This window comes from Kurthia sibirica (assembly GCF_003143975.1).
Taxonomy (GTDB): domain Bacteria; phylum Bacillota; class Bacilli; order Bacillales_A; family Planococcaceae; genus Kurthia; species Kurthia sibirica.
In genome coordinates this window covers 1-115343 of the sequence record NZ_QFVR01000009.1, presented here as the reverse complement: position 1 = coordinate 115343, position 115343 = coordinate 1, and the positions used below count along the sequence as shown (strand labels likewise).

Annotated in this window: 101 protein-coding genes, 1 pseudogene, 1 riboswitch and 2 other annotated features (1 of these 105 running past the window's edge); of the genes and pseudogenes, 15 read left to right on the top strand and 87 right to left on the bottom strand. The window is 35.7% G+C overall.

The genetic code is table 11. The annotated features are described in order from the left end of the window. The 9 genes from leuC to DEX24_RS08700 form a co-directional block, all read right to left on the bottom strand. Positions 1–1055 carry the 5' portion of a 3-isopropylmalate dehydratase large subunit gene (leuC, locus tag DEX24_RS08740; protein ID WP_109306044.1) on the bottom strand. 355 nt of this gene lie to the left of the window's left edge, so only the first 1055 of its 1410 coding nucleotides appear in the window; its start codon is at positions 1053–1055; its stop codon lies beyond the left edge, outside the window. Between the two features lie 19 nt (positions 1056–1074). Next, positions 1075–2166, bottom strand: a complete 1092-nt coding sequence (leuB, locus tag DEX24_RS08735) for a 3-isopropylmalate dehydrogenase (protein ID WP_109306043.1) — start codon at positions 2164–2166, stop codon at positions 1075–1077. Positions 2167–2278: 112 nt separating this feature from the next. After that, positions 2279–3298, bottom strand: a complete 1020-nt coding sequence (gene ilvC, locus DEX24_RS08730) for a ketol-acid reductoisomerase (RefSeq protein ID WP_109306042.1) — start codon at positions 3296–3298, stop codon at positions 2279–2281. 29 nt (positions 3299–3327) lie between these two features. Continuing rightward, entirely contained in the window at positions 3328–3843 is a 516-nt protein-coding gene (ilvN, locus tag DEX24_RS08725) for an acetolactate synthase small subunit (protein ID WP_109306041.1), read from the bottom strand. Then, positions 3840–5612 (bottom strand): biosynthetic-type acetolactate synthase large subunit, encoded by a 1773-nt coding sequence (gene ilvB, locus DEX24_RS08720; RefSeq protein ID WP_109306040.1) that lies wholly within the window; start codon positions 5610–5612, stop codon positions 3840–3842. Before ilvB ends, ilvN begins: the two co-directional genes overlap by 4 nt. A gap of 77 nt (positions 5613–5689) precedes the next feature. Further along, positions 5690–5936 (bottom strand) — a binding site (T-box leader). A 20-nt stretch (positions 5937–5956) separates the two neighbouring features. Then, entirely contained in the window at positions 5957–7624 is a 1668-nt protein-coding gene (ilvD, locus tag DEX24_RS08715; RefSeq protein WP_109306039.1) for a dihydroxy-acid dehydratase, read from the bottom strand. 27 nt (positions 7625–7651) lie between these two features. Next, on the bottom strand, positions 7652–8533 hold the full coding sequence (gene ilvE / locus DEX24_RS08710; RefSeq protein WP_109306038.1) for a branched-chain-amino-acid transaminase: 882 nt from the start codon (positions 8531–8533) through the stop codon (positions 7652–7654). 288 nt (positions 8534–8821) lie between these two features. Further along, a complete protein-coding gene (locus DEX24_RS08705) occupies positions 8822–10153 on the bottom strand; it encodes a D-arabinono-1,4-lactone oxidase (RefSeq protein ID WP_109306037.1) in 1332 nt (443 codons plus the stop codon). Beyond that, positions 10141–11310, bottom strand: a complete 1170-nt coding sequence (locus DEX24_RS08700) for an alanine racemase (protein ID WP_109306036.1) — start codon at positions 11308–11310, stop codon at positions 10141–10143. Before DEX24_RS08700 ends, DEX24_RS08705 begins: the two co-directional genes overlap by 13 nt. Positions 11311–11690: 380 nt before the next feature. Between DEX24_RS08700 and DEX24_RS08695 the strand changes: the two genes are divergently transcribed. Beyond that, positions 11691–12245, top strand: a complete 555-nt coding sequence (locus DEX24_RS08695) for a cysteine hydrolase family protein (RefSeq protein WP_109306035.1) — start codon at positions 11691–11693, stop codon at positions 12243–12245. Positions 12246–12882: 637 nt separating this feature from the next. Here the strand turns inward: DEX24_RS08695 and DEX24_RS08685 are convergent. From DEX24_RS08685 to DEX24_RS08650, 7 genes are all read right to left on the bottom strand, one after another. Then, complete coding sequence (locus tag DEX24_RS08685) at positions 12883–13104, bottom strand: GNAT family N-acetyltransferase (RefSeq protein WP_281288191.1); 222 nt, start codon at positions 13102–13104, stop codon at positions 12883–12885. A gap of 371 nt (positions 13105–13475) precedes the next feature. Continuing rightward, positions 13476–15602: an InlB B-repeat-containing protein gene (locus DEX24_RS08680; RefSeq protein ID WP_109306032.1), complete on the bottom strand. Its 2127-nt coding sequence runs from the start codon at positions 15600–15602 to the stop codon at positions 13476–13478. A 310-nt stretch (positions 15603–15912) separates the two neighbouring features. Further along, the gene (locus DEX24_RS08675) at positions 15913–18057 is read right to left on the bottom strand and encodes an InlB B-repeat-containing protein (RefSeq protein ID WP_109306031.1); all 2145 of its coding nucleotides are present in this window, start codon (positions 18055–18057) and stop codon (positions 15913–15915) included. Between the two features lie 121 nt (positions 18058–18178). Continuing rightward, positions 18179–18409: an InlB B-repeat-containing protein gene (locus DEX24_RS08670; RefSeq protein WP_109306030.1), complete on the bottom strand. Its 231-nt coding sequence runs from the start codon at positions 18407–18409 to the stop codon at positions 18179–18181. A 482-nt stretch (positions 18410–18891) separates the two neighbouring features. Further along, the gene (locus DEX24_RS17690; RefSeq protein WP_282956634.1) at positions 18892–19221 is read right to left on the bottom strand and encodes a transposase; all 330 of its coding nucleotides are present in this window, start codon (positions 19219–19221) and stop codon (positions 18892–18894) included. A 503-nt stretch (positions 19222–19724) separates the two neighbouring features. After that, positions 19725–20132: a hypothetical protein gene (locus tag DEX24_RS08655; protein WP_109306027.1), complete on the bottom strand. Its 408-nt coding sequence runs from the start codon at positions 20130–20132 to the stop codon at positions 19725–19727. A gap of 82 nt (positions 20133–20214) precedes the next feature. Then, positions 20215–21657: an MDR family MFS transporter gene (locus DEX24_RS08650; protein WP_109306026.1), complete on the bottom strand. Its 1443-nt coding sequence runs from the start codon at positions 21655–21657 to the stop codon at positions 20215–20217. Between the two features lie 231 nt (positions 21658–21888). Between DEX24_RS08650 and mscL the strand changes: the two genes are divergently transcribed. Beyond that, positions 21889–22263 carry a large conductance mechanosensitive channel protein MscL gene (gene mscL, locus DEX24_RS08645; RefSeq protein WP_109306025.1) on the top strand — a complete coding sequence of 125 codons (375 nt, stop codon included), beginning with the start codon at positions 21889–21891 and terminating at the stop codon, positions 22261–22263. Between the two features lie 104 nt (positions 22264–22367). Here the strand turns inward: mscL and adhP are convergent, their stop codons facing one another. The 5 genes from adhP to DEX24_RS08620 form a co-directional block, all read right to left on the bottom strand. Next, positions 22368–23384 carry an alcohol dehydrogenase AdhP gene (gene adhP, locus DEX24_RS08640; protein WP_109306024.1) on the bottom strand — a complete coding sequence of 339 codons (1017 nt, stop codon included), beginning with the start codon at positions 23382–23384 and terminating at the stop codon, positions 22368–22370. Between the two features lie 525 nt (positions 23385–23909). Beyond that, entirely contained in the window at positions 23910–26045 is a 2136-nt protein-coding gene (locus DEX24_RS08635) for a type IA DNA topoisomerase (protein WP_109306023.1), read from the bottom strand. Between the two features lie 295 nt (positions 26046–26340). Further along, positions 26341–27159, bottom strand: a complete 819-nt coding sequence (locus tag DEX24_RS08630; RefSeq protein WP_109306022.1) for a metallophosphoesterase — start codon at positions 27157–27159, stop codon at positions 26341–26343. A gap of 293 nt (positions 27160–27452) precedes the next feature. Then, complete coding sequence (locus DEX24_RS08625; protein ID WP_109306021.1) at positions 27453–29318, bottom strand: hypothetical protein; 1866 nt, start codon at positions 29316–29318, stop codon at positions 27453–27455. A 582-nt stretch (positions 29319–29900) separates the two neighbouring features. After that, the gene (locus DEX24_RS08620; protein ID WP_170112894.1) at positions 29901–30581 is read right to left on the bottom strand and encodes a VOC family protein; all 681 of its coding nucleotides are present in this window, start codon (positions 30579–30581) and stop codon (positions 29901–29903) included. A gap of 170 nt (positions 30582–30751) precedes the next feature. On the opposite strand from DEX24_RS08620, the gene DEX24_RS08615 reads away from it, so the two are divergent. From DEX24_RS08615 to bsh, 3 genes are all read left to right on the top strand, one after another. Further along, on the top strand, positions 30752–31798 hold the full coding sequence (locus tag DEX24_RS08615; protein WP_109306019.1) for a YdcF family protein: 1047 nt from the start codon (positions 30752–30754) through the stop codon (positions 31796–31798). Positions 31799–31811: 13 nt separating this feature from the next. After that, entirely contained in the window at positions 31812–32348 is a 537-nt protein-coding gene (locus DEX24_RS08610) for a DUF308 domain-containing protein (protein ID WP_109306018.1), read from the top strand. A 71-nt stretch (positions 32349–32419) separates the two neighbouring features. Beyond that, complete coding sequence (bsh, locus tag DEX24_RS08605; RefSeq protein ID WP_109306017.1) at positions 32420–33394, top strand: choloylglycine hydrolase; 975 nt, start codon at positions 32420–32422, stop codon at positions 33392–33394. Positions 33395–33458: 64 nt separating this feature from the next. On the opposite strand, the gene DEX24_RS08600 is transcribed toward bsh, so the two are convergent. The 17 genes from DEX24_RS08600 to DEX24_RS08520 form a co-directional block, all read right to left on the bottom strand. Then, positions 33459–34937, bottom strand: coding sequence for an aldehyde dehydrogenase family protein (locus DEX24_RS08600; RefSeq protein ID WP_211310119.1), 1479 nt, complete (start codon positions 34935–34937; stop codon positions 33459–33461). Between the two features lie 18 nt (positions 34938–34955). Further along, entirely contained in the window at positions 34956–36074 is a 1119-nt protein-coding gene (locus DEX24_RS08595) for an acyl-CoA dehydrogenase family protein (protein WP_109306016.1), read from the bottom strand. 21 nt (positions 36075–36095) lie between these two features. Beyond that, positions 36096–37292, bottom strand: a complete 1197-nt coding sequence (locus DEX24_RS08590; RefSeq protein WP_109306015.1) for an acyl-CoA dehydrogenase family protein — start codon at positions 37290–37292, stop codon at positions 36096–36098. 14 nt (positions 37293–37306) lie between these two features. Then, complete coding sequence (locus DEX24_RS08585) at positions 37307–37744, bottom strand: Zn-ribbon domain-containing OB-fold protein (RefSeq protein ID WP_109306014.1); 438 nt, start codon at positions 37742–37744, stop codon at positions 37307–37309. Between the two features lie 13 nt (positions 37745–37757). Further along, on the bottom strand, positions 37758–38924 hold the full coding sequence (locus DEX24_RS08580; RefSeq protein ID WP_109306013.1) for a thiolase C-terminal domain-containing protein: 1167 nt from the start codon (positions 38922–38924) through the stop codon (positions 37758–37760). Between the two features lie 15 nt (positions 38925–38939). After that, the gene (locus tag DEX24_RS08575; protein ID WP_109306012.1) at positions 38940–39356 is read right to left on the bottom strand and encodes a MaoC/PaaZ C-terminal domain-containing protein; all 417 of its coding nucleotides are present in this window, start codon (positions 39354–39356) and stop codon (positions 38940–38942) included. A 14-nt stretch (positions 39357–39370) separates the two neighbouring features. Then, positions 39371–39820: a MaoC family dehydratase N-terminal domain-containing protein gene (locus DEX24_RS08570; RefSeq protein ID WP_109306011.1), complete on the bottom strand. Its 450-nt coding sequence runs from the start codon at positions 39818–39820 to the stop codon at positions 39371–39373. Positions 39821–39826: 6 nt separating this feature from the next. After that, positions 39827–41992 carry an acetate--CoA ligase family protein gene (locus DEX24_RS08565; protein ID WP_109306010.1) on the bottom strand — a complete coding sequence of 722 codons (2166 nt, stop codon included), beginning with the start codon at positions 41990–41992 and terminating at the stop codon, positions 39827–39829. Between the two features lie 339 nt (positions 41993–42331). Then, complete coding sequence (locus DEX24_RS08560) at positions 42332–44056, bottom strand: hypothetical protein (RefSeq protein WP_109306009.1); 1725 nt, start codon at positions 44054–44056, stop codon at positions 42332–42334. Positions 44057–44268: 212 nt separating this feature from the next. After that, on the bottom strand, positions 44269–44796 hold the full coding sequence (locus tag DEX24_RS08555; RefSeq protein ID WP_109306008.1) for an aggregation-promoting factor C-terminal-like domain-containing protein: 528 nt from the start codon (positions 44794–44796) through the stop codon (positions 44269–44271). Between the two features lie 179 nt (positions 44797–44975). Continuing rightward, complete coding sequence (locus tag DEX24_RS08550; protein ID WP_109306007.1) at positions 44976–46154, bottom strand: CynX/NimT family MFS transporter; 1179 nt, start codon at positions 46152–46154, stop codon at positions 44976–44978. Between the two features lie 124 nt (positions 46155–46278). Then, a complete protein-coding gene (locus DEX24_RS08545; RefSeq protein ID WP_246131471.1) occupies positions 46279–46842 on the bottom strand; it encodes a helix-turn-helix domain-containing protein in 564 nt (187 codons plus the stop codon). Between the two features lie 15 nt (positions 46843–46857). After that, positions 46858–47232: a GntR family transcriptional regulator gene (locus tag DEX24_RS08540; RefSeq protein WP_109306005.1), complete on the bottom strand. Its 375-nt coding sequence runs from the start codon at positions 47230–47232 to the stop codon at positions 46858–46860. Positions 47233–47373: 141 nt separating this feature from the next. Further along, complete coding sequence (locus DEX24_RS08535; protein ID WP_109306004.1) at positions 47374–47973, bottom strand: SCO family protein; 600 nt, start codon at positions 47971–47973, stop codon at positions 47374–47376. Between the two features lie 73 nt (positions 47974–48046). Then, positions 48047–48193 carry a YvrJ family protein gene (locus DEX24_RS08530; RefSeq protein ID WP_109306003.1) on the bottom strand — a complete coding sequence of 49 codons (147 nt, stop codon included), beginning with the start codon at positions 48191–48193 and terminating at the stop codon, positions 48047–48049. Between the two features lie 62 nt (positions 48194–48255). Continuing rightward, positions 48256–48468, bottom strand: a complete 213-nt coding sequence (locus tag DEX24_RS08525; RefSeq protein WP_109306002.1) for a DUF2922 domain-containing protein — start codon at positions 48466–48468, stop codon at positions 48256–48258. 18 nt (positions 48469–48486) lie between these two features. Continuing rightward, positions 48487–48696, bottom strand: coding sequence for a DUF1659 domain-containing protein (locus tag DEX24_RS08520; RefSeq protein ID WP_109306001.1), 210 nt, complete (start codon positions 48694–48696; stop codon positions 48487–48489). Between the two features lie 129 nt (positions 48697–48825). On the opposite strand from DEX24_RS08520, the gene DEX24_RS08515 reads away from it, so the two are divergent. Next, a complete protein-coding gene (locus DEX24_RS08515; protein ID WP_186819621.1) occupies positions 48826–49260 on the top strand; it encodes a DUF2621 family protein in 435 nt (144 codons plus the stop codon). 334 nt (positions 49261–49594) lie between these two features. Here the strand turns inward: DEX24_RS08515 and DEX24_RS08510 are convergent, their stop codons facing one another. The 12 genes from DEX24_RS08510 to DEX24_RS08455 all read right to left on the bottom strand — a co-directional run bounded on the left by DEX24_RS08510 (position 49595) and on the right by DEX24_RS08455 (position 61115). Next, positions 49595–50086 carry a CcdC family protein gene (locus DEX24_RS08510; protein ID WP_109306000.1) on the bottom strand — a complete coding sequence of 164 codons (492 nt, stop codon included), beginning with the start codon at positions 50084–50086 and terminating at the stop codon, positions 49595–49597. An 18-nt stretch (positions 50087–50104) separates the two neighbouring features. Next, positions 50105–50467: a response regulator gene (locus DEX24_RS08505; RefSeq protein ID WP_109305999.1), complete on the bottom strand. Its 363-nt coding sequence runs from the start codon at positions 50465–50467 to the stop codon at positions 50105–50107. Positions 50468–50523: 56 nt separating this feature from the next. Further along, positions 50524–51240, bottom strand: coding sequence for a cytochrome c biogenesis CcdA family protein (locus DEX24_RS08500; RefSeq protein ID WP_109305998.1), 717 nt, complete (start codon positions 51238–51240; stop codon positions 50524–50526). A gap of 116 nt (positions 51241–51356) precedes the next feature. Continuing rightward, on the bottom strand, positions 51357–52052 hold the full coding sequence (locus tag DEX24_RS08495) for a nuclease-related domain-containing protein (protein ID WP_109305997.1): 696 nt from the start codon (positions 52050–52052) through the stop codon (positions 51357–51359). A 527-nt stretch (positions 52053–52579) separates the two neighbouring features. Continuing rightward, positions 52580–53050 (bottom strand): hypothetical protein, encoded by a 471-nt coding sequence (locus DEX24_RS08490; protein ID WP_109305996.1) that lies wholly within the window; start codon positions 53048–53050, stop codon positions 52580–52582. 261 nt (positions 53051–53311) lie between these two features. Next, positions 53312–54688 carry an argininosuccinate lyase gene (gene argH / locus DEX24_RS08485; RefSeq protein WP_109305995.1) on the bottom strand — a complete coding sequence of 459 codons (1377 nt, stop codon included), beginning with the start codon at positions 54686–54688 and terminating at the stop codon, positions 53312–53314. Positions 54689–54690: 2 nt separating this feature from the next. Next, positions 54691–55896 (bottom strand): argininosuccinate synthase, encoded by a 1206-nt coding sequence (locus DEX24_RS08480; RefSeq protein ID WP_109305994.1) that lies wholly within the window; start codon positions 55894–55896, stop codon positions 54691–54693. 233 nt (positions 55897–56129) lie between these two features. Beyond that, positions 56130–57011 (bottom strand): LysR family transcriptional regulator, encoded by an 882-nt coding sequence (locus DEX24_RS08475; protein ID WP_170112893.1) that lies wholly within the window; start codon positions 57009–57011, stop codon positions 56130–56132. A 439-nt stretch (positions 57012–57450) separates the two neighbouring features. Next, positions 57451–58407 carry an MBL fold metallo-hydrolase gene (locus tag DEX24_RS08470; protein ID WP_109305992.1) on the bottom strand — a complete coding sequence of 319 codons (957 nt, stop codon included), beginning with the start codon at positions 58405–58407 and terminating at the stop codon, positions 57451–57453. 24 nt (positions 58408–58431) lie between these two features. Continuing rightward, positions 58432–59379: an MBL fold metallo-hydrolase gene (locus DEX24_RS08465; RefSeq protein ID WP_109305991.1), complete on the bottom strand. Its 948-nt coding sequence runs from the start codon at positions 59377–59379 to the stop codon at positions 58432–58434. A gap of 67 nt (positions 59380–59446) precedes the next feature. Next, a complete protein-coding gene (locus DEX24_RS08460) occupies positions 59447–60181 on the bottom strand; it encodes an SDR family NAD(P)-dependent oxidoreductase (RefSeq protein WP_109306071.1) in 735 nt (244 codons plus the stop codon). Then, entirely contained in the window at positions 60168–61115 is a 948-nt protein-coding gene (locus DEX24_RS08455) for an MBL fold metallo-hydrolase (RefSeq protein ID WP_109305990.1), read from the bottom strand. Before DEX24_RS08455 ends, DEX24_RS08460 begins: the two co-directional genes overlap by 14 nt. Before the next feature lie 140 nt (positions 61116–61255). Further along, positions 61256–61472: a binding site (T-box leader), on the top strand. A gap of 51 nt (positions 61473–61523) precedes the next feature. Between DEX24_RS08455 and proC the strand changes: the two genes are divergently transcribed. Further along, positions 61524–62336 (top strand): pyrroline-5-carboxylate reductase, encoded by an 813-nt coding sequence (gene proC, locus DEX24_RS08450; protein ID WP_109305989.1) that lies wholly within the window; start codon positions 61524–61526, stop codon positions 62334–62336. Between the two features lie 379 nt (positions 62337–62715). Continuing rightward, on the top strand, positions 62716–63252 hold the full coding sequence (locus tag DEX24_RS08445) for a helix-turn-helix domain-containing protein (RefSeq protein WP_109305988.1): 537 nt from the start codon (positions 62716–62718) through the stop codon (positions 63250–63252). 385 nt (positions 63253–63637) lie between these two features. Here DEX24_RS08445 and DEX24_RS08440 read toward each other — a convergent pair whose 3' ends face one another. The 4 genes from DEX24_RS08440 to DEX24_RS08425 all read right to left on the bottom strand — a co-directional run bounded on the left by DEX24_RS08440 (position 63638) and on the right by DEX24_RS08425 (position 66636). Further along, on the bottom strand, positions 63638–63853 hold the full coding sequence (locus tag DEX24_RS08440; protein ID WP_246131571.1) for a tyrosine-type recombinase/integrase: 216 nt from the start codon (positions 63851–63853) through the stop codon (positions 63638–63640). A 192-nt stretch (positions 63854–64045) separates the two neighbouring features. Next, complete coding sequence (locus DEX24_RS08435; protein WP_170112892.1) at positions 64046–64840, bottom strand: ABC transporter permease; 795 nt, start codon at positions 64838–64840, stop codon at positions 64046–64048. Between the two features lie 4 nt (positions 64841–64844). Beyond that, on the bottom strand, positions 64845–65642 hold the full coding sequence (locus tag DEX24_RS08430; protein ID WP_109305985.1) for an ABC transporter permease: 798 nt from the start codon (positions 65640–65642) through the stop codon (positions 64845–64847). 1 nt (position 65643) lies between these two features. Continuing rightward, positions 65644–66636 (bottom strand): ABC transporter ATP-binding protein, encoded by a 993-nt coding sequence (locus DEX24_RS08425; RefSeq protein WP_109305984.1) that lies wholly within the window; start codon positions 66634–66636, stop codon positions 65644–65646. 785 nt (positions 66637–67421) lie between these two features. On the opposite strand from DEX24_RS08425, the gene DEX24_RS17685 reads away from it, so the two are divergent. Together DEX24_RS17685 and DEX24_RS08415 are read left to right on the top strand one after the other, a co-directional pair. Then, complete coding sequence (locus DEX24_RS17685; RefSeq protein WP_281288213.1) at positions 67422–67556, top strand: hypothetical protein; 135 nt, start codon at positions 67422–67424, stop codon at positions 67554–67556. A 234-nt stretch (positions 67557–67790) separates the two neighbouring features. Beyond that, positions 67791–67922 (top strand): 3-hydroxyacyl-CoA dehydrogenase NAD-binding domain-containing protein, encoded by a 132-nt coding sequence (locus tag DEX24_RS08415; protein ID WP_109305982.1) that lies wholly within the window; start codon positions 67791–67793, stop codon positions 67920–67922. A gap of 488 nt (positions 67923–68410) precedes the next feature. Here the strand turns inward: DEX24_RS08415 and DEX24_RS08410 are convergent, their stop codons facing one another. The 3 genes from DEX24_RS08410 to DEX24_RS08400 all read right to left on the bottom strand — a co-directional run bounded on the left by DEX24_RS08410 (position 68411) and on the right by DEX24_RS08400 (position 71746). Beyond that, positions 68411–69130, bottom strand: a complete 720-nt coding sequence (locus DEX24_RS08410) for an alpha/beta hydrolase (protein WP_170112891.1) — start codon at positions 69128–69130, stop codon at positions 68411–68413. Positions 69131–69269: 139 nt separating this feature from the next. Then, positions 69270–70742 (bottom strand): helix-turn-helix domain-containing protein, encoded by a 1473-nt coding sequence (locus tag DEX24_RS08405; RefSeq protein ID WP_109305980.1) that lies wholly within the window; start codon positions 70740–70742, stop codon positions 69270–69272. A gap of 176 nt (positions 70743–70918) precedes the next feature. After that, on the bottom strand, positions 70919–71746 hold the full coding sequence (locus DEX24_RS08400; protein ID WP_109305979.1) for a MerR family transcriptional regulator: 828 nt from the start codon (positions 71744–71746) through the stop codon (positions 70919–70921). Positions 71747–71888: 142 nt separating this feature from the next. Between DEX24_RS08400 and DEX24_RS08395 the strand changes: the two genes are divergently transcribed. Beyond that, positions 71889–73253, top strand: a complete 1365-nt coding sequence (locus tag DEX24_RS08395; protein WP_186819633.1) for an MATE family efflux transporter — start codon at positions 71889–71891, stop codon at positions 73251–73253. 337 nt (positions 73254–73590) lie between these two features. On the opposite strand, the gene DEX24_RS08390 is transcribed toward DEX24_RS08395, so the two are convergent. The 19 genes from DEX24_RS08390 to DEX24_RS08305 form a co-directional block, all read right to left on the bottom strand. After that, complete coding sequence (locus tag DEX24_RS08390; RefSeq protein ID WP_109305978.1) at positions 73591–74178, bottom strand: helix-turn-helix domain-containing protein; 588 nt, start codon at positions 74176–74178, stop codon at positions 73591–73593. A gap of 539 nt (positions 74179–74717) precedes the next feature. Continuing rightward, a complete protein-coding gene (locus DEX24_RS08385) occupies positions 74718–75734 on the bottom strand; it encodes an NAD(P)/FAD-dependent oxidoreductase (RefSeq protein WP_170112890.1) in 1017 nt (338 codons plus the stop codon). A gap of 68 nt (positions 75735–75802) precedes the next feature. Beyond that, a complete protein-coding gene (locus DEX24_RS08380) occupies positions 75803–76630 on the bottom strand; it encodes a helix-turn-helix transcriptional regulator (RefSeq protein WP_109305977.1) in 828 nt (275 codons plus the stop codon). Positions 76631–76902: 272 nt separating this feature from the next. After that, positions 76903–77040 (bottom strand): hypothetical protein, encoded by a 138-nt coding sequence (locus DEX24_RS17175; protein WP_170112889.1) that lies wholly within the window; start codon positions 77038–77040, stop codon positions 76903–76905. A 125-nt stretch (positions 77041–77165) separates the two neighbouring features. Next, a complete protein-coding gene (locus DEX24_RS08375; RefSeq protein WP_109305976.1) occupies positions 77166–79367 on the bottom strand; it encodes a transglutaminase-like domain-containing protein in 2202 nt (733 codons plus the stop codon). Then, the gene (locus DEX24_RS08370) at positions 79367–80416 is read right to left on the bottom strand and encodes a DUF58 domain-containing protein (protein WP_109305975.1); all 1050 of its coding nucleotides are present in this window, start codon (positions 80414–80416) and stop codon (positions 79367–79369) included. The genes DEX24_RS08375 and DEX24_RS08370 overlap by 1 nt, the downstream gene beginning before the upstream one ends. A gap of 11 nt (positions 80417–80427) precedes the next feature. Next, complete coding sequence (locus DEX24_RS08365; RefSeq protein WP_109305974.1) at positions 80428–81357, bottom strand: AAA family ATPase; 930 nt, start codon at positions 81355–81357, stop codon at positions 80428–80430. Then, positions 81354–83006: an ABC transporter ATP-binding protein gene (locus DEX24_RS08360; RefSeq protein ID WP_109305973.1), complete on the bottom strand. Its 1653-nt coding sequence runs from the start codon at positions 83004–83006 to the stop codon at positions 81354–81356. Before DEX24_RS08360 ends, DEX24_RS08365 begins: the two co-directional genes overlap by 4 nt. After that, positions 82979–83842 (bottom strand): energy-coupling factor transporter transmembrane component T family protein, encoded by an 864-nt coding sequence (locus DEX24_RS08355; RefSeq protein WP_109305972.1) that lies wholly within the window; start codon positions 83840–83842, stop codon positions 82979–82981. Before DEX24_RS08355 ends, DEX24_RS08360 begins: the two co-directional genes overlap by 28 nt. Then, complete coding sequence (locus DEX24_RS08350; RefSeq protein WP_109305971.1) at positions 83843–84373, bottom strand: DUF4430 domain-containing protein; 531 nt, start codon at positions 84371–84373, stop codon at positions 83843–83845. Beyond that, positions 84370–86166 (bottom strand): prenyltransferase/squalene oxidase repeat-containing protein, encoded by a 1797-nt coding sequence (locus DEX24_RS08345; protein ID WP_146192976.1) that lies wholly within the window; start codon positions 86164–86166, stop codon positions 84370–84372. The genes DEX24_RS08350 and DEX24_RS08345 overlap by 4 nt, the downstream gene beginning before the upstream one ends. A gap of 1 nt (position 86167) precedes the next feature. Next, entirely contained in the window at positions 86168–88285 is a 2118-nt protein-coding gene (locus DEX24_RS08340) for a DUF4430 domain-containing protein (protein WP_109305969.1), read from the bottom strand. 175 nt (positions 88286–88460) lie between these two features. After that, a complete protein-coding gene (locus tag DEX24_RS08335; protein WP_109305968.1) occupies positions 88461–92663 on the bottom strand; it encodes an Ig-like domain-containing protein in 4203 nt (1400 codons plus the stop codon). Between the two features lie 43 nt (positions 92664–92706). Next, a complete protein-coding gene (locus tag DEX24_RS08330) occupies positions 92707–95982 on the bottom strand; it encodes an Ig-like domain-containing protein (protein WP_109305967.1) in 3276 nt (1091 codons plus the stop codon). Positions 95983–96107: 125 nt separating this feature from the next. Then, positions 96108–96284, bottom strand: a riboswitch (cobalamin riboswitch). Positions 96285–97011: 727 nt separating this feature from the next. After that, positions 97012–97533, bottom strand: a complete 522-nt coding sequence (locus DEX24_RS08325; protein WP_109305966.1) for a YusW family protein — start codon at positions 97531–97533, stop codon at positions 97012–97014. Between the two features lie 187 nt (positions 97534–97720). Beyond that, positions 97721–97891 (bottom strand): GyrI-like domain-containing protein, encoded by a 171-nt coding sequence (locus DEX24_RS08320; protein ID WP_307725580.1) that lies wholly within the window; start codon positions 97889–97891, stop codon positions 97721–97723. Positions 97892–98518: 627 nt separating this feature from the next. Beyond that, positions 98519–98830 carry a hypothetical protein gene (locus tag DEX24_RS08315; protein WP_109305964.1) on the bottom strand — a complete coding sequence of 104 codons (312 nt, stop codon included), beginning with the start codon at positions 98828–98830 and terminating at the stop codon, positions 98519–98521. Positions 98831–98996: 166 nt separating this feature from the next. Then, complete coding sequence (locus tag DEX24_RS08310) at positions 98997–100463, bottom strand: class I adenylate-forming enzyme family protein (RefSeq protein WP_109305963.1); 1467 nt, start codon at positions 100461–100463, stop codon at positions 98997–98999. Positions 100464–100747: 284 nt separating this feature from the next. After that, complete coding sequence (locus tag DEX24_RS08305; protein ID WP_109305962.1) at positions 100748–101914, bottom strand: pyridoxal-phosphate-dependent aminotransferase family protein; 1167 nt, start codon at positions 101912–101914, stop codon at positions 100748–100750. Between the two features lie 188 nt (positions 101915–102102). Between DEX24_RS08305 and DEX24_RS08300 the strand changes: the two genes are divergently transcribed. Next, positions 102103–102612, top strand: coding sequence for a GNAT family N-acetyltransferase (locus tag DEX24_RS08300; RefSeq protein WP_170112888.1), 510 nt, complete (start codon positions 102103–102105; stop codon positions 102610–102612). Positions 102613–102630: 18 nt separating this feature from the next. Continuing rightward, positions 102631–102909: a transporter suffix domain-containing protein gene (locus DEX24_RS08295; protein WP_109305960.1), complete on the top strand. Its 279-nt coding sequence runs from the start codon at positions 102631–102633 to the stop codon at positions 102907–102909. Positions 102910–103134: 225 nt separating this feature from the next. On the opposite strand, the gene DEX24_RS08290 is transcribed toward DEX24_RS08295, so the two are convergent. Further along, on the bottom strand, positions 103135–103380 hold the full coding sequence (locus tag DEX24_RS08290; protein WP_109305959.1) for a hypothetical protein: 246 nt from the start codon (positions 103378–103380) through the stop codon (positions 103135–103137). Between the two features lie 304 nt (positions 103381–103684). On the opposite strand from DEX24_RS08290, the gene DEX24_RS08285 reads away from it, so the two are divergent. Continuing rightward, positions 103685–104470: a serine hydrolase gene (locus tag DEX24_RS08285; protein WP_109305958.1), complete on the top strand. Its 786-nt coding sequence runs from the start codon at positions 103685–103687 to the stop codon at positions 104468–104470. A 260-nt stretch (positions 104471–104730) separates the two neighbouring features. On the opposite strand, the gene DEX24_RS08280 is transcribed toward DEX24_RS08285, so the two are convergent. Beyond that, positions 104731–105414 (bottom strand): copper homeostasis protein CutC, encoded by a 684-nt coding sequence (locus DEX24_RS08280; protein ID WP_109305957.1) that lies wholly within the window; start codon positions 105412–105414, stop codon positions 104731–104733. Between the two features lie 34 nt (positions 105415–105448). Further along, the gene (locus tag DEX24_RS08275) at positions 105449–106420 is read right to left on the bottom strand and encodes a tetratricopeptide repeat protein (protein ID WP_170112887.1); all 972 of its coding nucleotides are present in this window, start codon (positions 106418–106420) and stop codon (positions 105449–105451) included. Between the two features lie 344 nt (positions 106421–106764). On the opposite strand from DEX24_RS08275, the pseudogene DEX24_RS17765 reads away from it, so the two are divergent. Continuing rightward, positions 106765–106890 (top strand): annotated as a pseudogene (locus DEX24_RS17765) (IS3 family transposase); the annotation flags it as partial. Between the two features lie 111 nt (positions 106891–107001). Here DEX24_RS17765 and DEX24_RS08270 read toward each other — a convergent pair. The 8 genes from DEX24_RS08270 to DEX24_RS08235 form a co-directional block, all read right to left on the bottom strand. Then, the gene (locus DEX24_RS08270; RefSeq protein ID WP_109305955.1) at positions 107002–107550 is read right to left on the bottom strand and encodes a DJ-1/PfpI family protein; all 549 of its coding nucleotides are present in this window, start codon (positions 107548–107550) and stop codon (positions 107002–107004) included. A 95-nt stretch (positions 107551–107645) separates the two neighbouring features. Then, a complete protein-coding gene (locus DEX24_RS08265) occupies positions 107646–108821 on the bottom strand; it encodes an MFS transporter (RefSeq protein ID WP_281288192.1) in 1176 nt (391 codons plus the stop codon). 140 nt (positions 108822–108961) lie between these two features. Continuing rightward, on the bottom strand, positions 108962–109822 hold the full coding sequence (speB, locus tag DEX24_RS08260; protein WP_109305953.1) for an agmatinase: 861 nt from the start codon (positions 109820–109822) through the stop codon (positions 108962–108964). After that, positions 109812–110666, bottom strand: a complete 855-nt coding sequence (gene speE, locus DEX24_RS08255; protein ID WP_109305952.1) for a polyamine aminopropyltransferase — start codon at positions 110664–110666, stop codon at positions 109812–109814. Before speE ends, speB begins: the two co-directional genes overlap by 11 nt. Then, on the bottom strand, positions 110666–111097 hold the full coding sequence (gene speD, locus DEX24_RS08250) for an adenosylmethionine decarboxylase (RefSeq protein WP_109305951.1): 432 nt from the start codon (positions 111095–111097) through the stop codon (positions 110666–110668). Before speD ends, speE begins: the two co-directional genes overlap by 1 nt. Position 111098: 1 nt before the next feature. Further along, positions 111099–112604 carry an aminotransferase class I/II-fold pyridoxal phosphate-dependent enzyme gene (locus DEX24_RS08245; protein WP_109305950.1) on the bottom strand — a complete coding sequence of 502 codons (1506 nt, stop codon included), beginning with the start codon at positions 112602–112604 and terminating at the stop codon, positions 111099–111101. Next, positions 112601–113791, bottom strand: coding sequence for a methionine adenosyltransferase (gene metK, locus DEX24_RS08240; protein WP_146192975.1), 1191 nt, complete (start codon positions 113789–113791; stop codon positions 112601–112603). Before metK ends, DEX24_RS08245 begins: the two co-directional genes overlap by 4 nt. Before the next feature lie 612 nt (positions 113792–114403). Beyond that, entirely contained in the window at positions 114404–115006 is a 603-nt protein-coding gene (locus DEX24_RS08235) for an RraA family protein (RefSeq protein WP_109305948.1), read from the bottom strand. Between the last annotated feature and the right edge of the window lie 337 nt (positions 115007–115343).

The window sequence follows — 115343 nt, the reverse complement described above, 5'->3', positions numbered from 1 at the left end:
TGCATACGTGAATTTGTACAGGAGCCGATGAATACATGTTGGATTGCTATTTCTGAAATAGGCGTTCCTTCTTGTAAGTCCATATAAGCTAATGCTTTTTGTAATGCTTGTTTGTCCGATTCATCTTCAAAATCAGCTGCAAAGGGTACTGTGTTTGAAATACCCGTACCCATAGAAGGATTTGTTCCCCATGTGACAAATGGCTCAATTTCAGATGTATCAATTGTTACAGTACGATCATATAGCGCATCGTCATCAGAAGCTAATGCTAACCACTCCACAGCAGCTTGATCAAACGCCTCCCCTTTAGGTGCATACTTTCGACCTCTAATATAGTCGATCGTAATAGCGTCCGGGCTAATCAACCCTGCCTTTGCACCCGCTTCAATAGACATATTACAAATAGTCATTCGTTCTTCCATAGATAATTGATGAATGGCATCTCCAGTAAATTCAGCAATATGCCCAGTACCCACATCAATGCCGAATTTAGCGATAATTGCTAAAATAATATCTTTTGCCGTTACACCAAAACCTAATTGACCTGTCACGCGAATTTCTAATGTTTTGGGTTTTGCTTGCCAAAGTGTTTGCGTTGACATAACATGCTCTACCTCTGATGTCCCAATCCCAAAAGCAATAGCACCAAACGCGCCATGTGTAGACGTGTGGGAATCTCCACAAACAATTGTTTTACCAGGTTGGGTCAAACCAAGTTGTGGCCCAATTACATGAACAATTCCTTGGTCTGGATGACCCATATCTGCCAACTCCACGCCAAACTCTTTGCAATTATCTGCCAATGTAATAATCTGCTTTTTAGCAATGGGATCGGTAATAATCGGTAAATTTTTTGTTGGTACATTATGATCCATTGTTGCATAAGTCAAATCTGGTCTGCGCAGCTGACGATTAGCCAAACGTAAACCTTCAAATGCCTGTGGCGAAGTTACTTCGTGTACGAGATGAAGATCAATATACAGTAAATCTGGCTTACCTTGTTCTTCATAAACAATATGTTGTTGCCATACTTTTTCAATAATATTTTTACCCACTTTTTTCACCTCATTGTAATTAGTAAGAATTTGATTCTTCACGGACAAAACTCGCATCGATCTCAGCGATGACTTTTTCAGTCCAATCATTTGTTGACAAAGCCGTTGTACCTTTTGGTGCCATATCTCCAGTGAAATATCCTTTTTCAAACACTGCCGCCACCGCTTTTTCAATCGCCTTTGCTTCCTCAGCTAATTCAAAAGAGTAGTTTAATAACATGGCAGCCGATAAAATAGTTGCCGCTGGATTCGCAATTCCTTTGCCAGCAATTTCTGGCGCAGAGCCATGTACAGGTTCATATAAACCAAAATGATCCCCACGCATCGAGGCTGATGGCAATACACCAAGCGAACCAGTGATGACCGATGCTTCATCACTTAAAATGTCTCCGAACATATTTTCAGTCACAATAACATCATAAGATGAAGGATCGGTAATAAGTTTCATGGCAGTAGAATCAACTAAACTATGCTCCACTTCCACATCTGGATAGCTTGCTTTTTTCTCCTCGACAATTTCTCTCCATAAACGCGATGTATCCAAGACATTAGCCTTATCAACCGATGTTAATTTTTTCCGACGTAAACGTGCTAATTTAAATGCATTATCGACAATGCGTTCAATTTCAGGGCGCGTATATGTTAGCGAATCTAATGCTTCATCATGCGTGCGATGACGCTCGCCAAAGTATAAACCACCCGTTAATTCTCGAACGATTAGAAGATCGACGTTTTTAACGATATCTTCCTTTAGTGGAGATGATTTGAGCATCGATGGAATGGCTTGAACAGGGCGCAAATTTGAAAAGAGATCAAAATGTTTACGAATGCGTAATAATCCTAGTTCTGGACGTAATTCAGATGGGTTATTATCCCATTTGGGTCCACCTACAGCACCTAATAAAATGGCGTCGCTTTCTTCACCTAAATCAATCGTCTGCTGTGGCAGTGGGTCGCTAAATTGGTCAATAGCTGTTCCACCAATTGCGCCATACGCAAAATGAAATATATGATTGTATTTTTTTGCGATTGCTTGTAATACTTCCACCGCTGCAGTGACAACTTCCGGCCCGATTCCATCACCAGGTAATACTGTAATTTTCTTTTCCATTTGTTTTTCCTCCTAAAAATCTAATCGTGCGAAAATAGCACCTTATGTATTGAACAGCTAGGTTGGGAAATCACCATACGATGATTTCCCTCCTGCTGCCAAGAGTTTGTTACTATTTTGCGTTTACTGTTTCTTTATTAGCTTTTGAGCCAACGAATGGCATCATTGCACGTAATTTTTCACCGACTTCTTCAATTTGATGATCTGCAACAGCTTTTTTAGCTACTGAATACTGTGGACGATCATTATCATTTTCAGCAATCCATTCCTTCGCAAATTTACCTGATTGAATATCATTTAAAACTTCTTTCATTGCCGCTTTTGAAGCTGAAGTAACAACGCGTGGTCCTGAAACATATTCGCCCCACTCTGCTGTATCGGAAATGGAGTAATTCATATTAGCAATTCCGCCTTCATACATTAGGTCAACAATTAATTTTAATTCATGGAAACATTCGAAGTAAGCGATTTCTGGTTGGTATCCTGCTTCAACTAATGTTTCAAAACCTGCTTTTACTAATTCGACAGCGCCACCACAAAGTACCGCTTGTTCACCGAATAAATCAGTTTCTGTTTCTTCTTTGAATGTTGTTTCTAAAACGCCGGCACGTGCTGCACCCACGCCCTTAGCCCATGCAAGAGCTAGATCTTTTGCATTACCAGTAGCATTTTGATAAATACCGATTAGAGCTGGTACACCAGCGCCTGCTTGGTATGTACGACGTACTAGATGTCCTGGACCTTTTGGAGCAATTAAGAATACATCCACATCCGCTGGAGGAACAATTTGACCATAATGGATATTGAAACCATGTGCGAATACTAATGCATTACCTGCTTGTAAGCCTTCAACAATTTCATTGTCATATACTTCTTTTTGTTTTTCATCCGGTAGTAAGATCATGATTACATCTGCTTCTTTTGCTGCTTCTTTTACAGATTTCACTTCAAGACCATCATTTTTTGCACGTTCAGCAGAACCGCCGGCACGAATACCTACGCAAACATCAAAACCAGATTCTTTCAAGTTTAATGCGTGAGCATGTCCTTGTGAACCGTAGCCGATTACTGCAATTTTTTTACCTTCTAATACCGCTTCGTTGATGTCTTGGTTATAATACATTTTTACCATTTTAATATCCCCCTATATGTTTGTTTTTATTATTTTAAAATCGAAATTTGCGTTGTTGGTTTCAATTGTGCATCACGTACAAAGGCAGTAACACCTGTTCGTGTAAGCTCTTTTATGCCATACGGCTTAATCAATTCAATAAATGCGTCTATTTTCTCGGGATCTCCGACAATTTGATAGGTTACAACATTTTTACCCATATCGATAATCGAACCTCTAAAAGGATCGACAATTGAATTGATTTCAGCACGCAAATTCGGTGGAGCTACTACTTTAATTAATGCTAATTCACGCATTACGATCGATTTGTCTGTAATATCATTCACTTTAATGACATCAATTTGTTTAGACACTTGTTTTACAAGTTGTTCAATTTTACGTTCTTCATCCACATTAACAATAAATGTCATTTTCGACATACCTTCTGTTTCAGTATGGCCGACGGTAATGCTTTCAATATTGAATTGACGCTTCATAAGAAGCCCTGTCACGCGATTTAATACACCGCTCTGATTGATTACTGTGATGGTAATTACTCTTCTCATTCTTTTGTCACTCCAATCATGTTAGCCAAACCTTGTCCTGGTGCAACCATCGGTGTCACAAGTTCCAGTTGTTTTACACGAACATCGATTAATGCAGCCTCATCCGATAAAATTGCGGCAGTTAAATCCGCCTCAAGTGTAGCGATATTATCGAAATGATATCCTTTTACACCGTATGCCTCTGCTAATTTCACGAAATCAGGTTGCACGGGAATCATCGATGAAGAATAGCGTTCTTCATAAAATGTTTCCTGCCACTGACGAACCATACCTAAGCAAGCGTTATTTAAAATAATCACTTTTACAGGTAGATTGAACTCTTTTAATAATGCTAATTCTTGAAGCGTCATCTGGAAGCCCGCATCACCTACAATCGAAATTACTTTCTTGTTTGGGAAAGCAAATTGTGCTCCGATGGCAGCTGGGAAACCAAATCCCATCGTACCAAGTCCACCGGATGTTACCCATTGATGGTCTTTTCTATGACTATAATATTGTGCTGCCCACATTTGATGTTGCCCAACATCGGTTGTCATAATAGCTGAACCTTTCGTGATACGATCGACAAGTTCTACCACTTGCTGAGGTAGAATTTCACCATTTGCAGCCTCTGCGTCATACCATAATGGGAATTGATTTTTGCATTCCGTTAAATATTCTTCCCAAGCCGGCGTGTCTTTTTTGTCAAAATCTTTTGACAATAAAGCTTGTAAAGCAAGTTTTGCATCACCTACAATTGGTACATCAGTATCGACATTTTTGCCAATCTCTGCTGGATCAATATCAATATGAATAATTTTTGCTTTTGGTGCAAAAGAATCTAGATTACCCGTGAGGCGGTCATCGAAGCGTGCTCCAATATTAATCAGAACATCGCACTCACTAATCGCCATATTTGCAGCAAATGTCCCGTGCATGCCAGCCATGCCTAAAAATTGTGGATGTTCACCATCAATGGAGCCTAATCCTAGTAAAGTGTTTGTTACTGGTAAGTTATACTTTTCAATAAATTCAGTTAATTCACCCGCTGCATCAGCCGCTAAAATACCAGCGCCAGCTAAGATGACCGGTTGCTCCGCTTGTGCAATCAAAGCAATTGCCTTTTTAATCTGCAAAAAATTTGGTTGTAGTGTTGGCTGATAACCTGGCAGATAGATTTCTTCATTTTCATCATAGTGATCAAAATTAAATACTGCGTTTGCTATATCTTTTGGAATATCGACTAACACTGGACCTTTGCGACCGGTTGAGGCGATATGGAATGCTTCTTTTACAATTCTCGGTAGGTCTTGGACATCTTTTATTTGGTAGTTATGCTTTGTAATTGGTTGTGTAATACCAACAATATCCGCTTCTTGGAAGGCATCTGTACCTACGACCGTCGTTGCTACTTGACCGGTGAAAACTACGAGTGGAATAGAATCCATCATCGCATCAGTAATACCTGTTACAAGATTCGTAGCCCCAGGTCCGGAAGTGGCAATAACAACACCGGGTAAACCTGATACCCTCGCATAACCTTCTGCCGCATGAATAGCACCTTGTTCGTGACGAGCAAGTATATGGCGAATTGGGTTGCGATATAGTGCATCATATAGTGGTAAAACTGCCCCACCTGGATAACCAAAGATGATTTCAACATGTTGTTTTTTCAATGATTCGATAAAAATATCAGCGCCTGTTTTTGGTTTGTCAGATTGCTCCGGAGTTGGAGTTGTTTTTTCTAATTGCTTGTCGTTCTCAGTAGTCGTTGAAACTTGAGCATTCATCGATATACTCCTCCCTTTTCTATCTGTATTTTCTTTATAATAAAAAAGCTTCTTCACCCACGCAAAAAAGACCTCTGCGTAGGGATGAAAAAAGCTTTTCATGGTACCACCCTTATTCGTAGCAACTTACTGCTACCTCTTGAATAGATTAACTATTCTTTATCTAACGAGCACAAAAGAATGCGCCCGAGGTTATCTAATAGCAAAATGCGTTTAATAACCCACTCCGAGGGGATGTCAGTTTTGATTATATTACCGGCTCACAGCAACCCGGCTCTCTGAAAATATAAATTTCAAAACCTTTTACCTCATCAACGTTTTAATTATTTAATTAGTTTGAATTATTAGAATTTCATAACGCCACCTGTAGAAGCGGACGTTACTAAGTGTGAATAACGCGCTAACCAACCGCGCTTAATTTTCGGTTCAAACGCTGGTAATACTTGACGTCTCTTATCCATTTCTTCTTCAGAAAGTTCGACATTCATCGTACGATTTGGAAGATCAATCGTAATAATATCTCCATTAGCCACTAGTGCCAGTGGACCACCTTCTGCAGCTTCTGGTGAAATATGTCCAATTGAAATCCCTCTTGATGCACCCGAAAATCGACCATCTGTAATCAGTGCGACATCTTTTCCTAATCCACGACCTTGAATCGCTGATGTTGGCGTTAGCATCTCTGGCATACCTGGACCACCTTTTGGTCCTTCATAGCGAATAACGACTACATGACCTTTTTGAACTGTACCATCATCGATACGATCCTGTGCTTCTTCTTGTGAGTTGAAGACGATTGCTTCACCTCGGAAAGTTTGAATGGAGGGATCAACAGCACCTACTTTTATAACAGCGCCGTGTGGAGCAATATTACCGAATAAGATCGATAATCCTCCAACTTTACTGTATGGATTATCCTTTGTACGAATGACGTTAGTGTTTGTAATAGTAGCATCTTTTACATTTTCACGCAATGTTTTACCTGTAACCGTCAGACGATCAGCAGATATTGCGCCAGGGATCGATGCTAATTCATTGATGATTGCTGAAATTCCCCCTGCCAAATGCACATCATGCATCGATACATCTGAAGCAGGCATGATTTTTGCTAAATAAGGGATGCGTTCAGCAACAACATTAATATCTTCAATATCATACTTAATATCCGCTTCATGAGCGATTGCTAATGTATGTAAGACTGTATTCGTCGAGCCACCCATTGCCATATCAAGTGCAAAAGCGTCATCAATCGCTTCTTTCGTCACAATATCGCGCGGTTTAATATCTTTTTTCACCATGTCAATTAAATGTACAGCTGCTTGTTTAATCAGCTCATAGCGTTCATCAGAGGTTGCAACAATCGTTGCATTACCCGGTACTGTCAATCCTAATACTTCCATTAAAGAATTCATCGAATTTGCCGTGAACATTCCTGAACAAGAGCCACATGTTGGGCATGCATTTTCTTCGATATCGAGCAATTTTTCAGCCGTCATTGTACCAGCCTTAAATGCACCAACACCTTCAAAAACGGACGTTAATGATAGCGCCTCACCTTCAGCCGAGACACCAGCTTCCATCGGGCCACCCGTAACGACGATGGATGGTACATTTGTACGCACTGCAGCCATCAGCATACCCGGTGTGATCTTGTCACAGTTTGGAATGTAAAATACACCATCAAACCAATGTGCATTAATGACTGTTTCAGCTGAATCAGCGATTAGTTCTCGACTTGGCAATGAATAACGCATGCCAATATGCCCCATCGCAATACCGTCATCTACACCAATTGTATTGAATTCAAATGGAATACCGCCCGCTTCAATAATGGCTTGTTTTACAAGTTTACCAAACTCCTGTAAATGTTTATGTCCTGGGATAATATCGATGTATGAGTTACATACACCGATAAATGGTTTTTGAAGATCTTTCGTTTTAATTCCTGTTGCATATAGTAAACTGCGATGTGGCGCTCGGTCCACACCTAATTTGATCATATCACTACGCATGTTGACACCGCCTATTTCATTTATCGATTATTTATATACTTTTACACCATCAAGTTCTACTATTTCACGGAAACCTTGTAAGATATCATTTGTAATCTCTCCAGGTTTACCACTACCAATTATGCGACCATCTACCTCGATCACCGCAATTACTTCAGCTGCTGTTCCCGTTAAGAAAACTTCATCCGCAACATAGACATCGTGGCGAGTAAAAACATCTTCGCGAGCAACATATCCTTTACTGCGCGCCACCTCTAACACAGCATTACGTGTAATGCCTTCGAGTGCACCTATATAACCGGGTGGTGTAATCAATTCCTTATTCTTAATGATGAAAATATTATCGGCAGAACCCTCCGCCACATAACCATCTGTATTCATCATTAATGCCTCTGGGACACCTGCTAAATTTGCTTCTATTTTAACAAGGACATTGTTTAAATAGTTGAGTGATTTCGTTTTTGGGCTTAAAACATCCGAACGATTTCTTCTCGTCGATGCCGACACAATTTTTAAGCCAGTTTGATAAAGTTCCTCTGGGAATAACGCCAATGGCTCTACGATGACGATGACGCTAGCATTTTTACATTTAAATGGGTCAATGCCTAGATCACCAATCCCTCTTGTAATAACGAGGCGAATATAACCACTTTGCAACTCATTTGCTTTTATTGTATCGATAATAATCGTTGTTAGTTCATCTATATTATATGGAATGGACAGCATAATTGACTGTGCAGATTCATAGAGACGTATGAGGTGCTCCTCTAAACGAAAAATATTACCGTTGTAGACGCGAATACCTTCGAAAATGCCATCTCCATATAAAAATCCATGGTCATAAACTGAAATCTTTGCATCTTGTTTTTTCACTAGTTGTCCAGCTAAGAATATTAGTTGTTCCGTCATAATCCATCACTTCTTTCTCTCTACAACAATGAATATTTAGTCAGCCATATTTACGAATATGTTTTGTAAATTGTTATTATCATAGAGCCTAATTTGTAGTACGTCAATGCTATTTTTTGAATTGTTTAATAATTCAAAAAAATTAATGCTAATTGAATACGCTTTCATGGTTAAAACTACTGTTTTCTTCTACATTATGTCGGCATAAATATATTTTTAGAAAACTTATATTATTCTAACAATTATCGAATTGAAATAGGCGGCGTTACTTACGAACAACCATCGTCCCTACTTTGTAGAGTAAGTCTTCGGTTGTAATAAATGATTAAAATAGGGTGTCATAAAAACATGATTCGGATCCATTTTTTCGCGAATATTTAAAAACTTAGAAAAATCTTCATATTTTTCGTACATCGTTTCATGGGTTAGTTTGTTCATCTTGCCTAAATGTGGTCTTGCCCCATATGATTCCATCATATTATGTGCCCACTTAAAATATTCTTCATAAGGCATTCCTTTATACATATGGAAAGCAAAAAAAGCCGAATTTTGTCCCTGCGTAGGACTTAAAAATCCTGTTTCTCCTGCCGATACACGACATTCTATCGGAAAATGTACTTTAAAGGGGTTTGATTTTAAGACATAATGAATTTCTTCTAGTGCTGCTTCAAATTGATGAAGTGGAATGGCATATTCCATCTCGACAAAACGTACTTTGCGTGGAGATGGGAAAATTTGATAACTATACGCTTCCTTCGTCCCTACTGGTACAGCGTTCGCTGAAACTTTACTAACCCATTTCGTTGCTTTTGGATACCATTTGCAACTACTCGATAACATATGAAAAACAGTATTTTCCATAAAATCATCCGTCCATTTTTGCCATGCCGTTGACGTAGATATTGGCAGTTGAATTTGTTCCATTGTTTTTAATTGCATCTTCTCTTGTCCTGGAAAGTAAAACCATTCCGCATGACGATATTGTTGTAAAATACCCTGAGCATCGCGTAATGTATCGGCTAACGTGACATGTGATGAGGTATAACGCAAAGCGTACAAGGGTACTGCCTGAAATGTTACTTGCACAATTACACCGAGCAAACCAAGCGAAATATGTAGCGCTTGTGACAAATCATCCTGATCTCGTCCCACTTCTTGATAATGCCCCTGACCATCTATAAAGCACCACTTTACAATTTGGTTGGATACGGAGCGTAACTTTAAACCCGTGCCATGCGTGCCAGTAGATATTGCCCCTGCAATTGACTGTTCAGCAATATCGCCCATATTTTCGAGTGCTAAGCCGTATTTTGCCAATAGTGGACCGACTTCATGCAAATACGTACCTGCCCAAAAAGTAGCCTGCTGTTTGTCCTCGTCTATCGTAATCATGCCACGCATATTATGCAAAGTCATGGCGCTATGTTCAGGTTTTGCAACCGGACTAAAAGAATGACCCGCACCAATGACCCGCAAATTTTTATTTGCTGTTGCAGAATGAGCAATAATAGCCGTAACCTCTTCTATAGAAGAAGGTGTATACAACTCGAAGTTTGTGGAACGCTCATTTTGTGACCAATTGGCAAATTTCCCACCACGTAATTTGTCTAAAGAAAGCATTGCCCATCCCCCCTATATGTTTTATAACACCCTTTATATTTGCCGTTTCGCATAAGATGAAGGGCATCAAATCGCTCACAAAGCTCCCCTGCTTTGGCGTGTCTGAAGTAAATCGTATCGCCAATCTCATATTGACCACTAGACATTTTCAGCGGTGTTTGTACTTCTCCAGCACCTTCTGTTGCGTAGTAAGACAACCCAGGGCTTAATATGAACGGAAGGCGCAAATAATCGGCTGGTCCAGATGCTAAATAGCCACCACCATGACAAACAATTGTATCAGCTGTCGGCTGGCGCGTAACACGCAATGCAAAACCTGCTGCTTCCTGTAATTGACTATCCGCGTAATAATCAAATAACGCCGGCTTGAAAATACCTGAGCCGATTGTTACTTCTGTCACTTCGTCGCTCATCGCTGTAAAGTCAAGACTCCCTGTACCACCTCCATTAACAAAATTCAATTTACCAATTTTACTGGCCATTAATTGCACCGATTTTTTACGAAATTCACTAATTTTCTTTTTCGAACGTTTTTGTAAATTACGAATAATCATACCTTTATAGAAGTTTTTAGGTTTGTTCCCTACGCCAGCAATCTGTGCTTCGTAGCCCATCAGTCCAGTAATATGCACATGACTCATCGCTTCACATTGTTCGATTAGTAATAATAATTCTTCCGTATTGGTAATCGATGAGCGCCTCGTACCAAAATAGAGGAAGGGTGTTGGCATGGAGAGATTGATATCAAGGCAAATCGACAGTTGAATATCTTGCATTTTTGCCATATCGTTTAGCCAACCCGCTTGGCGCAAATCATCGATCATAAAGATAATTGTTTTTCCTTTTTTAATAAATTGACAGCAATCAATAACCGCTTGTTTTTCCATCACTGGATAACCAAGCAAAAAATTGTCCAATCCCTGTGATGCTAAATAGCATGTTTCCGCAGCTGTAAATGTCATCCACCCGTTAAAATAGGGTATATTCTCTTCCAAATAACGAAGCATCTCTAATGACCTTATGCTTTTAGTAGCAATGCGTATTTTTTTATCTTTTGACTGCAAAGATAAAATGGTAATATTGCGATCAACTGTGTTCAAATCTACCCAAGCAAATGGTCGTTCTAAATTATTGAAAGCATTTTCAAAACGCTTCATCTCAACACCCCTTTAGTCTTCCATATACCCAAAATTGGCAATAAAATACTCCTCTACTTGAGGATATAGAATACTATCTAATATCTCAAGTAAAGGAGTCGTTTTTTTCATATTTCATCGTAAATTATTGAATTTCAAAGAAATCAAAGGCAAAAGTCGCCATAAATACCGTATGAATAACTAAAAAAATAATTGCTTGCTTCGTATATTGCTTCGATTCTTGAAATCCCATAAATCATTACCACCTTTCAATTTTTACTTAGTATAGTACCTTTTTTGCTAAAAAGAAAATAATAAGGCGTTTCTGTGACAACTTTTTTCACTTATAAAAAATTGACTTTTATTTTAGATATTGTCAAGATAGATTAGAGGTGAAATTCATGACAAAAGCATTATTCGTAATTGACTATACAAACGATTTTGTAGCGACAGACGGTGCATTAACATGTGGGCAACCAGGACAAACACTTGAAAAACCGATTTACAATTTAATTAAAAAGTTCCATGATGAGGATGACTATATTTTTTTCATTAATGATTTACATTATGTCGATGATCCCAATCATCCCGAAACGCAATTATTCCCACCACATAATATTCTTGATACATATGGACGAGAACTTTATGCTTCCATTCAAGTACTCTTTGATGAAATAAAAAATCAACAAAAAGTATTTAATCTAGCAAAGACACGCTATAGTATTTTTGCTGGAACAGCCTTACAACAACTACTGACTGAACGCAATATATCCGAACTTCACCTAGTTGGTGTTTGTACGGATATATGTATTTTGCATAGCGCTATGGATGCGTATAATCTAGGCTATAAGAACACAATCATTCATAAAAGTGGCGTAGCTAGCTTTAATAAACAAGGACATGATTGGGCCTTGCAACATTTTACAAATAGTCTTGGCTTTAAAGTACACGATTAAAAGAGGGAGAAGTTCTACTTAAAAAACGGTTCTCTATCAAATAGGGCGTGGCGGGATTTGATTATGTCAAATTCCGCCACTTTTTCTATTCATTTGTTTCGAACGAAATGCATCATCCTAAATCTACGTCTCTCTACTCACTTTTCAGCAAATGAATCGCTGACATAGTACTTATTTATACATAAAAGACCCCATGCATACTCCTTCTACAGAAAGAATAGAAGCCAAGGCCTAAGACGGAGTTGTAAAAGTTGTTCTAAATAAGATGTCATCATTTCGTTCGCTGGCATAATAGATTTATCTACATATAATTGCTTCGTGTGAGTGCTTATTTTTTTATGATTACCGATTACTAGTGCATAGTCCGTTGTGACTTTTTTTAGCTCTTTAAAACTAGATATTCTTTCAATCAAATCATTCTTTTTTAATACTTCACTATCGTAATACATACTCTCTAATAACCCAAAACATGCGACTGATAACGCACTTTTCTCATATTTTTGTGAATCAGCATTAACTGGTTTGACAGTTGCAATAATATAAAATAACTATAAATATAACATATTTAACTAATTTTTCAAATTGTTATTTGGGAACGTTTTTTCAATGTGAGTTGTATAGTTAATACATATTAAATTTATAATTTTTCTAATACATCATTTACAGATTCCCATACATAAGTAGATTCATCTAAAATTTTCCTACCTATTTTTATATTTTTGACAAACTTTGCACCCAAGTACTCATAAAAATAACGTGTGTTATTATCTGCTAAAACATCTACATAAATCTTGTCATAACCTTGTTCTTTATACTGTTCAACTAGCATTTTCATTAATAGCTTACCGATTCCTCTCACAATGAAGTTAAATCGATAGAATTTAATTCGAGATTATTCTCTCTTCTGCTTGTATCTGCCAAGCCGATAATTTGACCTTCTTCATTTAATCGAATGTAAGTTAAAATAAGGGGAAACAATTCAAAAAAGATATTACTTGTGCCTTTAATCAACTTAAAACAGAAGGCTATTTTGATTCAACGGCACATACCTTACATAAGTCTAGCCGAAAAGAATTCCATCTTTTTGGTTTTTCAGTGACAAGAGAAATAAATCAACTACTAGGCGTTTCAGCCGAAAAGGAGAAACTTGATGACAAATCGTTTGTTATTTTAAACTTTACAACAGAACCAAAAAAACCATCCATTGTAAAATGAATGGTTTGATGTTATTTACAGGCGTTTCCATACTGCAAAAAGTTGTAGCTTTTTATTGATGCGTACTTTTTTACCCGGGGCATACTTACTATCTGCTTTTCTCACGGTTGCTTTTGTAGACCAACCAGAAAATAGATAGCCCTTTTTCTTTAACGTAGTTGGTTTCTTAATTGTTATTTCTTTATTTATAGCAACTGCTCGCTGTGATGGGGCAATACCAGAAGTATTACCATTTCCTTGATAAATAACATGAGATTTATTTTCCTTCCAAACTGCATACAATTTCACTTGGTCGACCACGGCTATTTTTTGTCCAACAGCATATTTCGTCTCTGGTAATTTGGCCGTTTTAGAAGTGGACCAACCAATAAATGTATAATTAGTTTTACTTGCCTTTAATTTTTTCACTGCATCAATCATTTTCATCGATTGATTTGGATAGCCTATATCAGCATATTGTTGTGGATGTGTTCCTTCATAGTAAGAAGAACCATTAAATACCGTCATCTCCGGCAATGTAAATCTGCCTGTATTTGCGTGATATACGACAGATGCAATTTCAATCGCTCCATTGTCTTGCTTTCCAAGACGACTAAAACCTCGTTGATCTTCCGTCAATACTGCTTTACCATGTTCATTGGCTAATCCAACAATAAATTGGCCTTGATCTGTCTCTAATTTCGGAGCAATCGGCAAAGTAGGGACAATTTGTTGATCGTCTTTTGTCCCTGCCATAACGACACTATGATTTGCATTTAAAGATACCGGATATTTTCCAAATACCTCTTGCGCAGTATTGGTCATTACTGCACCATTATCAAATCCAATCGTGTTGTTGTTAATTACATTATCCATCACATCATAAATTTCTTTATAACGAGATAGTTGATTGATTATACCTGCATTTTCTATTGTATTTCCTATATTAATATCATTAGTATAAATATTCTCACCATTTGTTAAAAGTGACGCAATGGCGCCACCATACTTTGCTTCATCTGTAGCCGATTTAATTTGATTTTTATAATACGTGTTATTTGTTGTTTGGAATATCTTACTAGATGCTCGAGTGATATCTCGTTGCAATTCCTCAAGATTAGTAATTAAAATAGCTCCACCATTCGCTTTTTCATCACCCAACCCCTCCACACTATTATTGTAAAATGTTGAATTTTCAATAGCTAGATTATTATCAATATTTCTTGATGTAGAAAAGGCTAATGCTCCACCACCCCCAGATGCTTTATTGCCATTAAATGTCGTACCTTTGATGGAGATACGATCTCTCGCTCTAATTTCAGTTACTAAAACTGCTCCACCAACCGCTAACTCTTCATCATCCGTACTTTGTTCATTTACATTTCCCTCGAAATAACTATCAACAATATTAAAATCTCCATAACCTCCTCCTCTTGACAAGTAAATTCCTCCACTTGAAAGTTCATCATAATAATTTTCTTCTTTTATAGATTTATTATTTATAAAACGACTATTGTTGATAGTAATATTTGCATGCCCTTCTTCAATTTCAAATGTCATTGCTCCACCCGAATAGGGCTCAGTCGCTGTATTATTACTAAAAGTGGAATTTTCAAATAGCATATTAGGCGATTCTTCTTCCGTTATAAGCCCGCCTCCCATGGGTGATTCATTATGATCAAACAATGTATTTTTAATCGTGAGCATGGATTCATCTCCACTAACGGCAAGTGGCGGATAATAATCATTTGTTATATTGATAAATTTGGAGTCCTCAATCATAATATGCCCTGTATCTCTACGTAGCTCTGCAAAAAGGATGAGTTCATAATCATCTTCTTTATATGACCCATCAAATAGCATATTTTTTAATGTTACAGTCCCTATGTCACCCGTGGAAACATAGTATTCTTTTGACAAAGGAATATGATTACCATCTACTATAATATTAAATTCACTATCATTCGAAATTTCAAATTCATCATCTACAAAATGATCTGCTAATTTAATCGTTGTGTCCTCCGTCATATTTTCTGTTACATCATAAATATCATCTGATGTTGACACTTCCACGGTTTTCGCATCGACATCATAAGCGAGGCAAAAAACAGAAACAAAGACACTCGCTAATGCCGTACTTATTAATTTATTTTCTCTGATCATTTAACCTTCTCCTTTTTCTTTAAAATGATTTTACTGTCAGTGCCATCTATTCTTTTCATTTATACCCTATTTTCCATATTAAAGACTTAAATATTCTGTTTCTTAAAAATAAAGCATAATAAAGAGCCTGGGACAGAACAAAGATAGTATGTCTCCCATACGAATAATCCAATCAATTGAACGCACAGAAAGCGTTTTCCGAAGCGGACATGGATTGAAATGAATAATCCCATATGATTTCGAAAAATCATACGGGATTTTCTTTGTTGAAAATACGTTTGTCTCAGGCTCTTTAATGGATTCTTTTTAATTAGCGTTGCCAAACTGCAAAAAATTGTGTTTTTTTCTTAACTGTCATTTTTTTACCTGGTTTTAGTGTACTATCGGCTTTACGACTTGTTGCTTTTGAAGACCATCCTACAAATGTATAGCCTTTTTTCTTTAGTGTACCTTGTTTTTTTATCGTAATTACTTTATTTTTTGCGACTGCATTTTGGGATGGTGCAATTCCTGAAGTATTTCCATTACCATAGTAATTAACATTGTATTTTTGTTCTTTCCATACAGCATATAAAGTAAGCTGATCTGCTATGCTATGTTTCGAGTTAATGGCATACGCTGTTTCTGGTAAGCTAGCACCCTTTTTCGTTGACCAACCTAAAAACGCATGCCGCGATTTACTTGGTTTCAATACTTTTTTGCCATCTACAATTGTCATTTTTTCTCCAGGATAACCAATATTCGCATATTGATTTGGTGTTGTACCTTCATAATACGTTTTACCATCGTATTTCGTTAATTTTGGTAGATTAAATTGACCGCCATTGGCATCATAGGTAATCGTTGCAATTTCAACTGCACCTATATCGGATTTACCCATTCGGTTATAACCGCGCTGATCTTGATTCACAACAAGATTTCCTGTTCGATTTGCATAGCCAGTTAGTAGATCACCGTTCGCTTCAGTGATTTTTGGTGCAATCATCAACGTAGGAATAATTTGTGCATCCATTGTTGAACCAGCCTTAATTATGCCATTGTTTTCCTGCAGCGTCACAGGGAATTCACCATAAACATCTGACACACTTTCTTTACTTGCAACCCCATTATCAAAACCTAAAGATTTAATATTCTTGTATTTTTTTGTTGAAATAAACAGATTCGCATATAAATTACTTCGATTGATTCCTCCGCTCGCTTCAATCATATTTCCTACTAGTAAATCATTTGTGAATTCACTATAGCCATCAATGTTTTCGACAGCAATTGCACCAGCTTTCCCCTCTTCTGTAAGAGAAGATATTATTTTATTACCATAGAAGCTATTATTTTTCGATTGGTAGACTACTGCCTCATTCTCTTCCTCTTCTGGTAAAAGTTCTCGGTCTGTACGTATGATAATCGCACCACCATTTTTCACTCCATCCACCGCTTCTGATGCTCTTGCTTCGTTTTTATAAAAAGTCGAATTTTCGATAGTAATGAGCTTGCCAATACTATCTTGGGAGCTAATAGCTAATGCACCGCCGCCCCCAATTCCTGCATTTGCATTAAACGTTGTCCCTCTCATATTAAACTTAGCCTTTTCTCGAAGATTGGGAATCGTAATTGCGCCACCACTCATCGTACTGTCTTGTGCTTCTCCATCTAGTCGATTATTATCAAAAATACTAGATATAATTTCTATTTTCTTATCTTCTTTATAGGAATCAATTGAAATAGCCCCTGCTGCTTGAAATGCATTAGTTGAAGTATCTGCTGTATTATTTTTAAATAATGTATTTTCAATTGTCAGATCACCACTCGCCTCTACGGCTGTAACTGCACCACCATAACCATCAATGGATTTATTATTGATAAAACTTGAGTTTTTCAAATGAACCAACTCCAGATCGTCCTCTGTAAATACACCACCGCCCATGGGTGATTCATTATTTTTAAACTGCAAATTATCTAATACTATGTGATTGTGATCTCCTCCAACATGTAGAATTTTTTCTCCTTCATTTTTTATATTACTAAAGATTGAATCTTTAATAATTGTTTCTCCTGCCATAGATTCAATATACGTTCTAAAAGTAATATCGCCTGTATCAGGTAACGCTGCCGAACCATCTAGTAAAAAATTTTCAATTACTGCTTTACCTGTACCTGTATGTGAAAAATAAATTGTTCCTGGAAGATTTCTATTATTACCATTAATCGTCACATCAAAGGTTGAATCGATATCAAAATTCAAATAGGTTTCATCTTCATCAAAAGCAAAACCATCACTCAGTTTAATCGTTGTATCTTCTGTAATATTTTCAACGGCTTCAGTGAATTCTTCGGGTGTATCCACCGTTACTGATTGTGCCTTTGCCTCTTGCAGTGATAAAAGAGATAGTCCCAACAGTAACGGTATGCTATACGCCAGTTTATTGTTGATAATTTTATAAGTTAAAATAAGTTTCACTCCTCCAATTTTAATATACAACTATACCCTTAATTAGTAAGATGACACGATAAGAACGTAAAAAAACTGACTATTTACTTTCTAATAGCCAGCTTTTAGTGATTTCATTGTCTTTATATCTCTAACGTTTCCAGACTGCATACAGTTGAATTTTCTTCGTTGCTACTATCTTTTTCCCTGGTGCTAGTTTATTATCTGCTTTACGAGCCGTCGCTTTTGATGCCCATCCAGCAAATTTATATCCTTTTTTCTTTAATGTCCCTTGTTTTTTGACTGTGATTGACGTATTTTGGTTCACTGCTTTTTGCATCGGTTCAATGCCTGTCGTATTGCCATTTCCATAATATTTCACGTCAACTTTTATCTCTTTCCAAATTGCATATAGTTTTAATTAATCCGCCCATATCTTTGTCACTTCACTATAAGTTGGATCTTGTCATCTACCCTTATTCTTGAAAGACCAGCCTTTACATCTAAATTTAGTGGTATGGCAACCATTTCAGACAACTTTTATGAGCGGTGTACCAAAGCTTATAGAGCAAGCCCCTCTGTATATGGCTCCATATAAAGCGCTTCTGAATGACAAAAAAATAGCGAGGACCCCAGCCGAAAAACAAGTAGGAAGCAATCCTTTGTTTTCATCTACGGTGAAAATAAAGCGTGCGATACTTGTCGGCGGAAAACCTTCGCTATTTCTAACTATCTAAAACATGAGTTGTTTGATACCCAACATATATGGGCAGTTCACTATCATAAAATGATATTATTTAACGGCTCTGTGTCAAATGTTGGGGTGAATGAAATTGGATTTTCAATTTCATTCACCTTTTTCATTTAGCCTAGATGTAAACCAATTTCTTTATACTTTAATGTTAGTAAGATTTTCGCTCTCAATCGATCAAATCGTTTATAACCATATGCATGTCGTTTCATTACTTTCGTTTTGTTATTAATACCTTCTAAAAAGCCATTCGAATTTTTGGCCCAATCAAACCATTTTAAATGGTTCATTTTTTGTATGCAATCATCCTGTACTTTCGAAGTAATGGACTGACAAGCTGGACAAATAGGTGAACGCTTTGGCACTTCTATAAAAAGAGCATACTTGCCCTCGATTTCTTCAACTTTTGTGACTAAAACATCTTTTAATCCTGGAATAGTCATGATAGATTTCATATAGCACAGCTCACCTTTCTACCTTTACTTATTATGCGGCATTTTAAGTATAGAAGATTGGGTGAACCTGTGCTTTTTTCTGTCTATTTTTAGATATGTTCATCATGATTAAAAGAAATAGAGAGGACTCCTGCCGAAAAACAAGTAGGAAGCAATCCTTTATTTTCACCTACGGTGAAAATAAATAGTGCGTTACTTGTCGGCGGAAAGCTCTCGCTATTTCTAATTGTCTAAAACATGAATTGTTTTAATACCCCAACATATATAATAGAACCTATTTAATAAAGAAACGACAAAAAGCTACCTATCTAAAGGTAGCTTTCCGGCGGGGTATTACAGTAAAATAATTTTGCGTATATTATTACTACTATTATCATGCTTCATATAGCTTTTTACCATGACTCAAATTTGATTTTTTCACTATTTTTTTATGACTAACAAGAAAACCAATGGTATAATGGCCTACTAAAGTCAGTAATCCAAAATGAGCTTTAAAAATCTAAAGGTAAGTGAACTGCTTTACGTGAATCCATTGTTGTTAAAAATGAAATGATTGGACGTAGTTGTTGTTTTAATACATACCAGCCCTCATCGTACATTTGTTGAGATGCTGCTTCTTCATCTTCAGAAGGATCCATTTCTATTGAAAAATAGCCACTGATTGTCATTTCCATATAACGACTATATTGCAGGTCAATCAAATTAATATGGCCAACGATCTGACCTTGGTCTTGATCTTCTGAAAAGCCAACTTTGACATCCTTCACTAAATGATATTCGTCGTCATCATCCACTTCTACTTCTTTATCTTTTAATAAGGCTAAAAGCTCTTTCTCAGAAAGTAATTTATAATTAATATCGTAAATATCAAAATCGTGGAATTCTTTTAATTTCAACATTATTCACCCTTCCATCCATAGTAATAGTATTATACCAAAAAACTTCTTTTGAATAGAAGGAATAACTATCGGAATCTTCAATTTATACTGTTTTCTGATTTTTCCTTTGTAACATTGCGGCTAAAATAAAGGCGATGACTGCAAATACTGCGGCTCCAATATAAACAACACTCGTTCCCTCTGAAATAATCGTTACTAGTTTAGAAATTTCGACTTGGGAAAAGATTGATTCATCAAATGAACCAGTAAGCTGAATTTCTCCTTTATCTAGATCTTTCATTTGTTGACTCGTCATAATATTAAATAATACGCCAAATATTGCAGCTCCAACTGCTTGACTGAAGGTATTTGTAAATGAATTTAAGCCAATTGATATACCAATTTCATTTGGCTTAGCTGAAGCTTGAACAGTAATAATGATGAGTGGTGCAATTAACCCCATACCCATCCCAAGTATCCCCGTACTCAAACAAACATATAAGCTTGTCGAATCGACTTGTAAAAAAGTTAGCATCACCGTACCAATAACTAAAAAGAGCGTTCCACATTGGATAATGATTTTATTTGCTATGCGACCCACTAAATTACCAACAATAATGGCACTCACCGTCCACATAAAGGATAGCGGTGTAATAAGAAGCCCTGCTTTTGTTGCGCTATGCCCCAACACAGACTGTCCATATATAGGAATATAAACCGTTACAGCAATCGTAATAGACATGAACATAAAGGTCAGTGCATTTACTATATTTAAACGACGATTTTTGAATAGTGTTAGGGGAATAATTGGTTCTTTTGCAATCATTTCTGTCCGGATAAATAGCATTAAACCAACAATTGTAATAACATAACAAATTAAATTAAGTGTCGCAAACCACTCACCAGAGTTGCTGCCTTCAATAATCGCCAATAAGAATGCGACAGTCGAGATGGAAAATAAGACAGCCCCACGATAATCAATCGTATGCTTCGTTTGCTGATGATTTTCTTTGTAATATTTCAATAGAAGGAATAGTGAACCTAATCCAAAAGGTACATTTAATAGGAATATATAATGCCAACTTAAGGAATCGACTAAATAACCACCGATTAAGGGACCTACCACGCCGGATACACCCCACACCATTGAAATATAACCTTGTCCTTTTGCTCGCCTCTTTTCGGTTTTGAAAATTTCACCGACGATTGTCAATGTAATTGGTAAAATAGAACCCGCTCCAAAACCTTGAATTGCGCGGAAAATAATAAGCATAATCATCGATTGTGCGAGACCTGCCAATAAAGAACCTAGAATAAAAATGCTCAAACCTATAATAATCATACGTTTTCTACCAAATATATCTGCTAATTTACCAAATAAGATTGTTGCGATCGCAGCAGCTAGTAAATAAGCCGAATAAATCCAACTAATTAACTCGACTCCTGATAAATCAGCAGTAATACTTGGGATAGCGGTTGCAACAATCGTTCCCTCAATTGCTGATAACGCCGTTGCTAATAATACAGCTATAAAAACTTTATTCATAAATGACTCCCTTCAAAACGTTATATTAGTATATGTAATTTGTTCAAGCAGTAAGTATAGCATGAAATTCCCAATTACATGAAAAAACTTTCCATCTCTTATTATCATTGATGCGATAGTATTTGGCACTCATTCTAAAGACTGAATTAATTATTAACATGCTTGAACTACACTCCTAAATACGTTATCATTTAAAACGTTATCATTTATTTATTAAAGGCGGTGCCAACTATGTGGGAAGACTTCAAAAAATTTGCTTTAAAAGGTAATGTACTCGACCTAGCAATCGGGGTTGTCATTGGTGGGGCATTCGGTAAAATCGTTACTTCACTCGTGAACAATATTATTACACCCTTAATCGGTAAAATTTTCGGTGCAGAATCTGCTTTTAAAGATTTACAATACTGGGGTATTGAATATGGCGCATTTATCCAAAGCGTTTTTGATTTCTTCATTATTGCTTTTTCAATCTTTATGTTTATCAGAATTGCATCAAAATTAGATTTCCGTAAAAAAGAGGAAGAAGTCGAACCAGAAGCTTTGGAAACGACAGATGATGTTCTGAAAGACATACGTGAACTTTTACGTGAGCAAACTAAAAAATAAGATTTATTGTATGGTCTACATACTGTCTATACAAAAAAATGCGTGCTTAGAAATCATGATGATTTCTAAGCACGCTTTTTAGTTCGTTTTACTAGACAAACAACTTATTTAGTAAAATCAATTACCATACGACCTTCGATTTTACCTGCTTCCATCTCTTCAAAAATAGTGTTGATTTCTTCAACACGACGTTTTTGAAGAACTGGTGTTACCTTGCCTTCAGCAGCAAATTGGAACGCTTCCTTCAGATCTTCGCGAGTACCTACCAATGAGCCCACCACTTGGATACCATCTAGTACCAAACGAGGAATATCAAGGTCCATCTTATCGACCGGTAAACCAACAGCGACTACACGTCCACCAGCACGAACAACATCAACGGCTTGGTTGAATGGTGTTTTAGCAACAGCGGTAATTACTGTAGCATGAAGACCCGCACCATCCGTTAACTCTTTTACTCGCTCAACAGGGTTCACATTTTTACTGTTGATGACCTCGTCAGCTCCTAAGCGCTTTGCAAACTCTAATTTATCGTCGCTAATATCAAAAGCGACTACCTTCGCATTAAATACGTTTTTAGCATATTGAACTGCAAGATTCCCTAAACCGCCGATACCAAAGACACCAATCCATTGACCCGGTTGAATCTTACTCTCTTTTACTGCTTTGTATGTTGTTACACCTGCACATGAAATTGAACTTGCAGCAGCAGGGTCTAAACCATCTGGAACTTTTACTGCAAAGTCAGCTGAAACGATACATTGCTCTGCCATTGCACCATCTACAGTATAGCCCGCATTTTTCACTTCACGACATAATGTTTCACGCCCTGAGTTACAATATTCACAATGACCACAACCTTCAAAGAACCAAGCAATTGATACGCGGTCCCCTACTTTTAATGATTCGACGCCGTCACCAAGTTCAGTAACAATACCGATTCCCTCGTGACCTAAAATGATTCCTGTTACATCACCAAAATCTGCATTTTTTACATGTAAATCCGTGTGACATACTCCACAATATTCTACTTCAACAAGTGCTTCACCATGTTTTAAGGCACGTAACTGTCTTTCTACAATCTCTACACTCTTGTTATTCGTAACTACTGCTGCTTTCATCATAACATCTCCTCTAAGTGAATTATGTTGCATACCAAAAATAACATGATATTCCATAAAAAGAAAGCGATTTCATATAATTATTTAACTTTTATTACAAAATATGTACATTTTCAGTAAAATGAATGATTTAATTTTTCGATATTGTTATCTCCTCATAAATATACTTATAAAACAGGCTTGTATCAACTATTTGAGTGAATACAAGTTGAACGCTAAATCGTTTATAACCATTTAAACTCTCTGTTTATCTCTCACTATCCCTATTAAAAAGATGAATAATTTCACTCCCCAAGCTATATAATAGAACCAAAAAAGAGCCTGGGACAGAACAAAAATAGTCTGTCTCCAATACGAATAATCAAATCAATTGAACGCGCAGAAAACGACTTCTGCGGGAATAGCATGAGCTGAAAGCGTTTTTCGCAGCGGAAATGGATTGAAATGAATAATCCCGTATGATTTCGAAAAATCATACGGGATTTTCTCTGTTGAAAATACGTTTGTCTCAGGCTCTTGGTAATATCACACTGAAAAATCAAATTCAATTTTATCTGTTGCAAGTTTTAATCGGGCAGAAAAAGTCGAACCTTTTTTTGACTTAAAGCCTTTAATTGGTTTGGTTATCCCTTTATCACACAAATCTTTTACGTGAGCGGCAGATATTTTCTTGCTAGCAATTTTTTTGGATAGTGTAAACTTACAACCATCATTGTATGCTGAGCAACCATAAAAAGATTTTTTCTCAACTATATTCCCTTTATGACAAGCTGGACAAAGTGCGATGGGTCCTTTAACCACTGGTTCTGCTAATTCAGCGGCAGCAGTAATATCCGTATTATTTACGATACTCGGCGACGCCGTAATTAAATGGTTTAAAAATTTCTCAATATTATTTAAAAAGGCTTCTTGTGTCCCAGTACCATCAGATATTTTTTTCAAATAAGTTTCCCATTTTGCTGTCATCGTAGGACTTGCTAATAATGAACCACTAATTGCTTGGCATAATACCTTACCCTTTTCAGTAATTGTCACGATATTTTTTGTCACATCAATATAATCATGGCGTTTAATCGTCTCGATAATACTTGCACGCGTCGCTTCTGTACCAATTCCTTCAATCGCTTTCAAAATCTCACTGTCACTCTCATCTTCTACTAATTTACCGCAGGTTTTCATCATTTGCACGAGTTGACCTTCCGTAAAAAGTTTTGGTGGTTGTGTCGTACCTTGATGAATTTGAACGACAGCATCCACATCCTCCCCTTCCGAGAGTTGTGGTAAGGGTGGTGCCTCATTTTTCTTGTCAGTAGGGGTTGGCCATAATTCTTGGAAGCCACGATCTATTTCTACTTTACCAGTTGTTTTAAACGGTAATGTATTGACCATCGTCACAATTTTTGTTTCTTCATACGTATAATCACGATGAAAAATGGCTAAAGTTGAACGCATAATTTCTGCATATATATTTTTTTCCATCGGTGATAATCCACCTAATTTTTGTGCACTCGGAATAGATTTAGTCGGAATGATAGCGTAATGCTCTTCCACTTTTTTACTGTTCACATACCGACTGTTTGGTGCTAATAAAGTTGCCTTGAACGGTTTATTCATTAATTCTTGGTATTTTGGCAACTGTTGTTTTAAATAATCAAACTCGGCATTCGTAATATATTGGCAATCAGAACGGGGGTAGGAGATCAACTTTTTCTCATATAATTGCTGAGCTACTTCCAATACTTTCGCAGGACTATACTTCCAGATCCGATTAGCCTTTTGTTGAAGTGTCGATAGAGAATGTAACTTTGGTGGTGATATTTTCTTTGGTTTTTTGTCTACAGTCTTGACAATAGCTGTTATTTTTCGTTTTTCTTCAATTCCTGCTTTTTGAAGCGTAGCAAGAGCATCCTCGTATTTTTTCGATTTAAAATCTGCTTTACCCGTATATGTCCCCATTCTTGAATGAAACTCGCCCTTCAATTCATAAAAATTCTCCGGCACAAATTGGTCAATTTCCACTTGGCGTTCATAGATCATATAAACAGTTGGTGACTGCACACGACCAACTGACATCGTCTCATTTAAGCCTTTACTTTTTAGTAATATTGTAAAGAGACGACTTGCATTCATACCAACTAGCCAATCACTAATTTGACGTGTTTGTGCTTCTATATACATGCGATAATCACGCTCATTGTCACGTAACGACTCAAAACCCTTACGAATTTCATCTGCTTCCAATGAATTAATCCACAATCGCTGAATCGGTTTTGATTTTGTATGTGTTTCCTTCAAAATAGAATAAAAAATATTTGAACCTTCACGATCGACATCGCAAGCGTTAATCAAATAATCGGCCTCTTTAAAGAGTGATTTCACTGCCTTAAATTGATCCCACTTCCCTTTTGCAACTTTAAACTCATATTTTTCAGGAATCATAGGCAACACATCCATACGCCATTTTTTCCATTCTGGCGTATACTCTGCTGGTTGTTTAAGCTCTACTAAATGCCCGACCCCCCAAGTAATAGTCGCCCCGTTTGGAAATGTCGCAGATGGCATCAACTCAATATGATGCTTTGATTTATTTGCTACTTTAAAAGCCTCCGCATATGCTTTCGCCTGTGACGGCTTCTCTGCAAAAATGACTGGTTTTGCCATAAACTCGCCCACACTCCCTTTAAATTCTCTTTATCTAGTCACTCCATTATATCATTAACCAATGAAAAAACAGCTGAATAGTAGGGGGTTCATAGTACAAGTATCATTTTTAAAATAGCGTCATTTTAATATAAAACGACTTCAACTATATCTCTATAAATAATAGTAAGAAAGGTTTTTATCGTCAATTATACTTCAGTAGTTGAAGTGCCGTGGAAGCGTCTAAAAAACAACACACAAATAGCGTAGAACCAAAGAAAGAGAGCAATTTCGCCCTCTTTTTAGTAGTAAAAGATTATAGATGGATAGTGAATAATGCAATTTCTGGTGGTACCATAAATCGCGCTGGGATTCTTGATGTTCCGATGCCAGTATTGACATACAATGTCATACCATTTACATCGTAAAATCCAGCGATGTATTTCTCTGCTAGTGTATTCGTTTTTCTTTTTGTAAAAGGTAGATGTATTTGGCCACCATGACTATGACCGGCTAATGCTAAATCAATCGTTGATGCGCTCAATTGATCTGCTACATCTGGTTCATGCATAAGTAGGATACTGTAATTTGCTTCTTTCGTTTGATGAAGTAATGTATTTTTTATATTTGGCGAACCAAATATGGCATCATCTAAACCACCAATAAAGAGTTTTTTATTATGTGAAATAGGAAATGTTGTCCCTTCATTTTTCAATAAATGAAAACCGCCATTTGAAAGTACTTCATTGTAAATCCGGACAGCTCCTCCACCATAATCTCGATTGCCCCACACAGCATATTTACCATATTTCGGATGAAGTTTCTTCAATTGTATGGCCACTTCAGTTGCATATGGAAACTGGCTATAATTTTCAAATAAATCGCCGGTAAATACAATAATATCTGCGTCTAACTTATTCACTTTTTTGATTAATTTTTCAAGCCTGTTAAGCGAGTAATTTTCACTTACTTGAATGTCTGACAACTGAATAATTTTTAGAGTATCGCCACCCTTACTTGCTGTCAATGTATGTTTGTTCACCTTCAATAATGATGGTTCGATCATAAAAGCATAGAATACAGCGCCACCTCCAAGAAGTATAATTACTATAAAGATTTTAACTAATTTTTTCATGCCTAAGTCCTCTCCATATTGTAACTAACTATATTACAACGTTTGAAAAACAAAAATGATTCCTATAAATAGGAATCATTTAATATCGTATGATGGTATCACTGATTTTTTACTAAAATCGTATTAAAACTACTCTATATACTAGATTCATATCAACAGCGGTGATTACGCGCTAATTCATGACATAATCTTGAGCGTATAATCAGAGGTATTTCATTTTTCTACAAGCACTTGTTGGTTTGCTTGTTGGCTTGTTTGTAGCACTCTTCCGCACCACTGTTCCAGTCTCAATGCTATTTAAGAGATTCTTTATTGGGCATTTTATTTAATTTTTTTAGTAAACGTTTTGCACAATCCTGTGTTTCACGATCTTCGTCTATTGGTTTTTTCGATATTTCATGTAATCTTTCAACAATTTCCGGTGTTTTCCAACTTGTAGCTGGCCACTCATCTAATACGGTTAGTGCAGCATATTGCCCCATATCATTTGATGAATATAACACTTTTCGGACTAGTTTTGAACCTATTTCCTGACGCTCTTCAAACGATACAATAACAGTGAATAAACATTGTTCCTGTTCTTTTGTAAGATTGTTCAAGTCAAATGAAGTGTCAATAAATTCTAGTACTTCTTGAATAACCGCTACATTTTTATCCATAATTAATGTCATGTAGATTTCATCTTCATAAACACCATCATACATCGCTGCTAACATATATTTCACGGTATTTATATTCATTATTTTTGCAAGCATAATCGCTTCATACAGTTCTGTTTTCGTATCAAAAGCTTCTACTATATGCTGCTGCCATTGCATATTATTAAGAACGTCTTGAATATTTGACTTAATCATCGTTTTTTCAACGGGCAATAATGAGTAGTCATCCTCCTCATATACCTCAATCTCCCCATCATCATCATACACAATACTGTCTGTTTCTTGTGTTATAAACGGATAGATGGCTACTAATGGTTTTAATAACTGCAAGGTGAATGCATGATGTTTTGCATGCTTTGTATAGAGAATTAAAAATTCTCCTACTTGATCAATTAATAAAAGCTCTCCTTCTTCAATTTTATCTATGATTAATCTACCAATTGTCGTATACTGATCGATTGAAATCGTCTCTTGTGTTAACACTTGTAAAAATGCTGCTTTGTTCAAAAAGACATCCGGTGCAAGGTCATTATAAGATTGGCCGGTCAACCAATTTTTTTGTTCATCTGTCTCGATTTGTAATGCTTCAACAGCATATACCTTACCCCAATGTTCCAAACGTTGTGCAATCGCAAAGATTATATCATTTTGTCTGCTTTTTGTACGTAAAATATTCATAGCAAATGGTGTGAAATTTTCATTCATTGCTATTTTTTGTAACAATTCGACTTCTGTATCATTGGGCACTTTACTCAGTAATTGTATGCCAAAAATAAGTGCATAGCGATGCGCAGAATGATGAATAAACCACAATGCTACTTCCTTCATATCAGCATGATTAAACTGCCCTTCATTTAATCGCTCATCAAAAGCATCCATATACGTAAAATATTCTTCTGCTATAACTAATTCATATACCGCATTGCGGTTTTTATTGCTTTGTTCCTCTAATAACTTCATCAGTTTTTTATATAATGACTTTGATTCATGCTTCTGAAATACTGACTCCTCTATTATTTGAAGTTGGTAAGGGATTGCCGGTAATTTTTCCGTACCGATTTGATAATAATCATCATCTGGCAAATCATAACCTGTCATAACCCCTTCACTTTCTATAACTTGTACTATATAGGGTATGAGTGGCTCTCTTGTTGTCCAACCATTTATTTGAGGTGCTATTTTATTCGAATAGATTATTTCCCCATTTATTTTAATCGTACAAATCACTGATTTTATCCCATGCAATTTGACGACAATCTTTTCACCATTTGGGAGTACACCTTTTAGCGTTTCACTTGGTTTGAACATATATAAAAAACTAGTATGCTTTTTTTCGACAAGTAACTGATCGTCTATAAAAAGTTGTTCGCACTTCATTTTGTTACTGACATGTATTTTGTAATTGTCATATGTTGTAGTCCAGTGACAGTTAACCAAATGATTTATATCATCTTTCATATTTTTAAAATCTCTTGTCATCTCATTTTTAAATTGACCCATCTCAATCGCTCACTTTCTTATAGCTATTTTTTCGTTTTATATATAGACTAGAGAGGTTTATTAATAAACGTATTCTATGTATATAAAAAAACGATTAGCACGCATCGGCTAATCGTATACTTATATTATTACTTTTTTGTATGTTTAAAGCAATATGAAAGATAATTCGTTATGATGATTTTTTTTAAAAATAAGTATTTATTTTCCTTATACAGAGTGCTATTTGCTTCAATTCATGACGAAGACTCCCTTTATAGCTCCTCATGATTTTTATTCGACCTATAAAACCATTACGATCCATTTATGCATCATTGGTTTCTTATTTTATTTTTAAATTCACTTTACTCGGTTCTGTTGCAAAGTTTCATGTATAGTCAAAATAGACGATGAAATTGTAAATAGTGGTTATAAGGAGGACTTGTGCTGTTAAACAACGACAATCAAAGGTCTCGAAACTGTTCATGCCCTCTATAAAAAAGTCGAAAAGAAGAAAATCTTTTCGACTTTTTTATAGCTTAGGAAGTTTTTTATACTTTTTAAACTTTGCAACAGAACCTTTTATTCAGAGTAGCCATTCTACTATTATTGTTTGCTCATGACGACACGACCATCTTGTAAAACATCAATGATTCGATTATTATCCAATGTAATTGATAAAGGATAAACTGCCGATTTTTTAGTAGAAAAAATCCATCTTCTTCCTGGCTTACTTAAAATCAAATAGACGCCAACCGATGATAAACCCATAAAATTAAGATTTGACATAGAAATTTCTCCTTCGTCATTTCTTAATATCCCCTCAGCTATTAATTGTTTTCCTACTTTTTCAACATCAGTAACAATCAGTCCAATTTCACTAACGTCAATAAAAGACTGGGCCGAAAAAGTTTCGAAACTGGGGCGATTTAATTTTTCTTTGGAAATCAATTCGATAATATTACCTGCTGGATCATCAAAATAGCAGGATTTTGCATGCCAAGAATCAAATATTATTTCATCCTGTCCATCTTCCCACGTCAATTCAACAAGTTGCTTTGCCCACTGCTTTGCCTCAGCAAACTTATTTGATGGAATATTAATTGCCACATGATAGTAAGGCTCTTCAGGCGCTTGCGTTGCAATAAATTCAACAATTGTTTGTCCAATTTCCATAGCAAAAAATGTACTGCTTTGTGCAATAATTTTTACACCCAATACATCTTTATAAAAAGATACGAGCTGCTTTATTTTTTTTGTTTCCAATACTATTTTTTCTATATGCATGTCAGTCATCCCCCATTCTTCATGCTATTTTAGCAAGCTTTAGTAAAATTTTCTTTAGACCAATGACTGATTTTTATTAAAAAATTGTTTGAAATTAACAAATTCAGTGAAAATGATAATTATATAACTTTTTCACGTTATAATTAATCAATTAATTAAGGAGGTATACCGTGAATTTTGTTATATTATTGTGCATAACTTTATGTATGACGCTGATTTTATCGTTGATCATTCAAAAAAGAAACCCAACTAGTTTATTTATGACGATTTTCTTTGGCGCCACGCTTATTCAATTTTTACTATTACTTTTCATGTTATTTGCTCGTTACGATGAACAGCTCGCAATCTATTTAATGTTGCCATTTATCATTGTATTCTTATTTTTCTCACTATTTTGGATTGTTATTTTAATCGTTGGTATTATTATTAATACGCATACTGTCTTAAAACATGAAAGAAAATCGATTGCTAATCTATTACCTGTTTTAACGTTAGTTGCAGCAATTAGTATTGAAATTCTCTTAATGATTTTAAATCATTACTTTAAAGATCATGCGACAATTCGATTAATTACAACCTTCGTCAGCGCAAGCATTACATATATAGTCACCATTTTCATTATTTATACGTGTACGGCTGTCCTTTATAAATACATGCCCACGACACAGAAAATGGACTATATTTTAGTCTTAGGTGCAGGCTTAAACAAAAATCAAGTGACACCTCTATTAGCTGGTCGTATTGATGCAGCTATGCGTTTTTATATACGCCAACTACGTACGAAAAATAAGGCTGCAACAATTATTGTTTGTGGTGGACAAGGGGTCGATGAGACTATCTCAGAGGCGCAAGCGATGCATGATTATATTGTGACATATTATGGTCATGATATACGAATTTACTTGGAAGACGAATCAACTACAACGGCTGAAAATTTTCAGTTTGCAGAGAAAAAAGCAATTGATCAAGATGGTATAACAGGTTTTTCAGCTTGTCACATAGCACTTGCCACAAGTTCTTATCATTTGCTACGTGCCGGTAAAATTGCACAACAACAATCGATCCGTGCATTTGGTATCGGTGGGAAAACCAAATTCTATTATATACCTACTGCATTTATTCGTGAGTTTATCGGTTATATTGTCATGAAACGTCGATTGCATGGTTGTTTTTTAGCTCTATTATTTGTCTTTTTACTGCTCAATCAACTACTTTAAGGGAGTGATTTCAATGAAAAAACCAAGTAATTATGCCATTTTTATCGGTATTTTATTTATTGCTATTGGTTTCGTATTTCTCATTAAACCAGAATTTGCTTTACGTACGATGATTATTATTGCTGGTATTCTAGCATTAATTAAGGGTGTCAGTGACTTATTCATGTACTTCCGTCTTAAAAAAGGAGGTAGGAAGGCTGACTTCAGTTTATTATTGTCAGGCATATTTATTTTATTACTCGGAATCCTCCTGCTATTCAACAACTATTTCGGCAGTGTTTTCATCGGCGTTTTATTCGCTATTTGGTTTGCATTTGAAGCTTTAGCAACCTTATTTTCCCTTCGTTTTTTCACAGTAAAAAAGGGCTTTGGTTTCTGGTTTCTACTCATCTTATCACTCGTAAGTTTAGCATTAAGTGTACTGTTACTCATCCGCCCCATTTATTCAGCACTTAGCTTTACACTTATTGTCGGACTCTTTTTCCTTTTCCAAGGAATTGTTTTGTCAGTCATTGCAGTTAAGTTTAAAGCTTGGTTTTCAGAAAAATAGAATTAGGACTACTGCTATAGGGCTAATTTTATTGACCGTATAGCAGTTTTATTTTAAAGGAGGAATAAACAATGTGTACAGCACTTACTTTCAACAGTAGTAGTCACTATTTTGGTCGTAATTTAGATGTAGAATTGTCTTATAATGAAGAAATTGTCATCACACCAAGAAATTATCCTTTTCACTTTAGAAAAATGCCGTCGGCAACAACTCATTTTGCAATGATTGGTATGGCTACTGTAGTGGATGATTACCCTCTCTATTTTGATGCTACTAACGAAAAAGGTCTGAGTATGGCCGGTTTGAACTTTCCCGATAATGCTCACTTTTTCCCACTACACGATAAAAAAGACAATATCTCCCCTTTTGAATTTATACCGTATATATTAGCTAACTTTGCGACAGTTGATGAAGCTCGACATGCTCTGACAACTATCAACTTAGTAGATATCCCATTTAATGCCTCGCTACCGTTAGCACCTTTACACTGGATTATAGCTGATCAACAGCAAGCTATTGTTGTCGAATCAACAAAGGATGGCTTGCATGTATTTCAAAATGATATCGGTATTTTAACCAATAATCCGACATTTGATTTTCATCGCCTTAACTTATCTAATTATCGACAATTAAGTGCTAGTAATCCGACCAACTCTTTGTCAAATAAAATTGATTTACCTGCATATAGCCGTGGTATGGGTGCTATTGGTTTACCTGGTGATCTCTCATCGGCTTCACGTTTCATACGTGCCACTTTCATGAAATTTAATGCGGTTAAACCAACCACTGAAAACCTTAGTGTCTCTCAGTTTTTCCACTTATTGCAGTCTGTAGCAATGCCGATGGGTGCTTGTGAAATATCACCACATGTGTATGAATACACTCTCTATTCATCGTGTTGTAATATGGATGAAGGCATCTATTATTATAAATTATATAATAATAGCCAAATAGTTGCTGTTCACCTTTTCCATGAACTAATAGATTGTTCAAAAATTATTCGTTACCCTTTGCAACATCAGCAACAAATCAATCATATAAATTAGCAAAAAAACCAACTATTGGCGAAAATAGTTGGTTTTCTTCATTGAAGGTCGTTTAAAAATAGCTCTATTGATTAATTTTTACATATACTGTTTTATTTCTTGTAAACTCTGCTACCGAATCTGTACCAAAACCAGATTTTTTAAATCCACCAAATGGTAATTCTGGTCCTACACGACGAAAATCATTCACCCAAACACTCCCAGATTTAATTTGACGAATTAATCGATTTGCACGATGTAAATCATTCGTCCAAAGTCCGGCTCCCAATCCGAATTCCGTATCATTTGCTAATGCTAGTACTTCTTCTTCTGTATCAAATACTTGAATTGTCGCAACAGGACCAAATACTTCTTCTTGGCAAATTCTTAATTTATTCGATGTTACTTCAAGTAGAGTCGGCTCCAACCAATAGCCATGTGCAAGTTTTGGGTTGTCTGGATGTACTACCTCACCTCCTGAGTGACCACCTATAAGTACTTTTGCACCTTCTTCTTTTGCCAGCTCAATATAGGAGCGTACCTTATTGTAATGTGCTGCGTTGGCGATGGGTCCCATAGCAGAAAGTGGATTTTCTGTATCACCAAGTGGTATTTCAGCTGAAACGATTTGACGCACTGCGGCGATTACTTCGTCATAAATACCTCGTTGCACATAAATTCTCGAACCTCCTACACATAACTGCCCGGCATTTCCTGTGAAAATACCATTGAGTGTCAAACCAAATGCTGCTTGTTGTATAGCGGCATCATCAAAAATAATATGTGGTGATTTTCCACCTAATTCTAAAATCATAGATTTTGGAGAATCGGCCGTCGATCGAGCAATAGCACTTGCAGTTGCGCCAGAACCGGTTAAAGATATTTTGTCGACGAGAGGGTGGCTCACTAAATGAGCTCCTACATCTTTGCCATCACCACTTATTACATTCAGCACACCGGGTGGTAAAATTTCGTTGATTAGCTCACCATACCTTAGAGAAGATACAGCTGCTAGCTCAGAAGGTTTAACAACGATGCTATTTCCTGCTGCTAATGCATATGCTGCTTTTATTGTAAAAGTAAACAGTGGTGCATTCCAAGGAATAATGGCAGCAACGACACCATATGGCTCACGAATTGTATACGCTACAATATCTTCACCAGCGTTTATTGTTTCACCCTTTGTCCCACTAATAGCTGCGTTGATGGCATCCAACCAAATACTTGCTAAACTAGGGATTAAACCATATTCTGTTTCGCGGATTACCCAGCCATTATCTACTGTTTCTAGCTTTGCTAGTTCTTGCCCATGCAGTAAAATATGGTCATGGATTTGACGTAAATAATCGGCACGTACAGCTGATGTCAATTTGCCCCAACTGCTGGCACCTTCAACTGCCGAATATACAGCAGCGTCAACATCGTCTTTATTACTTGCAGGTATTTTAGCAAATACGGAACCTGTCGAAGGATTGACACTATCGAAATAGGATTGACTAGAAGGTGGCTGCTGCTCACCGTGAATTATGTTCGATAAAATAAGTTCTTTTTTTGTCATTTCCATTCTATTCTCTCCTTTTTTCTACCAGCCTAACGCAGTTGCAGCTTGCTCGTAGTATTGCTCTGTACTACCTAAATAATTTTCATAAAAACGTGCTCGTTTAACGAAAAGATGACAATCCAACTCTTCCGTAAAACCAATACCACCATGAATTTGAACGCTATGGTCGGCCAGTTTATTGAAGGCTTCCGTCGCATAAATCCTCGCAGATGCAATGGCCTCTACTCGATCTGGTGCGTGTGTATCATATGCCCAGTTTGCATAATGCGATAATGATCTAGCTGTTTCTAATTCCATTTTCATATCGACAATTCGATGTTTAATCGCTTGAAAGCGTCCAATTGGTTGACCAAATTGTTCTCGAATATTAGCATATTCTGTCACCATTGCTACGAGTTTATCCAAGCTACCTACAATCGTTGAAGATAATGCGGCATTAAACGCCAACAATCCTTCTTGCAAAATTCCCCAACCAGTATCCATCGTACCTAGTATCTGCGTTGTATCATAAGGAATAGCTGTTGCTACAAGAGCAGCTGATTTCCGCGTTGCATCAATATTTAATTGGGGTTGTACAGATAATTCAGAAGTCGGTACGATAATGAGTGTGATCCCAGCAATCTCTCTACCAGCTGTCGTACGTGCCACAACAAGTGTATAATCTGCTATTGCTGCATCTGGTACAAGTATTTTTTTGCCATTTAACAGCCCATTTTCAGCATTGAATTGTACGCCTGCTGGTCGATAGGAGCTATTGGATTCCAACCAAGCAATCGTCCATGTTTCTTGACCTGCAGCAATTTTTGGTAAATGCTTTTCCTGCTGCTCTTTCGTACCATATTTTTGAAGTAGCGGCACTACCAATGACAAGGTTTCTAGCAGTAACCCCGGCAATAATACAGCACCAATCTCCTCATAAATAGGCACTAAATCCAATGCTGCTAATGCCATGCCACCGTATTGCTCTTCAATATTTAAAGACATGCAACCAAGCTCCGCTAATCCATCCATTGCGGATTTCAAGGCCACATCATTACCTTCTAAATAATTTCGTGCAATTTTTGTTTGCTCTAAATCATTCAAATATTTTCGTACATAATTACGAAACATTTCCTGTTCTTCACTCAATGAAAAGTCCATTATTGTCCACCATCCCTTCGATTATCGACCCATATCTTTTGGCAGTCCTAAAATGCGCTCTGCGATTGTATTTTTCTGAATTTCACTCGTACCTCCACCAATTGTTTGGCCAAACGAGTACAAGTAATTATCTTGCCAATACGATTTCCCTACTACTGCATCATCTTTCCATAGCAAACCTTGGTGACCTTGAATCGAAATCGATTGCGCGAGCAATTGCTTCGTTAATTCACTTACTAATAATTTATCCATCGAGCCTTCTGCCCCTGGTTGACCTGTTTTTAATGATTTGGTTAAATTGCGATAATAATTTAATAAAGAGCCACGTGTTTTCATATACAAATCCATTAAACTTTTACGTACGGCTTGTTTTGTCAACAGGCTTTCTCCATCTTCAGTTGCCTGTCTTGCCAGATCAACAAGTTCATTAAATTGTTGTTCCAATGTGAATACCTGTGCCCCAATTCCTGTCCTTTCATGCATTAATAATGCAATAATGACACGCCAGCCTTCATCTACCTCCCCAATAATCTCGGCATCTGTTGCTTTGGCATCATTTAAGTACACTTCATTAAAGTCATGATGACCATCCATTGAAATAATCGGTACAACTTCGACTCCTTCTTGATGCATATCTGCTAAAAAACATGTAATGCCTTTATGTTTTTTTTCAAATTTAGCTGTACGGGTTACGAGAAAACATTTGTCAGCCATATGACCAAAGCTCGTCCATACTTTTTGACCATTGATCACCCATTGCTCCCCATCTTTCACTGCAGCAGTTTGAATTGCTGCCACATCAGAACCTGCATTAGGCTCTGAATATCCTTGACACCATACTTCTTCACCTGTTAGTATTTTTTTCAAATAACGCGCCCGTTGTTCTTCTGTTCCAATATGAATTAATGTTGGACCAACCATATGAATACCAACATAATTGACTAGTGCAGGTGCATTTACACGTACCATTTCTTGGTGATAAACAATTTCTTCCATGAGCGTAGCATCACGTCCACCATATTTTTTTGGCCATGCAATGGCTGCCCAACCTCCTTCATACAGTTGATTTTGCCACTGCCTTAAAAATAACTCATAGTCCTTCGTATCTTTCACAAGTGGGAAAGTACCATCTAGCCACCCTTGTGGTAAATTATTTTCCAACCATGTTCTAAGCTCCGTACGAAATGCTTCTTCCTTTGCCGAAAATGCGAAATCCATCGTTGTTTCCCCCTTTATACGAGTTCCCATTGTGGAATTGCTCGTTCTTCGTTCATATCCACCCAAATCATTTTTACCATTTTTCCGATAGCAACGTCATCGGGTTTACAATGTAAAACATTACCTATAATTGTAATGTTTTGTTTTTCAAGTTTTACTACGGCGATTACTAATGGCATATCTTCCATCGTATAACCTGGTAAAAATGGGCGATACGAAATCACATATGAATAAATTTCGCCTACAATATCTGTTCCCTGTTCTTCCCAAGTTACATTTTGACTACCACAGTGGCAACATGCTGGACCTGGTGGTTGCGCATATTTACCGCAATCCGTACATTTTTGTAGTGTTAGCATATGTTGGTCAGCTGCATCCCAATACGCTGCATTATCGCTATTTTTCATTGGAATGGGTTGTGTATAAGTTTCGGTTTTTAGCTGTTCAGTCATCCTTATTTCCTCCTTATTTGTGTAATAGCATCGCGCCAGCAATATCTGGTCCCGCCCAACCTGTACAAATACCTAAGTCATGATTTTGCGCTTGGCGAGCTGTTCCACTATATTCACCACGCACTTGACGTACAATTTCTAATACATTATTCATCCCATGAGTATAGCCCTCAGCTAACATACCACCCGCTAAATTTGTCGGCAGCTGACCATCTATTCTTAAATTGCCTGCAGCCACAAAATCACCTACTTGACCTTTTGGTGCTAAACCATAGGCCTCCAACTGACGAATCACAACCCAGCTATAACAGTCATAAATACTTGCTACTTGAATATCACGTGGTTTTACACCTGTTTTTTCATAAAGATCTGCTGCTACATAATCCGCTGCTACTTCATCAATATTTTGCCAATAGTGTGCATGTTTTACTGTACGTCTAGCAGAAACCCCTAAAATATATGCTGGCTTTTGTTGTAAAGTTTGCGCATGTTTTGCCGACGTAATGATCAGCGCATTTGCTTCATCCGATTCTAGACAAAAATCATGCTTATTAAATGGATCACTTAGTGGTGCTGTCGCTAAATAGTCTTCCATTGTTAAGGGTTTACCGTAAAAAAACGCTTTTGGATTTTTTTGTGCATATTCATAAGCGGATAAGCAAACATGTCCTAAATGTTCCTTCGTAATGCCATTTACATGCATATGACGTTGAGCAAATAAACCAAACCATTGCGAAGGGCTACCAGCACCGTATGGAATGATAAAGGAACCACCGTCCAAAGCACCTTGTAACATATCTGTACTCCAACCACCTCCGCCCATTCGAACGCCTGAACGACCGTTCATCGCACGATAGATTAAAATAGTATTTGCTTGACCTGTTTCGATTAATGCAACAGCATCCGCAATAAGTAATTCAGTACTCGAACCGCCACCCGATATGTCTTTGACGTATTTTGGATGTGCACCAAGATATGTAGCAACTTGGTGTGCCGTACAAGAATCACCTTCTGAATAACTCATAAAACCATCGATTTCCTTAGCATCTAAACCAGCATCTGCAATTGCTGCTCTCGCCGCATCCAAAGCTAAATGTAGGGGTGTCGTACCTGAATTTTTTGATCTGGCACTTTCGCCAACTCCAACGATGGCATATTTACTTGCAATTGATTGTGTCATTCGTAGTCCTCCTATTTAGTGAAATTCAAGAATAGCCTGGCCTGTTCCAACGATAGTGTCTTGCTCTTTTGATGCATATAACGTCAGCGCTGCACAGCTCTTTCCCTCATGCTCTGACAAACTTTTTACGACAGCTACGCAAGTAATTTCATCATTTGGAAATGTCATTGCACCAAAACGCATTTTATATTGCTTCACTGTAGCGGTATCACCTGCCAAGTTTGTGACGTATTTTCCTAATTGCCCCATTATGAGCATGCCATGTGCAATAACACTTGGCATACCAATTTTTTTCGCAAATTCATCGTCTGTATGCAGTGGATTTAAATCGCCTGAGGCTTTAGCATATTGTTGTAATTGTTGTCTTGTTATCAGTTTATTGACGTCAACCGTTAACGTTTTCCCTACCGTCAAATCTTCATATTTCAACATTTGTAACGCCCCCTTTATCGTTGTTTTTGCAAAGCTCTATAGACGATGTTCATGCGACTAGTGACAACTAATTCACCCACTACATCTAGCATATTTGTGTCAATCACTATAAATTCCATCACACCATTTTTCCCCTTTTTTTCATAGACATCGCTGACGATACTATGGCATGATAAAATATCGCCTACATGAATGGGACGCATATATATAAACTCTTGCTCACCATGTAACATCCGTCTTTGATCCAAGCCTAAATCGAAACCTTTTTCATTTGCTGCTGCGACGACTACTGGAAATGTTAGCGGTGCAATAATTGTTGGATACCCCATTTTTTTTGCATGTTCTTCATCGCTATATAATGGATTATCATCCCCAATAGCTTGTGCAAATTCTTTAATACGCTCGGCTGTTACCTCAAATATAAAATCGATACTTTTTTGACCAATTATACTTGTCATAGACATAGTAATTTAACCTCCTATCGCTGATTTCATTGTCGTTGGTTGCTTGAGTGTAATCATCGCATCCGCCGCTTTAACACCTTTGTTGTAGACAATAATTGGATTAATATCAAGCTCCGCAATTTGATCTTTATAGTCCAACATTAGTTCAGAGACTTTTAATAACACATCAACGATTGCATCCTTATCTAAACTAGACATGCCACGTGCACCATCTAAAATAGCCTTACCTTTCAGCTCATCCAGCATGTCATAGGCATCTTTTTTAGAAAATGGCGCTACTCTGAACGAGACATCTTTGAATATTTCAACAAAAATACCACCGAGACCGACCATAACAACTGGACCAAACACGGCATCATTATTAGCTCCGATTATTACTTCAACACCCTGTTGTAACATCTCTTGAACTGAAACGCCATTTAAGAGCGCCGTATCATTGTATTTTTTGGCGTTCGCCATAATATCTTGGTAGGCATCACTTACTTCTTTCGCTGTTTGTAAATTTAAGCGAATCGCATCTGCTTCCGTTTTATGTGGGATATCTGCCGAATCAATTTTCATAACGACGGGGTAACCGATTTGCTGTGCAAAACGCTGAGCTTCTTCAACATTGACAGCTACAAAATGCTGCGTTGTTGGGATTTGATAGGCTTGTAAAATAGCAGTGGATTCCGCTTCGCTCAGTGTTAATTTATCAGCCATAATACTTGGTATTTCTTGCTTTGACACCTTCTCCACAACCAGTTCTTCCTCAAACTGAGCATTGTATTTCTCAGCGTATTTCACAAGTTTTCCCAAAGCTCGAATTGGATTTAACGCCCCTGATATGACTGGAATACCATTGTCAACTAATTCTGCTGTCGCTTGCGGGTAATTCATACCGGCAATTTCAAATGTTGTGACGCAAATAAATTTGTCAGAATTTTTACAAATAGCAATAAATTCTTGCAGTATAGGCATCTCTTTTGTCCAATTGAAAGGGAATTCTGTAAAGATAATATTATGAATAGTTGGATCTGCAACCAAGGCTTTCATTGGTGCTAAAAATAACTCCGGATTTGTAACTGATGCTGCTGCTGTCAAATCAATTGGATTTGTTGCACTCGCAAAACCTGGAATATCTTCACGGATTTTCGCTGTTGTTTTTTCCCCTAACTGCACAATTTCCAATCCAACACTCTCACAGCGATCGGCTTCATTTATACCTCGACCACCCGAACTCGTAATGATGACGGTATGATTCCCTTTCGGTAAACGATTGGCTTGAAATAATTTTGAAAATGAAATAATATCGTCATAGTCATCTGCTCTGACAATGCCCGTCTGTTTGAAAAACGCATCATAAATAGCATCCGAACCAGCCAATGATGCTGTATGTGATGCTGCTGCGCGACTACCCGCTTCACTTCTTCCTGTCTTCATCAGAATAATGGGTTTGTTACGGCGCAATGATTCTTTTGCTAATAAACGTAGACGTGCTGGATTTTTTGCTCCCTCCATATAGCCCGAGATAATTGTCGTATGATCGTCATATACCATGTATTCGATAAAATCCGAAAACTCCGATTCCATTTCATTACCTGTGCTTACAAAATAATTAAATAAAATACCATTTTGAGCAGCTGCCATATACGTTAATACGCCAAATGCGCCACTCTGTGAAACATAACCTACACCTTTTTTACCATTTGAAGGGACTGCTAATATTGCTGGTGAGAACGTACCGATTAAACCGTTGGAGGTATTGACAAGACCTACGCAGTTTGGACCAACGATTCGAATACCAAAACGTTTTGCCATCGCCGTCAACTTCACTTGTAATGCAATGCCATCTTCTCCTGTTTCTGAAAATCCAGCTGCAAAAATGATGATTGCTTTAACACCTTTATTGGCACAGTCGATAATACCCGCTTCTATTTGGTTGGCACCTGTACACATAATTGCAAGATCTACATCTCCTTGTACTTCAGCTACTGTTTTGTAACATTGTAGTCCCGCGATCGACTGTGCTTCACGATGGATAGGATAGATTTTCCCAGTAAATTTACCATCCAATAAAGCTTGTACTTGCATATAGCCAATTTTGTACTTATTTTCGGATGCCCCTAGTACCGCAATCCCCCTTGGATTAAAAAGAGGCTCTAAAGCTTTATAATTTTCCGTTCCTGTCATTTTTACTCACCTCATATTTTTATTAACAGAACTTTCTGTTAAGTACAATAATAGACGATGATAAAATAATGACCGCTCTACTTCATTAGCTAAATTAATAAAGTAATAAGGCAATTTAATTATTTTAGACTGCGCTAAAAGCTAGTTGGCAGTAGATTTTAAAAATAATGACACTTTTTTTCAGTGCATGATAATCACGACTTTTGTACAACCGAACGTCGACAAGCGTACATGTAAGCGTATACATTTTTTAGAAAAAGAGATTGTCTTGTACCGTATAGACACAAAAAAACCCTGAATCATAAAAAATTCCAGGGTTGTATCCATTCTAACCATTATTTATTTCTTTTTTTGTTCGATTTTTTTATACTGCTCTGTAATAGCTTTAGGCGGTTTAATAACAACTCCTGTCTCAAACCAAACACGGCTCCAGCCCTTCATATCTGCTATTATTTCATCCCACTTATCATACTGCCAACTGTCTATGACGCCATCAAGTTGTAGTTGGTCTAAAGCACGCTCAAATCGTTCTCTCGTACGCGATGGCGTCCGTTCATTAAGCTTCATACCAATAGATTCAAACATTGTACTAATTGTATTTGGCGTTTGAAAACCGCCTTTACGTGCCACTGTTCTCCACCGCCATGACAAATAGCGACAAAGTCGTTTTTCATAAAGTTGTTGCACCGGATGATAATGAAGCGCTTTCATATGTTGCAGCGCTATTTGACGACCTGAACCTGCTAAATAAGCTTCAAAGACATCATCAATAGCAAAATAAATATATTTTGTAGGTTTTTCAGCATCTACTTGGTGATCATTGAACTGTTCATCTTTGAATAAAAAAGTTCGTCCTTGTAAATTTGTAATTTGGGGCTTACCATTTTCGTAACTCAGTACTTTTGATAAATTCATGTAGATACTTTGTATATTACACAGCGATTGCATAATTTGCTGTTTCTGTTTAACATCAAAACCACCGCGTCGTCCATCTCCACTACGCTTTGGTTTTAAACCACGAAATTTCAATAAATCGACGAGCTCCGTACGAATTACTTCCTTCGTTACACGTTTTTTAGATAAATATATATTGCAAAGCGCATCAAAAACATCGACGTCAATATCTGAAATAGTTGATGACTGATGCCAAGCAAATTCAATTGGATTTTTTTTCACTAAGGGGCGCAATTCAATTTGCCCTTCTGTATTACCTTTGTAGATGGTCGTTACTGGAAAAGATGAAAATGGGTTATTCGTAAAATTATTTTTATAAATAGCTTCTCGTACAATTTGGTATGGCATATTGTTCATGACGAATAAATGCTGATCTGTCGTAAATGATAATAAGATACTTTCATTGCGTGTTCGTTTTACTTGTAACTCATCTAATACACGTTGAAATTGCTCTTTTTCAGTAAACTCTAAAATGAGTTCGTCAATCCATTTTTGTAAATACACCGTTGTCGACTGCACCATAAAATCTTTAAATGGTTGATGTTTTTCTAATTGTTCGGTCATACAAATAAAAAATTCATCGTTCATGTCTTCATCTGACAATGCTGTTAACTCTTCAATAGAACGCGTTTTTAACATACCCTCTATCACCCAAAGCTTCACTTCATCTCTAAAATCCTGATAAAAATGACGCCATTCTTCTTCATTTAGACAGTTTGAGGCATAGATGAGTTTTTGGATTGCTAGTAGAACATCGTCGATTACATATGTATCTTTAAATTTCCCAATCGAAGTATCATTCTTTTTTAAATAATAACTCACGAGCGCCTTTGATAAACCGATGATTGTCTCCTGTCTAGCCTGCATACGAATACTAAAAAATATGCCCTCATTTTCCGCATAGGATTTGTCCCAAACGATGAAAGATTTTGACGTTAAATTAAATGTCGTTTCCGACAATTCAATTACCGCTGAGTTATCGAATTTATGTGTCAAAAAATCATATTTATTCGTCATTTTTGCGTTGCTATAGATACATAAAATATAAAAATCATTGATTCTTGCTGCCACTTCTTGCCGCTGTTGTCGAGAGATTAATCTATTCATCATGTCGAACACCTCTTCCCGCCATGTTAGCCTACTCTATTACATACATTTTACATGAAAGAGCTATTTACTTCCAATATCTAGCGATTAATCACATTTTATATTTTTCAATATTTTGTATATGAAGAGCAAAAATAAAAAGAACAGACAGTTATGAAATCACTTCATAACTGTCTGTTCTATTTAATCAGAGGATTTCTCTCCTACCTCTTGCCTTAATACCAACCTTGTTTTAACCATGCTGCTTTTGCATTTTCCCAAGAACCATAACGTTCTTTAACATATTTATCGGCGACACGTTCTTGATTTTCTGGTGAGTGATCACCATTTAAATAAGAACGGTCTAATTGATATTTTCCAATATATTTTCCTGTAGCACTTACAGCACTATAGTTATTAGAAGATTCTTTTTGTGCAATCCAAGCTTTTGCTGACGAATCCTTATTCACTGATACCGTTTGTGGCTTCACGGTTTGTTGTTTCACAATTGATTGATCGTTGTATCCTTGTTTTGTTGGTAATTTCGAACGATCACCTACTTCAAGCAAATCGCCTGCAAATATAAGGTTTGAAGTGAGATCATTTAGTTCTTTTAAGTGATCCACTGTTGTATTGTGTTGTTGGGCTAAAGTTGATAAGGTGTCACCCGTTTTAATTTCCACCGTCTTTGCTGATGCGGAAGTTGTGAATGTTGATGCTGCTAATGCAATTGTTGCCATCAGAGCAATGCATTGTTTTTTCATGATGAACGCCTCCTTAACTTTTGTTATACGGATACTATAACAGAGTTTTTTTACGAAATTATATCAGAACCATCACATAAATTTTACAAACATATAACAATATATTATTATTTATCAGAAAATAAATAGAACATAAACACCCGATACAGTACTCTATATCGGGTGTTTATTGACACTAATTATTTTACAAAACGCTCTTTAGCTGCACCCAACCCCACTACAATAAGGACAACTGCTGCGCCAATTAATAAATAAATTGGTATTATCCAATTATGTAATGTATCAAACAAGAAACCGAATACTATTGGACCAACTGCCGCCAATAAATAACCAATAGACTGTGCCATTGCTGATAATTGGGCAGCTTGTGTCGCGTTCCGTGTACGCAGACCAAAAAACATCATCGCCAATCCAAATGCACAACCAATTCCAATACCTAAAAAAATGACCCATAGAAAAACAGTGCTTGCATTACTTACTAGCAGTCCAAATAAACCAATTAACATACTGAATCCGCCAATAAGAACAAGAATTCGTTGATCGCGCATTTTCCCTGCAATAATCGGGATGATAAATGTCAGTGGAAGCAATGCCACTTGTAATACCGTTAGTGCCCAACCAGCCGTCTCATTTGATAAACCACGACTAATCAATATTTCTGGTAGCCATGCAACACTTACATAAAACATAAATGACTGTAATCCCATATAAATTGTCACTTGCCAGGCAATTGGGGACCTCCATAAAGGAGATGTAACTGTTGACATTGTACGGCTGACTGTTTTTTTTTGTTGGAATACTACTTGTGGCAGCCAAACAAAAATTGAGATTATACCTAAAATAGCCCAAATACCTAATGAAAAATGATAATTTGATTGGTGCGCAATCGGTATGCTAATCCCTGCTGCAATCGCACCGAATAAATTCATGGAGATGGAATAAACCCCAATCATTAACCCTATTTTATGTGGAAATTCTTGTTTAATAAAGCTCGGTAGCAAGACATTAAGTGATGCAATGGCCAGCCCTAAGATGATTGTGCCGATAAAAAGAAATGATAATTCAAATAAGCTTCGTAAAAAAATGCCGACAGTTAGCATGATAACTGCAAATAATAGTATCCATTCCATCCCGAAACGCCTTGCGAGTGTTGGCACAAATGGAGAAAATAATGCAAAAGCAATGAGAGGTGCTGTTGTAATGAGACCTGCTATGCTATTAGAAATCAATAATTCATTTTTGATTTGACCTATTAATGGTCCAACTGATGTTAGGGGTGCTCTCATATTGGATGAAATTAAAATGATCCCCGCTACTAACAGCCATAATGATGTTTTTTTATTTATGTGAAACAACATGAATACACTCCTATAATATATATTATTTCATTTAATATATATTATAGTATACTTTATATTGTTATACCACTAAAATTATTCAAAAAAAACCCTTTAAACGCTATACTGTTTAAAGGGTTTTTAATTATACGCCATAACGTATTAAGGCATGTAAAACGACTACTTCATCACTATCATTACGGTAGCTATGCTTTTGATCTGAGCGAAAACTAAATGAATCGAAATCTTGTAATAAATAAGGCTGACCATCAACAATCATTTTTAATGTGCCACGCATCACAGTAATTATTTCCGTCGTATTTGATTGATGCTTCGCCGCTTCATATACACTATTCGCTGCAATATAAATACGATATAATTGCGTAGCATTATTACTATCTTCGAAAATTGGTTCGATGGACCACGCTTGTTGGGTATCATTTATTTTTAAGGTTTGGCCTGCACGAGAAATATGAATTCGATTGTCATGTAAAAACAATGTCATTAAAGGTACTTCAAACCCTTTGGCAATTTTCGCCAAAACACCTATCGTGGGATTTGTATCACCTCGCTCAATTTTACTTAGCGTTAGCTTGCTCACATCCATTAATCTCGCTGCATCCTCAAGACTTAATGCCCGATCTTTGCGCAATTTTTTTAATACTGCGCCCACACCATTGACAATATTTTTTGCATAATCATTTTCCACACGAATCTACCACCTTTAATTAATCGACCTTTTACGTAATATTTTCTTATATGTTTTTTCCATCATTAATCTCGATACACCTGCTGCATAAGCTTCTGCAATAATAAGTTTTACATCTTCTTCAAAATGTTGTAAAGCTTCTTCTTGTGTTTTTTGTCGGCAAATAATTGCTTTTGCTTTATCAGGCAATTCAATAACACCACGATGCGCTAAGTCATGATAACTTTTTTGTACAGTATTAACGTTTATTTGTAAAGTTTTTGCTAGTTGACGAATAGAAGGTAATGTATCTCCCTGTTGTAACTCGCCAGCAGCAATTTTTTCAATAATTGCATGGGCAATTTGTTTGTACAATGGTAGTGGCTTTGCTGAATCTATATGTATGTCCATTTCTTCCTCCTGTAATTTTCTTTTTTAGTATGACAGATAATCAAACAATGCCGCAACTACTAGGCTAGATTCACCTACTCACAACACTTCATAAAAAATCTCTAGTTATCAAAAAAGACAACTAGAGAATCTTGAGATTATTTATTTGCCATCTTCAATGATGGATTCTAAATCCGTCACGATTTCATCTTTTGGCACATTAGACACGCCCGAGTAACTTTTCACTACTACGCCTTTTTGATCCACCAAACTAAAACTTGTACCATGCATTACTTGATCATTACCATCTGTTTTTTTTACTAATGTTTTAAATGAATCAACAGCAAATTTTTCAATAAATGCCTGTGAATAACCTGTTAAAAATTGCCATTTAGAATCGTCCACTACATTATAATTTTTTAAATAGGCTGCTAACTTTTTTTCTGTATCAATTGTAGGGTCTACAGTAAAACCAACTATATTATAATCATTAATTTTTTTTTCATGTAAAGTTTTTTGAATATCAGCCATATTTGCTGTCATCGGTGGGCATACTGTCGTACAAGTTGTAAAAATAAACATAGCAATCCATGGTTTGCCCTTTAAGCTGTCCAACTTTACTTGATCACCCTTTTGATTTGTCGCGCTAAATTCTTGAATGTCGTACGCCGTTTCAGCTTTAAAATTTTTCCCTGAGCTACACCCTGCAATAATCACTGCAAATAGTAGTAGGATGGGCATTAATTTTGCTATTTTTCTCATATGTATCTTCACTCCTCATCTCCTTTCATATTACAAAATATTGAACGATTATACAAGAACTTCCATCTCGTCATTACTGACGAATTTGTGAAGATGTTTTTAATAACTGTATGAGAACATCTTCAATCCCTTGCAGTTTTGTTTCTACCCGATGAAGTAAGTAGAAAGCGACAACAATCGGAAAGCCAATATTTTGGATAAACGCGAACCATTCTTCCATGACACTCCCTCCATTAATCATATAAATAGAGCTTAGAGGATCCCTCTAAGCCCATTTGCTCTTTAAAATAAACGATTTGTTGTTGTGTCAATCACCACAGCACCAACCGCCTCGACAAGTGCAAAATTATTGGGTTTAAAAACATTTTCTGCAATGATTACTGCCATAGCAGCTTGTACTTCGACATCCGTTAAATCACTAATTGGCTCATCTAATATCAGTTCATATTTTGTATTGCCTACAGTTAAAAACTGTAGTTTTAATATACTCGACATTTTTTAACCTCCTTTTTATTAAAATGTTTTGTACGTCAATTTTTCAGAATAAACTAATGAGATTTGTGATAAAGAAGAAATAGCCGTTTTCACATTGACGAGTGAAGCTATCGTTGCATCTTCTTTAATATGTTTGTAGACACGTGTTTTTTTACGCTGATTTTCTCCATCAGAATTCATAAGATAGTGCAACTTAATTGATGTATCATTTTTTTGAATTTCAGGCATCGTCCTCACCCCCTTCAATCAAACTATATAAATTAATTGGGAAAAGGAGACATTTTTTCTATTATCCATATTATATAGGTGAATTATTTCCAAATACATCATATAATAGAACAAAGTGAGGTGTCTGTAATGAGCGGTTTATTCATGTGGTTTATCGTTGGCTGGTGTGTGTTATTTATCGTTTTAATGGCAATTGGTGGATTTTTTATGTTTAGAAAATTTTTAAAAGCATTACCAAAAAAAGATGGCAAGTCGATTTTAGATTGGCAAGATCATTATATTAATCAATCTCTCCATTTATGGGACGAACGTGCAAAAAATTTGTTAAATGAACTTGTATCACCCGTACCAGAATTATTTAGAGATGTTGCAAAAGCTAAGATTGCCGGCGTAATTTCTAGAATTGTCTTAGAAGAACAAGCAACTACCGTAGAGTTCGAACATATAATTCGTGGTTACATAGAAGCTACACCACCACGAGATCATAAATTTTTACGAAAAAAATTGTACCAAATGGATATTGATGTTGCTCAATATGAACATTACTTTTTATTGGAAGTTTAATATAAAAAAGAAATATCGGAAAATGCTACTCATTTGAAACTGAACCCATAAATGAGTCAGTCTCAAAAAAGTATACTCAACCAGTTTTCGTTCATTCATCGGAGATTGGTTTTTTCATTTTGGTTGAATTCGATGATTATTGTGCACCGTCGATGATCTAATTCCTCTAGTATTTTTAAATTGCTGCACCATCTAATTTTTTAGGGAACATACATATATGCTCATAAAAAAATACATCTCCAAAGAATTCGATATTCTCTAACGAATTCTTTGAAGATGCTTTTTTGTTTTATCTAACCTCAGGGGGTCAGTTCGTTTTCTCGATACTACTTTTTTATGTGACCTGTAATTTTTTTTGCAACTTTTTAAATTGTAGCAACATCGCAATACGCCAAGGCGCAATCATTGAAAATGCTAAAATCCAAAACAAACCACCAAGTTCACCCAGGTGAAAATCGCCACCTAGAAATACTTTCCCTCCCGTACGGAAAGCTAATAAACCAACTAATACGAAGAAAAATGCTTTGGAAGGTTTTAAATAAACATCCTCATGAACGATGTGAAATTTCGACGTTTTAATTAATAGAATCGAGCATAACATGCCAACGATTACTGCTACTAAAGTATGCTCCCAGGATACTCGAAAATACGGGAATAAAAACATGAGTGCACCGCTAGACATCGCGATTGGAGGAATGATGATTTTTTTGGCATTTGCCGGTTTTTTAGCCGATTTTGCACGTACAAACATCATTGTGATCCCCATCACTACTACTAAAACGGTTGATGCTATAAGTATAAATTGAGAAGGAATCGACTCAAACATACCGCCCTCTCCTAACTGCTAATAAGCGCTTATTTGACGTAATGTACTGATAAATTGTTCACGGTCGAAAGGTTTTGTTAAGAAATCCTTCGCACCATTTTCTAATGCTTTAATAACTAATTTTTGTTGTCCTAATGCCGTTATGACAATAATACGAGCTTGAGGAAATTCTTCAACAATTGCTTTTGTTGCATCTAAACCTGAAAGAACAGGCATGGTAATATCCATTGTCACTAGATCTGGCTGTAATTTTCGGTATTGTTCGATTGCTTGCTGTCCATTTTCTGCTTCTCCGACAATTTCAAATCCACCTTCTGATGCGATTGCCTTTACGGTTTCACGCATAAAAAGTGCATCATCCACAACTAATAAAGTTGTCATTCCTTCACCCCTATAATCACAAGAATAATATACTACTATTTTGATAAAAAAGCCCATTAGAAGCCGATAAAATCACCAAAAACCGGTGCTAATAAACTATTGAAAAAAGTCATCCAATTGAAGAAGATTACAATTCCAACAATAATCATTATATAGCCACCAATCAAGACTATCTTTTGGCTGTTTTTACGCATCCAATTTAAGCGTGTAATAAAGAATGATAACACGAAAAATGGAATGGAGAAGCCAATAACATAAGCAATCATATAACCAACAGCTGAATCAGGATTTGATACACCTAATGCAAAAATACCGGCTAAAATAGGGCCTGTACAAGGTGTCCAGCCAGCCGCGAAAACGAGGCCAATAATCGCTGAACCTAGATAGCCAGTAGGCCTATTTTTCAATTCGAATTTCCGTTCTTTCATAAGGAATTTCGGCGTAAAAATACCGGTGATGACAAGTCCAAAAATAACGATTAATATCCCGCCAATTTGACGTACAGAATCTTGATAGTTAAAGAAGAAATTTTTAACAACCGGAATTGACGTTCCGAAACCGAGCGCGATAAAGATAATCGAAAAGCCTAGCAAGAAAAATAATGTATGTAAGATTGCTTTTTTTGAGCGCATTCCTTTGCCGTCTTTTAAATCTCCGAAGGATACTCCAGTGATATACGATAAAAAGGCAGGGTATAAAGGCAATGTACACGGCGAGATAAAACTTAAAAAGCCGGCACCAAAAGCTAAGAGTAGATTAATATCTGTGTTCAACTAAGTTCACTCCTCTATGACAATATATTCCTTCATTTTATCATAGACTGTTACTTAGCTATTATCAACAACTACGTCTGAAATCTTTCGTTACATTTGAACAGATTATGGACGAATTAGGAAATGGCGCGACGACGATACTTTAATTTCAAGCGATTGACATGACTCGTTTTCATTTGCCAATCATTTGAATGGTATTTTTGTAGTTCTGATGCGATATATTCGTATGGTAATCGTGCATTTGATGCCTGTATAATTTCATGAATAGCACTTAGTTGTGTCGTTTTCATAACAAATATATGATCTGCGGGCATGGCCTCTACATGAAGTTCAGCATGGGGACCAAATACAACAATAGAATAAATAGTATCATATTCTACAGAGCCAATCACTCGTTCAAGCGCAGCAATATGCGTTGCATTTTGCATAATCGGGTTATAAAAACGCTGTGAAAACGTCGGTGAGTGACTTTTTTGCCAGTAATGCTCCATACTATCACCTGTTATTTTACCTTCATAATTTTTCGATTCTATAACAAATACCCCTTTTTCATGGACGACAATCAAATCAATTTCTGTATATTCTCCATCCTTTTTTAAAGGTAGATAAATATTTTGAAATACTATATAGTTGCCCGGTAAATGTTGAAAAAAGTCATGGATTATCGCTTCTCCAGCAGCACCTTTTTCTCTAGAAGAACTCATGGACTCATCCATTGAATCTTCCTTAAATATAGTAGAAAGAGGTTGTGAAACATGATACGCAAAGCCGATTATTAGAGCGACTATAATAGCAATTAATGCGCTGAACACTCTACTTCCTCCTTATATTGCAATAGTATTAAACATAGTTAAGTATACCATGTTATGAAACTACTATTGTAAAAAATGAAGATCCCTCTCAACTATTCAAATGATGCCTCCTCACTTTTGCCACTAGAATGCTTTCCGGTAGGAGTCCTCATCCCTTACTACACCAATCATTCGCCCTACAGGCAAACCCATTTCTTGATCCTTCCTATTCAATCACATCTTCGCTCGAAAATGAGCAAAGCGTCTACATCCAAATGCATGGCATTTTAAAACTTTTTTTCTGATGAATACCTTCTAAAAAGCTATTTAATTTCTCTACTTGCCCATTTTCAAGCGTAGGAATTGGTCGTGTTGTGTTTTTTTGCGTTACATACCATAAGCTCGCATCTCCTGCGGAATTAGTTGAAACGAGGCCCGCAGACAGCGTCGAACAGAGGTGGTATTGTTTGAAAATCCCAACAAATAGTATAGAACTAAAATAAAAAGCATATGTGAACCCAGTCGTATGGTTCACATATGCTACTATACTAGTTTAGTTTATGATTGATTGCCTTTTGTAAACCTGCATCTTTAGTGTTAATAATAGTATACCATGTCATCGAATCATTTTTTGCATAAGCAATAATATCTAGTAGTGTCAACTGGAGTTTATTTAAATTACTGCTCAATTTTTTACGCTCCGCCGCTGTTGCTACACTCTCTTCTGCTATTGCATCGAGTTGTTCATTAATATCATTCAATAAAACGATTAATTGATCATTTTTAACTGGAAAAGCTTTTATTTCTGAATAAAAATGATTCGTACTAATGGTGTCTCCAGAATCTGTAGCTGATTGTAAATCTTCAACGTAATTTCTAAAACTATGCACTTTTTCAGCATATTCTGTACCTAACTGTTCTTTCAATGCTAAATTTGTATCATGTTGACGCGTCGTTACTACAAATAGGATGATTGTCGTAATAATTAGTACGACGGTAAGAACTTTTCTCCAATTCATCCATTCCACCTCCATACAACATTTAACTTTACTTAAAAATAACGTATTACGTTGTCCAAAAGTTCCGTCAAAATAACATTTTATCATAATAATCAAGGTTTTTATATTCATCGGTGCGGGAAAACAAGTATATTTTTATTATCTTTACTGTTTATAAACATAAAAAAAGTCTCCCTCTGGAGACTTTTTTTAGTGGAACATATGTATGTTCCTCACCGGAAATGGTTCCCCTCTGTGAACGTCAATCCGGTGTATTACTTTTTATTTTAATAACGTTTTCGCGTGATCTATCTGTATTTTCACTTGATCGAAACCGGTGCCTCCAAGTGAATGTCTACGCTGTACAGCTGCAACAGGTGCAAGTACATCAAATACATCCGCTTCAAGAAGTACACTTTCTTTTTGCATCTCTTCAAGTGGTAAATCTAGTAAATAAATTCCTTTTTGAATACATGTAAATACCAATTTGCCCGTTACTTCATGTGCTTCACGGAATGGCATTCCTTTTGTAGCTAAATAATCAGCTAGCTCGGTAGCATTAGAAAAATCATTGTGGACAGCTTTATGAAGCACATCTTTATTGACAGTCATCGTACGAACCATTCCTTCGAAAATTTTCAGCGATCCAACAACTGTATGCAGCGTATCGAACATGCCTTCTTTATCTTCTTGCATATCTTTGTTGTAAGCTAATGGAATCCCTTTTAAAACAGTTAATAAGCCCATTAAGTTACCGTATGCTCTGCCAGCCTTGCCACGAATCAATTCAGCCATATCAGGATTTTTCTTCTGTGGCATAATGCTTGAGCCAGTTGAAAAGGCATCATCTAACTCGATAAATTTGAACTCATCCGTTGACCAAATAATAATTTCTTCCGCAAAACGTGACAGATGAGACATCATTAAAGAACTATTCGCTAAAAATTCAACGATGAAATCACGGTCACTTACCGCGTCAATTGAGTTTTGATAAACTGAGCTAAAGCCCATAAGTTCAGCACTTCTCTCACGATTAATTGGAAAAGTTGTTCCTGCAAGAGCCCCAGCTCCAAGAGGTGAAATATCAATTCGTTTCATCGCTTCAGAAAAGCGTTGTTTATCACGTTCTAACATCCAGAAATACGTCATAATATGATGTGCAAATGAAATTGGTTGTGCACGTTGTAAATGTGTATAGCCGGGCGCTAATGTTGTGATATGTTCTTCCGCTTGAACGACGATTGCTGATTGAAATTTTTCAATCAAAGCGATTATTTCTACGACGCGTTTTTTCAAAAATAAGTGCATATCTGTTGCTACCTGATCATTACGACTGCGGCCAGTGTGTAATTTCCCACCGACTGGTCCAATCAAATCTGTCAGCATTTTTTCTAAATTTAGATGAATATCTTCATTTTCCACTTTAAAATCTAGCTCATTATTGTCAGCCTTCACTTTTAACTGCGCTAAACCGTCCTTAATTGCTACTACTTCCTCGTTCGTCAGTATATGACATTCGCCTAACATGGTAACATGGGCGATGCTTCCTTCAATATCTTCCGTCACGAGCTGTTGGTCAAAGCCAATTGATGCTCCAAATTCATCTACCCACTGCTCAGCAGATTTTTGGAAGCGGCCTCCCCATGCTTTTGTACTCATCGTTAGTTAGAAACCTTTTTAGAGTTATTATTGACGATCGAGTTCACTTTTGTAGGTAAACCGAATAATTCGATGAATCCAACTGCAGAGTTATGATTGAATTCGTCTTCTTTAGTATATGTTGCAAGTTTTTCATCATATAGTGAGTTCGGAGATTTACGCCCTTCAACGATTGCATGACCTTTGAATAATTTCACACGAACCGTACCATTAACGTATTGCTGCGTTTCTTTGATGAACGCTTGTAACGCATCACGTAATGGCGAGAACCATAAACCATTATAGATTAATTCAGTCAGTTGTTTTTCAACGACTGGTTTAAAGTGAGCTAATTCTTTAACAAGAGTTAAATCTTCTAGTTCTTTATGAGCAAGTAATAAGGTATGTGCTCCTGGAATTTCGTAAACTTCACGCGATTTAATACCCACAAGACGGTTTTCAATATGATCGATTCGACCAACGCCATGCTTACCTGCTAAGGAATTCAATTCAAGAATCATTTCTGATAGCTTGTATTGTTTGCCATTTAAAGTAGTTGGGACACCTGCTACAAATTCAATTTCAATTGTATCTGCCACATCAGGTGTATTTTCTAAAGAAACAGTTAAATCATATGCATCTTCTGGAGGAGTTGCCCATGGATTTTCTAAAATCCCACATTCATTTGCACGACCCCATAAGTTTTGATCGATTGAAAATGGTGAATCCAAACCGATTGGAATCGGAATATTTTTTTCTTTTGCGTATTCGATTTCTTCCTCACGACTCCAAGCCCACTCACGAACAGGTGCAAGAACTTCTAAATCTGGGTTTAACGCATTGAATGACACTTCGAAACGAACTTGATCATTCCCTTTACCTGTACAACCATGCGCAACTGCTGTTGCACCAGTTTCTTCTGCAATTTCAACTAGTTTTTTTGCGATTAGTGGACGAGAAAGAGCGGATACTAGTGGATATTTTTGTTCGTACCATGTATGTGCTTGTAATGACATTAAAGCATAATCATCAGCAAATTCATCTTTTGCATCAATAATATATGATTCAACTGCACCAACTGTTAGCGCTTTTTCTTTAATATGTGTTAGGTCTTTCCCTTCACCTACGTCTAAACAAACTGCTACAACTGCGTAACCTTGATCTTTTAACCATTGAATTGCAACTGATGTATCTAATCCGCCTGAATATGCTAATACTACTTTTTTCATTTTCTTTTCCTCCGCTCAAGTTGTTTGTATTTTTATACGTCTTTGTTTTATATTTATGCACTTATAATATCACGGTATTTTTATGAAATCAAGTGTATTTTAATGTATTTTTAATTTTCACATCACAAAGGCGTAAAACGTTACAATTATTAGCTTTTTCAGTCATTATCGAGTTTTAAAAAGGAATTTCTTTTGAATAAAAAATGTATTTTAGTGTATATTATTTATTATTTTCATGAAAAATGACGTGATTTTATTGCTTCTATTAATAAATGATCAATTTCCCTTAAATTTTTATACAAGAAATATAAAGAAACGACAGGTAATTCAAAGGTATGAAAATCATAAATATTCAGTCTACCCTCCATCATATCCTTTCTCAAGACTAACTTTGGTAAAAATGCGATGCCCAGTCCATCACGGATAAATTTTTTAACGGCGTATGAATGTGATAGTTGAATTTGCTTACTCGCTGGAAAGTGATGTTCAACTTGGCGCTGTACATAGGATGAATTCATCGGATTATGTCCGGTAAATAACGGATATTTACTGAAGAGTTCATCTATTTCATAAACAATACCTGATTCATCATCATATTCATCGAGTGGATAAGCCAGTTGTAAAGGTGTTTCGACGAATAAATGACTCATCACACGTTTTGTCACAGGTTGTACCAGTCCAATACCAAGCTGAATATCACCCGCTTCTATTAACTCTTCTATTTTTTCAGATTCTTCTATTGTAATGGAAATTTCATATTCTGGATGTTCATTTATAAATTCATAGACAATATTCGGTAATATTGTCTCAACCATCATTGGTGTCATGGCAATTGCACATTTTTCAATAATACCTTTTTGTGATTGATCAAATAGTTGTAAGCTTGTTTCCCATTGTGTCGCAATTCTTTTTGCCTGAATGAGAAAAACCTTTCCTGCCTCCGTCAAATTCACACGATTATTTTCACGTTTAAATAATTCAGCATTCAAATGCTTTTCAAGTTGTTTAATATGTACTGTGATGCTTGGCTGAGACATATTGAGTTTTTCTGACGCAATGCGAAAGTTTTTATATTCTGCAGCGACAATGAATGTTTGTATCCAACGATATTCCAAGTTCAAAACCCCTTTACATTTCATAATCAAAATATTTATATATATTTAATTTTGTTAATGTTAATTTTATTTTACTATAAATATCACACCAATAGATGGCCTGATTACAATGAAACATGATTTACAGGCTGCGTTTCATAACTTCATTGCTAATTAGTAAAAAACGAGTAGCATACTTTATGCTAAACAACTCGATATTTTTCAGATCTTCGTGAAACGCGACTGATGTATGCTATAGCTAATAATTTAGGCTCTGTTGCCAAATTTTATTTATTAATCATCTCTATGTAGATTTTTCAGATGGCGAAACAATGACTATAGTCCGTTACTTCGCTTCAATTTATTCCACATATGATGATGTGACTTGAAACAAGTTAAGTAACATTATAAGCTTAACAGACATAAGAAATCGCTGTGATTTTTCTATGCCCTATTTCTCTTATTTTGTTGTAATTTCATAATAGATTATGCCCTGTTCACCCAATTTTTCAATAATTAAATCGACAGACACTAAATAATCGACATGGGCTAAAGTATGACATAGTGTGATGGACATATTATTCATATAACGTGTAGGAAATAGGAGCGCCGAAAGATCAAATACATGGATTGGACCATATTTAGCAATGAGCGGTAAAAATCTTTTACTGCGCGCAGATTGCATCTGCAAACGTTCCGTAATAAGGTCAGTCATATTGTGGATAGCATCACCATGACCTGCATAGTTTGTTTTTATCGGTAAAGCTCTTACTTTTTCCAATGAATTATTGTATTGAATAATTGATTTTTCTCGTGGCCCTTTTGGATGAAGCGGCGGCTCAAAAGAGGGAATAGATTCAGCAGGATACATAATAAGATCCCCACCGATTAACAAATCTGCTTTATCATTCCAAAAAACATGGTGGGATTGGGCATGACCAAGTGTCTCCATAACGACAAAATCTTCATGACCAGGTAAACGATCGCCGTCATATAAAATATGGCTAAGTTGTTTTTTGCCAAAAAAATCAAGTAATCGTTTGCCATCCGTGCCATGGGATAATAACTTACGTGGTACCCCATTTAGCAACATATTTTCCTCATAAAAAGCATCGTATTGTTGCGTCAACTCTCCGGAAGGATTCAGCCAATTTACTAAATACTCATGACCAAGCATCTCGGCATTTTCAAAGGCATCTGTCCAACCGATATGATCTGGGTGATGATGTGTTAAGATAACCTGCTCGATATCGCTCAATTTATACCCCTCTTCTTTCAGCATTTCTTCAATAATGACTAAGGTTTCTACTGTGCGTGTGCCCGTATCAACAATCGATAATGCATCACCCTTTAACAAATAACAATTCACATGCCCAATCACAGATAATGTTGTCGGTGTATGAATACGTTTAATCATATACTATTCTCCTTTTTCTCTGATTTACATGCATTCATAATAGAGCACCCCATTCACCCTAGCAGACCGAATCGTACCGAGATTCTCTAGATAATCGATATAGCCCCATGTTTGTGATATCGTAAAGCCTCGTTCTGTCGTATAGATTTTCGGGAAAATAATAGCCGCTAATGCGTAAACGGTTAAAGGACTATGTTTGGCAAACAATGCGCGTACTTGCTGTGCTTTTTTAGCATATTGCGTTAATCTTTGCTCGATTAATTCTGCCGTATTAGGAATGATTGGGCCATGCCCACTAAAGGTAACGGTTACTGGTAGTTTTGATACTCGATGCAATGATTCATTGTATTGCAGCATATATTTGGGGCGTTCATCACCATCAATTAATGGCGATTCAATAAGTGGCGTACTTGGAAATTCACTGCTTAACAAATCTCCTGCCAGTAAATGGTGCGTTGTATCTTGCCAAAAAACAAAATGCGATTGGGCATGACCTAGCGTTTCTATGACATGGTATTTCGGGTGGCCTGGCAAAAGTTCCCCATCATGTAAAACTTCTGTTACTTGTCGTCCTCCCGTCGCTTTTTTGGAACGTTTTAAATGCATGGGTAATTCAAATTCACTATTTTCTACGCCAGCTTCAACAAGCAGGTTTTCATAAAAAATACGATATTGATGATTAAGAAGTGGATCATTTGACAACCATTTTTTCGTATATGCATGACCAAGAATCGCTGCATTTGGAAAAGCATCCGTCCAGCCAATATGGTCGAGATGATGATGCGTTAAAATAATTTGTTCGACATCTCGCACATCATAACCCTCCTCTTTCAAACTAGCTTTAATCGCTTCAAGTGACGATGGTATTCGAACAGCGACATCAACGATTGATAACGCCTCATCTTTTATTAAGTGGCAATTGACTGTCCGTATACCTGCTATTGGTGTCGTCGTGTAAATTCCTTTAATCATCCGAATTCTCTCCTAAAAAAGCATCCTAAATGATTGACTACTTGCGTCAATTTTCTAGGATGCTTGGTTATTTTTTATTAAAAAATGATTGACCTATTTTTTCTACAGTAGCGGGTGCAATGGCATATAATTTTGATGAAATCCCCATATACCAAGGTATATTCACTTGACGTTTGTTTTTACCAATCGTGCGAATTGTAGCATTTACCACTTGCTCGGGTGTCAATAGCAGCGATCCCATCGCTTGTCGATAACCCTTTGTCGCATCTGCATGATCTATAAAGGGTGTATCAATTGGTCCTGGATGAATGACGGTAATAATCTTTTGACGCTGTTCTAGACGTAGTGCATTCGTATAACCAATCAGCGCGTGTTTTGTCGCTGCATATACACTTGCTTTTGGTGTAGCAACCTTTCCCGCTTGCGAGCCAATATAAATTAGTTGACTGTTTATTTTTGGCAGTAAATATTTTGTTAGTTTCATTTGTGCAGCAATATTAAGCGTCAACATCTCATCGATTTGCTGGTCTGTAATGTGTTCCGCATAATCAAATATTCCTGTACCTGCATTAAAAATAGCAATATCAACAGTCGGTAGTTGTTCTACAATATGCGCGATTCCATGTGCTGTTGTCAGCGAAGCAGTTATACAAATAGCGCCCATTTCACTCAGCTTGTCTAATTGCTCCTCATTGCGCCCTGTTGCATAGACGACATAGTTTTTGGCTAGTAATGCTGTTGCTAATCCCCATCCAACCCCAGATGTAGCACCTGTAATAAAAACACTTTTATTTGGCTCCATAATATAAAATACCTCGATCATTTGAACTTTCTGTTACATAACCTAGGCTCATTAAATAATCTAATTGACCAACTGTATGGGACAAAGTAAGTCCTAGCTCTTTTTGATATTTTGCCGGAAAAATAAGTGATGACAGTTCATACACAGTAAAAGGTCCTTCCTGTTGTATGAATTGAAGTACTTTTAATGCACGTCGATGTTGTTTTTCAAGGCGCTCATTGATTAGTTCATGCGCTTGAATAATTGGTTTACCGTGCCCACTATGTACGATTTCCACTGGTAATGATCGTATTTTCTTTAATGAGGCATTGTATTGTAACAACGATTTTGAACGTTTTTGTGTTGGATTTAGAGGCGGTTCGATTAATGGATTTGATGAGGTGTGACTGATGAGTAAATCGCCCCCAAATAATGCGTGCTGTTCTTCATCCCAGTAGGCTAGATGTGATTGGGCATGGCCCAATGTTTCAATAGCAAAAAGCCCTGGATGACCCGGCACTTCATCGCCATCTTTTAAAATATGTGTTAATGGCCTTGTACCCATCATATCAGGACGTCTTGTCATTCGTTTTGGCCAATCCATAAATTTTTCTGGCACACCTTCTTCTATTAATAAATTCATATAAAAATCATAATGCGAACCGATAAATTCTTCATCACGACGCAACCACGCATCATTATAAACATGGCCTAAAATTTTGGCATTTGGAAAAGCGTCCGTCCAACCAATATGATCCGGATGATGATGTGTCAAGATGACTTGTTCAATGTCATCCACTGTATAGCCTTCTTCTTTGAGTCCTGCTGTAATTGCTTCTAATGCTTCAGGTGTTTTAGTTCCCACATCAATAATAGATAAAGCATCTTTTTTGATCAGGTGGCAATTAACTGTGCCAACTGCAAATGGTGTTGGTGTTTCTATCTTTTTGATCATGTATATAATGCCTCCACTTCGTCGAATGAATGAATATTCATTCTATTGTACATCTAATTTATCAAGTCGTCACCTGTAAAATGCTTCTTCACTATCAATATTGACAACTTAACTAATTCGTTTTATAATCACTTTAATATACTAATGTGTTGATGAAGAATAGTACAGTATAATCGCTTACCAACAGAAAATGTGATCACCGGCTGAAAATCACATGGTAATATTAACTAGAACCTACTTCTGAACAGTTCTGAAAACAGAACCGTCCCCTTTGCGTTAAAGAGGCTAAAGAGTATTCTAATGTCATTAGAATAAATCAAGGTGGTACCGCGGAATATAAGCATTTTCGTCCTTTTTATTAAGGATGAAAATGCTTTTTTATTATACTATTTATAGGAGGCGACAACTATGCAAACAATTGTATTTGCAGGAGCTGGCTCGATGGCTGAAGCAATGATTCAAGGCTGGGTAAAAGAAGGTATCGTAGCCCCCCAATCAATTTATGTTATGAACAAAACAAATAAAAAGAAACTTGATGAACTTGCACAGCAATTTGGTGTACAGGTGGTTGTGAACAGTCGCGATATTTTAACGCGAGCAGATTGTGTTATATTAGCAATGAAACCAAAGGATATCGCTAAAGCGATGGTCGATATTGCCCCCCTTCTCGGTCAACAGACAATCGTGTTATCCGTCGTTGCAGGTGTCAGCATTGATAGCATTCAATCCGTTCTTGGTAAACGGCCTGTGGCACGCGTTATGCCTAATACATCAGCAACGATTGGCATGAGTGCAAGCGGCATTGCATTTAGTGATGAAATGACAAATGATATGAAAGTTACTTTTAAAACATTGTTGGAAGCAATCGGTATTGTTTTTGAAGTAAAAGAAGAAGAACTTCATGCCATTACAGCATTATCTGGTAGCGGTCCTGCCTATCTATATTATTTAGTCGAAGCATTTGAAGCTGCTGCCGTTAAACATGGGCTTGAACAATCAACCGTGCGTGCATTGGCAATTCAAACGATTGCTGGCGCTGCTGAAATGTTGAAGCAGTCTGATGCAGAACCACAGGAACTACGCCGTCGCGTTACAAGTCCGGGCGGAACTACAGCTGCTGGTATTAATGCACTTGAAAATCATCATTTCAAGGAAACGATTGCTGCTTGTATCGATGAAGCAACAAAGCGTTCACGTGAATTGGCTAATGATCAGTGCTAATCAACCAGACAAAAAGAGGTCAGTAATATTCAGTTAACTGAACATTACTGACCTAAAAAATTAACACAACTAAAAAGATCTTTCGTTGGAAAATGGTTCTGCACTGAACCCTATTTTGGGCGCAGGCTAATAAAAAACGAGATAGCCATTTAATGTGGCTAAGATCAGATGACTTTGGTAAGCTACCAAAGTCATCTTTTTTGATTCTATACTATTTGTCGGGAGTTTTCGGTTCTATTATCTATATTGGGTATCGAAACAATTCATGTTTTAGACAATTAGAAATAGTGCGTTACTTGTTTTTCGGCAGGAGTCCTCGCCATTTCTTTTAATCACAAAAGTTGAAGAAATTGAGGGCAAGTATGCTCTTTTTATAGAAATGCCGAAGCGTTCACATATTTGTCCAACTTGTCAGTCACTTACTTCGAAAGTACAGGATGATCGCATACAAAAAATGAATCATTTAAAATGGTTTGAACGACTTACGGTTTTATATTATAAGTGTCGACGCTATGTCTGTTCTTGTGGAAAACGTTTTTCAGAAAAAATTTCTTTTATTGAACGTGATCAACGCTTTTCAAAAGAATGGCATCAAGCAATTCAAATGCTATGCGTTAAATCACCTACATTCCAATCAGTTGCTGAGAAAATGGAGACAGCTAGTTCAACTGTTATTCGTCGTTTTGATCAAGTCGCAGAACAACAATTAGTGTTAGGTGTCACGCTACCAAAAGCAATCGCAATTGATGCATATAAAGGAGATACAAATGCAGGTAAATTCCAACTAATCATTGCCAATGCAGAAACACATGAACCGATTGCTATCTTGCCAAATCGTCGAAAAGATACGATAAAACAGTACTTGCAAAGGTTCGGTGATCAAGTAGAAATCGTTGTAATGGATAGGAAGCAATGAAACGAAACGCATATGGTTATAAACGATTTGATCGATTGAGAGCGAAGATTTTACTAACATTAAAGTATAAAGAAGTTGGTTTACATCTGGGCTAAATGAAAAAGGTGAATGAAATTGAAAATCCAATTTCATTCACCCCAACATTTGACACAGAGCCGAGTTTTCAAACAATACCATCTCTGCTCGACGCTTTCCACAGGAGACGTGAACTTGTGGTATATAACGCAAAAAAGTGCCACGCCACCGAGTCATGTATACGTGAATTGCTGAGAAAAGAGGATGAAAGGCGAGTTGTGCGCCATGAATGTTAATAGAGCATGCATCGAATCGGATGGAAAGCTGTACTCATCACAAAGAGGGAGAAACTAAGTAAGGCCATTACATTTTATATAGCATTACTAAGAAAACGCCTAGTTGTTTTTATATCGCTATGGCCTAGCTGATCTCGCAATGTAATGATATTTCCATCGTTTTTTATATAGTCAGTTGCGCAGCTGTGACGCAATTTTTGAGGACTTATCCCTGTGTTACCATTGAATGCAGCTGTATATTTCGTAACTAGTAATTGAATAGAACGTTTTGAAATTTTATGAGGGTGCACCAAAGCTTATAGGGCAAAGAATTCGCTTGATAAGAAGCTTCTCTCACGACTTCTTATGACAGAAATCCCAGCTATATTAAGCTGCATTAGTCAAGAAAGGCGACCATGTACATTGCTCCATATAAAGCGCCCTCTAAAACCTTATAATTTCTGTCCAAATAAGTGTAGCCTATCTACTTTTATAATTTTTTATCACATATTTATATTTAGAAGATTACCAGATTCATAATTTTTAAGTCCTCTTCCAAACAACCAGTATGAAAAACTGCAGATTATCACAGTAAACACGCAAAGAATACTTAAACTGATAAGATTAGGCTCATTAAGTAATGAAACTGGAACTTCTGAAATAAATCCAGCTGGTATTACTGTGAACAAAATAAGACGTGTATAACCGTTAAAAATTGAACTAGGATACATTGCAAAAGTCATTATCGCATTAATCCCTTGCTCAGATAAAACTTGTGCTCTACCTGTCCAGAATGCCATTGTACCTAATATGGAAACATATGCAGTTAAGATGGCCGCTACTAAAATTGAACAAATAACCCATAAAATTAACTTGTGTGCATTAAATTCAATTAAGAAGAAAAAAATAAAAACTCCAAATATAACATCCCCTACAGCTGATATAGAAGTTCTAGATGAAATAGAATAAAATAAAGGATTTTTCGGTAATGTAATATAGTAATCCATCTGTCCATCTTCAATTAAACTTGATAATCGTGTAGCATTTCCGAAAAAAATAAACGCAATACCAGCACCTGTTGTTACTATAGAAAAAAGTAAAAGCATATTGGAAAGGTCCCAACCATTTACTGCGGTAAATGTTTCGAAAAATATTATCCAAAAAATAAAATATAAAGCATTATTCAGAATCATCATTACAATTTGAATTATAAAGTTCACTCTATATTCCATAGCCGATAAAAAATTCAACTTCCAAACATGAGTTAAAAAATTTAATTCTTGTTTAAATCCTTGCATAACGTTATCCTCCATTAGAAGTTAATTTTTTTTGCCCTATTCTATAAATAGTCTCTAATATTAAGCTGAAAATTAATATCCAAAATAGTTGTTGATATAATATATTCAAAAATGCTGAGATTGAAAAATTCACAAATAAACTAGCAGGAGCAAATAAAATTAAATTAAAGGGTAAAGTCGTAGCTATGTTCTGTAACCATCCTGGAAAAAAATCTATCGGGATTAATAATCCACCTAAGATGAATAACATTTTTGAATAAATAAAAAACAAACTTGAAACGTCCTCCATAAAAAAAGCCATTAAAGCAATCATACCTATTATTAAGTAATCTAATATTAATGCTAAAAGAACAACTAACATTATTGGTACTATAGTTGATACTTTAAAAGATATAGGACCAATTATAATAAATACTAGTACACTACCCACAATAAAATTTATAAACAACCGAATGAAACTATCTCCTAATCCCGAAAAAAAGTTATACACCATATAGTGGTAGGGTTTTCCTAAAGTATAGGCCAATGATCCACTTATTACCTCCCCAGAGATTTGATTTCCCATAGCAATCTTACTTAATAGTATTGTTTCTGTGACCACTAAATACCATATGGTTTGTGATAGAGTATATCCCGCAATAGATGCTTCATCTCCGTACGCACTAGTCCATAACTGTATAAAGATAAATAAAAGCAAAATCATAAAAGAAGTTCTATATAAAATTTCCTTAGAGTAAACTAGTGTATTTTTTATACTTACTCCCATAACCATTGAATATTTATCTATTGTTTTTATAATCAATTTATACTGACCCCCTCAAGCTTTTTTCAGTATATATTGAATGGATAACTTCTTCTAAAGAAGGCTCTGTAATACTAATGTCCTCTATCTCATAATCATTAATTAAATTGACTATAATCTTTGATAAAAAATCATTATTATCAGGAACTTTCAAATTAACTGTCTCATTTTCTATTGATACTATTTCAATACCAGCTGTCATTTTTAACTTTGAAATATCATGGGCAGTTTTAAATTTAAGTAATTTGTTATTTTGCAAATACCCACTTAAACTTTTTATTGGATTATCTAAAATTAGAGAACCCTCGTTAATAATTACTACCCTTTCACAGATAGCCTCTATATCCCCTGCATCGTGGCTTGTAAGAATTACAGTGGTATTTTCCCTTTTATTCATCTCAGTAAGTGCCGTTCTAATTTGTCTTTTAGCAACAACATCTAAACCAATTGTTGGTTCATCCAAAAAAATTAATTTAGGGTTATGTAGTAACGATGCTGCAATTTCACACTTCATTCTCTGCCCTAAGCTTAATTGGCGTGCTGGTTTATGCATAAATGGTTCCAATTGAAGTATATCGACAAGTAAAGATAATTGTTTTTTAAATTCAAAATTGTCCACCTCATAAATTTTTGAAAACAGTTTAAAGGTATCAATTGGAGGTAAGTGGAACCATAGCTGGGATTTTTGCCCAAAAACAGTACCGATATTATATGATAATTTTTTTCTGTCTTTCGCAGGATTTAGACCTCCCACAAATATATCTCCGGATGAAGGTGCAAGAATTCCTGTCAACATTTTTATAGTAGTTGATTTACCAGCACCATTTGGTCCAATGAATCCAACCATTTCACCTTCATTAATTTGTAAATCAATCCCTTTAACAGCGTCAATAGTGCTATATTCGGGTTTTAACAATTGCTTTATTTTCTTTAAACCGACTTCTCTTTTTTTTACTTTATAATGTTTTTTTAAATCCCTTACAATTATATTCATAAATTCCTCCAAATGTATTTTATTCAGCATATTATAAGAATTTATACTTTGCAAGAATTTTTTGAAAATACTGTTTTTTGAACTTTAATTATTAAATAATTAAAGGAATTCACTAAGCTGTCTTAGAATTTGGTTCTCTAATTCTAGGTTTTGTCAGTGATAGCCAGAAATCAATTCGCCTTGTGATTGAAACATTATCACCCAAAAAATCTTATCAGTACTGTCAATTTAACTATTTAAAAGACATCGCCAAACCAGTTGTAGATGAAGATCGAAAGCTAAAGATGAACAGAAAAAAGAAACTACGTGTAATACGTGAGATTGAGAAAAGGGCTTTAGAAGAAGATAGTCTAGAATCAGAAACTATTCTAGCATATACTGCGGAAATACGTTCGGTTTTACTAGAATACACCATTTGATTTACCAGAAAGTAAGGTTTATGAACAGACAAAACCAATTTAATAATCTATTGAAAATTGCCTGAAAAGGGGCCCATGCACTATTTGAAAAACTATCCAGAATAATCAGTAATATAGATGGTTTTAAGGAAGATTATCAACAGGTAGTGTGGTTAAAACACCCGAATTAGACGCATTGACACTATTTTAGAGCCTTCAACACGTAAGGCAAGTCTCACTGTTAGAAAAAGATTGGATTTTGAAAAAAGTTAATAAAAGAAGAAGATGCACAGTTTGTCGATAATTTAATGCGATATAGTAATGGATTATGGAAAGGATTATTTGCATGTCATGAACAGCTAATTTTACCAAGGACAAACAATGATCTTGAATTGGTTTTTCGTAGAATTAAACGTAGACATCGAAGAATTACCGGTTTTACGTTCGTGGAATCGTTACATTATGAGACATGGTGAGCATATTGTATTTGCCGAAGATGCAATAGATGACACAGATATATAAACATTGCGAAGAAAATGAAAGCTGGAAAGAAGAGATGAACATGTGAAAAGATATCGATATAAAAGAGACCCATCTTTGTATCTTAAAAATATAGAAGAAAAATAGCTAACCATTAATTGTGTTAGTTTAGCTGTCAAAGTTTTAAAACTATTTCATGAAATCAAAATATTCTTATTGATGTTTATTCTTTTATCTGATTTAATTTACACATAATGTTGGAAACAAGTGATATATATGGATTTATTTAGAAATATTGGAGTTATCCGGGCTGGTGTCATGGGAATTGGACTCGCACAAGCATTGGCCCAGCATAAAATTAATGTGATTTTAATTGATATTGATGAACAAAAATTATATGGGCTGTAATTTACATTCTGTGGGCGTTAAATAAAACAACTAACCTACCTGATAATCGGATTCAAAAAATAAAGCCTCTACAGTGCTTTGCTCATTTTCGAGCGAAGATGTGATTGAATAGGAAGGAACAAAAAAATGGCGTTGCGTGTAGGGTGAATGATTTGTGTAGTAAAGGGCGAGGGCTCTTGCCGGAAAGCATTCGTCCGAAACGAATAAATAGAAAAAGTGGCGTGCTGTGAAAAATCCAAATCACGCCACTAGTTGACGTAGAACCACTTTTTTTAATGTCCATTATTTTCTTGTCTAGTTATAGTGGGGAAATAATCGACCAAGAGCGTATGTAACTCAGAGAGGATTTTAGCTTTTTTATACTCATCATCATCTTTTAAATACCTATATTATATGAAGTTTTTTTAATACAAGGGGTATATTTAATTTGTATCTTCAAACTACTAGCTATTTACTATCTTAGTTTTGAAGATATTTTTTATTTGTTTTCATTCATTTGAATACTTCGAATAGTTTGCAAGAAACTTAATAATCGCAGTCGTCAAATCTTTTGCTTCTGGCGTTTTAGCACTACCAATAAATTTTGTTAAATTGCGATGAGAGGTTGTCTGAGCCTCAAAAAACTTCACTTTATTGCCAGCCGCCTTCGCAATAGTTAAATAGGGTGCATCTAGCTCCTCTTTATGAGCGATTATGAATAGCGGTGGTAAGGCGTGTTGATGAGCATATGTAATAGGTGAAGCTTCACGCCATAACGAGCGATCCTCCGTAAAAACATCACGATGCCCTTTTACTCTCTTCATTAATGCCGTAATATCAAGGGGTCCTTCGATGTTCGTAACTGAACGAATCATACTATGCGATAAGCCCTTCTCTTCAAAAAACTGACGTTTTGTGGCAATCAATGTCATGAGATGGCCGCCAGCCGAATGACCCATCAGATGAAAATCATCCATATCAAAATGCTCTGTTTCGGCATGCTCATATAACCAAGTTGTTGCAAGTGCAATATCTTCTGCCATTTGTACATAGCTCGCCTGCGGTGCTAATCTATAATTCATCGATACAAACGTATAGCCTAAACTAGTAAATAGTTTTGGTTTTTCCGTAACATTCGTTTTATCACCAGCATTCCAATTCCCACCATGCGCATATAAAATCACCGGTCTTTTTTTGGTCCTAGCCTGTCGAGGGGAATAGATCGTCATAGACTGCAAAGTAACCTCCCCATAACGGATTGTTTTTTGTTTGTAGTTAATGAAAAGCCTTATATTTCTTATACGAGAACTAATTCTACTTAGCCCAAGCAATTGTTTTTTTATGTTATCGAACATAGATCATATTCTCCTATTCGTCAATCCGTAGTTTTATAAGCGCGTGATAGTTATCTTGAATCGACTGAATTAAATTAAGCCATTCTTCGGCATCTGGAAATGAGGGGATGAAGTAAAAATCAATCGTTTCATCATAAAATGCTTGAATTGAATAGTCTGCTATGACAATTTCAGTACTATCATCAATTTTTGAAACTAATTCAATTGGTAACTTTAATTCGGTAATCAATTTTTCTCGTAAATAATATTGTTGCGAACTACTAATTTTACTCAACATACAAATTTTAATTGGGGAACGTATTTTCCATATAACTTCTCGAAATACGAGAAACATTTGCAATTTTAAATCCTCCCGTAAAACAATCGCCAATTCTTTTTCTAGATATTCAAAAAATTGGTATAACAACTCTGAAACATATGGATGTGCTTCAGCTACCGTTGTCAAATTGAACTGTAAACTTTCAATATGCTCACTGCCACGAATGATGGCAGAACGCTTCATTATATAGTATAAATTCCGCTCGATGTAATTATGTTCTAAATTAGATAAGGGGCAATTAAAAAATTCGGTAAATTGCATGATAACAGCATCCACTTTTTCGGATTTTTCATTTGTTGGTAACGCTTCACTCAATTGTTCCACTGTCAATTCATTGATCGAATAAATATTAACAACATTTAAAATGAAATGAAAAAAGGTCGCTTCATTTATTATTGCACGCTCATTCTCATAACATATTGGCTTGAAAAATTGATACAATGGCTCATATGGATACAGTGTAGATGTTAGTGAAAAGGCAATGCTCTCTTTTTCAACGATAAACCCTCTCTGAATACGATCGACTGTTATATCTAATAATATGCGTAGTTTCACTTCACTTGCATAAGGAAACTGCGGGCAGTATTGTAGAAAACGATCAAATATTTCCGTCCGCTTCATAGAAATATAGTCATTTGTTTGTTCAGAATTATAATAATAGGCTGTTGAAATTAATGAATAAAAAAAGTATCTAATTTGATACTCTTTTCCTATGAAGTACTGCGGTGCCAATAAATGTAGTTCAATATCAAAATCTGCTAATATTTGTTTTAACTTTTTGACTCTACGATAAATTGTTGATGTTGAGATGAAATTTCTTTGCGCAAACTCACTTAAATTTGTAAATGTATTTAGATATAAATCCATACATAATTTAAATAATACACTATTTAACAAATACTCACTTTCAAAAAAATCGACAGCAAATGTATCACGTATTTCAATATGCAATAGATCATTTTGTATGACCAACCCTATTTCCTTATGCCAATCATACTCCTCAATATCCTCAACTAATTTTTCTAAATGATTAATGAGTCGACGCGAATCATACCCTAGATCACTGGAGATTTCCTTTAGCGCAATTGTATTTTGTTTTTTATGCTTCGAAAAATAATAAAGGATTTCTAAACAAATACGTTCGTCCTTTTCTAATAATTTATACATTGGAACACTCCATTCTTTACAAACACGCCTTACATTCCTTTTTATTATGAGGTATTTTCTATTATGTAAAAGTATTTAATTACGAATATGTATACCCATATTGAATAATTAGAAAACAAAAACATCCATTCTCCGCCAAGGATAGTAGTCAATTGGCTTTGAAATGGACGTTTAGTTTATATATATTCAATACGTATTTTTATTTGTGTAACATAATTATCTATTGTAGCTACTGCAGCTTCTTCAAAAACGTATTCCTCATAAGAATCACCAACTAAGCGCATATTATGCTGCATACTAAAGTTCGTAATTTTTTCATAACTTTCTCCTTTTAAATGCTCTGGCCCAATATGGAAACCCACAATATATTGTCCTGCCGGCCTAATATGTTGTGGTATTACTAATTTTGTTGGTGCTATTTTTGTGTATAAAAAACGATAGTTTTCATACTGTTTTGCCAGCCTATTTTCATAGCTTAAAATTGCCCCAATCGGGTAACCAATATCTATTTTTTTCGCAAATAATTCTTCTAAAAATTCTGATACTGCGCCAACAAATTCCTTATCATTTGCGTGTTCTACCGAGGGACTCAAAAAGAATCGTTCTTCGTATTCTTCTACGATAGATATAGTTGTAAAATCGGTATCAATCCCATACTGAGTAAACGCAAGTTGCGTATCTATTATGCGTTCAAGCTGCTGTAAATGCGCCATTTTATCGCGTATTTGCCGCTTTTTATCTTCGAATAATTCTATCAGTTGTTGTGGTGATTTATTTGTCATAAATACTTTAATTTCTTTTAAGGGCATATCAAATTCCTTCAATAACTCGATTACACCGAAGACATAAAATTGTTGGTATGAGTAGTAACGATATCCATTTTTTTTTCTTATTTCAGGTTTTAATAGACCAATATCATCGTAATGAAATAGCGTTTGTTTTTTTACATGACACAAACGTGCAAATTCACCTGTTGTAAAAAAACCTTTTAGATTTTCTTGCATAGCAACACCCCTTCATAACTCATTGTAATCCATATTCTAAACTATTTTCATTTTTTTTAAAACTATAAAAAAAAGTCTTGACTGTCTGGTAACCATATAGTTTACGATAAGTAGTATTCACTAGTAGAAAGGACGAATTATGATGGCAACAACTACGAAGCAGCTTGATGAAATGTCATTCAAACTGCAAAAAACAAACCCTAGAAAACTTTTTATTTCTTATTTAATTCCTTCGTTGCTTGGCATGTTATTAATGGCGAGCAATATATTAGTCGATGGTATATTTGTCAGTCATGGTGTCGGGGAAGATGCATTAGCTGGTATAAACATTGCCACACCTATTTTCTCTATCTTATTAGCAGTATCACTCTGGATTGGCATGGGTGGTGCAACACTATTCTCTATTGCATTAGGAGAAGGGAAAAAGAAGGAAGCTCAATCCATTTTTACTCGTTCTGTTATTTTAACAAGTATCATTGTTGGTGTATTCATAATCATCGGTTTATGGAAACTCAAAGAAATTGCCTATTTATTTGGCGCTAGCGCCATCACCTACCCTTATGTCCGTGACTATTTATTTGTCATTTTATTATTTGGCTTCGTTTATGTATTGGAAAATATAATAAGTATTTTTATACGTAATGACGGTAATCCAAAACTTGCGATGACGGGTCTTGGTATTACTGCTATATTGAATATCATATTAAACTATTTCTTTATCTTCGTTTGGCAATGGGGTGTTACAGGAGCAGCCTATGCTACTGCTCTATCAACAGTAGTTGGCCTTGCTGTATTACTACTACACTTCAAACGACCTAACAGCCATTTAAAGTGGGCAAAACCAGATTTCCATGTTAAAAGCATGCTATCCATTTTACAAATTGGCTTACCAAGTTACGTTGTCGAAATGAGTTTTGCCCTGACCGTTGTGGCATATAATATTACCTTTTTATTTTTTGCTGGTACTATTGGGGTGACTTCTTACGCCATCATCAATTATCTACACGCTGTATTTCTAATGATTTTCATCGCAGTTGGTGCATCTCTTCAACCAATTGTGAGCTATCATTTTGGGGCCAAGCTCTATGATCGACTTCGTATTTTCTTAAAGCTTGGCATCTTAACAGCCATCGGTATTGGCGTCATGTTGTTTATCGTTGGGCTATTCGGTAAATCACTTATTCTTATGTTATTTGGTATTCAAGATGAAGCGGTAATTAACTATACGACAAAAGGAATTACATTATTTTTTGTCGGTTATTTATTTTTAGGTTTTAACCTGGTGATTGCCGAGTACTTCCAAGCAATCAAACGCATTCGTTTTTCGACTTGGATAGTGTTAACACGTAGCATTCTCCTCTTTATGCCCTTACTTTATGTATTACCAAAATTCGGGAATTCAGAGCTCATTTGGCTTGCCTTTCCAATTGCAGAAGGTTTAACGGCTATGGGTTTAATCATATTAATCATTAAAAACCCAAGGCTTCATCCCATTCCCAAAGAATAGGCTACTTATTGATGAACTGTAGTATCCACTGGTACTACAGTTTTTTTATATGATGCTATTTGCACTGACAATATTTGAAAAACGACAGGTAATTTTATAGTAGATCTAGTTATGAGTAAAATTATATTTTTCTATTTAGCTCAAATATGAATCATCAAATCAATTGAACGCGCAAAAAACGACTCTGTGTCAAATGTTGGGGTGAATGAAATTGGATTTTCAATTTCATTCACCTTTTTCATTTAGCCCAAATGTAAACCAACTTCTTTATACTTTAATGTTAGTAAAATCTTCGCTCTCAATCGATCAAATCGTTTATAACCATATGCGTTTCGTTTCATTGATTCCTATCCATTACAACGATTTCTACTTGATCACCGAACCTTTGTAAGTACTGTTTTATCGTATCTTTTCGACGATTTGGCAAGATAGCAATCGGTTCATGTGTTTCTGCATTGGCAATGATTAGTTGGAATTTACCTGCATTTGTATCTCCTTTATATGCATCAATTGCGATTGCTTTTGGTAGCGTGACACCTAACACTAATTGTTGTTCTGCGACTTGATCAAAACGACGAATAACAGTTGAACTAGATGTCCCCATTTTCTCAGCAACTGATTGGAATGTAGGTGATTTAACGCATAGCATTTGAATCGCTTGATGCCATTCTTTTGAAAAACGTTTTCCACAAGAACAGACATAGCGTCGACGCTTATAATATAAAACCGTAAGTCGTTCAAACCATTTTAAATGGTTCATTTTTTGTATTCGATCATCCTGTACTTTCGAAGTAATTGACTGACAAGCTGGACAAATAGGTGAATGCTTCGGCATTTCTATAAAAAGAGCATACTTACCCTCAATTTCTTCCATTTTGGTGACTAAAATATCTTTTAATCCTGGGATATTCATGATAGACTTCATATAGCACAGCTCACCTTTCTGCCTTTACTTATTATTCAGTATTTTAAGTATAGAAGATTTGGTGAACCTGTGCTTTTTTCTGTCTATTTTTAGGTATGTTTATCATGATTAAAAGAAATGGCGAAGACTCCTGCCGAAAAACAAGTAGTAAGCAATCCTTTATTTTCACCTACGGTGAAAATAAAAAGTGCGATACTTGTCGGCGGAAAGCTTTCGCTATTTCTAATTGTCTAAAACATGAATTGTTTTAATACCCCAACATATATAATAGAACCCAAAAAATGACTCCTGCAGGAATAGCATGATCTGAAAACCTCACAGGGACGCAGTGACGAGGCGTTTGAAAACATGTCCGCGGAAAGTGTTTTTCAAAGCGGAAATGACTTAAAATGAATAATCCCGTATGATTTCGAAAAATCATACGGGATTTTCTTTGTTGAAAATACGTTTGTCTCAGGCTCTTCATCCAAAGTGCCTAAGTGAAATGACCGCATCTAAATTATATGCGATACGCCCTTAATCAAGCATGTTTTTAAATGTTATAATGCATAGGTTTTTTGTACTCGTTCATTGTGAGAACTCACCATTGCTGTTTTATTTGCTTGTGGTTCAATATGCAATTTCGCCATATTGACAGCATTAACAGCATCTTGAAAGCATCCTACTAACAAATTAACTTTACCGCTATAACTTGCGATATCACCTGCTGCAAATAACCCTGGAATAGCTGTCACTGTTTGTGCAGTCGTTTCAACATAAAAGTCATTGACACGTCCTAATTCCTTAGATAATTTAAAATCAATTGATTGGTCCATATCAAAGCCGTGACTTACAATTAAATGGTCAACGGCGACTTCTGTTTCACTTTGATCTATTGTATTTTGTAATACTATTTTTTCAATGGCTCTTGTCTCATCATTTGCAATAACACGATGAATCGTTGTATTTAGTTGCACATGTGCATGGTCTTTTAAAAATGTAACCTGTGATTCATGTGCACTCAATTCTTCTCCTCGGTAAACGACATGAATCTCTTTCGCGATGCCTTTTAACTCGTTTGCCCAATCGATTGCCGTATTACCACCACCCGATACAACAACATGTTGGTCTCGGAATTGTTCAAAACTACGTACGACATAATGTAGGTTTTTCAAATCTGCTTTTGGTACACCATCAACCGACAGTTTCTGTGGATTAATAATACCACCACCAACTGCAAAAATAACGGTTTTACTATAATGTGATCCTGTATTCGTGTGAATATCAAAAATACCATCTGCTCGTTCTTCCAATTGTACTACCTTTGTATTCAATTCAACCGTTGGATTAAATGTTAATGCCTGTGCAATTAATTGTTTGATGAAGGCGTCACCAGTAATAGGTGGTTGACCACCAATATCCCAAATTTTCTTTTCGGGGAATAATTGTACCTTACCACCTAAAGAGGATTGGTATTCTATTATTTTCGTTTTCATCCCTCGAAGTCCACTATAAAAAGAGGAATATAAACCTGCTGCTCCTCCACCAATAATCGTTACATCATATAGATCATGCATTTAAATCGCTCCAGTCTGCCAGTTTCAGTTTTGACAATGATAATCATTATCACTATAATAACACTTTTTTAGTTATTTGCCCAACTTATTTGTTGTTTTCTCCTATAAATTGATGGTGATTGACCTGTTTGTTTTTTAAAGACACGACTGAAATAAAAACAGTCATCATAACCAACGCGCTCCGCTACTTCTGCAATCGATAGCTCTGCTCGTTCTAATAGTATTTTTGCTTTTGAAATACGGTATTCTGTAATATATGTGTTAGGTGATAAACCTGTATGTTTTTCAAATAGATACGCCAATCTGCGTCTTTCAAGATTATATTTATGCGCAATCTTTGTAACATTTATTTTATCTGTATAATTCTCTTGGATATATTTAATAATTAAATCCATCGTTTCTACCGTTGCTTGTAGCTGTTGATCTCGAGCGCCTTCCACACAATATTGCAAAAGTTGGTAAAATAATGCACGACGATTTAAAGCTGCCATTGCCCCTGGTAATGCTTGTACTGCGATTAACTGATCAATCGGCTGACGATATAAATTGCTATCTGATATTCTCAATAAAAAAGTCCGATGATACACTTTTTCAGTACTCACTTGTTCATCAATCGTATATTGTACAACAGCGTATTTAAAATCGCCATTACCACAATTTTCCAGATGAAGCATATGCTCTTTACTAATGTGTAAAATGCGGCCTGGTGTCATAAAAAAACGTTCTTGACCTGCGTGAATCCAAGCATTACCTTCCAACGGGAAAATTAACGCACTCGATTGTGTATGTATATGTGTAAATGTTGCTTGCACTGAAGCCTCATCAGTAAAAATATTCGATAATGAAATTGATGCGTTAGCAAAGTAAGAAGTAATATCAATCATTGTGGTATCCATATCAAAACCTCCATGTTCTTATCATGATTATAAATGATAATGATTATCAATTTCAAGCTAATTGATAAAAATTCTCAATAATTTTTTTATTTATATACGCTTAATTATTTAAAAACCCCGCTATAGCGCTCTTTTAACACCTAAATTTATTGTTTTAAAAATCGCTTCTCAAGTTCTGATTTTTGTATAGCTGAAAGGTGATTAGATCCTTTTCCATAACTAGATTGTTTGCTTACAGATTGTTTAAATCGTTCTAGCTCACCATTTTTATACTAGCATGTCCACGTTTCAACTTGTGTGCTATTTTGACTATTTAATGCTGTTAAAATTTGCTTGGTTGGAACACCAGCGAATTTCATCTGAACAGCTTTCATTTTAACTTCGTATGGGTAACTTATACGTATGCTCATAAAAAATACACCTCCAAAAAATAATAGGTATCTATACCCGAATTCTTTGAAGATGCTTTGTTGTTTTCTCTAATCTGAAGGGATCAGATCAGTCCCCTTCCTAAATGACGACCTTTTTTAATCAGTTAATAATAACCCTTCCACCATTTTAAAGTTACTTTTTGCAACCATTTCTTAGAGTCGATTACTTCTTTTTTCACTTCTTCAACTAATGTTGTTTTCTTCGTAGCTATCCCACCATACCGTAATGCTTGATAGGCGATAAACGATTCCTCATAAAGTTTTAAAGTTTCTTCACTTAATTCACCATTTAATTGATTTAATTGTTCGTGTAATGGCTGATTCATACAATTAATCCCCATTATATTTTCAAACCAATAATGAACCAACTGAATCGATGCTACGATACTTTCTTTTTCATTTTCACTTGTCACTTGCTGCCATAATAAACGAATGACTTTTCTTCTTTTTCTTAATTTCAATAGAAGAATTACGCCTATTACGAGAACAATGAACAGCAGTAGAATAATCGATACAACTTGCCATTTGATTGTTTCTTTTTCCTTTTTAGGTTGTGGTGAAAGTATCTCTGGTCGTTCTTCGATTTGCGTTTTATGATTGCTAGCTGACGCCATATTACTTTGTGCGTCATTTGATTGGCTTGTACTATGTCCTGCTTCACTTTCTGGTGTATACGCCACTTTAATTTTAGGCATTATTTGAATAAATGGTGTCGTTACTTCAATCGGCACCCAACCAATTTGATCGATGTAAATTTCCGTCCAAGCATGTGCATTTTTTTCTCGCACTTTTATTTCTTCATATGCTTTCTTTTCTTCTACTAATTGAGGCGTTACGAGATATCCTTCAACATATCTTGCTGGTATCCCCATCATTCGAAATGCCAAAGTACCAATTGTCGCATAATGCGTACTAAAGCCGCTTCTCTCTGTTTGCCAAATGGCAGAGACTACATCATCCTCTTTGAGTTCTACAGCCTTTTTATACGTCATTTTTTCGTCTAATTTTTTTTGTACATATTCAATCGCTTCTTCATAAGATAGATCTTTCTTATGAAGAAAATCATCTGCTACTACTTCTTCATTTTCTTTCGATACATCAAGATAGTTTTCATAAACAACTTTACGGTAATTTCCTTCTAATTTTAAATAAGATTCTATTTCCTTATTCTTTTCTTTTAACTTCGCTGCACTTAATGCGTAGTTTTGTAAACTTCCTGTCTGAATGCCATATGTATAGTCCTTCTTACTAAATAATTTTTCATTGTATGTCAAACCATCTAAATTTAAATTGGTAGATTTTTGAAAAGAATTCAATTCATAAGGTACATAAGCATACTTAGTCATTGCATGGTCTAGATGAATGACGACATTCGATTGTTCTACTTTCCCTTGTGCTTTCTGTAACTGGCTTAGCATGGTATTACTTGTGAAACGGCCTTTTTCCAACCAATAAAAATAGGAATCTACCGCCAGAGCCTTTTCATTTGAAAGAGCTCTCCACTCATTGCGATTAAATGAACTTCCGATAAAACCTTTTAAATACATCGCTTGAGGTTGCTCCATTCGTACAGTCAAAGCAATAGCCTCAGATTGTGAAAGCTTTTCAACTTTTTGTACTTGTCCCTCTTCAAAAGTTGTTGCATCATTTACATTAAAGCGCTTATCATGTACGATTTCGTTGACCTTCTGTGGCATAAATTGCAGTGGATTTCCCCATTGTTTTTCAACTAGATACAGCAGTGAAAACAATAGCACTAATGGAATACCTCTTTGCAACAGAATCTTCCAATTACTATTTAATGAGCTTTTCCAACTATAGTAAAGGGAAAATTGTGTCATGATTATTAATAAAGCACTTACAAATTGCTCTTTTTGTAAAATAATAAAAAGGAGGATTGCCACCCCTGTTATCACTAGAGTAAGCCACCTTTTATTCCATGTTAATAGCAATAAATGTAGGCTTAAAATAAATAATGTAAACAGTACTAATGACTCTATTGCTGGCTCCATAAGCGGTAGTTTCCATCTATATAGACGTGTAATTTCTACACTAAAGGTATTCCAAATTGAAAAAAACATTTGCAGCATCCAATAACTGCTTATCGCGATCAATCCTATTAATAGCATGTAGAAATACTTTCTAATGCGCCATTTTTGAATGAAAATACCACATAGAATCATACTTGTATTGAGTAACATAGCAAGTAATGACTGCATAAAACAAAAGAGGATTGCATTGGACCAAATGATGTATAAAAGAAGCCATCTTTTCTGGTCATTAATGATTTTTCGGACCGCTGACATTAATAACGCACCTCTTTCCCTAATACTTTTAAATCTTCTTCCAGATGACTTTCTGTAATCGCCCAGGCATGTACTCGTCTCTCTTGTAAGACAATGTGATGCGCTTGGCTATATAACTGATTTAATTGTTGATCATTGCTAATAATGATCGCATTTTTTGGTACTTCATTAGGAACCCCTAATGTAGCTCCTTGTAAAATGTCATACGTTATCTGCTTAATCGTCATATGTTCAATGAAATGATTCTGATCATTCATCCAAAAATGACTTCGTATCCCTTTTTGCTGTAATACTAGCAATACAGATAAATAGACTTCTATTAGTAAGGTTTGTTGCATTGGCGTTGCTTCTTCCATTTTCAAATAGGCAACAACATCCGATTGAATTTGTTCATGACTTTCTACTATGACAAGTTCATCAACTTTAGAAGATAATTTCCAGTGGATTTGATTGATTCGATCACCTTTAACATAGGGACGAATACCAAAGCGTTCTTCCTTATTTTTAATAGAAACTTGATATTTCTCAGTCGTTTCGCTTGTATGATTCAACAGTTGTTGTTGGAAAACATCTGCTATTTCATATGTTTTAGGTAAAACAAAGACGATTTGTTCATCATTAATCGCATATTTTTTTTGAAAAAAGCCGATTTCTTCAAACTGCTCCAATGTAATCGTACAAGCGCCGATTTCTTCAAATACATGAGGAAATTGAATAACTTTTTCACTTTTCGCTGCTATTTCAATTGGCCAATTGATCAAAACTTCTGATTTCGAATGCTCATTAAAAACAGTTAATTGCATTTGCCCATTACTAATTGGAAAAAGAGAATCATTATGTAATTTCACTTCAATTTTAAAAGGATTTCCTCTCTCAACTTCTGTTCTATTAAGATCTAAATGAAAGCTTAATCTTTTTTTAATTGATTTAAGTTTTAAATAATTTGTAAAAGCAAAGAATAGCCAAATAAAAATTAACCAAAAGAAGATTGAATTACTAACGAATACGGTCGCAATTAATAATAGTAAGAGAATCCTTATTTTTTTCATCCAATTACCCCTTATCTAGCCACATAATCCGGTGTTTTTGTGTTCAATAATACGTCTTTTAATACGTCGCATGCAGTTAATGTCGTTTGCGGTTGCAAAATAACACGATGCTGACAAAGATCAACAAATACAGCCATAATATCTTCAGGAATAACATAACTTCTTCCTTTAATAAATGCCCAAGCTTTTGCCGCTTTACAGATAGCTAAAGCTCCTCGAGGACTTACACCATATAAAATATTGGTATTATTTCTCGTGTCTACTGTCAATCTTGTGACATAGGCTAAAAGCTCCTCTGTCATTAAAACATCACCTACTCTATTTTGTAGTTCAATGAGTTCATGGGCTGATAGAACCGCTCGAATCTCATCTAAAGGCTGTTTTTTCTGTCTGTTTCTTAATAACTCAACCTGGCTTTCAAAATCAGGATAACCAATTGATAATTGCAACATAAAACGATCTAATTGCGCTAAAGGCAATGCCTGCGTGCCAGCTGAACCAATGGGATTTTGAGTTGCCATAACAATAAATGGTTTAGGCATTTCATGACGCTCTCCATCCACTGTAACAGCCCCTTCTTCCATTACTTCTAATAAGGCTGACTGTGTACGACTTGATGTACGATTAATTTCATCCCCTAAAATGAAGTGGCTCATGACTGCTCCTTTTTGATAGCTGAAGGTTTGACGTTCACGATCATAATAAGTAAAGCCAACAACATCCGAAGCCGTCACATCTGGCGTAAACTGAATACGACTGAAGTCTAAACCAAATACTTTACTAAAGGCTAATGCCAATGTTGTTTTACCAACGCCTGGGACATCTTCTAGTAAAATATGACCCTCTGCTAAAATAGCCATAAGAACTTTTTCGACGATATTCTGCTTACCTGAAATCACTTTATTTACTTCATTGACTACTTCTACTACTTGATTATTCATTTAAATTCTCCTATCAAATTTTTAGTTGATTGCAGTAATTCTTCATAGTTAATAATATTCGAATCGAATGGTCGAACGATTCTCGAAATTGCTGGTGTATAGTAATGATTGTTTGAAAAAAAGATTCTTGGTGATTGTTTTTCCAATACCTTGCCATCAAAAAATAACGCCACACTCGTTGCAACCTTTACGGCAAATTCTAAATCATGTGTAACAATTAAAATGGCACATGACTGTTGTTTTAGTTGCAGTAATAAATCGGCCATTTGGTTTTTTGAAAATAAATCGAGTCCTTTTGTCGGTTCATCTAGTAAGAGGATTTTCGGGTTATTCAATAATAGTTTAGCTAAAGCAACTCGTTGAATTTCACCACCACTTAAATCCTCTGGATGTTTATGAAGGTAGTTTTCTATATTTAGTTTGGCGACTACTTCATCTATTTTCACAGGATCTATTTCTAATCGACGGCAATATTTTTCAAAATCCTTTAAAACTGTTTTTTCAATAAATAATGCTAAGGGGTTTTGTGGTAAATAACCGATTGACTTACGTGAGGCATACAGACTCTTCAACTTTTTCTGTTTGACACCGTCAATGAATAACTCCCCTGCATAAGGGTTCTTCTGTCCCGTAATTATTTTTAATAAAGTTGTCTTCCCCGAACCATTGTTTCCGAAAATCGTCATGATTTCATTTTCTGCGATAGAAAAATGAATATTTTTTAAAACGTCGCGTCCTTTTCTATCGTATCTAAAAGAAATATTTTTCAACTTTAGTACTTCTGTCGTATAAGTGCTTGGTAAATCCTTAATAAAAGGCAATTGACTTATATGGTACTTTTTCAATAATTGAATACTTTCTTTTACCGTAAATGGAGCATCTTCTAGTCCCAGGTCATGACTTAATAACAAACCTGGCGGAAGTACTTGACGTACCATATTTTCATGACCAGATAAGTATTCGAGAATTTTATTTGTTGGACAAGAAAATCTCACTTCCCCACCCTCTAAAAAAGTCATACTTGTTGCTAAAGGAAACAATGCTTGTACACGATGTTCAATCAAAATAATTGTCGTACCCAACTCATCATTAACACGCTTAAGTAGATGGATAAAATCAGTAGCTGCTAAAGGATCGAGTTGAGCGGTTGGTTCATCTAATAATAAAATATCCGGTCGCATAATTAAGGCACTTGCTAAATTTAAAATTTGTTTTTGTCCACCCGATAAGTAGGCTGTTTTCTCATGAAGCCAACTTTCTATTTTTAAAAAGTGAACCATTTCAGCCATTCTATTTTGAATTTCATCACTTGGAATACCTAAATTCTCTAAACCAAAAGCAAGCTCTTGTAAAACATCTTCAAAAATAATTTGATCATTTGGATTTTGATGAACAAAGCGGATCGTACGTACTAACTGTTCTTCGTTTAGATCCATCATATTTACACCATTAATCTCTATTTCACCTTCAAAATTTCCAAAAGGACGAAGTTGCTGTGAGAACATCTTTAGTAAAGTCGTTTTACCTGAGCCAGATGGTCCAAAAACCACATGAAATTCGCCCTCCTCAATCGTTAAATCAATCCTCTTTAAAATTCTCTCTTCCGTTGGTAATGTAAAACTTACATTTTTGATTTGTAATAAAACCATGTGATTCGTCCTTTCAGTTCTAAGAACAATGGCCAAACCATTGCCAGAATGATTACTAAATGCTGACTCTTTTGTTCGATTATTTTGGTTTCTGGAAAATAATAAAATCTTAATTCATCCCAGTAAAATAATAGTGTAATTGTTGCAGCCAATAGAAGTATCAGTTGGCTATAGGCACTTCCATTAAATGAAAAGCGTTTAAAAGTCGTTCTTCTACTCGTATTAAATGCTCTTGTTTTTATTAAGGTCCATTTATTAAAGGTATTTTCTAGCGCCCAAAAGATAGAATCTGCGAGGAGTTGAAGCGTGGCAAAATAACGATCAAATCTACTTTTCGTAGCAAAATAACCATTGATTTTTTGTACTTCTACGCGTTCTTTATAATGTTCTTTAATTGTTGGGATAAAGCGGATACATAATGCGAGGAAAACACCTACTGTCGGGATAAATGCTGTAAAGACATAAATAATCCGATTGGATGGCAACGTATGGATCATCACTTGAATCGATAACAAGAAAAAGGCAACCAAAAGCGCTGTAAACATACTATATTTCAACACTTCAACCGTTACAGGTAAATCATTTAAATAAAACATTGGCGTGATGCCATTATGATAAAAATAAAGAAACCCTATGACTATTAATAGGGTTAGACTGACGATAAATACTAATTCATTGAGTACATGCTGAAGCGTACTATACGATAGAAGCAAGATAATCATAGTTAGGCAGGCGATACTTACAAGTTGTGGCTCATTTAATAAGCTAATAACAATTATACAAATCAAATAATAAATAATAAGTACGCTTGGATGTAGTTCTTTAAAATTTTTCATTTATTGCCGCCCTCCTATATCGTTTCCTAAATTAGTCGTATATTGTAACGCCACAACATCCCCTTCTTTTAATTTATAACGGCTTATCCCTTTATTCGGAAACGATTCATTCACTCGATACATCCACCCACTATTACTACCTGCAGAAAATTCATATAAATAGTTGATGCCTTGAACGTACACACTATTAAAAGAATTATCAGTAGCACCCTGATACTCCATTTGTATTTTATTCTGTCTTGTTGCACGTAGTAATAGGTCAAATGCTGTATCATTTTTTCTCAGCACATAAGCTGTTTTTTTCAGAATGACACCATCAGACGGCATGTATTTTAGTAGTTCAGGCTTTAGTAACTTTTCATTTTTTTTTATACTTCTCGCGTCAATTGATAAATAAACAATAGGGGTTTCTTCCGTTATTGTATCTTTCGTGACACTTTCATACTGTTCGACTGATTGAATTTTTGTTCCTGAAAAAAAGATGGCAATTAATAATGCGATACATACGACGAGCAAAAAGTCTTTTTTCATTGTTCTTCCATCTGCTTTCTCTTATTTTTTATACGTTTAAAGATAAATAGAAGGCTACTCGCTACTAACAAAATACTGGCAATAATCTTCAACCATTTCTGTTGTTTTAAAGATTTTATTTGATCGACTGATTGTTCAATATCACTATGGTTGACGATTTGTTGCTGTTCATATTTTGATAACTCCTCATATTTCGCATTAATTTCTAGAACCTTTTCCTCATCTTTTAACGTGAGGGAGGTAAATGGATATAACGCTACAATGACTTCATTATTCAAGTCATTGACTTTTTGCTGTAATTGTTCAATCTCTTTCTTTCTTTTTTGTAAGATCGCGATTTCTTTCGTATTTGTTTTCTTTACTTGGTCTAATAATGCGATTACTTCAACGTAATCTGCAGTGGACACATCTTTCGGTAAGTGATGAATCCTCTGTAAATCCTTTGTTGTCAATCCTTTATTCTTTACTCTATCATTTGAAAAAAGTTGAACAGGTGTCATCGTCATTGAATGATTGTTAGAATGAATGGTTGAAAGTTTGGTGTCATCTAATGATTGATTATATTGCTTTGCCAATTCAATCAATTTCTTATAGTTTGCAACATAAGAGCGCTCCTCAGCTGGAATTTCTTCATATAGTTGAAGTATCTCTTTTAGCTCTTCTGAAGAATCACTCTTGTCTATCGCTTTTTCTACTTGAGCTATTTTTTCTTTTATTTTTTCTGACTGCTCCTCTCTAAAGTCATATAAATTCCGTGTATTTGTTTGCTGTCTTAATAATGCGACGAAAGCATATAGTGCCTGTTCTGTTGCCATAGTATTCGATTCATCAGGTAAGGATGTTGGATTCGTTTCATCGTATATTTTCGAATGAATGAAGCCTCCATCAGGTTGGAAAAACTGCATCATTCCATCAATGGATGAAAAACCATTTTTTATATAGCGTTCATCCTTTTGTGGATCGATATGTAACGATGTTAATGCGACAACTACTTGAGCTGTTGTTTCTAAATTTTCTAATCCATCCTGTGCAAAGGCACCTGAATCTGTTTGATTCTTTCTAATAAATTCAAGTGCTCGATCAATGACCGTTCGAACCTTTTCCCCGGAAAATTCTTCTTCACTATTGTAATAAGGTGCCAATGCTTGAATCGTCATAGCTGTTAAATCAATATTCGATTCCCCTTTTAATAAAGAGAAGCCTCCATCTTGCTGTTGTGCATCGATAATCTTTTGAATGATTTGTTGACGATTTTCAAATGCCATTTTCGGAACTTTATACTTCATTGAATCCAACGCAATTAATCCCCAAGTTAAACCATTGATACCTTGTGAATTTAAGGCCTTCATTTTGCCTCTATTATATACACCGTCTGCTATTAGATTGATTTCTTCATTATTTACATTCGTCGGATCGCCTCCAACTGCTAAATAAGCTAAAGTGATACGATGCCACTCTGTTGCTTTCGATTCACTTAACTTTTCACTTCGCATATATCTTTTTGAAACTACTTCATTTAGCATCGATTTATAAATTGCATACTGATCGTTATAACCGGCTCTTGCCATGGCAAAAACATACCAATCGACTGAAGTATTCCCAGTCTCTTTCAAAAGTTCATAGTTTAACAAACTATCTTTTGAACTAATGTTTAACGTAGCTTTTTTCCAATTGATGATGCCTTCAATCTTCTCTTTCGTCTCCGTTTCATTCATTGCAGAAACTTTATTCGTAAAACCGAACAGAAGAAGAATAAATAAACTAAAGAGAAGAAGTTGTTTGAACCATTTCATGTTATTTTGCGCCTCCATTCCCATAACCTGAATCGCCACCTAAAAGAACGGTATAGCGAATTTCAATGACATCGCCATCTAAAAAGACTGCATCAGAAAATCCATAGTTAGGGAAATCCCCATTTATAGAGTAGAGCCAACCTGATATAGGTGTGAAATCAAATTCGCCTAATTCCCCTTCGACGTAATTTTCTACATCATAATCGACTTCATTTTTTTCTAAATCTTTCAAAATATCACTCGGTAATTTAATGCCATTTGTTAAGCCTTGTTTTTTTAATACAGCTAGATAAAAGGAGCTGTCCAATGTACCCGTACTCGAATATGTGAAGCCATTTGCTTTTAAGAACGCATCTAAAATATATGCACCATTTTTTCCTTCATATAATTCGACAGTCGTTGGCGGGACTATAGAACCCAAGCCTACAGTTGAACCATCAATACTAATCGTGGCGTGACCAATTACATCACCGGAATCAATATTTTTAGCGTACACTGTAAAGCTTTTCGTCGTTATTCTTCCTTCTTTATCCCAAGCCTTAATGACAACATTATTTTTACCTTGCTGAAGCTTTAATTTATAGCTCGTTCTTTCTTGGTCATCCCAAATTAATGTCGCCTTTTTATTATTAACGAGTACATTGAGGTTACTCGCAAAGATTCTTTGTTCATTTGCATCAGTTGCCCAAATGGCAATATTTTTCACCGTACCGTTTACTTGAATATTATTTTTCAAATCTGTACGGATGATCGGTCCATTTTCATCATCTGGAACGATATTCGAATTATTGTCATCGACTGGCGCTGTATAATAAATCGTATAAGTTAAACGTTTTTGATCTCCTTCAAATTCGCTTTCAACGGTAATCGTATTTTTCCCTTCTTGTAATAGATCAGAAAAATAATGATTTTTCTCCTTTAATTGCTTGTTATTTAGTTTTGCAATTAATGGAATTTCATGGTCATCAATAGTCGCTCTTGCGTAAAAAGTGATTTCCGCATTTGTCGTTTGCATATTTCTTAAATCTGTTTCAATTACTATTTTCGATTGTTTTTCTTCATATATTATATGAAGTACTTGCTGCTTCTTTTCTCCCGCTCGTTCAACTTCAATAACAAATTCATTTCTACCTTCATTTAAACTTGCTTTGTATTGACCATCTACAGTTTTTACTAAAGTTGTTCCTTCTAATGAAACTTCAGGTTCTATACTCTCTTCATTGAATCTGGCCTGTGCTGTAAAATAAATGACTTTCTCAGACGTTTTATATTCATCGATTAAATTCGTTTGAATGACTAATTTATTCTCGATAAAGAAAACTTCATAGGAGCGTTGCACCATAGTTTTCTTTTCATCATCATAAATAATTGTTATCTCAATGGTGTTTTTCCCTTGAATAAGCTCTACTTGACCACTAAAATCATTTAATAAATTGGCGTTCAAGCTAATCGCTGTTTTTTTCACTTGACTATTCTTATTTTTTTGAGTAATTGAAAAAGTATATTCTTTTTTAGAAACCATTTCTCCATCTTTAATCGATGTGATAAAGTATGGATTTTCTTCTTTCTCTCCTTGAACGATTTCTATGTCATCACTCGTAGGCTTTTCATCTTCTTTTTCCTGTGGAGTGGATTGTTCACGATTTACATTTGAATCATTACCTTCTTTCTTAGAATGATTGACTTCCTTTGGTATTTCTGCCGTTTTCCCCTTGCTATTATTACTTGAAATATCATTTGAATTTACTTTTTCACTGTCTGTATTGCTTTCTTGTTGATTATTTTCAAATGGCTGTTGTTTCTCTTTTTTTTCTTTTACGACTTCCTTCGACACCTCTCTATCAGAGGAGTCACTTTCTTTTTCTTCGTTATTTAAAGTTGTTGTCTCTCTTTGAAGCTCTGGATCCTCGGAATTTGTCGGTCCTTTATGTGCTTGAATCGACTCTTTTCCATCCACTCCTGTAAGTATAAGTTCCTTCGGTAACTCACTTGACTCCTCAAGTAGTGGGTTCTTCGGTATAGCTTCCTTACTATTTGCGAATGAAATGGCAAAAGAACTGAAAATCAATAAAATTATACTTACTATGTATAGTACTTTTCGTTTAAATACTTTTTTCACTGACAATAACCTCCGATTCTCAATTTACGAATAAGACTAAAATTATTCAGTCTCATTCGTAAAAATAGAATAGAGGGCCAATACAATTTAAACAAAAGAAATTAGAAATCACTTTTTAAGCGATTTCTAATAATTTCTCTTGTTAAAAGTACATTTCGACATGTATTCTTTTATTTTATTTAACTGTTACCGTCGTCTTACTACTTTTATTATTTGCATGATCTACTGCATAGACATTTAATTTACTACCTTTTTTCTGTTTAACGATCTTCGTTATAAACGTCCCTTTACTATTTACTTTACTCGTCGCAATTCTTTTACTATTTTTATAAATTTGAATCGTGTTATTTTTTGATGCGGAACCTGTTACTTTTATTGTAGTTGCTTTCACTGATTTGACAGCACTCACTTTTGCCGCTAGTACAGTTTTTGTTAATGTTTTAACTGTTTTACCTTCAATATTTTTTAAGACAAACTTTAATTTCGTATTTTTCTTTTGCTTACTTATTTTCAAGCTGTATGTCCCACTATCAGTTACTGCTGCTGATTGCAATAATTTACTGCCGTTATAAAGATAAATTTTAGTCGATTTAGATGCCGTTCCACTAATTGTTGTTGTCGTATTTTCGACTGTTGGTACAGATAATTTTGCCGTTTTACTTGTCACTATTACTTCATTTTTTAATTTTTTCATAGCTGACTCTGCTTTTGTTAAATCACCTTTATTATTGACTAATTTTTGTTGAGATACTGAAAGTGTGTTGAACATTTTTCGAACCAAATTAATTGCTGCTTCATCTTTTAATTGTAATTTCCCACTTGAAATGACGTTAATTAAATCACTTACTTTTTGTGCCGCCTTCATATCTACTTCGATGATTGATTGTAACTGTGTCTCTGCTTCTACTAGTTGCTCATAATTTCCAACGATCGATTGTTGTTCAACTGTTAATTTCTCATAGGCCAATCTTGCTTGTTCAATCGTATTCTTATCTGCTTGAGTAATTTTTTTGGGTAAATTATTAATTTGCTTTATAGCAATTTGAGCCTTCTCACTATTTTCTTTACTAATTACTTCCAACTGTGCATTTAATAATTGCAACTTACTATAATTTGTAATTAATTGTTGTTGATTAGTAGTAAGCTCGTTATATATTTTTTCAATAGCAACTATTTTCGGACGATCATTTAATGTGATTTTTTCCACTTCTGGCAAAGTTAAAATATCAATTACAATTTTAAAAATGGTCGTTGATTCTAACTGTGCTAAGGTTTTCTCCACTCGGTCTAACTTCACACTATTCGTTATAAGTCCTTTTTGAGCTACAGTTAATTGAGAATATTCATTTCTAGCTACTTCAATTGCAGAACGATCCGTCGTTTTAACGGTCGTAGTTGAAGGTAGTTTTTCGATTTTTTCGAAAACCTGTAAAGCATTTTCTTTTAAAGAATTTAATTTGAATTTCATTTGAGGAATAACTGTATATCCTATAATTTTTTCTTTTTGTGTTTCTGTCAGAAGATTGTATGAAGTTTCGATTGTTTCAACAATTCGCTCATCTGATAAATCAATATTCTGTAGTGCTGGCAAAGTTGAAATTAAGTTATTTACATACGTGATTTCAGAATTAAATGCAAATGTTTTAATACTTTCAATCGTTCCTTCTAAAATATCTAATTTAGAGGCATTTTTCACAAGCGCTTGTTCTTCAGCTTGTAAAGCCAAGTATTGATTTCTTGTATTTTTAATTTTCACTTCATCTTTCAGTGTTACTTTAGTTGGTTCTGGTAATGAATCGATTAATGCTATTACTTCATTTACTCTTTGTTTTGATAATAATTCTTCCACTTTATTAACAACTGCCACTAATTTTTCTCGATTTTTCCCCTTCAATTGTTGTTTCTCAATCTCACTTAATGCATCTACTACTTTTTTTACATCTCTAATTGCTTGTTCATCATTTAAAGTGATTTTATCAACTACTGGTAAGTCGGCTATTAAAGTATCTACTTTTGTGATTTCGGCTTGTAATTTTGCTAATTTTTTTTCAACTTCTAGGAAAGCAGAATAATTCGTTATTTTTAGTTTTGACTCTGTAGATAACCCTTTATACGTTTCTCGAAGCTGTTGAATAACTGGTAAATCTTCAAAAGTAATCTTTTCTTTTGTTGCTAAAGATTCAATCGTATTCATCGTCTGTTTAATCGTATCTTCTAGTACTAATGTGTTTAATTTATTTTCTGCATCTACTAATTTTTTCGTATAGTTTGCTCGCACTAGCTTTTGAAATTCTTCTGAAAGTGCTGTAAATTCTTTTCTTGCAGCCTCTATTTTTTCTTTATCTGTCAATTTCGTATTAGATGCTGTCGGTAAAGAATTTAATAAATCTTCTACCACTTTTACAGGAGCAATTTCAATAAGCCTAGCCTCTAATTGTTGCAGTTTTTCGTAATTTTTGATTTTTGATTTTTGAATCTCATCCATTGCATTATAGGTAGTACGATAAGTTTTCAAAGTTGTCTGATAAGAAAAATCTAATTTCCCTACCTCAGGAAGTTTAGAGATATTTGTAATTAATGTGTTAATTGATTTAAACCAAGTAATTTTATTTTCTGCTGCTGTTAATAATGTTAAATTTGTTACTCTTGTTCTTAATGTTGTTGAGAGTTGATTGTATGAATTTCTAGCATCTTTAATAGCCGTTTCATTATCTAAGATAAGTTGATCTGTCGCTGGCAGTTGATTGATTTTATCGATAACATCAGCCACTTTTTTATTATCTTGTAAAACAATCATTTGTTTTTTACTGTCTTGTAAACGATCGATATTCGTAATTAAAGCTTTTGAGTTATCATCAAGAACTTGAATTTCTTTATCAATAGCAAGTATTTTCAATTCATCCTCTAAAGTGAGTAATTCATCGCTAGGTAAGTTTGTGATATCCTTAATTATTTTAGTGACTGATTCATTTAATAATTGATCCATTTGATTTTTTATAGTTTCAAAAATTAAATAGTTGGTTACTTTTGTTTTAAAGTCATCCGATAGTTCTTTGTATTTCTTCGTTAATGCCACTACTTCTTTTAAATCTTTTTCAATTGATAGGTTCTCCACCTCTGATAATTTCTCAATTGATTTTTTTAATTCATCCACTGATAAAAATTGATCATAAATCAATTTTGCCGACTTATATTTTTCAATATTTCTAAAAATCAGTTTTTGTTTTTCAGTTGTATTTTCAATAAATTCAATAATCTTTTGGACATCAGCAAAATTAGCTTCTGTTATTTCAGCTGATAAAGTATCAATTTTACTTTCGGCTACTTTAGCTACTGCTGTCGTCAGATTATTTTCAGCTGCGTTCAAGTCTTCCTGCGAAATACCAAACTTCGCCATTAATTTATAGCTTTCATCGTAAGCTTTTTGAATATCTTCATTCGCTAAAAATTCATCTTTATATGCTCCAGCACTATTTATGTAGGCTAATTGTTTTGTAATTTCATCACGATTCACTAAATCAAAACTTTGTGATCCCCAACCGCCACCTAATTCTGCTCCATAGGCAACTGTAAACTGCACAGTCATGACATCATCACTTTGTAAATAACTATCCGCAAAACCTACATTCGGAAAGACATTATTTAATTTATACATCCAACCAGACATATTATTGAAATCAAATTCACCTAAAGATTTAGAATGATCATCTGGGTCTATATCAAGGTTCAGATTTTCAATCTCTTGCGGTATATTTACACCGACATCGTAAATCGAGCCTTCTTTTTTCGTAATACTTGCTAAATAGAAACCATTTGTCGGTGTCCCTGTTGAAGTATAGGTAAATCCATTTTTATCAAGCTGCTCTACTAGTAATTGCGCTGCGGTTTGGCCTTTATAAATCGGCATTCTTGTCGGCTCGATAATATAGCCTAAGCCAACTGTAAAACCATCTACCGACATAATATAATCACCAATATGATCCCCGTTTTCAGCTGGCAATTGCGTAATTTGATAATTTTTTGTTAGGGTCTCCGATTCATTCGTAATAACAATCTTTACATTGTTTATCCCGTTCACCAATTCTAATGTATAGCTTGTTTTTTCACTGTCATCCCAATTGACGGCAACCTTTTTATCATTGTTTGTTACAATTATTTGATTGGTGCTTAATTTTTCATTTTCACTATTTTTAGCCCAAACATCAAAAGTGAGTCTGTCAGATTTTGTTGTACGGTCTGCTAATGTTGTTTTAAACGATGTTACTGTTGTCGTTTCTTCTGCTGAAGCTACAACGGGTTGTATTGAGACAACCGTTGCAGACATCATTAGAATGAATACCATTAAATACGTCAATACTTTTGATATTATTTTCTTCATCCTTTATTCCACCCCTAGAATCGTTTTTCAAATGTCAATTTCATTATTTAACTGTAATTGAGCGGATTTTACTCTTATTATTCATACCATCCTTAATAGCGATTAAGATTTTCGCACCTTTTTTCTGTGCTTTGATTTTCATCGTATAGTTTCCTGATGAAGATACCGTTGCTGTTCCAATTTTTGTCCCTTTGACAGTCGCAAAAACCGTCATACCTTTCGTTGCTTTACCTGTAATTTTTGTTGATTTTGAATTAATTGAGTTAGCTGAAGGTGTCGCTAGTTTTTTAGCTGCTTGTACCGTCATTGAACGAATGCCACTCTTATTATTCATAGCATCTTTTATGGTAATCGATACTTTTGTACCTTTTTTCTGTGCTTTGATTTTCATCGTATAATTTCCCGAAGAAGATACCGTTGCTGTTCCAATTTTCGTCCCTTTGACATTAGCAAAAATTGTCATGCCCTTCGTTGCCTTACCTGTAATTTTTGTTGATTTCTCTCCAATTGCATTCGCTGTTGGTGTTGCTAATATTTTAGCTGCTTGCACCGTCATTGAGCGAATGCCACTCTTATTATTCATAGCGTCTTTTATGGCAATCGATACTTTTGTACCTTTTTTTTGTGCTTTGATTTTCATCGTATAATTTCCCGAAGAAGATACCGTTGCTGTTCCAATTTTCGTCCCTTTGACATTAGCAAAAATTGTCATGCCCTTCGTTGCCTTACCTGTAATTTCTGTTGATTTCTCTCCAATTGCATTCACTGTTGGTGTCGCTAATATTTTAGAGACTTCTACAACAACTGTTTTAGATGCTCCATTTGTTTTCACAACTAATTTTGTTCCAGCAGTTTGCGCTGGGATTTTAATTGAAAATAGTCCTTTTGAAGTTGTTTTACTTGAAGCAATTTCAATACCGCTTCTTAAAACCGTTACTTCCGTATTAGCTGTTGTTTTTCCTGTTACTACAGTTGTCTTATTTTTCACAGGATTTACTTCGATCAGTTTGTCATTTTTTAATACCTCTAATGCCAATTCTGCTTGTAATAATGTATTGTAATTCTTCACTAGTTTTTGCTGACTCATTTTTATAACATCATAGGCTGTACGAGCCAGATTGATGACTTCTTCATCTACAAGTGTTAAGTCACTCACTTTTGGTATTAGTTTGATTTTATTTGTTACTTCACTTGCTACTTGTTCATCAATTTCTACACCTTCAATTTTTTCAAATACTTTTTCTAATTTTAATAAAATACTATAATTTGAGACATTCATTTTTTGACTAACTGTCAGGGCAGTGTATGCAGTGCGAACTGCTTGAATACTTGCTTGATCTTGTAATGTTAGATTTTCTTCAGAAGGTAGCATATTAATCATTTCTACTAACTTCATCGCTTTTTCTTCATCTGTTAATTCTTCATCTGTTCCCTGTAGTAGTTGCTGCAATTGTAATTCAGCGTCTAATAATTTACCGTAGTTTGTCACATGAATACGATCTTCAACTGTTAATTTGTCATATGCTGCTCGAATATTTTTCACTTGAATTTCATTTTTTTCAGTAATTGTTGTTGGTAGCGTCATAATTAATGCATTCACTTCATTTGCTAAAGCCCATTGATCTACCCATTTAGCGTAATACTGTTTATTGCCACTACTTCCTTTAGCAATTTTGGTAATTGTTGAACCTGTATATGCAGCATTTTCATACCAACCAACAAATATATAACCCTCTTTTTTAAGCTCTTTTTCTTGAGGTAAGATAACTTCCTCTGTCGATGTATAGCGGTCCATCATTACTTTATTGAATTGACCACCATTTAGATTAAATAGAATGGTGTAGGTATTTGCTTTAAATTGCGCATAGAGTTCAATATCATGTTCTGGTACGACTAATAATTCATTTGCTAAGTAGACCGTTCCACTTCCATCTGCTTTTGAATTCCATGAAGTAATTTTTTCATTCGTTGTAGGCGAACTAGCAGGTATTTTAACCGTTGAATAAGGTGAAGCTTGTTTCTCTTGTTTTGTCGCTGCTGTATGGAACGTAATATTAAAACGTTTCGTCTTCATATTTTTATATTGTCCCGCACTCTGGTCTGTCATATCATATAAAGATTTCTCACCGTTTTTAAAACGATCATATGCAATCAAGCCGTATAGAGCTTGGTCAGTTGCCATAGCATTTACACCTGTACCTGAACCACCACCACCATCATATCCGGCAGTAACATGTTTAAAACCACTTACCTCAGGTGAAGATCCTGAACCTTCAGCAAAAAAGCTCACTAGCATATCAATCATATTATCTGTTGTTACTCCATCATTAATCCCTGCTTCTCTATTAAAGGTAGCCGTTTTTCCAATCGTAGGTAGCTCGACTGACTTTGTTTTCGGATCAATCTTTAATGCTGTTAATGCGACGATTACTTGAGATGTACTTTCTGCATTCACATTTCCCCATGCATTAAATCCACCACCAGGTTGTTGCATTTTTGCCATTGCTAATACCGCACGTTCCACTGCTTTTTTAAATTCTTCATAAGTAGCAGTCGCTTCAGCCCTTTGATATTTCGCTTGATTTAAGTAATATGGGGCTAAAGCCTGTAATGCCATTCCTGTAATATCTGGATCGGCTACCTTTCCTGCTAATGCCCATCCACCTATAATTCCATCTTTATCCACTATTTCTTTACCTAATATATAATCAATCATTCGACCTTTAGTATTAATATCACCTTCCGTATATTTTGAAGGTATTTTTACCATTTCATAATTCCCTGTATCAAGAGCAATTAGTTCCCAAATTGGCCCATTAATACCTTGTCGGTAAGAAAACTTATATGATTGAGATAGACGATCGACAAAATCGTATCCTCCAACATTCGTAATAGGAATTCCTAAAGCTGTCATCGCTAATGTTAAACGTGACCATTCAGTTGATTTATTTCTGTCTAATTCTCCAGCCTTTGATTCAACATATGTATTAATGCCTTCTGTATACTTCGTAAAATAATCTGCAGGAATATAGTTTATATAATCTACCCCTGTATACATTCCTCTTAGTAAATCCATTACTGACCATTCACCAAAAGTTGACCCCATTTTTGGTTCTTTTACAGTTTCTAAAATGTATCTAGAAGCTGCATTAATATAAAACCGTTCATTCGGCTTCTCATCATTCCAGAAGCGTAAGTTTAAATCTTTGTACTCTTCATTTGGATCAAATGCTTTTGCTGAAGCTTTCAAGGTTACACTTGGGACAATTAAACTCAATAATAAGACCCATGTTAAAATAACTGAAAGTATTCTTTTCATTTCTCTCTTCCCCTTTTCTCCCTCTGTTTTCAAAAAAAAACACTAACCTATGAAGGTTAGTGTTTTTGGTTTAATCAATTATATGCATAATTAAAAAGCCACATTCCCTTAATCCCAGAAGGTATGATCATTCACAAATAATGGCAAGTTTCCTGACTTAAGATTATGTGTTCACTTCACCTTCCCAGTTTCCCAGTGGTATATCAAATGAACAAATCTATTTACAGTGGCCGGACCGTTTAGGATTTTCACCTAATTTCTTTTACGCTACTTTCGTAGACACCATTATTATTTATTTAACTGTGATATTACTAGAAGTATACGCACTGAATTTTATTAAAACAATAACAGATAGAAAAAATAGACCTTACTACCTAATATTGAAAATGTATAAAAACCTACTATTATACAGCTTGATGTCACAAAAACAATCGATAAAGAAGTGAATTTCTATTTTTAGAATTTTTTATTTTTTTGATGAAATTTCAAAATAGTAAAAATCTATAAAAATCCCCCTACAATACTTGAGCATACCAAAGATAAAAATACGCCTCTTCATTCATCCTATTATTCTTTAATGGGTGTACCCTATTACTCATCCAATTATTAAACGCTATAGATACTCGAATCGCTTCAGAAAATTGACAACTGATTAAAATAAATAACAGGAGCACTATCGTTAATTGATCTTCTTTTTGCGTTTTAACACTCTTTATATTACATATAAATATGCTGTTAATTAACTATCTTCCCTATTTTTCATTAGAGATTTGATGACATAAAAAAAGAGGGTGAGGAAGAAAAAATAGCTGTCAAACTTATTTAATAAAAAATGGCTCTGTATCAATAGGAAGTAATCCTTTATTTTCACCGTAGGTGAAAATAAAGGATTACTTGTCGGTGGAAAGCTTTCGCTATTTCTATTTTTCTAAAATATGAATTGTTTTAATAGCCCAACCTATATAATAGAACCTAAAAAATTCATAAAAAATGACTGGAATCAAAATGATTCCAGTCATTTCCCCATTTTTATTTTACAAATTTAAATTCTTTTTCAGTACCATCTGCAAATTCAATATCTACTTCCACTTCCGTATAATCTTCATCGATATCAAAATTAGCAAAAATTTGCTTCTTAACATCGGCTTCTGATGTTTTTGGTGTGATTGTTAGCTTTTCAACAATGGCCGTCATTTGTTTTAATGCCGCATCATTGACAATTTTTTCATTTGTGCGTTCATCTTCTATTTCCGCTTCTTCCACCATTAAATTTTTATCATATTCATATGTTTTTTCTCCAGTAGGGTATTGAATTTCTACTGTAAGTTCAGTGAATTTTGTCGTCTTTTCTTCTTTAGATGCTTCTTCTTTAGATGCTTCATCATTTGTATTCGTATTTTTTTCTGTTGAGTCATCTACTTTGTCTTCAGATTCTTGTTCCTGTGATATAGTTGGCGAGCTTGTATCTTTGTCTTCCTTATCATCGTTACTACATGCTGCTAAAGAAAGAGCCAACAAAGGCAGGGTCGCTCCTAAAATTAATTTTTTCATAGCAATCTCTCCTTTTCTTTAAACTATTTCCTCTTACCCAAATAATAAAACATTTTACTTTTTCATTTCAAGTTATATGCAAAGAAAAAAGCTCTTTAAACGCTGACTAGCATTCAAAGGGCCATGACACTACTTATTGATTCGGACAGAAAAAATGGCTATGCATTTGATTTCGTATTGTTAGATTTTATACAATTGGTATCCAAATTTCACATACATCTGTATCATTCCCTGTAAAATTTGGCGGATAATATTCAATTTGAATGGGCAATGCAATCTGCCAATTATTTGCTGGTAAAATGACTGTGAAAACTTGCTGCCAAGTTTGCTGAATCGCTTTTGGCATGGGGCCTGTCACTTCAAATTACAACCATTTTGCAGCTGGGATCTCTAAATGTGTTACATCTGCAGAGTGGCTAGAATCAACGGCAATTCAGTAGTCCTTCAATATTGCCATCATTAAGCGCCAATAAATGATGTGATAAACCGCCAGGGCTATTTGCTTGTTGCCAAAACTCAGATATTTTCACCGTTCACTGTACTGACGGTAAGCTTTTTTCCAACGATAGCAAAACCATTTAACTCTGTTATTTTTGATTCCAATAAATCCCCTCCGCTAACATATATTGTCTTTATCTGTTCATTCAATTATAATTTGCTGTTAATTCTAATGCAAATTTCACGTATAAGCGTTTAAAAAGTGGGTAAGACGCTCTAGCATAAATGAAGATAACCAGAGGTTGGCAATAAATTTATTTTGGGGGTTATGCCGTAGATGATAAAAATTATCACAGCACTAAGACTAACTGCGAGTAGAACGCGCCGTGGTGATCTTGTATTTTTTATACGTCAAATACGATGTGAGATTGTTTGAAAATCCTAACAAATAGTATCAAACAAAAAAACACTATTGCATACCTATCCACTATTTTATCTAAAGCCAAAAAAAATAAGCTCGCTTTAGTTAGCGAACTCAAACAATTTATTAATTTTCTGGGAATACTTCAATCATTTCAACTTGCTCCATCAATAGGCAGTTGTCTTGCTTTATCGCTACCATACTAGACGGTAGTTCATTCCATCTTGTTGCAATGCCTTCAAGTAGTTCTAGCAGTTGCTTATCTGATGCTTGGTGACTTTCTAATTCAATTTCATATGAGTCTTGAAAATCTAAATATGGTGCCATTTTCTCTCTTTTTAATGGCAACTGTATTTTTTCACCTAAATTCAATAGTTTTTGCAAGTGTGTTGTTGCTTCAAGCTCTGTTGAAGCGTTCATATATACTCTAATAAACAAAACATAAACTCCATTCTTTTATAAATATAACGGCTTTTTAAACGGCATTTACTATCATATATCAAAACTAAAAAGCATGATAGGGGTCAATTACCCTATCATGCTTTTTTATTTAACTAACACTTTTGACCTAATATCTACGCCCATGAAGTGTTTGCTATAATACTTAAGCTCTCAGCACATGTTTTAATACTTTCCCCGATGCATTTCTAGGAAGTTCATCGATGAATTCCATTTCAAATGGTAATTTATATTTGGCTAATTGCGTAGCACAATAATCTAGAATTTGTTGTTCTGTTGCCATATGACCATCTTTTAACCGAATATATGCTTTAGGTACTTCACCATAGATTGCATGCGGAATTCCGACAACAGCCGCTTCTAATATCGTTGGGATTTGATACAGTACCTCTTCTACCTCAATTGGATAAATATTTTCACCACTACGAATAATCATATCTTTTTTACGATCGACGATATATAAATATCCTTCTTCATCAAGTCGACCTAAATCTCCTGAATACAACCAGCCGTCGCGTAATGCCATTTCTGTTTCAATATCATTATTTAAGTAGCCTTTCATGACTTGCGGACCCTTGACGACAATTTCACCAACATACCCTTGCGGCAGCGACTGTCCATTACCATCATCAATACGAATCTCCGTATCACGTAACGGTTTACCAACTGAACCTATTTTTGTTAACGCATCTTCATCTGTTAAAGACGAAGCTGCAGGTGAATTTTCAGTTTGGCCATAGAAGTTTTGTACCTTAATGGCTGGATACGCTTCTTTCAATCGTTTAATAAGTTCAAATGGCATCGGTGCTGCACCATAACCAAACAATCGTAATGAGGACAGATCATAAGCTAGGCGATGGTCATCATTCAAAATGAGTGTATACATTGCTGACACACCAAAGAAAAATGTCGCTTTTGTCTCGCTCAACTGACGGACAATATTTTTTGGTGAAAAGCCTGCTTCAATAATAAATGTCGCTCCATAACGGAAAGCGGGTACCATAAAGACATGCGCTCCAGCACAATGAAATAATGGCGTGCAGATGAACAGGCGATCGTCGGCAGTTAATTGCATCGGTTCTGCCCAAATATCAGCAGTTATGTAAATATTACGATGCGTTAACATCACACCCTTTGGTTTACCCGTCGTACCTGATGTATACATGACAACGGCAATATCAGCATCATCTACTAACGGTTTAGCGTAGTCGAATCGTTCCAAAAAAAATAATTCTTCTGTCAATATAGTAAAGTGATTATGATAATCGATAGCCTCTAACGTGTTCGTTAGTGTTGAATCGACTATGACGCCTTTAGCTTGAGAATTTTTAAAAATAAATTCTACTTCTGGTGGAGCCAACTTCGTATTAATCGGCATAACAATATAACCAGCCATCTGAACTGCAAAATAGGCAATTGGAAATTTCGCCGTATTCTCCATTAGTAGCGCAACAATATCCCCTTTTCCCAGTTGTTGCTGCTGTAAATATGCTGCAACCCGCTGAGCCTCGTTATAAAACTGTGCATATGTTATTTCTTCGTTCTGAAAGACAATTGCTACTTTATCACCAATTTCGGTCGCATTTTTCTCAAGCACATCCATCATTAACATATTGACTCCGCCTTCCTATAACCCTCTCGACTGAATTGTGATTCAGTCTCTGTTATTAATTTTAACAACAATTATGCGAATTATCAAAGAATTCGTTATAAACTAGCTAAATTTAGTCTATTCGATTATTAAAAGAAAAAATCTCTCCACTAAATGATTGTTTTATTGATGAAAATAAAAAGAATATAGTATAAAAGTTCATGAACTATTCCTCTTTTTTCTTAGCACATCAAAAAAGCGTTCAAAGATTTCACACTCTGAACGCGCTGTTTTTTTAGTTGTTTTTATACTTCTACTGTCAATACTTGTCGAAATGCTTTTAATGCAGCACCGATTGTTACCTTATGCCCCATATCTTCCAATACTTCGCCAATCTGACAAATAGCATGTTCCAGTACTGTCGCTGTTACACTACCCATATGACCGATTCGGAATGCTTTGCCTGCTAAATGAGCTAACGCACCTGCGACGATAATTCCTCGTTCAGCTAATTTCGCTCTAAATTCTACATCGTTTATACCTTCTGGATATAAAATACAGCTCAAAGTTGGTGCTGCTACCGCTTCTTTCGCTAATGGTGTCATCCCAAAAGCATTAAGCGCACGACGAATGGCTGCTCCATAATTTTCATGACGTTTAATACGGGCTTCCATTCCTTCTTGTAAGACAATTTTCATAGCACATTCATAGGCATATATTAAATTAACGGGTGGTGTGGCAAAATAATTGCTTGGATTATCCATAACATTCCGCCAATTATTAATATCAGCATAGTATGCTGGTACAGTATCTAAATCTTGTCTTGCTGCTAATGCTTCCTCCGAAAATGCGATGATGGCTAATCCTGGTGGTACACCAATTGCTTTTTGAGAACCACTTAACACGATATCAATCTTCGCTTCTTCACTACCATATCCCTTCCCCATATTCTCTTCTAATGCTGCAGTTGCACAAACACCATCCAAAATAAATAAGGCGTTAGCAGCTTTTACAATCGGGATTAATTGTTCAATATTTGCAACAACACCAGTCGATGTATCGACATGTGTTACGGTGACCGCTTTATACGTATGCGCTTTCAATTGTTGTTGAATTAATTCTAACGATACTTGTGTACCCCATTCTGCTTGTAGCACATCTACTTCAATACCAAAGGCTTGCGCTAGCGGGATGAAACGGTCACCGAAGTAACCATGACTGACAACCAATATACGATCACCCTTACTAACCGTATTGACGATGGCCATTTCCATTGCTAATGTACCTGAACCCGAAATCACATAGGCCTCTGCATCTGTATTAAATAGCTCCTTCGTCAAATCAATAGCATGTTTATAAATTTTGGTGAAGCGAGGGTCCGTATGTCCCATAGTTTCTTGGCCAAGTGCCTCATATACTTCATCTGCTATCGGTGTCGGTCCCGGGATCAATAAATATTCTTTGTGTGTCATGTTTTCATCCCCTATTCTTTTGTTATATAACACAACTATAATATATAAAACTGTTATAATCAAGTAATTTACAAACTATTTGAAAAATTGTTAATATACATTGTCACAAATAGCGAAAAATATTTACATTTGAAGCGTTTCATACTATGATGATGAGGACTTTAACAGATTATAATAGAGGTGATTCCATGAAACTAATCCAAGCAAATATACAACAACTCGACGTCATTATGAACATAATCGAAGATGGACGAATTGCTTTGAAAAATCTAGGTATCGATCAATGGCAAGGTGAATACCCTGCCATTGACAATATTACTGATGATATACATAGGGGCATTAGTTATTTATTAGTTGATGACGATCAATACGTAGCGACTGTAGCAGTTGACCCTCACGGTGAAGCAGTCTATGATACCATTGAAAAAGGAAGTTGGGCGTCCGATGAGCCCTATATTACTGTTCACCGTATGGCAGTTAGCCTAGCGACAGCCAATAAAGGCGTTGGTACACATTTATTAACGGCTTTAGAACAGTTAGCAAAAGAACTACAGTTTTCACAAATCCGACTGGATACACATGAACGTAATATCGTCATGCAACGTGTTGCTGAAAAAAATAATTATCGTTATGCAGGCATTGTTAATTATGGTGAAGATGTTGATTTTGATTGCGTAGCCTATGATAAATCCTTTTAAGAAAATGGAGTTGAGCTTGTGGAAACTGAACCAGTTATACCTACAAAAAAAACAATACTTTTCAAAATAGGGATGGTATGTATTGGTCTTGCCTGCCTATTTTGGCTCATACCAATTGCCATAGCATTTGTCTCGCTTACAACTGCTATGAAAGCAACAGCTATCGCTAGTTGTTTCATTATCGCTGAAATTTTCTTTTGGATAGGTGCGTTACTCGTGGGTAAGGAGCTTGTGACTAAATTCCGTAGCTCGTTACATCCTCGCAATTGGCGCAAAAAAAAGAAGAGTGACGATTAATCATATATGCTACATGATAAGCAGTTAATGCTAAACAGCACAGCTCGCCTCTATTGGGTGATCTGTGCTGTTTATGTTATTTTCTATTAATATCTACTAGTGAGTTCAGTATATACTAGCCTAACTGTTCCTTGTTGTAGCGTATTCATATGTATTTTGAACAAATAAAAAATTGGAGGCAACTAGTTACAAGTTACCCCCAATCTCTGAGGTCCATCAATTATATTAGTGGACTGTGATTTTATGTTCATACAACTCTCCCGGATATTCTAATTTTAATGTGGTTAATAGTGATTTAGTTAAATTATCGGGAATGTGAAAATGAACTGTATTCATCGGTACAAAACGTCCAATATTATAGACCATATCATGTAGTGAACGCATCGATAATTTTTTCACTTCTTGCGTAGCATTTGAAACATACTCAGCGACATAGTGAAATTCTTCTTTTGTGATTTTTACATTTAGCATATGATCACTCCAATTACAAATATTCTGATATTTCCTATCAGTAATAACATACTAACATAAAATAGAATATTTTGTACATTAATAAGCTTTTTATTCATTCGCTAATGTGATGATTCTTTGCTAATACATCACATTTTTAGATCAATAGCTCATAGAAGCTTGAGATGACAAGCTTTTCAATTATCTTAGTTCAAATTAACTGTTTTTAACAATTCATAAATAATCGAATAAAATATACGCCTTTTTTTTCCTTTTCAGTCAATATACGTTACAATTATTTTAAAGACAGGGAGGTTGATTATTAATGGTCGATAGTTTGTATGAAAGACTCAATCCAATTATCCAATCTTTTAATGGTCATATTGCTGTTGTCATTGCCGATCATGACAATAGCCGTGTGTTAAATGGCGAGGAGCAGACAATTGCTGCAAGTGTGATAAAGGTACCCATTATGCTTTATGCTCTACATGAAGCACAACATGGTCGTCTGGATCTTCATAAGAAAATTGCGATTACATCTACAGTTGGTGGTTCAGGTGTTCTAAGCGCCTTAACTTCTCCACCACCTCAAAGTATTTTAAATTTAATTGAGTTAATGATTATTGTATCTGACAACACAGCTTCAAATTTATTATTAAAAGAATTAGGCATTCAACCAATCAATGCGTTCTGTGAAAAATTACACTTAAAGCAAACAGTAATTGAACGTTATTTTATGGATGAAGAAGCCCAATTAAAAGGCAAAAACAACTATGTATCCGCTAATGATTTACACAAATTACTATTGCTCATTGGTGAGGAAAATGAGGTATTGACAAACGACAGTCGCCAACTTGCACTCAACATCATGAAAAACCAGCAGTTCACCGATCGCCTTGGAGCGTTAAATGATGCCTATGATACCATCACGATCGCCAGCAAATCAGGTACACTTGATTTAATCGAGCACGATACCGCCATTTTCCTCGTCGGGCATTATCGTCTGTATGTGACCGTACTTACTTCACAGTTAGTAGAAGTTCATCATGGTACAAAATTAATGGCTGATATGAGTACGATTATTCACAGTTGGCTATTTGACAAAAGATAATACGCTACCTCTTGTAAAGTGAGTTAAATGGCTTCTCTCCATTTAACTCACTTTCTTTTATTTTTCCAAATATAGGTGATAGAATAGAGCAGTCTTGTAGGCAAGTCTGCTCTGCCCTCACAATAAATTGCTATCAACAAAAAAGAATATAAAAAAGCACAGCATTTGCAACCTTGCTGTACTTAAAATGCGCACTGCTAGTAAAATTCAAGACTAATATAGCACATCAACTGTAAAATAGAACGACATTGACATGTCTATTATTTGCTGAATTTTGCGCTTTGTGCTGTTATTTTACGAACTTCTTCTATATCAATTGGTTGTAAAAAACTTTTGCCAAAACGTACTGCAGAACCGACATGTATTTCTTTGATCCCAGCTCTTAAAATAGCTGGTGCATTGTCAGCTGAAACACCCGCTCCAGCTAAAATAATGATATGCTCAGCATGGTTATTTAATAATTGAAGTTGTTGTAAGCCGTTAAAAGCTGTTTTTTCACTACCCGATGTTAAAACTCGTCCAATTTGGGGATATTTTTTCAAAATCTCTAAAGCTTGTACTTGATTTTCCACTTCATCGAAGGCTCGATGAAATGTAATTTGTAGCCCCTCACAATGTGGTACTATTTTTTTCAAAAAAAACTCATCAATTATATTTTCCTTCGTTAACGCACCCAATACAACACCCGCCGCACCTAACAATTTTATCGCTTGTAAATCATCAATCATCACTGCTATATCATCTTCCTCATAATAAAAACCATTATTATGTGGTCTTAACATAACAAAAACAGGAATATCTACAGCCGCTACAACATTCTTTATGAGTCCTAAGCTCGGTGTAAGACCATCCTCTGACAGTGCGCTGCATAATTCCAAGCGATTTGCTCCACCCGCTTCTGCAATTATGGCATCTTCTACACTTGTAGCGATTATTTCTAACAAATTTTGCCAACTCCTTCATCTATTCATTGTTTGGCTAGAGGTCATTCAAGCGCCTTTTTGCTTCGCTATCACCTTGCAATGCAGCCCGTTTATACCAATATTTCGCCAATTTGATATCTACTTCCACACCTATACCCGATTCATAACAAAAGCCAACATTAAACTCACCGTGTCGATCAAATTTTTCGGCGGCCTGTAAATACCAAGTCATCGCCAATTCGCCATTATTCATCTCAAAAGCCTGATGCCCCATTTTATTAATAGCAAAAAGGTCGCCGTTGACCGCAGATTCATGATACCAATAATTAGATTTTTTCATATCTTGCTGTACACCACGTCCGTTCTCATATAAAAAACCAAGGGTATACATTGATTCGGCAACGCCTAGTTTTGCAGCTCTATGGAATAATTCAAATGCTATCGTATCATTTTGCACTACGTATTCACCTCGTAAATACATATCTGCTAAATTATTTAGACCGTCGGGAAAGTTTGCAGCTGCTGCATATTCATAACTGGTAAAAACAAAAGCAAGATCAAAGGGACAATACTGGCCATCATAGCTAAAATTACCCAGCCAATAAATGGCTTCTGCTTGCTGTTGTGCAGCGGCAATTTCATACCATTTAACCGCCCATTGTGCTAACCCTTCCTCCCGATAAAAATGAGCCAACTCGATAATTGCGGATAGTGATCCCGTCATTGCTGCTAAAAATAAGGGTACGGCCTCCTCCTCTATTAAAAAAGGAAAGTCTGACTGTTGTTCGAAGGTCGGAAATTGTTCTAAAACCGATTCAACACATTGCCAAACTAACGGTTCAACTAACGGATCAACTGTCGTTACTTCCTTTAATTGAGTGGCTACTATATATAATGGTGAGAATAACAGCGTATCATTTTTCAGTACTTCCGCCATCAGCGTCCCTAAGGCATTGACATATTGTTCTCTCCAATTTTCGGCATTATTTTTATTTCCTAAACTGTCCATTTTGCTAAAAATATCCATCATCATTCTCCTCTAAGTCAACTAGTAGTTGATTTTTTCAATAATAATATCATTCTAATCTATCGCACTATGTATGGCATCGCTATCTAATGTTTCAAAGGCAGCAGTTTCAAAATGGGCAAATTTTTCCTGACATACTCATTCTGCCAAAACTTGCAACCTATTTTAATTTGTCAATTGATGCTCTTCTCGGTTATCAACCGCGATTGACAAAAGAGCAAATCCCCAAAATATACATTCCGTTTACACATGATTTTTCCACATGTCACTATAGTGAAGTATATGCTGATATTCACCGTATTTCAAAAGAATATTATAGCTGTATATCCTTTCTTAAAATCTGAAACATTCTAACTCGAACAACAATAGCCATTGTTGAACATACTGTCAAAGATGACCTACCTTATTAGAACTCTTCTCGAATTCAATTGAAACTAAACAACCAGTCTCCGATAAATTATCGAAAACTGGTTGGGACATGCTTTTTTGTGACTGTCCAGTATTGCGGGTTCAGTCGCGACATATGTGGTATTCCTTTTAATTTTGGCTAAGGTTTTATTCTAGTCGCTTCTCTATATTTCTTAAAATAATTTCATGAATTCACGCATTAAACCTGGTAAGTCTGGCCATGCATGACCACTCACAAGATTTTTGTCCGTGTGCACTGGCTCATCAATATATGTTGCTCCTGCAGCGATTACTTCTGGTTTACATGCAATATAAGCGGTTAAAGAACGACCTTGTAGCGCTTGTGGAATTACTGCCAAGATTTGAGCAGCATGACAAACAGCAGCAATTGGCTTTTGTGCTTCAAAGAAATGTCCGACAATGCTAGGGATCTCGTCATTTAATCGAATATATTCTGGCATTCTACCACCCGGAATAATCAAACCATCAAAATCCGCGGGATTAACATCACTAAATGCAGCAGTGGCATCTAAACCGTATGCTGTTCTTTCAATATACGTATCCATTCCATCGACAAAATCATGTAATACTGTTTGTACTTTCTTTACAGTTGGCGCAGCAATTGTTACGTCAAACCCTGCTTCTAAGCAGCGGTAATATGGATAATAAATTTCCAATGCTTCCACAGCGTCCCCAGCAATAATCAATATTTTTTTCGACATCATAAACCTCTCCTCTACTCATTTTTATCCTTCTCTATACTTATACCACAAAATATTCTTTTTTATACATTTAGTTCCTTCATGCTAACCTACTACTAGCAAGTCTTTAATAAGCGATAGCCTCCTAATACGATTACAACACCGATTATACTCGCTCCAACCGCTACCGAAAAGCCATTTTGTGAACCGTATAAATCAATTACCGTACCTGCGATTGACGAACCAATAGCAACACCTATCCCAAGACCGGCTGTTGCCCAAGTCATCCCTTCCGTGAGCTGTTCTTTTGGGACGACTTGTTGTACTAAAGTCATTGTCACAATCATCGTAGGTGCTACAAAAAGTCCAGAGAAAAATACGACAATCATCAGCTGAGCAATCGACTGAATAAATAAGAGTGGTACAAGCGATATGCTGACTAAAATAATAACAGTGATTAATTGTTTCCGTAAGGAGTATGCGCTATTCAGTAGCCCAAAAACTATACCTGCCAAACAGGAACCAATGGCATAGATTGACAGTATATAGCTGGCAGCAACGGTATTACCCGCTTGCTCTGCGAATGCGACACTTGTTACATCGACTGTACCAAATATCGCTCCAACCGATGTCAATATAGCAATTAAACAAATAATTGATCCATTTGTAATGACTGGTTTTACTGTCATACTATCTATTTTTTTTACGGTAGGTTCTGTATTTTTTTGTTGTGTTAACCAAATTGCGCCACATACTAAAAAAAAGATTGCTACGAGTGGTGCTGCTTCTGGAAATACCCCTACGCTCAAACCAATTGCAAAAATCGGGCCAAAAATAAAACTAACCTCATCCATTACCGATTCAAAAGAAAATGCTGTACGAAGTTTTTTGTCACCGGCATAAATATGGGCCCAGCGTGTACGAACCATTGCTGACATATTAGGAATCCACCCTGCCGCTGCTGCAGCAATAAACAATGACCAATTTGGCGCTTCAAAATAAGTTAAAAGTAACAACATAATTACGGCAACAGTCGTGACTGCCGATGATGGTAAAAGTACTTTTGACTGACCAAAACGATCTGCTAATCTAGCAATTTGTGGCGCTAGTAATGCCGATGAAATTGCAAAAGTAGCAGCAACGGAACCAGCTAACCAATATTCTCCATTAATTTGTGATAACATCGTGACAATACCAATCCCCATCATAGAAATTGAAAATCTAGCGATTAGCCCGGCTAGTGAAAAAGCTAGTGAACCCTTTGGTCGAAAAATTTCTCTATATGCATTGATTTCATATTCCCCCTAACGAAACACACTGTCTACGTTAAACATTATCTTCATCCACTGATTATGTCAATTTATCCAACTTATTGAAAATAGTGTAGAGGTTCCCTGCAATTAGTCAATCTGCAGTAAATCCTCTACACTATTTACTTGCTCAAAATTAGGAGCATTTCACGAATTGTTTTACACGCTGCTGCCGTTGAAGCACCTGATGGATCATATTGTGGTGACAGCTCCACAATATCTGCTGCCACGATATGTTTTAACGACTGTAGCGTACCAATTGCTTGTAATAATTCACGATATGTTATACCACCTGGTTCTGGTGTTCCGGTACCTGGGAAAACGCCTGGGTCTAAAACATCCAAATCGATCGTAATGTATACGGGCATATTACTTAATTGAGCGACAACTTCTGGTAATGTTTTTAATGTGAATTTTTCTAAATGTGTATGTTTTTTAGCCCATTCAAATTCTTCTTTTAGCCCTGAACGAATACCAAACTGAAAAATTCGGTCATCTCCTAAAAACTCATGACAACGTCGCATAACTGATGCATGTGATAATTTTTCGCCCAAATAATCTTCACGAAGATCGGTATGTGCATCAATATGGATAACATGTAAATTAGGGTATTTCTCAAAAGTAGCCTTTATAGTAGGTAAACTAACTAAATGTTCGCCACCTACCATTAGAAATTTTTTTTGATCATCCAGTAATTCAACTGTAAAATTTTCTATAGTTTGCAAAACCTTTTCAGTATTTCCCAATGCGAGTTCAAGATCGCCACCATCAAAGATGTTCTGTTCTTCCAAATCCATGTCTAAATAAGGAGAATAAGATTCCAAACCGTATGAATCCGAACGAATTGCTTGCATAGCAAAGCGCGTACCAGGTCTAAAACTAGTCGTTCCATCAAATGGAATACCAAACAAGACGAGGTTACTTTTTTCATAGTTAGTATGACAACCGATGAATGTTGAAATATTCTGCACCTTAGTCTTCACTTGCCAACTCCTCTTTTACATAATTCGGCAAGGCAAATGCACCAATATGCAAATCTGTATTGTAGTACTTTGTTTTTAAAGAGAATTTTTTCCATTGAGCAATTTTTATGTCAGCGATTGGATCAAATGATTTGGACGCAAAACCAAATAACCAATGACCAGATGGATAGGTTGGCATATGATATTGATAGACCTTTGTTAGTGGGAAAATAGCTTTAATTTTATTACGTGCTTTGCGCATATTCTCAGCATATTCTTCAAAATAGGGTGATTCATGTTGATTGATTAAAATCCCTGTATCGTTTAAAACACGGTAACATTGCTTGTAAAACTCCGTTGTAAACAAGCCTTCACCTACAGAAATCGGGTCAGTTGAATCAACCAATATTAAGTCGAATGATGCATCTGGTGCATTGCGTACATATTGTAAACCATCTTCAAAATGTAGCGTCATACGCTGATCTTCTTCAATACCAGCTGCTGTCAGTGGTAAATACTGCTGACTCAAACGAAATACTCGCTCATCAATTTCAGCCATAACGACTTTTTCCACTGTCGGATAGCGTAATACTTCACGTGCCGTACCTCCGTCACCACCACCAATAATTAACACATGTTTAATCATAGGATTCGTAGCAAAAGCAGGATGGACAATCATATCATGATAAATGAATTCATCTTTTTCATTGACCATCATTAAACCATCCAAAGTAAAAAATGTTCCAAACTCCCGTCCTTTATAAAAATCTATTTGTTGAAAAGCAGTTTTTTCACTATGAATATGCTCATCATAACCTAATGAAAACTTACATTGCTCACTCCACTTTTCGGTATACCATTTCATTATTTGACACGCTCCAATTCTGCTTTTACTTGTATTGCTGTAATTTCTTGTTCGGCAAATTGGCGGATTTTATCTGCCATACCACGAGGAACTTCAAATGACTCCGTTTTTTTAGCTTGTAGTTTCTCGGATAAATAATCTGCTGCCATCCAAGGATTCACCGATTCTCCACATGTATAGACATCGACCGAAGCAAAACCATATTCCGGCCAAGTATGAATAGTTAAATGTGATTCTTCAATAATAACAGCACCCGAAACACCATATGGATTGAAATGATGAAATACAGACTCTACAATCGTTGCTCCTGAATAATCTGCTGCACCTCGCATACTCTCTTCAATCAATGAATTATTTTCAATAATCGTACGTGGGCAACCGTAAAATTCGATTAGTACGTGTATACCCAGTGTTTTTAATTCTAACCCCATATTATCCCATCTCCTTTATTACAGAAATATGATGCGCTTTCTGTGACTCTATTAACACATCGCCAACATTTTGACAGTAGTAAAAATATTCATCAATTACCTTTTGTGATATCATTTCTCCTGGAATAACAAGTGGAATTCCTGGGGGATAAATCATTAATGAATCAGCGCTTATTCGCCCGATGGATGCAGTAATCGCTATTGTTTCCTGCTCGGCGTAAAAAGCCTCTCGCGGCGACAGGATCACCTCATTCATTGTCATTGGTTTTATTTTTTGAATGGGTACTACTAACGTAGCATGTGCTTTTTTCTCTACATCTTTTAATGCTGCTACTAGCCGGTGCAACGACTCATCATCATCAGCCATCGATATGACCGCCACAATAACATAGCTCTCCGCTAATTCTACTTGGATATTATAGTGTGTTTTTAACATCGCATAGACATCAAAGCCTGTCATGCCCAAATCATTTACACGAATAACTAGTTTTGTCCAATCGTGATTTTGAGCGAATTGTCGCTGCATATACGATTCTTTTAATACTTCCATTCGACCAGCAGATTCGATAGTAGCAATCGCTTTTTCTACTAGCGGTTTTAAACGTTTAAAATGCTCTCTACCATGTAAAACTAACTGCTGCCTAGCAACATCTAATGACGACATAAGTAAATAATTCGCACTTGTTGTCTGTAACATATTCAATATTTTTTTCACATGGTTACTATTAACTCTTGTATTATTTACTAGTAACATAGAACTTTGGGTTAGGGACCCCCCTGTTTTATGCATGCTCACAGTTGCCATATCAGCACCAGCCATCATCACATCAAGAAAATCCTCATTCATAAAACCTAAATGTGCACCATGTGCTGCATCGACAATAACTGTAACCTGTTGTTCATGCGCAAGCTGGCAAATTTTTGCAAGTTGACTCATAGAGCCAAAATAGCTTGGATAACAAAGTAGCAATACTTTGGCTTGAGGATGATCATAAAGCGCATCTTTGACAGCCAACTCCGATACGCCGTGTGCGATTCCAAATCGTTCATCGATTACTGGTTGTACAAAAATCGGTTTTGCACCACTCATCATTAAGCCATCTATAACTGAACGATGGGCATTTCTCGGCAAAATAATCGAATCACCTGGTGCGCAAACAGCCATAATCATCGCCAAAATACCGACTGTTGTTCCATTAACAAGGAAAAAGGCTTCATCTGCAGAAAAGGCTTGCGCGGCTAATTGCTGCGCATGACCGATCACCGATTGTGGATGACTTAATAAATCCAATTCTTGCATTGAATTGACATCCATACGCATCGTCATTTCACCCAATACATCCGAAAGGGGAGATTGTAACATCCCCATTTTATGTCCGGGAACATCAAATGCTAGTGCATGAGCATTTGCATAATTCACTAAAGCATTAAACAAGGGCATATTGCGCTGTTCTTCAACAAGTTGTTGTGTGCCAACAACGTCTTCTTGTACGATACTATTGTTCATCGTGCGGCCCCTACTGGCTCGCATTTCCCTATTGCCTGTAGTAATGCTGTTACACGATTTGTTTCTTCCCAAGGTAGTTGTAAATCACCACGACCAAAATGACCATACGCCGCAACTTGTCTATATTGAGCGGTTCTTAAATCCAACATATCAATTATGCCTGCAGGCGTAAGATTAAATTCTTGACGAATAGCCGCTAACAGTTTACTTTCGGCTATCTTGCCTGTCCCAAAAGTTTCTACTGCAATACTTATTGGTTCACTAACACCTATAGCGTACGATAATTGAATTTCGCATTTGTCTGCTAATTTTGCAGCAACAATATTTTTGGCAATATATCTTGCTGCATACGCTGCCGAACGATCTACCTTCGTGCAATCCTTACCAGAGAATGCTCCACCACCATGACGCGCCGCTCCTCCATAGGTATCGACAATAATTTTACGCCCTGTCAGTCCAGCATCACCATGCGGCCCACCTACTACAAAACGGCCTGTTGGATTGATTAACAAAGTGAAGTCCTCATTCATATTGAATTGACGTGCTGTTTTTAAAACAATCTGTTTTTTAACATAGGACTTAAACTCATCGTCAATCATTTGTTCATCATGTTGAATAGACATTAAAATGGTTGCAATCTTTGGTTTTAAGGCGTCTGAATAATCGATGGTAACCTGCGATTTCATATCTGGTCTCGCCCATTTGAAAAGACCCTCTTTTCTCAGTGCGGATGCTTGACGAACAAGTGTATGTGCCATTTCAATAGCAAGTGGCATGAAGTTTTCCGTTTCATTTGTTGCATAACCAAACATAATCCCTTGATCTCCAGCACCAATATCCTGCGTATCACTTGAAGCATCTACACCTACAGCAATATCTGGTGATTGACTATGTACGAGTACTTGTACATGACATCGTCGTCCATCTATTCCTAAACAATCGTCATTGTATCCAATTTCCAATAATGTATTTCTTGCTATTTCTTCAAAATCCAAAATGGCTGTCGTCGTAATTTCTCCACCAATAATAACGGTATTCGTCGTATTAAAAACCTCGCATGCTACCCGAGCAAAAGGATCCTGTGACAAGGCAGCATCCAACACTGCATCTGAAATTTGATCGGCAATTTTATCCGGATGTCCTTCTGATACTGATTCGGAAGTAAATAAAATTTTTTCCTCCATAATTAACCACTCCTAACAAATAGTAATATTTTTAGGCACAAAAAAAGCTATCCTCAACCTCAAGGAAAGCTTCGATTAATATCAGCTGCTTCTCCTCTTATTGTTCACAAAGCTATTGCTTCGTGCTCAGGTTGGGCCCCATGATTTAATTCTGTTGAATTAAATTGGTTTGCCACCGTATCTTCGACCCCTCGTCTCAACGGCTATTAATAAGACAGACACTCTATTTATGCTGGAATCAATATAATGTTTTTATAAAAATCTGTCAACAGGCTATCTTTTTACATATATTTTCTACAAAAATCATTTATATGCTATTTTATTAATTCATAAAATGTACTAACCATACTACTTCACGCTCATTTTAAATCATTTTTCTTTTAAAAAAACTATATGATTTTTCTTTTTTATAAAGAACATATACCAAGCTTCTCACTTTGTTATAGAAAAATTTCTATCTATATAAAAGCTATTATATAAACTTTTTATCCTGCATAAATTTAACACAGTGCATTATAATACCTAGTAGATTAATAAGTTTAATATTTTTAATTTTTTTTAAAATAAAAACTATTCCTCCACCAATTTCACCTTGGTAAGGAATAGTTTTTCATTTTATTTTGGCATTTTTTTCAAATAGGCAATAACACTTTCACGAGATTGTAGCACAGTATGTTCCCGTTGCTCATCACTACTTATTTTGGCATTCGCTCTCGTCATCACCTCTCCAATACTCTGTTGTGGAATAACAACGACACCATCATCATCTGCCATAATATAATCGCCAGGTGTAACAGCAACACCACCAAGAGCTACTGTTGTATTTATAATGCCACCACCCTTTTTAACACCGGCGACTGCTGTAGTACCTTTACAAAATACAGGCCAAGCTAATTCTTGAACTGTTGTAAGATCTCGAATGACCCCGTCGACAACAAGCCCTGCAATCCCGACAAGTTGCATCATGCGGATGACAAAGTCTCCTGCAATTGCACGATTCATATCTCCCTTAGCATCCACTACGAGTACATCGCCAGGTTTTGCTTGTGCAATTGCTTGTACGATTGCACCATTTTCTCCAACTGGTAATTTAACCGTAAGCGCAGGCCCAAACAATCGTTGTCCTTTTACGATACTATGAATGCCCCCCAACATAAAACCTTCGCCATTTTGACCATCGCTAATTGCCGTTGTAGGTGTATACTTATATCTTGACATTTTTTGCTCCTTTCGAAGCTGACCTATTGCTAGTATATACTATTTTTTAAATAGAGTGAATAATTTGTTAATAATGACAATTGAATTGGATCAAGCCTTCTTTATTTTCTAAATATCATCAAGTGTAACTTACTTTTTCCGTATGGTTTAGCATGTTAAAAAGAAGGTGGAACAGATGAGGGCACTGAAAAAGTCCACTTATGCACAGAAAAGCGAGGACAGGAACGAAATTCGTTCCTGTCCTCGCTTTTTCTCGTAGCCGTTGATTCCGTTCCGGCGGGCGCTTTTCGCGGGCACGGCTCCAGCCTTCTCCCTCGCTTCGCTCAGTCCGGGTGCT

Excerpts from the sequence above, each read along its gene's own strand:
- leuB (WP_109306043.1), bottom strand. The coding sequence starts at position 2,166 with ATGGAAAAGAAAATTACAGTATTACCTGGTGATGGAATCGGGCCGGAA.
- ilvC (WP_109306042.1), bottom strand. The coding sequence starts at position 3,298 with ATGGTAAAAATGTATTATAACCAAGACATCAACGAAGCGGTATTAGAA.
- ilvN (WP_109306041.1), bottom strand. The coding sequence starts at position 3,843 with ATGAGAAGAGTAATTACCATCACAGTAATCAATCAGAGCGGTGTATTA.
- ilvB (WP_109306040.1), bottom strand. The coding sequence starts at position 5,612 with ATGAATGCTCAAGTTTCAACGACTACTGAGAACGACAAGCAATTAGAA.
- ilvD (WP_109306039.1), bottom strand. The coding sequence starts at position 7,624 with ATGCGTAGTGATATGATCAAATTAGGTGTGGACCGAGCGCCACATCGC.
- ilvE (WP_109306038.1), bottom strand. The coding sequence starts at position 8,533 with ATGACGGAACAACTAATATTCTTAGCTGGACAACTAGTGAAAAAACAA.
- DEX24_RS08705 (WP_109306037.1), bottom strand. The coding sequence starts at position 10,153 with ATGCTTTCTTTAGACAAATTACGTGGTGGGAAATTTGCCAATTGGTCA.
- DEX24_RS08700 (WP_109306036.1), bottom strand. The coding sequence starts at position 11,310 with ATGAAGCGTTTTGAAAATGCTTTCAATAATTTAGAACGACCATTTGCT.
- DEX24_RS08695 (WP_109306035.1), top strand. The coding sequence starts at position 11,691 with ATGACAAAAGCATTATTCGTAATTGACTATACAAACGATTTTGTAGCG.
- DEX24_RS08680 (WP_109306032.1), bottom strand. The coding sequence starts at position 15,602 with ATGATCAGAGAAAATAAATTAATAAGTACGGCATTAGCGAGTGTCTTT.
- DEX24_RS17690 (WP_282956634.1), bottom strand. The coding sequence starts at position 19,221 with ATGACTATTCCAGGATTAAAAGATGTTTTAGTCACAAAAGTTGAAGAA.
- DEX24_RS08655 (WP_109306027.1), bottom strand. The coding sequence starts at position 20,132 with ATGTTGAAATTAAAAGAATTCCACGATTTTGATATTTACGATATTAAT.
- DEX24_RS08650 (WP_109306026.1), bottom strand. The coding sequence starts at position 21,657 with ATGAATAAAGTTTTTATAGCTGTATTATTAGCAACGGCGTTATCAGCA.
- mscL (WP_109306025.1), top strand. The coding sequence starts at position 21,889 with ATGTGGGAAGACTTCAAAAAATTTGCTTTAAAAGGTAATGTACTCGAC.
- adhP (WP_109306024.1), bottom strand. The coding sequence starts at position 23,384 with ATGAAAGCAGCAGTAGTTACGAATAACAAGAGTGTAGAGATTGTAGAA.
- DEX24_RS08635 (WP_109306023.1), bottom strand. The coding sequence starts at position 26,045 with ATGGCAAAACCAGTCATTTTTGCAGAGAAGCCGTCACAGGCGAAAGCA.
- DEX24_RS08630 (WP_109306022.1), bottom strand. The coding sequence starts at position 27,159 with ATGAAAAAATTAGTTAAAATCTTTATAGTAATTATACTTCTTGGAGGT.
- DEX24_RS08625 (WP_109306021.1), bottom strand. The coding sequence starts at position 29,318 with ATGGGTCAATTTAAAAATGAGATGACAAGAGATTTTAAAAATATGAAA.
- DEX24_RS08620 (WP_170112894.1), bottom strand. The coding sequence starts at position 30,581 with ATGCATATAGAAAAAATAGTATTGGAAACAAAAAAAATAAAGCAGCTC.
- DEX24_RS08610 (WP_109306018.1), top strand. The coding sequence starts at position 31,812 with ATGAAAAAACCAAGTAATTATGCCATTTTTATCGGTATTTTATTTATT.
- bsh (WP_109306017.1), top strand. The coding sequence starts at position 32,420 with ATGTGTACAGCACTTACTTTCAACAGTAGTAGTCACTATTTTGGTCGT.
- DEX24_RS08600 (WP_211310119.1), bottom strand. The coding sequence starts at position 34,937 with ATGGAAATGACAAAAAAAGAACTTATTTTATCGAACATAATTCACGGT.
- DEX24_RS08595 (WP_109306016.1), bottom strand. The coding sequence starts at position 36,074 with ATGGACTTTTCATTGAGTGAAGAACAGGAAATGTTTCGTAATTATGTA.
- DEX24_RS08590 (WP_109306015.1), bottom strand. The coding sequence starts at position 37,292 with ATGGATTTCGCATTTTCGGCAAAGGAAGAAGCATTTCGTACGGAGCTT.
- DEX24_RS08585 (WP_109306014.1), bottom strand. The coding sequence starts at position 37,744 with ATGACTGAACAGCTAAAAACCGAAACTTATACACAACCCATTCCAATG.
- DEX24_RS08580 (WP_109306013.1), bottom strand. The coding sequence starts at position 38,924 with ATGACACAATCAATTGCAAGTAAATATGCCATCGTTGGAGTTGGCGAA.
- DEX24_RS08575 (WP_109306012.1), bottom strand. The coding sequence starts at position 39,356 with ATGTTGAAATATGAAGATTTGACGGTAGGGAAAACGTTAACGGTTGAC.
- DEX24_RS08570 (WP_109306011.1), bottom strand. The coding sequence starts at position 39,820 with ATGTCTATGACAAGTATAATTGGTCAAAAAAGTATCGATTTTATATTT.
- DEX24_RS08565 (WP_109306010.1), bottom strand. The coding sequence starts at position 41,992 with ATGACAGGAACGGAAAATTATAAAGCTTTAGAGCCTCTTTTTAATCCA.
- DEX24_RS08560 (WP_109306009.1), bottom strand. The coding sequence starts at position 44,056 with ATGATGAATAGATTAATCTCTCGACAACAGCGGCAAGAAGTGGCAGCA.
- DEX24_RS08555 (WP_109306008.1), bottom strand. The coding sequence starts at position 44,796 with ATGAAAAAACAATGCATTGCTCTGATGGCAACAATTGCATTAGCAGCA.
- DEX24_RS08550 (WP_109306007.1), bottom strand. The coding sequence starts at position 46,154 with ATGTTGTTTCACATAAATAAAAAAACATCATTATGGCTGTTAGTAGCG.
- DEX24_RS08540 (WP_109306005.1), bottom strand. The coding sequence starts at position 47,232 with ATGGACATACATATAGATTCAGCAAAGCCACTACCATTGTACAAACAA.
- DEX24_RS08535 (WP_109306004.1), bottom strand. The coding sequence starts at position 47,973 with ATGAGAAAAATAGCAAAATTAATGCCCATCCTACTACTATTTGCAGTG.
- DEX24_RS08530 (WP_109306003.1), bottom strand. The coding sequence starts at position 48,193 with ATGGAAGAATGGTTCGCGTTTATCCAAAATATTGGCTTTCCGATTGTT.
- DEX24_RS08525 (WP_109306002.1), bottom strand. The coding sequence starts at position 48,468 with ATGTCGAGTATATTAAAACTACAGTTTTTAACTGTAGGCAATACAAAA.
- DEX24_RS08520 (WP_109306001.1), bottom strand. The coding sequence starts at position 48,696 with ATGCCTGAAATTCAAAAAAATGATACATCAATTAAGTTGCACTATCTT.
- DEX24_RS08515 (WP_186819621.1), top strand. The coding sequence starts at position 48,826 with ATGAGCGGTTTATTCATGTGGTTTATCGTTGGCTGGTGTGTGTTATTT.
- DEX24_RS08510 (WP_109306000.1), bottom strand. The coding sequence starts at position 50,086 with ATGTTTGAGTCGATTCCTTCTCAATTTATACTTATAGCATCAACCGTT.
- DEX24_RS08505 (WP_109305999.1), bottom strand. The coding sequence starts at position 50,467 with ATGACAACTTTATTAGTTGTGGATGATGCACTTTTTATGCGTGAAACC.
- DEX24_RS08490 (WP_109305996.1), bottom strand. The coding sequence starts at position 53,050 with ATGAATTGGAGAAAAGTTCTTACCGTCGTACTAATTATTACGACAATC.
- argH (WP_109305995.1), bottom strand. The coding sequence starts at position 54,688 with ATGAGTACAAAAGCATGGGGAGGCCGCTTCCAAAAATCTGCTGAGCAG.
- DEX24_RS08480 (WP_109305994.1), bottom strand. The coding sequence starts at position 55,896 with ATGAAAAAAGTAGTATTAGCATATTCAGGCGGATTAGATACATCAGTT.
- DEX24_RS08470 (WP_109305992.1), bottom strand. The coding sequence starts at position 58,407 with ATGATTAAACGTATTCATACACCGACAACATTATCTGTGATTGGGCAT.
- DEX24_RS08465 (WP_109305991.1), bottom strand. The coding sequence starts at position 59,379 with ATGATTAAAGGAATTTACACGACGACACCAATAGCAGGTATACGGACA.
- DEX24_RS08460 (WP_109306071.1), bottom strand. The coding sequence starts at position 60,181 with ATGGAGCCAAATAAAAGTGTTTTTATTACAGGTGCTACATCTGGGGTT.
- DEX24_RS08455 (WP_109305990.1), bottom strand. The coding sequence starts at position 61,115 with ATGATCAAAAAGATAGAAACACCAACACCATTTGCAGTTGGCACAGTT.
- proC (WP_109305989.1), top strand. The coding sequence starts at position 61,524 with ATGCAAACAATTGTATTTGCAGGAGCTGGCTCGATGGCTGAAGCAATG.
- DEX24_RS08445 (WP_109305988.1), top strand. The coding sequence starts at position 62,716 with ATGCCGAAGCGTTCACATATTTGTCCAACTTGTCAGTCACTTACTTCG.
- DEX24_RS08435 (WP_170112892.1), bottom strand. The coding sequence starts at position 64,840 with ATGCAAGGATTTAAACAAGAATTAAATTTTTTAACTCATGTTTGGAAG.
- DEX24_RS08425 (WP_109305984.1), bottom strand. The coding sequence starts at position 66,636 with ATGAATATAATTGTAAGGGATTTAAAAAAACATTATAAAGTAAAAAAA.
- DEX24_RS08415 (WP_109305982.1), top strand. The coding sequence starts at position 67,791 with ATGGATTTATTTAGAAATATTGGAGTTATCCGGGCTGGTGTCATGGGA.
- DEX24_RS08410 (WP_170112891.1), bottom strand. The coding sequence starts at position 69,130 with ATGACGATCTATTCCCCTCGACAGGCTAGGACCAAAAAAAGACCGGTG.
- DEX24_RS08405 (WP_109305980.1), bottom strand. The coding sequence starts at position 70,742 with ATGTATAAATTATTAGAAAAGGACGAACGTATTTGTTTAGAAATCCTT.
- DEX24_RS08400 (WP_109305979.1), bottom strand. The coding sequence starts at position 71,746 with ATGCAAGAAAATCTAAAAGGTTTTTTTACAACAGGTGAATTTGCACGT.
- DEX24_RS08395 (WP_186819633.1), top strand. The coding sequence starts at position 71,889 with ATGGCAACAACTACGAAGCAGCTTGATGAAATGTCATTCAAACTGCAA.
- DEX24_RS08390 (WP_109305978.1), bottom strand. The coding sequence starts at position 74,178 with ATGAAGTCTATCATGAATATCCCAGGATTAAAAGATATTTTAGTCACC.
- DEX24_RS08385 (WP_170112890.1), bottom strand. The coding sequence starts at position 75,734 with ATGCATGATCTATATGATGTAACGATTATTGGTGGAGGAGCAGCAGGT.
- DEX24_RS08380 (WP_109305977.1), bottom strand. The coding sequence starts at position 76,630 with ATGGATACCACAATGATTGATATTACTTCTTACTTTGCTAACGCATCA.
- DEX24_RS17175 (WP_170112889.1), bottom strand. The coding sequence starts at position 77,040 with ATGAGCATACGTATAAGTTACCCATACGAAGTTAAAATGAAAGCTGTT.
- DEX24_RS08375 (WP_109305976.1), bottom strand. The coding sequence starts at position 79,367 with ATGTCAGCGGTCCGAAAAATCATTAATGACCAGAAAAGATGGCTTCTT.
- DEX24_RS08370 (WP_109305975.1), bottom strand. The coding sequence starts at position 80,416 with ATGAAAAAAATAAGGATTCTCTTACTATTATTAATTGCGACCGTATTC.
- DEX24_RS08365 (WP_109305974.1), bottom strand. The coding sequence starts at position 81,357 with ATGAATAATCAAGTAGTAGAAGTAGTCAATGAAGTAAATAAAGTGATT.
- DEX24_RS08360 (WP_109305973.1), bottom strand. The coding sequence starts at position 83,006 with ATGGTTTTATTACAAATCAAAAATGTAAGTTTTACATTACCAACGGAA.
- DEX24_RS08355 (WP_109305972.1), bottom strand. The coding sequence starts at position 83,842 with ATGAAAAATTTTAAAGAACTACATCCAAGCGTACTTATTATTTATTAT.
- DEX24_RS08350 (WP_109305971.1), bottom strand. The coding sequence starts at position 84,373 with ATGAAAAAAGACTTTTTGCTCGTCGTATGTATCGCATTATTAATTGCC.
- DEX24_RS08345 (WP_146192976.1), bottom strand. The coding sequence starts at position 86,166 with ATGAAATGGTTCAAACAACTTCTTCTCTTTAGTTTATTTATTCTTCTT.
- DEX24_RS08335 (WP_109305968.1), bottom strand. The coding sequence starts at position 92,663 with ATGAAGAAAATAATATCAAAAGTATTGACGTATTTAATGGTATTCATT.
- DEX24_RS08330 (WP_109305967.1), bottom strand. The coding sequence starts at position 95,982 with ATGAAAAGAATACTTTCAGTTATTTTAACATGGGTCTTATTATTGAGT.
- DEX24_RS08325 (WP_109305966.1), bottom strand. The coding sequence starts at position 97,533 with ATGAAAAAATTAATTTTAGGAGCGACCCTGCCTTTGTTGGCTCTTTCT.
- DEX24_RS08310 (WP_109305963.1), bottom strand. The coding sequence starts at position 100,463 with ATGTTAATGATGGATGTGCTTGAGAAAAATGCGACCGAAATTGGTGAT.
- DEX24_RS08305 (WP_109305962.1), bottom strand. The coding sequence starts at position 101,914 with ATGACACACAAAGAATATTTATTGATCCCGGGACCGACACCGATAGCA.
- DEX24_RS08300 (WP_170112888.1), top strand. The coding sequence starts at position 102,103 with ATGAAACTAATCCAAGCAAATATACAACAACTCGACGTCATTATGAAC.
- DEX24_RS08290 (WP_109305959.1), bottom strand. The coding sequence starts at position 103,380 with ATGCTAAATGTAAAAATCACAAAAGAAGAATTTCACTATGTCGCTGAG.
- DEX24_RS08285 (WP_109305958.1), top strand. The coding sequence starts at position 103,685 with ATGGTCGATAGTTTGTATGAAAGACTCAATCCAATTATCCAATCTTTT.
- DEX24_RS08275 (WP_170112887.1), bottom strand. The coding sequence starts at position 106,420 with ATGGATATTTTTAGCAAAATGGACAGTTTAGGAAATAAAAATAATGCC.
- DEX24_RS08270 (WP_109305955.1), bottom strand. The coding sequence starts at position 107,550 with ATGTCGAAAAAAATATTGATTATTGCTGGGGACGCTGTGGAAGCATTG.
- speE (WP_109305952.1), bottom strand. The coding sequence starts at position 110,666 with ATGAAATGGTATACCGAAAAGTGGAGTGAGCAATGTAAGTTTTCATTA.
- speD (WP_109305951.1), bottom strand. The coding sequence starts at position 111,097 with ATGGGGTTAGAATTAAAAACACTGGGTATACACGTACTAATCGAATTT.
- DEX24_RS08245 (WP_109305950.1), bottom strand. The coding sequence starts at position 112,604 with ATGAACAATAGTATCGTACAAGAAGACGTTGTTGGCACACAACAACTT.
- DEX24_RS08235 (WP_109305948.1), bottom strand. The coding sequence starts at position 115,006 with ATGTCAAGATATAAGTATACACCTACAACGGCAATTAGCGATGGTCAA.